The 97,927-nt window shown below is 71.9% G+C and carries 88 protein-coding genes and 1 riboswitch; of the genes, 65 read left to right on the top strand and 23 right to left on the bottom strand.

Annotated features, from left to right (window positions below; genetic code table 11):
* On the top strand, nucleotides 1–207 hold a 207-nt coding region (locus tag ACFVIU_RS00780; RefSeq protein ID WP_385839743.1), incomplete at its 5' end, for a hypothetical protein.
* 36 nt (nucleotides 208–243) lie between these two features.
* Here ACFVIU_RS00780 and ACFVIU_RS00775 read toward each other — a convergent pair.
* Together ACFVIU_RS00775 and ACFVIU_RS00770 are read right to left on the bottom strand one after the other, a co-directional pair.
* Nucleotides 244–3,231, bottom strand: a complete 2,988-nt coding sequence (locus ACFVIU_RS00775; protein WP_385839742.1) for a tetratricopeptide repeat protein — start codon at nucleotides 3,229–3,231, stop codon at nucleotides 244–246.
* Entirely contained in the window at nucleotides 3,231–5,066 is a 1,836-nt protein-coding gene (locus ACFVIU_RS00770) for an HSP90 family protein (protein ID WP_385839741.1), read from the bottom strand. The genes ACFVIU_RS00775 and ACFVIU_RS00770 overlap by 1 nt, the downstream gene beginning before the upstream one ends.
* A gap of 199 nt (nucleotides 5,067–5,265) precedes the next feature.
* Here ACFVIU_RS00770 and ACFVIU_RS00765 point away from each other — a divergent pair, with 199 nt between their 5' ends.
* The 9 genes from ACFVIU_RS00765 to ACFVIU_RS00725 all read left to right on the top strand — a co-directional run bounded on the left by ACFVIU_RS00765 (nucleotide 5,266) and on the right by ACFVIU_RS00725 (nucleotide 13,814).
* On the top strand, nucleotides 5,266–8,292 hold the full coding sequence (locus ACFVIU_RS00765; RefSeq protein ID WP_385839740.1) for a helicase-related protein: 3,027 nt from the start codon (nucleotides 5,266–5,268) through the stop codon (nucleotides 8,290–8,292).
* A 79-nt stretch (nucleotides 8,293–8,371) separates the two neighbouring features.
* Nucleotides 8,372–8,959 carry a 16S rRNA (guanine(966)-N(2))-methyltransferase RsmD gene (gene rsmD, locus ACFVIU_RS00760; RefSeq protein WP_385839739.1) on the top strand — a complete coding sequence of 196 codons (588 nt, stop codon included), beginning with the start codon at nucleotides 8,372–8,374 and terminating at the stop codon, nucleotides 8,957–8,959.
* Nucleotides 8,960–8,985: 26 nt separating this feature from the next.
* Nucleotides 8,986–9,465, top strand: coding sequence for a pantetheine-phosphate adenylyltransferase (coaD, locus tag ACFVIU_RS00755; RefSeq protein ID WP_385839738.1), 480 nt, complete (start codon nucleotides 8,986–8,988; stop codon nucleotides 9,463–9,465).
* Nucleotides 9,466–9,522: 57 nt separating this feature from the next.
* Nucleotides 9,523–10,602: a cell division initiation protein gene (locus ACFVIU_RS00750; RefSeq protein ID WP_385839737.1), complete on the top strand. Its 1,080-nt coding sequence runs from the start codon at nucleotides 9,523–9,525 to the stop codon at nucleotides 10,600–10,602.
* Between the two features lie 142 nt (nucleotides 10,603–10,744).
* On the top strand, nucleotides 10,745–11,389 hold the full coding sequence (locus ACFVIU_RS00745; protein ID WP_385839736.1) for a YceD family protein: 645 nt from the start codon (nucleotides 10,745–10,747) through the stop codon (nucleotides 11,387–11,389).
* A gap of 2 nt (nucleotides 11,390–11,391) precedes the next feature.
* On the top strand, nucleotides 11,392–11,565 hold the full coding sequence (gene rpmF / locus ACFVIU_RS00740) for a 50S ribosomal protein L32 (protein WP_003951102.1): 174 nt from the start codon (nucleotides 11,392–11,394) through the stop codon (nucleotides 11,563–11,565).
* A gap of 8 nt (nucleotides 11,566–11,573) precedes the next feature.
* Nucleotides 11,574–12,401: a ribonuclease III gene (rnc, locus tag ACFVIU_RS00735; protein WP_385839735.1), complete on the top strand. Its 828-nt coding sequence runs from the start codon at nucleotides 11,574–11,576 to the stop codon at nucleotides 12,399–12,401.
* A gap of 106 nt (nucleotides 12,402–12,507) precedes the next feature.
* Nucleotides 12,508–13,380 carry a bifunctional DNA-formamidopyrimidine glycosylase/DNA-(apurinic or apyrimidinic site) lyase gene (gene mutM / locus ACFVIU_RS00730; protein WP_385839734.1) on the top strand — a complete coding sequence of 291 codons (873 nt, stop codon included), beginning with the start codon at nucleotides 12,508–12,510 and terminating at the stop codon, nucleotides 13,378–13,380.
* Between the two features lie 14 nt (nucleotides 13,381–13,394).
* Nucleotides 13,395–13,814 carry a DUF6924 domain-containing protein gene (locus ACFVIU_RS00725; protein ID WP_385839733.1) on the top strand — a complete coding sequence of 140 codons (420 nt, stop codon included), beginning with the start codon at nucleotides 13,395–13,397 and terminating at the stop codon, nucleotides 13,812–13,814.
* Between the two features lie 31 nt (nucleotides 13,815–13,845).
* On the opposite strand, the gene ACFVIU_RS00720 is transcribed toward ACFVIU_RS00725, so the two are convergent.
* Nucleotides 13,846–14,262, bottom strand: a complete 417-nt coding sequence (locus tag ACFVIU_RS00720; RefSeq protein WP_385839732.1) for a winged helix-turn-helix transcriptional regulator — start codon at nucleotides 14,260–14,262, stop codon at nucleotides 13,846–13,848.
* A 110-nt stretch (nucleotides 14,263–14,372) separates the two neighbouring features.
* Here ACFVIU_RS00720 and ACFVIU_RS00715 point away from each other — a divergent pair, with 110 nt between their 5' ends.
* On the top strand, nucleotides 14,373–14,957 hold the full coding sequence (locus tag ACFVIU_RS00715) for a flavodoxin family protein (protein WP_385839731.1): 585 nt from the start codon (nucleotides 14,373–14,375) through the stop codon (nucleotides 14,955–14,957).
* Nucleotides 14,958–14,971: 14 nt separating this feature from the next.
* Here the strand turns inward: ACFVIU_RS00715 and ACFVIU_RS00710 are convergent, their stop codons facing one another.
* Entirely contained in the window at nucleotides 14,972–16,192 is a 1,221-nt protein-coding gene (locus ACFVIU_RS00710; protein WP_385839730.1) for a CAP domain-containing protein, read from the bottom strand.
* A gap of 204 nt (nucleotides 16,193–16,396) precedes the next feature.
* Here ACFVIU_RS00710 and ACFVIU_RS00705 point away from each other — a divergent pair, with 204 nt between their 5' ends.
* From ACFVIU_RS00705 to ACFVIU_RS00690, 4 genes are all read left to right on the top strand, one after another.
* Nucleotides 16,397–16,678, top strand: a complete 282-nt coding sequence (locus tag ACFVIU_RS00705) for an acylphosphatase (RefSeq protein WP_385839729.1) — start codon at nucleotides 16,397–16,399, stop codon at nucleotides 16,676–16,678.
* A gap of 381 nt (nucleotides 16,679–17,059) precedes the next feature.
* Entirely contained in the window at nucleotides 17,060–17,263 is a 204-nt protein-coding gene (locus ACFVIU_RS00700; protein WP_385839728.1) for a hypothetical protein, read from the top strand.
* Nucleotides 17,264–17,513: 250 nt separating this feature from the next.
* Complete coding sequence (gene smc, locus ACFVIU_RS00695; protein WP_385839726.1) at nucleotides 17,514–21,092, top strand: chromosome segregation protein SMC; 3,579 nt, start codon at nucleotides 17,514–17,516, stop codon at nucleotides 21,090–21,092.
* Between the two features lie 255 nt (nucleotides 21,093–21,347).
* Nucleotides 21,348–22,766: a sugar porter family MFS transporter gene (locus ACFVIU_RS00690; RefSeq protein ID WP_385839725.1), complete on the top strand. Its 1,419-nt coding sequence runs from the start codon at nucleotides 21,348–21,350 to the stop codon at nucleotides 22,764–22,766.
* A gap of 902 nt (nucleotides 22,767–23,668) precedes the next feature.
* On the opposite strand, the gene ACFVIU_RS00685 is transcribed toward ACFVIU_RS00690, so the two are convergent.
* Both ACFVIU_RS00685 and ACFVIU_RS00680 read right to left on the bottom strand, forming a co-directional pair.
* Nucleotides 23,669–24,652 carry an LLM class flavin-dependent oxidoreductase gene (locus ACFVIU_RS00685; RefSeq protein WP_385839724.1) on the bottom strand — a complete coding sequence of 328 codons (984 nt, stop codon included), beginning with the start codon at nucleotides 24,650–24,652 and terminating at the stop codon, nucleotides 23,669–23,671.
* An 84-nt stretch (nucleotides 24,653–24,736) separates the two neighbouring features.
* Complete coding sequence (locus tag ACFVIU_RS00680) at nucleotides 24,737–26,203, bottom strand: cytosine permease (RefSeq protein WP_385839723.1); 1,467 nt, start codon at nucleotides 26,201–26,203, stop codon at nucleotides 24,737–24,739.
* A 170-nt stretch (nucleotides 26,204–26,373) separates the two neighbouring features.
* Here ACFVIU_RS00680 and ftsY point away from each other — a divergent pair, with 170 nt between their 5' ends.
* A complete protein-coding gene (gene ftsY, locus ACFVIU_RS00675; RefSeq protein ID WP_385839721.1) occupies nucleotides 26,374–27,588 on the top strand; it encodes a signal recognition particle-docking protein FtsY in 1,215 nt (404 codons plus the stop codon).
* Nucleotides 27,589–27,690: 102 nt separating this feature from the next.
* On the opposite strand, the gene ACFVIU_RS00670 is transcribed toward ftsY, so the two are convergent.
* On the bottom strand, nucleotides 27,691–28,353 hold the full coding sequence (locus tag ACFVIU_RS00670; RefSeq protein ID WP_385839720.1) for a bifunctional DNA primase/polymerase: 663 nt from the start codon (nucleotides 28,351–28,353) through the stop codon (nucleotides 27,691–27,693).
* A gap of 496 nt (nucleotides 28,354–28,849) precedes the next feature.
* Between ACFVIU_RS00670 and ACFVIU_RS00665 the strand changes: the two genes are divergently transcribed.
* The 6 genes from ACFVIU_RS00665 (at nucleotide 28,850) to ftsH (ending at nucleotide 38,581) form a co-directional block, all read left to right on the top strand.
* Complete coding sequence (locus tag ACFVIU_RS00665) at nucleotides 28,850–30,328, top strand: hypothetical protein (protein ID WP_385839719.1); 1,479 nt, start codon at nucleotides 28,850–28,852, stop codon at nucleotides 30,326–30,328.
* Between the two features lie 340 nt (nucleotides 30,329–30,668).
* Nucleotides 30,669–32,012, top strand: a complete 1,344-nt coding sequence (locus ACFVIU_RS00660) for an ammonium transporter (RefSeq protein ID WP_385839718.1) — start codon at nucleotides 30,669–30,671, stop codon at nucleotides 32,010–32,012.
* Nucleotides 32,009–32,347: a P-II family nitrogen regulator gene (locus tag ACFVIU_RS00655; protein ID WP_100828472.1), complete on the top strand. Its 339-nt coding sequence runs from the start codon at nucleotides 32,009–32,011 to the stop codon at nucleotides 32,345–32,347. The genes ACFVIU_RS00660 and ACFVIU_RS00655 overlap by 4 nt, the downstream gene beginning before the upstream one ends.
* A 94-nt stretch (nucleotides 32,348–32,441) precedes the next feature.
* Nucleotides 32,442–34,886 carry a [protein-PII] uridylyltransferase gene (locus ACFVIU_RS00650; protein WP_385839716.1) on the top strand — a complete coding sequence of 815 codons (2,445 nt, stop codon included), beginning with the start codon at nucleotides 32,442–32,444 and terminating at the stop codon, nucleotides 34,884–34,886.
* Between the two features lie 121 nt (nucleotides 34,887–35,007).
* A complete protein-coding gene (gene ffh / locus ACFVIU_RS00645; RefSeq protein WP_385839715.1) occupies nucleotides 35,008–36,555 on the top strand; it encodes a signal recognition particle protein in 1,548 nt (515 codons plus the stop codon).
* A 73-nt stretch (nucleotides 36,556–36,628) separates the two neighbouring features.
* On the top strand, nucleotides 36,629–38,581 hold the full coding sequence (ftsH, locus tag ACFVIU_RS00640; protein ID WP_385839713.1) for an ATP-dependent zinc metalloprotease FtsH: 1,953 nt from the start codon (nucleotides 36,629–36,631) through the stop codon (nucleotides 38,579–38,581).
* Between the two features lie 4 nt (nucleotides 38,582–38,585).
* On the opposite strand, the gene ACFVIU_RS00635 is transcribed toward ftsH, so the two are convergent.
* A complete protein-coding gene (locus tag ACFVIU_RS00635; RefSeq protein WP_385839712.1) occupies nucleotides 38,586–39,455 on the bottom strand; it encodes an SAM-dependent methyltransferase in 870 nt (289 codons plus the stop codon).
* A gap of 525 nt (nucleotides 39,456–39,980) precedes the next feature.
* Between ACFVIU_RS00635 and ACFVIU_RS00630 the strand changes: the two genes are divergently transcribed.
* The 17 genes from ACFVIU_RS00630 to ACFVIU_RS00550 all read left to right on the top strand — a co-directional run bounded on the left by ACFVIU_RS00630 (nucleotide 39,981) and on the right by ACFVIU_RS00550 (nucleotide 53,184).
* Nucleotides 39,981–40,577 carry a hypothetical protein gene (locus tag ACFVIU_RS00630; RefSeq protein WP_385839711.1) on the top strand — a complete coding sequence of 199 codons (597 nt, stop codon included), beginning with the start codon at nucleotides 39,981–39,983 and terminating at the stop codon, nucleotides 40,575–40,577.
* A 300-nt stretch (nucleotides 40,578–40,877) separates the two neighbouring features.
* Nucleotides 40,878–41,297: a 30S ribosomal protein S16 gene (gene rpsP, locus ACFVIU_RS00625; RefSeq protein WP_023546467.1), complete on the top strand. Its 420-nt coding sequence runs from the start codon at nucleotides 40,878–40,880 to the stop codon at nucleotides 41,295–41,297.
* Nucleotides 41,298–41,302: 5 nt separating this feature from the next.
* Complete coding sequence (locus ACFVIU_RS00620) at nucleotides 41,303–41,542, top strand: RNA-binding protein (RefSeq protein ID WP_003973401.1); 240 nt, start codon at nucleotides 41,303–41,305, stop codon at nucleotides 41,540–41,542.
* A gap of 108 nt (nucleotides 41,543–41,650) precedes the next feature.
* Nucleotides 41,651–42,208 carry a ribosome maturation factor RimM gene (gene rimM, locus ACFVIU_RS00615; protein WP_385839710.1) on the top strand — a complete coding sequence of 186 codons (558 nt, stop codon included), beginning with the start codon at nucleotides 41,651–41,653 and terminating at the stop codon, nucleotides 42,206–42,208.
* The gene (gene trmD, locus ACFVIU_RS00610; RefSeq protein ID WP_385839709.1) at nucleotides 42,205–43,038 is read left to right on the top strand and encodes a tRNA (guanosine(37)-N1)-methyltransferase TrmD; all 834 of its coding nucleotides are present in this window, start codon (nucleotides 42,205–42,207) and stop codon (nucleotides 43,036–43,038) included. Before rimM ends, trmD begins: the two co-directional genes overlap by 4 nt.
* 137 nt (nucleotides 43,039–43,175) lie before the next feature.
* Nucleotides 43,176–43,526, top strand: coding sequence for a 50S ribosomal protein L19 (gene rplS / locus ACFVIU_RS00605; RefSeq protein ID WP_070022289.1), 351 nt, complete (start codon nucleotides 43,176–43,178; stop codon nucleotides 43,524–43,526).
* A gap of 81 nt (nucleotides 43,527–43,607) precedes the next feature.
* A complete protein-coding gene (lepB, locus tag ACFVIU_RS00600) occupies nucleotides 43,608–44,309 on the top strand; it encodes a signal peptidase I (RefSeq protein ID WP_385839707.1) in 702 nt (233 codons plus the stop codon).
* Nucleotides 44,302–45,393 (top strand): signal peptidase I, encoded by a 1,092-nt coding sequence (gene lepB / locus ACFVIU_RS00595; RefSeq protein WP_385839706.1) that lies wholly within the window; start codon nucleotides 44,302–44,304, stop codon nucleotides 45,391–45,393. Before lepB (ACFVIU_RS00600) ends, lepB (ACFVIU_RS00595) begins: the two co-directional genes overlap by 8 nt.
* Entirely contained in the window at nucleotides 45,281–46,285 is a 1,005-nt protein-coding gene (gene lepB / locus ACFVIU_RS00590) for a signal peptidase I (RefSeq protein WP_385839705.1), read from the top strand. Before lepB (ACFVIU_RS00595) ends, lepB (ACFVIU_RS00590) begins: the two co-directional genes overlap by 113 nt.
* Nucleotides 46,286–46,433: 148 nt before the next feature.
* Complete coding sequence (gene lepB / locus ACFVIU_RS00585; RefSeq protein ID WP_385839704.1) at nucleotides 46,434–47,219, top strand: signal peptidase I; 786 nt, start codon at nucleotides 46,434–46,436, stop codon at nucleotides 47,217–47,219.
* Nucleotides 47,209–47,697, top strand: a complete 489-nt coding sequence (locus ACFVIU_RS00580; RefSeq protein WP_385839703.1) for an NUDIX hydrolase — start codon at nucleotides 47,209–47,211, stop codon at nucleotides 47,695–47,697. Before lepB (ACFVIU_RS00585) ends, ACFVIU_RS00580 begins: the two co-directional genes overlap by 11 nt.
* A 56-nt stretch (nucleotides 47,698–47,753) precedes the next feature.
* Nucleotides 47,754–48,062, top strand: coding sequence for a DUF2469 domain-containing protein (locus tag ACFVIU_RS00575; protein WP_003965949.1), 309 nt, complete (start codon nucleotides 47,754–47,756; stop codon nucleotides 48,060–48,062).
* Nucleotides 48,063–48,218: 156 nt separating this feature from the next.
* Entirely contained in the window at nucleotides 48,219–48,584 is a 366-nt protein-coding gene (locus ACFVIU_RS00570) for a YraN family protein (RefSeq protein WP_385839701.1), read from the top strand.
* Nucleotides 48,585–50,210: a YifB family Mg chelatase-like AAA ATPase gene (locus ACFVIU_RS00565; protein WP_385839700.1), complete on the top strand. Its 1,626-nt coding sequence runs from the start codon at nucleotides 48,585–48,587 to the stop codon at nucleotides 50,208–50,210. It begins immediately after the preceding gene.
* A complete protein-coding gene (dprA, locus tag ACFVIU_RS00560; protein WP_385839699.1) occupies nucleotides 50,207–51,367 on the top strand; it encodes a DNA-processing protein DprA in 1,161 nt (386 codons plus the stop codon). The genes ACFVIU_RS00565 and dprA overlap by 4 nt, the downstream gene beginning before the upstream one ends.
* A gap of 352 nt (nucleotides 51,368–51,719) precedes the next feature.
* Entirely contained in the window at nucleotides 51,720–52,562 is an 843-nt protein-coding gene (gene whiG / locus ACFVIU_RS00555) for an RNA polymerase sigma factor WhiG (RefSeq protein WP_385839698.1), read from the top strand.
* Nucleotides 52,563–52,626: 64 nt separating this feature from the next.
* Nucleotides 52,627–53,184 carry a TetR/AcrR family transcriptional regulator gene (locus ACFVIU_RS00550; protein ID WP_385840299.1) on the top strand — a complete coding sequence of 186 codons (558 nt, stop codon included), beginning with the start codon at nucleotides 52,627–52,629 and terminating at the stop codon, nucleotides 53,182–53,184.
* A 468-nt stretch (nucleotides 53,185–53,652) separates the two neighbouring features.
* Here the strand turns inward: ACFVIU_RS00550 and ACFVIU_RS00545 are convergent, their stop codons facing one another.
* Nucleotides 53,653–54,255: a peptidoglycan DD-metalloendopeptidase family protein gene (locus ACFVIU_RS00545; protein WP_385839697.1), complete on the bottom strand. Its 603-nt coding sequence runs from the start codon at nucleotides 54,253–54,255 to the stop codon at nucleotides 53,653–53,655.
* A 272-nt stretch (nucleotides 54,256–54,527) separates the two neighbouring features.
* On the opposite strand from ACFVIU_RS00545, the gene rpsB reads away from it, so the two are divergent.
* The 11 genes from rpsB to ACFVIU_RS00490 all read left to right on the top strand — a co-directional run bounded on the left by rpsB (nucleotide 54,528) and on the right by ACFVIU_RS00490 (nucleotide 65,871).
* On the top strand, nucleotides 54,528–55,397 hold the full coding sequence (gene rpsB / locus ACFVIU_RS00540) for a 30S ribosomal protein S2 (protein WP_385839695.1): 870 nt from the start codon (nucleotides 54,528–54,530) through the stop codon (nucleotides 55,395–55,397).
* A gap of 178 nt (nucleotides 55,398–55,575) precedes the next feature.
* On the top strand, nucleotides 55,576–56,412 hold the full coding sequence (gene tsf, locus ACFVIU_RS00535) for a translation elongation factor Ts (RefSeq protein WP_385839694.1): 837 nt from the start codon (nucleotides 55,576–55,578) through the stop codon (nucleotides 56,410–56,412).
* 204 nt (nucleotides 56,413–56,616) lie between these two features.
* Nucleotides 56,617–57,375 (top strand): UMP kinase, encoded by a 759-nt coding sequence (gene pyrH / locus ACFVIU_RS00530; protein ID WP_385839693.1) that lies wholly within the window; start codon nucleotides 56,617–56,619, stop codon nucleotides 57,373–57,375.
* 174 nt (nucleotides 57,376–57,549) lie between these two features.
* Nucleotides 57,550–58,107, top strand: coding sequence for a ribosome recycling factor (gene frr, locus ACFVIU_RS00525; protein ID WP_385839692.1), 558 nt, complete (start codon nucleotides 57,550–57,552; stop codon nucleotides 58,105–58,107).
* The gene (locus ACFVIU_RS00520) at nucleotides 58,107–59,237 is read left to right on the top strand and encodes a phosphatidate cytidylyltransferase (protein ID WP_385839691.1); all 1,131 of its coding nucleotides are present in this window, start codon (nucleotides 58,107–58,109) and stop codon (nucleotides 59,235–59,237) included. The genes frr and ACFVIU_RS00520 overlap by 1 nt, the downstream gene beginning before the upstream one ends.
* Nucleotides 59,238–59,379: 142 nt before the next feature.
* Nucleotides 59,380–59,835: an SRPBCC family protein gene (locus ACFVIU_RS00515; protein ID WP_385839690.1), complete on the top strand. Its 456-nt coding sequence runs from the start codon at nucleotides 59,380–59,382 to the stop codon at nucleotides 59,833–59,835.
* A gap of 90 nt (nucleotides 59,836–59,925) precedes the next feature.
* The gene (rlmN, locus tag ACFVIU_RS00510) at nucleotides 59,926–61,032 is read left to right on the top strand and encodes a 23S rRNA (adenine(2503)-C(2))-methyltransferase RlmN (RefSeq protein ID WP_385839689.1); all 1,107 of its coding nucleotides are present in this window, start codon (nucleotides 59,926–59,928) and stop codon (nucleotides 61,030–61,032) included.
* 23 nt (nucleotides 61,033–61,055) lie between these two features.
* Nucleotides 61,056–61,164, top strand: a riboswitch (TPP riboswitch).
* 82 nt (nucleotides 61,165–61,246) lie between these two features.
* Nucleotides 61,247–62,326 carry a thiamine ABC transporter substrate binding subunit gene (locus tag ACFVIU_RS00505; RefSeq protein ID WP_385839687.1) on the top strand — a complete coding sequence of 360 codons (1,080 nt, stop codon included), beginning with the start codon at nucleotides 61,247–61,249 and terminating at the stop codon, nucleotides 62,324–62,326.
* Nucleotides 62,327–62,364: 38 nt separating this feature from the next.
* On the top strand, nucleotides 62,365–63,966 hold the full coding sequence (locus ACFVIU_RS00500) for an ABC transporter permease (protein ID WP_385839686.1): 1,602 nt from the start codon (nucleotides 62,365–62,367) through the stop codon (nucleotides 63,964–63,966).
* Nucleotides 63,967–64,986: an ABC transporter ATP-binding protein gene (locus ACFVIU_RS00495; protein ID WP_385839684.1), complete on the top strand. Its 1,020-nt coding sequence runs from the start codon at nucleotides 63,967–63,969 to the stop codon at nucleotides 64,984–64,986.
* 87 nt (nucleotides 64,987–65,073) lie between these two features.
* Complete coding sequence (locus ACFVIU_RS00490; protein WP_385839683.1) at nucleotides 65,074–65,871, top strand: maleylpyruvate isomerase family mycothiol-dependent enzyme; 798 nt, start codon at nucleotides 65,074–65,076, stop codon at nucleotides 65,869–65,871.
* A 61-nt stretch (nucleotides 65,872–65,932) separates the two neighbouring features.
* Here ACFVIU_RS00490 and ACFVIU_RS00485 read toward each other — a convergent pair whose 3' ends face one another.
* The 6 genes from ACFVIU_RS00485 to ACFVIU_RS00460 form a co-directional block, all read right to left on the bottom strand.
* Nucleotides 65,933–66,640 carry an LAETG motif-containing sortase-dependent surface protein gene (locus ACFVIU_RS00485; protein WP_385839682.1) on the bottom strand — a complete coding sequence of 236 codons (708 nt, stop codon included), beginning with the start codon at nucleotides 66,638–66,640 and terminating at the stop codon, nucleotides 65,933–65,935.
* A gap of 230 nt (nucleotides 66,641–66,870) precedes the next feature.
* Nucleotides 66,871–67,278 (bottom strand): VOC family protein, encoded by a 408-nt coding sequence (locus ACFVIU_RS00480; RefSeq protein WP_385839681.1) that lies wholly within the window; start codon nucleotides 67,276–67,278, stop codon nucleotides 66,871–66,873.
* A 122-nt stretch (nucleotides 67,279–67,400) separates the two neighbouring features.
* Nucleotides 67,401–69,227 (bottom strand): hypothetical protein, encoded by a 1,827-nt coding sequence (locus ACFVIU_RS00475; RefSeq protein WP_385839680.1) that lies wholly within the window; start codon nucleotides 69,225–69,227, stop codon nucleotides 67,401–67,403.
* Nucleotides 69,209–69,949, bottom strand: a complete 741-nt coding sequence (locus ACFVIU_RS00470; protein WP_385839678.1) for an ABC transporter ATP-binding protein — start codon at nucleotides 69,947–69,949, stop codon at nucleotides 69,209–69,211. Before ACFVIU_RS00470 ends, ACFVIU_RS00475 begins: the two co-directional genes overlap by 19 nt.
* 191 nt (nucleotides 69,950–70,140) lie before the next feature.
* Nucleotides 70,141–71,505, bottom strand: coding sequence for an aspartate aminotransferase family protein (locus tag ACFVIU_RS00465; protein ID WP_385839677.1), 1,365 nt, complete (start codon nucleotides 71,503–71,505; stop codon nucleotides 70,141–70,143).
* 19 nt (nucleotides 71,506–71,524) lie between these two features.
* A complete protein-coding gene (locus ACFVIU_RS00460) occupies nucleotides 71,525–72,043 on the bottom strand; it encodes an Lrp/AsnC family transcriptional regulator (protein WP_039656427.1) in 519 nt (172 codons plus the stop codon).
* A 171-nt stretch (nucleotides 72,044–72,214) separates the two neighbouring features.
* Between ACFVIU_RS00460 and ACFVIU_RS00455 the strand changes: the two genes are divergently transcribed.
* Together ACFVIU_RS00455 and ACFVIU_RS00450 are read left to right on the top strand one after the other, a co-directional pair.
* On the top strand, nucleotides 72,215–73,654 hold the full coding sequence (locus ACFVIU_RS00455; protein ID WP_385839676.1) for a gamma-aminobutyraldehyde dehydrogenase: 1,440 nt from the start codon (nucleotides 72,215–72,217) through the stop codon (nucleotides 73,652–73,654).
* Between the two features lie 325 nt (nucleotides 73,655–73,979).
* Complete coding sequence (locus ACFVIU_RS00450; RefSeq protein ID WP_385839675.1) at nucleotides 73,980–75,173, top strand: PotD/PotF family extracellular solute-binding protein; 1,194 nt, start codon at nucleotides 73,980–73,982, stop codon at nucleotides 75,171–75,173.
* Between the two features lie 4 nt (nucleotides 75,174–75,177).
* Here ACFVIU_RS00450 and ACFVIU_RS00445 read toward each other — a convergent pair whose 3' ends face one another.
* From ACFVIU_RS00445 to ACFVIU_RS00435, 3 genes are read right to left on the bottom strand one after another with little or no spacing between them, the layout of a single operon-like run.
* Nucleotides 75,178–76,038, bottom strand: a complete 861-nt coding sequence (locus tag ACFVIU_RS00445; RefSeq protein ID WP_385839673.1) for an RNA polymerase sigma-70 factor — start codon at nucleotides 76,036–76,038, stop codon at nucleotides 75,178–75,180.
* A complete protein-coding gene (locus ACFVIU_RS00440) occupies nucleotides 76,035–76,586 on the bottom strand; it encodes a carboxymuconolactone decarboxylase family protein (RefSeq protein WP_385839672.1) in 552 nt (183 codons plus the stop codon). The genes ACFVIU_RS00445 and ACFVIU_RS00440 overlap by 4 nt, the downstream gene beginning before the upstream one ends.
* Nucleotides 76,587–76,597: 11 nt before the next feature.
* Nucleotides 76,598–77,440, bottom strand: coding sequence for a polysaccharide deacetylase family protein (locus ACFVIU_RS00435; RefSeq protein ID WP_385839671.1), 843 nt, complete (start codon nucleotides 77,438–77,440; stop codon nucleotides 76,598–76,600).
* A gap of 153 nt (nucleotides 77,441–77,593) precedes the next feature.
* Here ACFVIU_RS00435 and ACFVIU_RS00430 point away from each other — a divergent pair, with 153 nt between their 5' ends.
* From ACFVIU_RS00430 to ACFVIU_RS00420, 3 genes are read left to right on the top strand one after another with little or no spacing between them, the layout of a single operon-like run.
* Nucleotides 77,594–78,379: a GntR family transcriptional regulator gene (locus tag ACFVIU_RS00430; protein WP_385839670.1), complete on the top strand. Its 786-nt coding sequence runs from the start codon at nucleotides 77,594–77,596 to the stop codon at nucleotides 78,377–78,379.
* Nucleotides 78,330–79,610, top strand: coding sequence for an MFS transporter (locus ACFVIU_RS00425; protein ID WP_385839669.1), 1,281 nt, complete (start codon nucleotides 78,330–78,332; stop codon nucleotides 79,608–79,610). Before ACFVIU_RS00430 ends, ACFVIU_RS00425 begins: the two co-directional genes overlap by 50 nt.
* A gap of 17 nt (nucleotides 79,611–79,627) precedes the next feature.
* On the top strand, nucleotides 79,628–80,152 hold the full coding sequence (locus ACFVIU_RS00420) for a hypothetical protein (RefSeq protein WP_385839668.1): 525 nt from the start codon (nucleotides 79,628–79,630) through the stop codon (nucleotides 80,150–80,152).
* Between the two features lie 30 nt (nucleotides 80,153–80,182).
* Here ACFVIU_RS00420 and ACFVIU_RS00415 read toward each other — a convergent pair whose 3' ends face one another.
* Complete coding sequence (locus ACFVIU_RS00415) at nucleotides 80,183–80,869, bottom strand: glycerophosphodiester phosphodiesterase (protein WP_385839667.1); 687 nt, start codon at nucleotides 80,867–80,869, stop codon at nucleotides 80,183–80,185.
* A 19-nt stretch (nucleotides 80,870–80,888) separates the two neighbouring features.
* On the bottom strand, nucleotides 80,889–82,082 hold the full coding sequence (locus ACFVIU_RS00410) for an adenosine deaminase (RefSeq protein ID WP_385839665.1): 1,194 nt from the start codon (nucleotides 82,080–82,082) through the stop codon (nucleotides 80,889–80,891).
* Nucleotides 82,083–82,115: 33 nt separating this feature from the next.
* On the opposite strand from ACFVIU_RS00410, the gene ACFVIU_RS00405 reads away from it, so the two are divergent.
* The gene (locus tag ACFVIU_RS00405) at nucleotides 82,116–82,832 is read left to right on the top strand and encodes a DUF4190 domain-containing protein (RefSeq protein ID WP_385839664.1); all 717 of its coding nucleotides are present in this window, start codon (nucleotides 82,116–82,118) and stop codon (nucleotides 82,830–82,832) included.
* A gap of 78 nt (nucleotides 82,833–82,910) precedes the next feature.
* Here the strand turns inward: ACFVIU_RS00405 and ACFVIU_RS00400 are convergent, their stop codons facing one another.
* Nucleotides 82,911–83,471: an NADAR family protein gene (locus ACFVIU_RS00400; protein ID WP_385839663.1), complete on the bottom strand. Its 561-nt coding sequence runs from the start codon at nucleotides 83,469–83,471 to the stop codon at nucleotides 82,911–82,913.
* Between the two features lie 208 nt (nucleotides 83,472–83,679).
* On the opposite strand from ACFVIU_RS00400, the gene ACFVIU_RS00395 reads away from it, so the two are divergent.
* The 7 genes from ACFVIU_RS00395 to ACFVIU_RS00365 all read left to right on the top strand — a co-directional run bounded on the left by ACFVIU_RS00395 (nucleotide 83,680) and on the right by ACFVIU_RS00365 (nucleotide 91,554).
* The gene (locus ACFVIU_RS00395; protein ID WP_385839662.1) at nucleotides 83,680–85,221 is read left to right on the top strand and encodes a gamma-aminobutyraldehyde dehydrogenase; all 1,542 of its coding nucleotides are present in this window, start codon (nucleotides 83,680–83,682) and stop codon (nucleotides 85,219–85,221) included.
* A 116-nt stretch (nucleotides 85,222–85,337) separates the two neighbouring features.
* Nucleotides 85,338–86,585: a spermidine/putrescine ABC transporter substrate-binding protein gene (locus ACFVIU_RS00390; protein ID WP_385839661.1), complete on the top strand. Its 1,248-nt coding sequence runs from the start codon at nucleotides 85,338–85,340 to the stop codon at nucleotides 86,583–86,585.
* A gap of 5 nt (nucleotides 86,586–86,590) precedes the next feature.
* Nucleotides 86,591–87,757, top strand: coding sequence for an ABC transporter ATP-binding protein (locus ACFVIU_RS00385; protein ID WP_385839660.1), 1,167 nt, complete (start codon nucleotides 86,591–86,593; stop codon nucleotides 87,755–87,757).
* Nucleotides 87,757–88,686, top strand: coding sequence for an ABC transporter permease (locus tag ACFVIU_RS00380; RefSeq protein WP_385839659.1), 930 nt, complete (start codon nucleotides 87,757–87,759; stop codon nucleotides 88,684–88,686). The genes ACFVIU_RS00385 and ACFVIU_RS00380 overlap by 1 nt, the downstream gene beginning before the upstream one ends.
* On the top strand, nucleotides 88,687–89,487 hold the full coding sequence (locus ACFVIU_RS00375) for an ABC transporter permease (protein WP_385839657.1): 801 nt from the start codon (nucleotides 88,687–88,689) through the stop codon (nucleotides 89,485–89,487). It abuts the gene before it with no gap.
* 36 nt (nucleotides 89,488–89,523) lie between these two features.
* On the top strand, nucleotides 89,524–90,954 hold the full coding sequence (locus ACFVIU_RS00370) for an NAD(P)/FAD-dependent oxidoreductase (protein ID WP_385839656.1): 1,431 nt from the start codon (nucleotides 89,524–89,526) through the stop codon (nucleotides 90,952–90,954).
* Between the two features lie 141 nt (nucleotides 90,955–91,095).
* Nucleotides 91,096–91,554, top strand: a complete 459-nt coding sequence (locus ACFVIU_RS00365) for a hypothetical protein (RefSeq protein WP_385839655.1) — start codon at nucleotides 91,096–91,098, stop codon at nucleotides 91,552–91,554.
* On the opposite strand, the gene ACFVIU_RS00360 is transcribed toward ACFVIU_RS00365, so the two are convergent.
* Nucleotides 91,551–92,234, bottom strand: coding sequence for a phosphatase PAP2 family protein (locus ACFVIU_RS00360; RefSeq protein WP_385839654.1), 684 nt, complete (start codon nucleotides 92,232–92,234; stop codon nucleotides 91,551–91,553). The genes ACFVIU_RS00365 and ACFVIU_RS00360 overlap by 4 nt on opposite strands.
* A gap of 379 nt (nucleotides 92,235–92,613) precedes the next feature.
* Nucleotides 92,614–93,948, bottom strand: a complete 1,335-nt coding sequence (gene gabT / locus ACFVIU_RS00355) for a 4-aminobutyrate--2-oxoglutarate transaminase (protein WP_385839653.1) — start codon at nucleotides 93,946–93,948, stop codon at nucleotides 92,614–92,616.
* 283 nt (nucleotides 93,949–94,231) lie between these two features.
* On the opposite strand from gabT, the gene ACFVIU_RS00350 reads away from it, so the two are divergent.
* Together ACFVIU_RS00350 and ACFVIU_RS00345 are read left to right on the top strand one after the other, a co-directional pair.
* Complete coding sequence (locus ACFVIU_RS00350) at nucleotides 94,232–96,658, top strand: ATP/GTP-binding protein (RefSeq protein ID WP_385839652.1); 2,427 nt, start codon at nucleotides 94,232–94,234, stop codon at nucleotides 96,656–96,658.
* Nucleotides 96,659–96,764: 106 nt separating this feature from the next.
* Nucleotides 96,765–97,927 (top strand): PucR family transcriptional regulator ligand-binding domain-containing protein (locus tag ACFVIU_RS00345; RefSeq protein WP_385839651.1); only part of this gene is annotated, 1,163 nt, incomplete at its 3' end.

Here is a 97,927-nt window from a genome sequence, read left to right as displayed (position 1 = left end):
TGCGGGCCCCCCGCCCCCCCCGTGCGGGCCCGCCCCCTCTCGGCCGGGGCGGGCGGCGCGTCTCCCCCCGGCGCCGCCGCGCGCGCCCCCCCCCCGCCCCCCCCCCCGCGCCTCCAGACCCGGGTCCGGGAGTCCTACCTGGCCGTGGACACGGTGGTGTACCAGGGCGGCCGGCAGGGCGCGCTGCTGCTCATCGGGGTGGAGTGAGCAGGGGAGCGGCCCTCCGCTGAGCGGGGGCCCGGCTCAGCCCTCCGTCTCGGTCCGCGCCGCCTGGAGCAGCTGGGCGGCCTCCGCGCACCGGGCGCGGACCGTCTCGTCGGCCTGGTCCGGCCCGTCCGCCGCACCGGCGTCCGCGTAGGCCGCGAGCACGGCACGCGCGCGTGCCGCCGCTGCCGCCGGACGGCCCAGGTCCGCTTCCAGCCAGCCCGCGCCCAGCTCCGCGCCGGTACGGCTGTGCAGGCCGGCCGCGCCGAGCGCGTCGAACACCGCCACGGCCCGCTCCATCTGCTCCAGCGCCGCCTCGAACACCTCCTGGATCACCGCGTCCTCGGCCTCCACGGCCTCCTCGCCCTCGCCGTCCGCCTCGGACGCCGAGCGGGCCAGCAGCTCCGCGAACTGCCGGTGGGTGTCGCCCAGTTCGGCGCCGAGCTGGTCCCGGACGGCGGGGTCCGCCGTGGCCGCGAGCGCCGTCTCGCACTCCCGTACCGCGTCCGCCATCAGCGCCCGCGCACCCGCCGCACCCACGGCGCCGCGCAGCGCCAGCCAGGCGCGGGCCCGCAGCGAGCGGACCAGGAACTGGGGGTTGCCGAGCGCGCGCCACAGCTCGCCCGCGCGCCTGTAGGCCCGGTCCGCCTCCTCGGCGAGCCCGGCGTGGGCCAGCGAACCGGCGGCCAGATGGGCGAGCGTGGCGTGGTCCTGCTGCTCGGGCCAGTGCCGGGCGGTCTCGGCGGCCCGCAGCCACTGCCCGGCGGCCTCCCGGTGCTCGCCCAGCTCGGCCAGGCAGTCCCCGAGCCACCAGCGGGCCTGGACGACCGCGCCGTCGCCGTGCGTCTCGGCGCTCAGGTCGGCGAGCGCCGACTCCAGCACCTCGGCGGCCTCCGCGCACCGGCCCTGGCGCAGCAGGAAGCCGCCCAGCTGCTGCCGCGCCCAGGCACCCACCGTGCCGCTCGCACCGGCCTCGTCGGCCCAGTGCGCGGCCTCGAGGGCATGGTCCGCCGCCTCCTCGGCCGCGCCCCGGGAGCCGGTCACCTCGGCGAGCTGGAGATGCAGCTGAGCCCGGCCGACCGGCTCCACGTGCGCCCCGCCGTGCGCCAGGGCCGCCCGCAGCGCCCGCTCGGCCCCGGCGATGTCACCGGCCTGGTGGGCCAGCGCGGCGATCTGCACCTCGTACTCGACGGCGAACCAGGGCAGCCCGGCGCCCACATACACGTCGGCCGCCTCCCGGAACAGCCGTGCCGCCCGCCCGGCGTCGCCGGTCAGCCCGGCCAGCTCGGCGAGCATCGCCCGCGCCTCGCCGTCCCGGGCGACCAGCCGCACATCGTCCCCGGCCCGCCCCCCGACCAGCGCGAGCACCTCCCGCGCCGCGGCCTCGGCGGCGCCGGCGGCGGCCTCGACGGCACCGTTCGCGCCTCGCTCGGCGGCCTGGTGCACCCGGCGCATCAGCGTCCGGGCCCGGCTCATCAGCACCGACGCGGTCTGGCGCACCCCGGTGGCCCCGTCGGCGTAGAGCGCCAGGACCTCGTCGTACAGAGCGGAGACCGTTGTCAGGGCCGCGTCGACCTCGCCCTCCAGGGCCCGTACGTACGCGCCACGCGCGCGTGCCGCCAGCGCCTCACCGGGGTCGCCCGCCTCCGCGTACTCCGCGGCGGCCCGCTCGAACAGCCCGACGCCCTCGGGACCGCGGGCCATGGCCTCGTGGTCGGTCAGCTCCGCGCGGTCCCGCGCGGCCAGCTGCACCCCCTCGGCGGCCCGTGCCACCGCCGCCCACGCCTCGAGCGCGTTCGGCTGCAAGGTGTCCGACATCCGCCGCGCCTCGGCCAGCAGGGCGGCCAGGTCGGCAGCCTCGGCGGGCGCCGGCCCGGCGGCCGGCGGCGCGACCACCGGCGCCGCGGCCGCCCGTGCCGTCCGCACGCCCAGCGGGAGCCGCTCCACCAGCGGACGCTGCGCCATGCGCGCGCGTACCCGGTCGCCGACGGACGAGGTGCCGTTGCGGCGGTCGAACCGCTCCGCCAGCTCCAGCGCCTCCGCACGCGCGTGCGTGGCGAGTTCACCGGCGGTCCAGGTCCGCCCGGCCGGGCCCGGCACCCGCCGCGCGCCGAGCCCCAGCCCGGTCAGCCGCTCCATCAGCAGCGCCACCACGGCCAGGAACTCCATCCGGCTGCGCGGATGCCCGGTGTCCGTGAAGTACGCGGGCCGCTCGGCGAGCAGTTCCAGACCGCGCGCCTCGTTGCCGGTCAGCGCGCAGAACTCCACATGGTCCGCGTACGCGCCCCGCATGCTCTCCATCGCCCGGACCAGCCGGAAACCCCGCAGATGATGCGCGCGGGCCTCGTCCACGCGGCCCAGGCGCAGCAGCGGCGCCAGCGAGGAGGCGAGCACGGTGTGCGGCTCGTGCGCACAGGCGAACTCGCCCTCCAGCACCGGCTGCCACAGCCGCAGCGCCTCCTCGTCCCGGCCCCGCTCGGCCTGCCAGAAGCCCTGCCCGTGCAGCTCGCAGGCGTGACAGTCGGCCATCTGGTCCCGGTCGGCGGCCAGCCAGGCGGCGTACGCCCGCTCGGCCCGCGGCACATCCCCGAGATGCGCGGCCACACTGAACTCCGCGCTGCGCACGGCCCGTTCGGAGTACCCGGCGAGCCGGTAGCGGTGCTCCATCTCGCCGAGCCACTTCTCGACCGAGGCGAGCGGGATGTGCGGCTGGTCCAGCATGCCCGCCGACATCCACTTGAAGACCCAGTGCAGCGAATGCGTCTCGTACTCGTCGAAGTCCTCCGGCCGTTCGTCCCACATGCGCAGCAGCCGCGCGAACGGGACGAACATCTTCGCCTTCTCGGAGCTGTAGTTGTAGACCTTCAGCTGATGCCCGAGCGCCTCGATCACGGCGAGCGGCACATCCAGCCGCTCGGCCTCGGCGAGCAGCTCCTCCGCGCGCGCGTTGCGGGCCGGGCCCTCCGGCTGCTCGGAGTTCTCCGCCATCGCCCGGCGCAGCGCGTCGAAGTCCGCGATCTCACCCATCAGCTGCCGTTCTCCCCATGCGTGGCCCACTCCAGAAGGCCGATGAACGCCCGGTTGAGCAGCGCCGAGTCGGCCGGCCGCAACGGCCGCTGCGCCCTCAGCAGCGCCTGGCCGTACAGCGACTCGGTCGCCGTGCCGATCAGCTCCGGGTCGCCGAGCGAACCGATCCTGCGCACCAGCGGGTTGAGGTGGTTGAGCACCAGCCTCGCGCGCGGTGCGCTGTCGCGCAGCGAGCCCAGGATGCCCGCCCACAGGTCGTCGGCCTGCTCCTCGGCCGCCGCGCGGGCCTGCTCGTGCCGGGCGGCCCGGTCGTCCAGATGCAGCGCGGGCACCGACAGCGGATGGAAGGCCCGCAGTACGACGTCACAGCCCAGCGGGTCGAGCCTGGCCCGCGCGGCCGCCAGGAACCCGGACAGCGCCAGCTCCTCGGCCGTGTCCACCAGGTCCAGATGTGCGGTCACGGTGTCCGCGTCCAGCTCGGCGACCACCGTCCCGGGCCGCACCCGGGGCAGCGCCTCGACCAGCTCGCTGTCGTACGTGTAGCCGCCGTTGACCACCCCGACCCCCTGCGCGGAGGCGATCGGCGCGACCTGCCGGAACTCCTCCACGGTCCGGGTGAAGTGCACCACCCGGTGCCGCTGGGCGAACTCCTCCAGGGACAGCTGGCCGTCCGTCGTCTCGAACGGCAGCCACGGCAGCATCGTGCGCAGCATGTCGCCGTCGTGCCGGGCGAGCGACTTCACGCCCAGGTGGTGCACGGAGAGGAACGCGGCCAGCCGCTCCGGGTCCCCGGCGGCGAGGCCGGTCAGCCAGGACCGGATCCGCTCCCCGAGCGCCTCCCGCACGGCGGCCAGCGTCTCGTCCTCGTACAGCGCCTCGCGCGAGGCGGTCGGCCGCAGGCTGTCGGTGTCCAGCACACAGCGCACGAAGAACGCCCAGTCGGGCAGCAGCTGTTCGGCGCGCTCGGTGAGCAGCATGCCCTTCAGATGCACCCGGTGGGTCGCCCGCTGGGCCGGGCTCACGGCCGACGGCAGCACATACGCCACCCCGCGGACACCGGCCAGCGGCACGTCCAGGGAGACCGAGTCCAGCGGGGTGAACCCGAACAGCTCCTGGCAGTGCCGGGCGAGCGCCACCCGGCGTGCGGCGGGGCTCGGATAGGGCCCGTCCCAGGGCGCGGGCAGCTCGGTGACCGGCTGCCCGTCCACCTGGACGTCGTACGGCAGCAGCGAGCCGAAGTCCCGGGCCAGCCGGCGCACCCGCTCCGGGGCCAGCCACTCCGCGGCGCCGGCCCGCGCGGTCAGATACACCGTCGTGCCCGGCTCGGGCCGCTCGGCGTCCGGCAGGGTGCGCACGGTGTACGACCCGTCGTCCCGCGCCGTCCACTCCACCGGCGCCGCCCCGGGCGTCCGGGCGCTGCGGCTGACCACCCGGATCCGCTCGGCGACCAGGAAGCAGGCGAGCAGGCCGATGCCGAACTGGCCGAGGAAGCCCGAGCGGGCCTCCTGGAGCCCCTCGGCCCGCTTGGAGCTGCGGCCGATGGTGGCCAGCAGGCTGTGCACATCGGCCTCGGTGAGCCCGACACCGCTGTCCTCCACCCGCAGCGCGCCCTGCGCCGTGTGCAGCCGGACCAGCGCCGGCGCGTCCGGCTGCCCGTCCCGCCGGGCGGTGATCGCGTCCACGGCGTTCTGGAGCAGCTCGCGCAGGTAGACCTTGGGACTGGAGTACAGGTGATGGGAGAGCAGGTCCACCAGACCACGCAGGTCGACCTGGAACGTGTGGGGTGGGTGGGGTGACTGGGATGCCTGGGCTGGCTGTGGGATCTGGGAGTCCATCGTCACTGCGCCGGGGGAGGAGCGCGTGCGGCGCGGGGTCGGGCGGTCCCGGCTGGGGCGGTGACCGCGAAGGATGGCCGGAGCGCGCCATCCTAGGCCTGGAGCACTCCACCTGACCAGGGGTTTCCTCAGGTTTCCGGCGGTGCGGGCGGAAAGCCGCGGGGCAGCGTGTACGGCATTGTCAGTGGCGTGGTGTGCAATGGATCTCGTGCCCGCACTGGAAGAACCACTGAAGAAGGTGCTCGGCCCCGCCACCGCCAAGGTGATGGCCGAGCATCTCGGCCTGCACACCGTCGGCGACCTCCTGCATCACTACCCGCGCAGATACGAGGAGCGCGGTCAGCTCACCCACCTCGCCGACCTCCCCATGGACGAGCACGTCACGGTGGTCGCCATGGTCGCCGACGCCCGCCTGCACTCCTTCGCCTCCGCCAAGGCGCCCCGCGGCAAGGGCCAGCGCCTGGAGGTGACCATCACCGACGGCAGCGGCCGGCTCCAGCTGGTCTTCTTCGGCAACGGCGTGCACAAGCCGCACAAGGAGCTGCTCCCGGGCACCCGCGCGATGTTCGCCGGCAAGGTCTCCGTCTTCAACCGCCGGCTCCAACTCGCCCATCCCGCCTATGAGTTGCTGCGCGGGGACGGCGAGGAAGCGGTCGAGACCTGGGCCGGCGCGCTGATCCCCATCTACCCGGCCACCGCCAAACTGGAGTCCTGGAAGATCGGCAAGGCGGTGCAGACGGTCCTGCCCAGCGCCCAGGAGGCACTCGACCCGCTGCCGCCCGCGCTGCGCGAGGGCCGCGGGCTGCTCCCGCTCCCCGAGGCCCTGCTCAAGATCCACCGCCCGCACACCAAGGCCGACATCGCCGACGCCCGCGCCCGCCTGAAGTGGGACGAGGCCTTCGTGCTCCAGGTCGCCCTGGCCCGCCGCCGGCACGCCGACACCCTGCTCCCGGCCGTCCCCCGCCGCCCCGGACCGGACGGCCTGCTCGCGGCCTTCGACGACCGCCTCCCCTTCACCCTCACCGAGGGCCAGCAGAAGGTCTCCCGCGAGATCTTCGCCGACCTCGCCACCGAACACCCCATGCACCGGCTCCTCCAGGGAGAGGTGGGTTCCGGCAAGGCCCAGCCGCTGGACTCGCTCGTGCTCACCCCGCGCGGGTTCCGGCGCATGGGCGAGCTGGAGGTGGGCGACGAGGTCGTCGTGCCGTCGGGCGAGACCGCGCCGGTCGACGGAATCTTCCCGCAGGGGGAGCGGGACGTGTGGCGCCTCGTGCTGTCCGACGGAAGCGCGGTGGAGTGCGACGACGAACACCTCTGGATCGTCGGCACGCGGCGCGGCCGGGACAGCGGCGAGCCTCCCGAGGTGCTGACCACCCGCGCCCTCAGGGACGACCTGCTGGAGGCGGACGGATCGCCGAAGTGGCACATCCCGCCGGCCACCCCCGTGGACCTCGGCGACGGCTCCCCGCTCCCCGCGGACCCCTACCGCTTCGGACTCGGCCTCGGCGACGGCTCCGTCCCGCCCGGCCCGCGGCCCGTTCCCGACGCCTTCCGGAACACCTCGGTCAAGAACCGCCTCGCCCTCCTCCAGGGGCTCATGGACAGCCAGGGCACCGTCGACCGGGACGGGACCGGCGCCTTTCTCGCCACCGACTCCCAGCCGCTGGCCGACGACGTGGCCTGGCTCGTGCGCTCCCTGGGCGGCCGGGCCCGGGTGCTGGCGCGGCAGTCCGCGTTCCACGTCTCGGTGGAACTGCCCGAGGACCACCTCCCGTTCCGGCTCAGCCGCCACGCCGCCCGGCTGCGCCCGCACCCCCGGGGTGACGCCCTGAGCCGCGGCATCCGGGCCGTCGAGCACGTGGGGCGCAAACCGGTCCAGTGCATCAGCGTCCGCCATCCCAGCCACGCCTACGTCACCGACCACTTCACGGTGACCCACAACACGATGGTGGCCCTCCGAGCCATGCTCGCCGTGGTCGACGCCGGCGGCCAGGCGGCCATGCTCGCGCCCACCGAGGTCCTCGCCCAGCAGCACCACCGCTCCATCACCGAGATGATGGGCGACCTTGCCGAAGGGGGGATGCTGGGCGGCGCCGAGCGGGCCACCAAGGTCGTGCTGCTCACCGGATCGATGGGGACCGCCGCACGCCGGCGGGCGATGCTGGACCTGGCCACCGGCGAGGCCGGGATCGTCGTCGGCACCCACGCCCTGATCGAGGACAAGGTCCAGTTCCACGACCTCGGCCTGGTCGTCGTGGACGAACAGCACCGCTTCGGCGTCGAGCAGCGCGACGCCCTGCGCGGCAAGGGCAAACAGCCCCCGCACCTCCTCGTCATGACCGCCACCCCCATCCCGCGCACGGTCGCCATGACCGTCTTCGGCGACCTGGAGACCTCCGTCCTCGACCAGCTCCCGGCCGGCCGCTCCCCGATCGCCACCCATGTCGTACCGGCCGCCGACAAGCCCCACTTCCTCGCCCGCGCCTGGGAGCGCATCCGCGAGGAGGCCGCGGCCGGCCACCAGGCCTACGTGGTCTGCCCGCGCATCGGCGACGAGGAGGAGGACCCGAAGAAGGCCAAGCAGAAGTCCCCCGAGGACGAGGCCGAGAAGCGCCCGCCGCTCGCCGTCCTGGACGTCGCCGACCAGCTGCGCCGCGGTCCCCTCCAGGGCCTGACGGTGGAGGTCCTGCACGGCCGGATGCACCCCGACGACAAGGACGCCGTGATGCGCCGCTTCGCCGCCGGCGAGACGGACGTCCTGGTCGCCACCACCGTCATCGAGGTCGGTGTGAACGTCCCCAACGCCACCGCCATGGTGATCATGGACGCCGACCGCTTCGGCGTCTCCCAGCTCCACCAGCTGCGCGGCCGGGTGGGCCGTGGCTCGGCCCCCGGGCTGTGCCTCCTGGTCACCGAGATGCCCGAGGCCAGCCCCGCCCGCCAGCGCCTGGGCGCGGTCGCCGCCACCCTCGACGGCTTCGAACTCTCCCGGATCGACCTCGAACAGCGCCGCGAGGGCGACGTCCTCGGCCAGGCCCAGTCCGGCGCCCGCTCCAGCCTCCGCGTCCTCGCGGTCATCGAGGACGAGGAGGTCATCGCGGAGGCCAGGGAGGAGGCGACGGCCCTGGTGGCGAGCGACCCGGACCTGGAGCAGCTGCCGGGCCTGCGGACGGCGCTGGACGCCCTGCTGGACGAGGAGCGGGAGCAGTACCTGGAAAAGGGCTGAAGGAGACCTACCCAGGGGCGCGCCGAACCGCGCGACCAGCCACAATGAACGCAAAGCCGCTCACGAAGAAGGACCCCACATGACCCGCGTGATCGCCGGCCGGGCCGGCGGACGGCGCCTCTCGGTACCCCCCGGCACCGGGACCCGCCCCACCTCCGACCGGGCCCGCGAAGGTCTCTTCTCCACCTGGCAGTCCCTGCTGGGCGGCCCCCTGGACGGCGAACGGGTCCTCGACCTCTACGCCGGGTCGGGCGCCGTGGGCCTGGAAGCCCTCTCCCGGGGCGCGAGCCACACCCTCCTCGTCGAAGCCGACGCCCGCGCGGCGCGAGTCGTCCGGGAGAACGTGAAGAACCTGGGCCTTCCCGGCGCCGAGGTCAGAGCGGGCAAAGCGGAACAGGTCATCAGGGCGCCGGCCCCCGAAGACCCGTACGACCTGGTCTTTCTCGACCCGCCGTACGCCGTCACGGACGACGATCTTCGGGAGATTCTGCTCACACTCCACTCGGAGGGCTGGCTCGCTGAGCAAGCGCTCGTCACCGTGGAGCGCAGCACCAGAGGCGGTGAATTCCGGTGGCCGGACGGGTTCGAACCGATCCGGTCCCGCCGCTACGGCGAGGGAACGTTTTGGTACGGTCGCGCCGCCTCTACGTGCGAAGACGCACGATGACCGGACCGGAGAGCGAGGGATCACAAGTGCGCCGCGCCGTATGCCCCGGGTCGTTCGACCCGATCACCAACGGACACCTCGACATCATCGCCCGGGCCTCTCGGCTCTACGACGAGGTCTACGTCGCGGTGATGATCAACCAGTCCAAGAAGGGCCTCTTCGAGATCGAGGAGCGGATCGAGCTGATCCGCGAGGTCGCCGCCGACTACGCCAACGTCCGGGTCGAGTCCTTCCACGGCCTGCTGGTCGACTTCTGCAAGCAGCGCGACATCCCCGCCATCGTCAAGGGCCTGCGCGCCGTCAGCGACTTCGACTACGAACTCCAGATGGCCCAGATGAACAACGGCCTGACCGGCGTCGAAACGCTGTTCGTGCCCACCAACCCCACCTACAGCTTCCTGTCCTCCTCGCTCGTCAAGGAGGTCGCGGCCTGGGGCGGCGACGTCTCCCACCTGGTGCCGGCCCCGGTCCTCGAGGCCCTGAACACGCGCCTGCGCCGGGACTGATGGGGCTACAGTCGTCCCGTCCGTCTCCAACCCGGCTGTAGAGAGTGGCGAGCACAGGTGGACGTGCAGAAGAAGCTCGACGAGATCGTCTCCGCGGTCTCCGGCGCCCGGTCCATGCCCATGTCGGCGTCGTGCGTGATCAACCGCGCCGAGCTGCTCGCGATGCTGGAAGAGCTGCGCCAGGCGCTGCCCGGCTCCCTCGCGCAGGCGCAGGAGCTGATCGGCGACCGTGAACAGATGGTCGAGCAGGCCCGGCTGGAGGCCGAGCGGATCATCGAGAACGCGCACGCCGAGCGCGGCTCGCTGATCTCCGACACCGAGATCGCCCGCCGCTCCCAGGCCGAGGCCGACCGGATCCTCGCCGAGGCCCGCAAGGAGGCAGAGGAGGTCCGCGCGGAGGCCGACGACTATGTCGACTCCAAGCTCGCCAACTTCGAGGTCGTCCTCACCAAGACCCTCGGCTCGGTCGGCCGCGGCCGCGAGAAGCTGCTCGGCACCGGCCCCGGCGTGGACGAGAACGGCTACGAGGACGAGGACGCCCCCGAGCGCAGCCACGACCCGGAGACCCTGCGGCACAACGCCGACCAGTACGTCGACGCCAAGCTCGGCGCCTTCGAGGCGGTCCTCGCCAAGACCCTGGAGGCCGTCGGCCGCGGCCGGCAGAAGCTGCACGGCCGGATCGCCACGGACGACCTCGGCGCGCTCGCCGACGACACCACGACCTTCCAGCACTCCAGCGACGCCGACTACCTCGCCGACCTCGCGGCCCTCGCCGAGCAGGACACCCCGGCCGAGCGCCCCGACCGGCAACAGCAGCCGCCGCAGCCGTCGTACGACCCGCAGCCCGCCTACGCGTCGTACGAGCAGCAGCAGCCGGACCCCTACGGCGGCTTCCCGCAGCAGCCCGCCTACGGCCAGCAGGACCCCTACGGCTACCAGCAGGCCGACCCCTACGCCTACCAGGGCGGCTACGGCCCCCAGCAGGCCGCCTACGCGCCTCAGCAGTCCCATGAGCCCCACCAGGCCCCGCAGCAGCCCCAAGCGGGCTACGCGGCCCTGGACGAGACCAGCCTCTTCGACACGAGCATGATCAGCGCGGAGCAGCTGCGCGCCTACGAGCAGGGCCGGGGTCTCTAGCCGGAGGGCGGCCGGCACCCGATTGGGCCCAGAGCGAAAGGTCCAGTATCCTGGCTGTTCGGTCGCGTGTACGTCCGCGATCAGCGCTGCCCGCAGACACCGGCGGGTGGCGTCCCTTCGAGTTCGAAGATCGAAAGCAGGAATGGCTCCCAACGCCCGCCTTGACCACCGCAACCCCCTCGTGATCGACACGCACGAGCTGGGCCGGCGTCCTGGCGCGCTGCAGCGCCTGACCCGCGAGATCGACGCTCCCCGGGACCTCGGGATCCAGGGAGTCGTCGGAGTGCCGGAAGGTGCCCCGATGGAGCTCGAACTCCGACTCGAGTCGGTCATGGAAGGGGTGCTTGTCACAGGCACCGCCCGTGCAGCGGCCGAGGGGGAGTGCGTAAGGTGTCTGGAGCCGGTCGAGCTGGAGCTCGATGCGGACTTCCAGGAGATGTTCTCGTACCCTGACGCCGACGACCGGGGCCGCGTGATCGCGGAACCGGGCGACGACGCCGAGGACGACGAGGACAGGCTCTTCATCGAGGACGGTCTGATCGACCTCGAACCTGTGCTGCGTGATGCGGTGGTGCTCGCACTGCCGATGCAGCCGGTGTGCCAGGAAGACTGCCCGGGTCTGTGCTCCGAGTGCGGAGCCCGGCTCGCGGACGACCCGGACCACCACCACGATGCCGTCGACATCCGTTGGGCGGCTTTGCAGGGACTCGCCGGTTCGAAGACGGACGGCGAGAAGGACGAGATGAGCGGCGCCGAAGCGGGCGTCGACGAGAAGCAGGAGAAGTAGCCGTGGCTGTTCCGAAGCGGAAGATGTCGCGCAGCAACACGCGCCACCGCCGGTCGCAGTGGAAGGCTGCGGTCCCCACCCTGGTTGCGTGCGAGCGCTGCCACGAGCCGAAGCAGCAGCACATCGCGTGCCCGTCTTGCGGCACCTACAACAAGCGCCAGGTCCTCGAAGTCTGAGCGGGCTGGTGAGAGGCACTGTGTCCACGGCGAAGAAGAACGCTCCCCGCGTCAGCGGGGATGGCCCGGTGGACAACCAGGCCTCGTCCCACACGCTTCTGGAAGGGCGGCTCGGCTACCAGGTCGAGTCCGCCCTTCTGGTGCGTGCGCTGACCCACCGTTCCTACGCGTACGAGAACGGCGGTCTGCCGACGAACGAGCGGCTGGAGTTCCTCGGTGACTCCGTCCTCGGTCTCGTCGTCACGGACACGCTGTACCGCACCCACCCCGACCTGCCCGAGGGCCAGCTGGCCAAGCTGCGGGCCGCGGTGGTCAACTCGCGTGCGCTGGCGGAGGTCGGCCGTGGCCTCGACCTGGGCTCCTTCATCCGGCTCGGCCGGGGCGAAGAGGGCACGGGCGGCCGGGACAAGGCATCCATTCTCGCCGACACCCTGGAAGCGGTGATCGGCGCGGTCTATCTCGACCAGGGCCTCGACGCGGCCTCCGAACTGGTGCACCGCCTGTTCGACCCGCTGATCGAGAAGTCCTCCAACCTCGGCGCAGGCCTGGACTGGAAGACATCCCTTCAGGAGCTGACCGCGACCGAGGGACTCGGCGTGCCCGAGTACCTGGTCACGGAGACCGGCCCCGACCACGAGAAGACCTTCACTGCTGCTGCCCGCGTCGGGGGCGTCTCGTACGGCACCGGCACCGGCCGCAGCAAGAAGGAGGCGGAGCAGCAGGCCGCCGAGTCCGCCTGGCGGTCCATCCGGGCCGCGGCGGACGAGCGAGCCAAGGCAGCGAAGGCGGCCGAGGAGGCCGCCCGGGACGACGCCTCGTCGTCCGCCACCGCCTGACCTGTTCCGAGCAGGTCCTGAGCAGTACCGAGCGCCCGCTCCGAGCCCCTGGCGGCACCGGAGCGGGCGCTCGGCTCATCCACCGGTTCGTCACGGGGGTTCACCGATGCCCGAGTTGCCCGAGGTCGAGGTCGTACGACGCGGACTGGAGCGGTGGGCCGCCCATCGCACGGTCGCCGAGGTCGAGGTGCTGCACCCGCGCGCGGTACGCCGCCACCTGGCCGGCCCGGACGACTTCGCGCACCGGCTCAAGGGACAGCACATCGGCGCTCCGCGCCGGCGCGGCAAGTACCTGTGGCTGCCACTGGAGGAGACGAACCAGTCCGTTCTCGCCCATCTCGGCATGAGCGGCCAGCTGCTGGTGCAGCCGCACGACGCGCCGGACGAGAAGCACCTGCGGATCCGCATCCGGTTCGCCGACTCCCTCGGCACCGAGCTGCGCTTCGTGGACCAGCGCACCTTCGGCGGCCTCTCGCTGCACGACAACACCGAAGAAGGCCTGCCCGACGTCATCGCGCACATCGCCCGCGACCCCCTCGATCCGCTGTTCGACGACGACGCCTTCCATCAGGCGCTGCGCCGCAAGCGGACCACGGTCAAACGGGCCCTGCTGGACCAGTCGCTGATCAGCGGGGTCGGCAACATCTACGCGGACGAGGCGCTGTGGCGCGCCCGCATCCACTACGAGCGGCCCACCGCCCACTTCACCCGGCCGGTCACCGCCGAACTCCTCGGCCACATCAGGGACGTGATGAACGCGGCCCTCGCCGAGGGCGGCACCAGCTTCGACAGCCTGTACGTCAACGTCAACGGCGAGTCGGGCTACTTCGACCGCTCCCTGGACGCCTACGGCCGGGAGGGCCTGCCCTGCCGCCGCTGCGGTACGCCGATGCGCCGCCGCCCCTGGATGAACCGCTCCAGCTACTTCTGCCCGACCTGCCAGCGGCCGCCCCGCCCCCGCCCGGCCGGCCGGGGCTGAGGGGGACACACGGTATGGCACTGCCCGGGCACGAGGAGTTCTCGCTCGTTCTGCGCACGGACTTCCGCGACGACGCGGACTGGGCCGCGGTGTGCGCCGAGATCGAGGCGGCCGAGGAGTTCTCGACCTCCGTCCTGGTCGACGACCCGCGTTTCGCCGGGGTGAGCGTGCAGGCGCTGCTCGCCGAGGAGGCGGCCGCCGACGAGGGCGACAAGGTCTTCGAGGTGTTCCTCGCGGACTCGGTCACCATGGCCGACCCGGAGCACCGCCTGCTGGCCGTCGACCTCGCGGACGAGCCCGGCCGGACCTTCCGGGTCCCGGCGCGCTGGTTCCCCGACATCTCCGCCAACCTGATGATCGCCAACATGGACTTCGCCGAGTTCGCGGACTCGGTCGACGGCTCGGGCACCTACCGCGGTTCCGGCGGCGAGTGATCTCCCCCTGCGGCTGCCGGCCGGCGTGGGACTACGCCTGCCGGCCGTCGTAGGCCTCGCGGGAGGCCAGTACCTCGTCCATGGCGCCCTCCACGCAGTGGATGAGCGCGAGCAGCCGCTCGGCGACCTGGCGGCCGAGGGGGGTGAGTTCGTAGTCCACCCGGGGCGGGTTCGTCGGCTGGGCCTCGCGGTGCACCAGGCCGTCGCGCTCCAGCGCGTGCAGCGTCTGGGACAGCATCTTCTCGCTCACCCCGTCCACGCGGCGGCGCAGCTCGTTGAAGCGCAGCGAACCCTCGTACAGCGCGCCGAGCGTCAGTGCGCCCCAGCGCCCCGTGACGTGCTCCAGCGTGCCGCGCGACGGGCAGGCCTTCGCGAAGACGTTGTAGGCGAGGTCCTCGTGATCCTCGGCGGTGGCCTCGGTGAGGGGTTCTTCGGTGCGGGCGCTCATATCACAAGCCTACGCGAGCGCAGCGCTAACCGCCAGGTTGCACTAACCAGAAGTTAGTGCTTTCCTTTGGTCATTGCTTGGAGCTGTCCACCCGAGGAGTTGGAATTCCCATGACCACCCCTGTCGTTGCCATCGCGTACCACTCCGGCTTCGGCCACACCACCGTCCTCGCCGAGGCCGTCCGGGCCGGCGCCGCCGAGGCGGGCGCCGAGGTGCACCTGGTCAAGGTGGACGAGATCACCGACGAGCAGTGGGCGGTCCTGGACCGCGCCGACGCGATCGTCTTCGGCTCGCCCACCTACATGGGCACCGCGTCCGGCGCCTTCCACGTCTTCGCCGAGACCACCTCCGGCCGCTGGTTCACCCGGGCCTGGCAGGACAAGCTGGCCGCCGGCTTCACCAACTCGGCCTCGAAGAGCGGCGACAAGCTGCACACCCTCCAGTTCTTCCAGACCCTGGCCGCCCAGCACGGCATGCACTGGGTCAACCTCGGCCTGCTCCCCGGCTGGAACAGCAGCGAAGCCTCCGAGAACGACCTCAACCGCCTCGGCTTCTTCAGCGGTGCCGCCGCGCAGAGCAACAACGACCAGGGTCCCGAGGGCGTCCACAAGGCCGACATAGCCACGGCCGAGCACCTGGGCCGCCGGGTCACCGAGACGGCCGCGGTCTTCGCGCGGGGCCGCGCGGCCGCGTAACGGGCGGGGCGGGATCAGTACCCGAAGTCCTGCGTCCACCACGGCCCGCCCGGGCCGAAGTGCACGCCGACACCGAGGGTCTTGAACTCGCAGTTCAGGATGTTGGCGCGGTGGCCGGAGCTGTTCATCCAGGCATCCATCACGGCCGCCGCGTCGGCCTGTCCGCGGGCGATGTTCTCGCCGCCCAGACCCGTGATGCCGGCCGCCGCGGCCCGGTCCCACGGCGTCCTGCCGTCCGGGTCGGTGTGGTCGAAGAAGTTCCGCGCGGCCATGTCGGCGCTGAACGCCTCCGCCAGCTTGGTCAGCGAGGAGTTCACCGCCAGCGCGCTGCACCCGGCCTTGGTCCGCTCCTCGTTGACGAGCTTGAACACCTCCGCCTCGGCGGCGGTCTGCGCCGAGACGGTCACCGGCACGGAGGTCACCGTGGGGGCCGAGGGAGCCGGGGTCGCCGTACGCGAGGGGGTGCTCCGCGGCCGGGTGGGAGCGGCCGTCGGCTTCGCGGAGGCCGTCGGCTTCTTCGAGGACGCCGGCTTCTTCGAGGGCGTCGGCGAGGCCGGCCCGGACGCCGTCTTCGAGGGCGAGGCAGAGGGGGAAGCGGAGGGCGAAGCCGAAGGTGACGCCGAGGGGGAGGACGACGGAGAGGACGACGGAGAGGACGACGGGGAAGCGGACGGGCCGGTGGCCGAGGGGGAGGACGACGGGGACGCCTTGGCGCCGCCGCCCGACGCCGGGGCCGGGCCGGTCCCGCCGGCCGCGCTGCCCGAGGTGCCGCCCTGCTGGGTGGCCGTGTTGCCGGGCGAGGCGGCGGTTGGTATTCGGTCGCCGCCGGTGGCGTGGGTGCCACCGCCGAGCCGGTAGTTCTCCAGGCCGGGCATGAAGCCCGTGGCCGCCGCGGCCGTGCCGATGGCGAGGGCCGCCGTCACGCCGAGCAGACCCGCGCGCACCGGCCGCCCGGGACGCCGCGGGCGCCGGTCGCCGGCCGGGCCGCCGGGCGCTCCGGAGGCCGCCGCGGGCTCGTCGTCCGTCGCGAACAGATAGGCCGTGCTCCTGGCGGTGACCTCCGCGTAGCCCTCCGGGAGCAGGTACGGGGTGCTGTCCGCGGCCGGCTGCTCGGCCCCGGCCGACTGCTCAGCCCCGGCCGTGTGCTGCGGGTCGTCGCCTGCCGTGGTGGAGCGGTCCGGGTGCGTGGCCCCCGTGGCGGCGCGGCCGGCGGCGGAGCGTCGGTGGCGTCCCATGTCCTTGCCCTCTTCCTCGTGCTCGCGGGCGACCCGGTACCTGCGCGGCGAGTGGCTCCCCGGGACCCCCTCCGGACTCCCTCCGGTCCACCCGGCTCACTCGACCGAGTGAGTTTGCGTGTGCGACTCAATGGGTCCGGACGGTACCCCATGGCGCCGGGGGACGACGTGTCCCGGACGACACCGGGCGGTTAGGTTGCACCCATGAGCGAGGATGTACGACTGGTCGCCTGGGTGCGTGGACACGTGCAGGGCGTGGGATTTCGCTGGTTCACCCGGGCCAAGGCGCTGGAGATCGGCGGCCTGAGTGGTTTTGCTCTCAATTTGGCCGACGGCCGGGTCCAGGTGGTCGCCGAGGGCTCCCGGAAGAGCTGTGAGGGGCTGCTCGACTGGCTCCAGAGTGACGACACGCCCGGCCGCGTGGACGGCGTCACCGAGATCTGGGACACACCCCGCGGCGGCTACGACGGCTTCGCCGTGCGCTGATCCGGTACCGCGCGGCGGCGCCGCCCGGCGCGCGGCGGACCACCGGGGGCGCTCGCCGTCCGGGGAAACGACCTGGTGGTTGCCAAGAACGACGTGTCGTGGCAGGCTCCGCTGGTACAGCTGATCGTCACGCCCTCAGGGCCCCGGACGAGTCTCAGCGCCGCCGTTCTGAAGGCCGCGCCCCGGGTTTGCCCGTCAATACAGGGCGTGATCGTGTTGACCGTCAAACTTTTTGGTGAGACGCTGAAAGCCCCGCGCACCTTAGCTGTTTGGCATGGAGCAACAGCAGAGCAACACCCGGATGTGCCAAGCACCGCGGGTGCAAATCCCTCACGACCCACACCGCATCGGTCGGTCACTCAGTGTGGAGGACCATCCATCATGGCAAAGGCGCTTCTCGGTTACGTCGGCGGCTCCGACCCTCGACTCCTCGCCGAGATGCGACGGTTGCAGCAGCGCGTACAGGACCTGGAGTCCGAGCTGGTCCGGATCCAGGCGGAGAACGAAGCGCTGGCGGCTGCCGCCTCTCAGGAGAGGATCATGGAGAGCATCGACGCACACCAGGCGGAGCCTGCGCTCACCTGATCACTGCATCGCTCCACAACAGCAGTCGCTGTGGTCGGGCTGCCCGTATCAACCGCTCAGTTGATCGGACGACCGCAACCCGGTCGTCAGAGTTGACAAGGGACGCTTCGGCGTCCCTTCCTTCTTTCTTTCCCCCGCGCATCCTTTCACCCTCTTTAACGTACGGTGTGCCCTTCCTGTTCACTGGCGAAACCGCGCGGTTGCGAGGGTTCATGGAGTGAGATAGCGGCGGCGGGTAGAGTGCCCCGGCGTGCACCTCAAGGCCCTGACCCTCCGTGGCTTCAAGTCGTTCGCCTCGGCGACCACGCTCCGGTTCGAGCCCGGCATCACCTGCGTGGTCGGCCCGAACGGCTCGGGCAAGTCCAACGTCGTGGACGCGCTCAGCTGGGTCATGGGAGAGCAGGGCGCCAAGTCGCTGCGCGGCGGCAAGATGGAGGACGTCATCTTCGCCGGCACCACCGGCCGCCCCCCGCTGGGCCGGGCCGAGGTGTCGCTGACCATCGACAACTCCGACGGCGCGCTGCCCATCGATTACGCCGAGGTCACCATCACGCGGATCATGTTCCGCAACGGCGGCAGCGAGTACCAGATCAACGGCGACACCTGCCGTCTGCTGGACATCCAGGAACTCCTCTCCGACTCCGGCATCGGCCGCGAGATGCATGTCATCGTCGGCCAGGGCCAGCTCGACTCCGTTCTGCACGCTGACCCGATGGGCCGCCGCGCCTTCATCGAGGAGGCCGCCGGCGTCCTCAAGCACCGCAAGCGCAAGGAGAAGGCGCTGCGCAAGCTGGACGCGATGCAGGCCAACCTCGCGCGCGTGCAGGACCTCACCGAGGAGCTGCGCCGCCAGCTCAAGCCGCTCGGCCGGCAGGCGGCGGTGGCCCGCCGGGCCGCCGTCATCCAGGCGGACCTGCGGGACGCCCGGCTCCGGCTGCTCGCCGACGACCTGGTACGACTGCGCGAGGCCCTGCAAGCCGAGATCGCCGACGAGGCGGCCCTGAAGGAGCGCAAGGAGACGGCCGAGCAGGAGCTGCGGAAGGCCGCGCACCGCGAGGCCCGGCTGGAGGACGAGGTACGGCGGCTCACGCCCCGGCTGCAACGCGCCCAGCAGACCTGGTACGAGTTGTCCCGGCTGGCCGAACGCGTCCGGGGCACCGTCTCGCTGGCCGACGCCCGGGTGAAGAGCGCCACCTCCGCGCCCCTCGAGGAGCGGCGCGGCCGGGACCCCGAGGACCTGGAGCGCGAGGCCGCCCGGATCAGGGAACAGGAGGCGGAGCTGGCGGCGGCCCTGGAAGCGGCCCAGCGCGCGCTCGACGACACCGTCGCCCACCGCGCCGAACTGGAGCGCGAGCTGACCGTGGAGGAACGCCGCCTGAAGGACGTCGCCCGCGCCATCGCCGACCGCCGCGAGGGCCTGGCCCGGCTGTCCGGGCAGGTGAACGCGGCCCGCTCGCGTGCCACCTCCGCCCAGGCCGAGATCGACCGGCTGGCCACCGCCCGCGACGAGGCACGGGAACGCGCGGTGCGCGCCCAGGAGGAGTACGAGGCCTTGCAGGCCGAGGTCGACGGCCTGGACGCCGACGACGCGGACCTGGCCGAGCGGCACGAGACGGCCAAGCGGCAGCTGACGGAGGCGGAAGCGGCGCTGAGCGCGGCCCGGGAGGCGGCCACCGCGGCCGAGCGCACCCGCGCCGCCACCCAGGCCCGCCACGAGGCCCTGGCGCTCGGCCTGCGCCGCAAGGACGGCACCGGCATACTGCTCGGCGCCCGCGACCGCCTCACCGGGATCCTCGGCCCGGCGGCGGAACTGCTGTCGGTCACCCCGGGCTACGAGGTCCCGCTGGCGGCGGCCTTCGGCGCGGCGGCGGACGCGATCGCGGTGGCGAACCCCGCAGCGGCGGCCGAGGCGATCCGTCTGCTGCGCAAGCAGGACGGGGGACGAGCGGCACTGCTGCTGGCGAACGCGGCTCCGCCGCGGGGCGCGACCGGCGACGACGAACCCGCGGCCGACCGACGGCCCGGCACCCCCCTCCTCGCGGCAGACCTGGTCCGCGGCCCCGCCGAACTGATGCCCGCCGTCCGCCGCCTCCTGCACGGCATCGTGGTCGTCGGCACCCTGGAAGACGCCGAGGACCTCGTCTACGCGCACCCCGAACTCACCGCTGTCACCGCCGAGGGCGACCTCCTCGGCGCCCACTTCGCACACGGCGGTTCCGCCGGGGCACCGAGCCTGCTGGAGGTGCAGGCCTCCGTGGACCAGGCCGCGGCCGAGCTGGCCGAGCTGGCGGTGCGGTGCGAGGAGCTGGCCCAGGAGCAGCGCACGGCGGCCGAACGGCGCGCCGAGGCCGCGGCCCTGGTGGAGGAGCTCGGCGAGCGGCGCCGCACCGCCGACCGGGAGAAGTCGGCCGTCGCCCAGCAGCTCGGCCGGCTCGCCGGACAGGCGCGCGCGGCCGCCGGGGAGGCCGAGCGGTCCACGGCCGCCGCTGCACGCGCGCAGGAGGCGCTGGAGGCGGCCGTCATGGAGGCCGAGGAGCTGGCCGAACGGCTGGCCGTGGCCGAGGAGATGCCCGTCGAGGAGGAGCCGGACACCTCGGTGCGGGACCGGCTGGCCGCCGACGGGGCGAACGCGCGGCAGACCGAGATGGAGGCGCGGCTCCAGGTCCGTACCCACGAGGAGCGGGTCAAGGGGCTGGCCGGGCGGGCCGACTCGCTGGACCGGGCCGCCCGTGCGGAACGCGAGGCACGCGCGCGTGCGGAGCAGCGCCGGGCCCGGCTGCGGCACGAGGCAGCCGTCGGGGAGGCCGTCGCCTCCGGCGCCCGGCAGCTGCTCGCCCATGTCGAGGTGTCCCTCACCCGCGCCGAGCAGGAGCGCGCCGTCGCCGAGGCCGCCAAGGCCCGGCGCGAGCAGGAGCTGGCCGCCGCACGCACCGCCGGGCGCGAACTCAAGGCGGAACTCGACAAGTTGACGGATTCGGTCCACCGAGGTGAGGTACTCGGCGCCGAGAAGCGGCTGCGGATCGAGCAGCTGGAGACCAAGGCGCTGGAGGAGCTGGGTGTCGAGCCGGCGGGACTGGTGGCCGAGTACGGCCCGCACCAGCCTGTGCCGCCCTCGCCCCCCGCCGACGGCGAGCAGTTGCCCGACGACCCCGAGGACCCTCGCAACCAGCCGCGCCCCTTCGTCCGCGCCGAGCAGGAGAAGCGGCTGCGGGCGGCCGAGCGGGCGTACCAGCAGCTGGGAAAGGTCAACCCGCTGGCGCTGGAGGAGTTCGCGGCGCTGGAGGAGCGGCACAAGTTCCTCAGCGAGCAGCTGGCCGACCTGAAGAAGACCCGCGCGGACCTGCTCCAGGTGGTGAAGGAGGTCGACGAGCGGGTCGAGCAGGTCTTCACGGAGGCCTACCGGGACACGGCCCGCGAGTTCGAGGGTGTCTTCAGCCGGCTCTTCCCGGGCGGCGAGGGCCGGCTCGTGCTCACCGACCCGGACAACATGCTCACCACGGGCGTGGATGTCGAGGCCCGGCCGCCGGGCAAGAAGGTCAAGCGGCTGTCACTGCTGTCCGGTGGGGAGCGCTCGCTGACGGCCGTCGCGCTGCTGGTGTCGATCTTCAAGGCCCGGCCGAGCCCGTTCTATGTGATGGACGAGGTCGAGGCGGCGCTGGACGACACCAATCTCCAGCGGCTGATCCGGATCATGCAGGAGCTCCAGGAGGCCTCGCAGCTGATCGTGATCACCCACCAGAAGCGCACGATGGAGGTCGCCGACGCGCTCTACGGCGTGTCGATGCAGGGTGACGGTGTGTCAAAGGTCATCTCCCAGCGGCTCCGCTAGCCGCTTTTCAAGATCAATCCAAAGATCAGCTCACTCTGTGTTCACTTCTTGAACACAGAGCTACCGGGCATATCTGAAAACTCACAGCCGTTGAACTATTGACTTCGAAACTTGAAGGCATAGTCTCTGCAACGTTGCTTTTACCTTCAGGTGTGAGCGGCGTGAACATATGCGCCACTGGAACCCAGAGATCCACACACCTGGAAGGGCTCGCCCCCACCCGCGGCAGCGTTGCCGTGGCCCGAGGAGATACACGTGACCAGCACAGCGCAGGCACCTCAGTCAGGAGCCAGGACGGCCCATCCCGAGCATCTCGGGCACGTCATCTTCATCGCGGCGGCGGCCGCCATGGGCGGTTTCCTCTTCGGCTACGACAGCTCCGTGATCAACGGCGCCGTCGAGGCCATCCGCGGGAAGTACGACATCGGCTCCGCGGCCCTCGCCCAGGTCATCGCCGTCGCCCTGATCGGCTGCGCCATCGGCGCCGCGACCGCCGGCCGCATCGCCGACCGCATCGGCCGCATCCGCTGTATGCAGATCGCCGCCGTCCTGTTCACGATCAGCGCCGTCGGCTCCGCACTGCCGTTCGCGCTGTGGGACCTCGCCCTCTGGCGGATCGTCGGCGGCTTCGCCATCGGCATGGCCTCCGTCATCGGCCCCGCCTACATCGCCGAGGTCGCCCCGCCCGCCTACCGCGGCCGTCTCGGCTCCTTCCAGCAGGCCGCGATCGTCGTCGGCATCGCCATCTCGCAGCTGGTCAACTGGGGCCTGCTCAACGCCGCCGGCGGTGACCAGCGCGGCCACCTGATGGGCCTGGAGGCCTGGCAGGTCATGCTCGGCGTGATGGTCGTCCCCGCCGTCCTCTACGGCATGCTGTCCTTCGCGATCCCCGAGTCCCCGCGCTTCCTGCTCTCCGTCGGCAAGCGCGAGCGCGCCAAGGAGATCCTCGCCGAGGTCGAGGGCAACGGCATCGACCTCGACGCCCGCGTCGCCGAGATCGAGCACGCGATGAAGAGCGAGCACAAGTCGACCTTCAAGGACCTGCTCGGCGGCGGCTTCTTCTTCAAGCCGATCGTCTGGATCGGTATCGGCCTGTCGGTCTTCCAGCAGTTCGTCGGCATCAACGTCGCGTTCTACTACTCCTCGACGCTGTGGCAGTCGGTCGGTGTCGACCCGACGGACTCGTTCTTCTACTCCTTCACGACGTCGATCATCAACATCGTCGGCACCGTGATCGCGATGATCTTCGTGGACCGCGTCGGCCGCAAGCCGCTCGCGCTCATCGGCTCGATCGGCATGGCCGTCGGCCTCGCGCTGGAGGCCTGGGCCTTCAGCTACGACCTGGTCGACGGCAAGCTGCCGAGCACCCAGGGCTGGACCGCGCTGATCGCCGCCCACGTGTTCGTCCTCTTCTTCGCCCTGTCCTGGGGTGTGGTCGTCTGGGTCATGCTCGGCGAGATGTTCCCCAACAGGATCCGCGCCGCCGCCCTGGGCGTGGCCGCCGCCGCGCAGTGGATCGCCAACTGGGCCATCACCGCGAGCTTCCCGTCGCTGGCCGACTGGAACCTCTCCGCGACCTACGTGATCTACACGGTCTTCGCCGCCCTCTCCATCCCGTTCGTCCTGAAGTTCGTCAAGGAGACGAAGGGCAAGTCGCTGGAGGAGATGGGCTGATCCGGCCCCCTCGAACTCGGGGAGAAGGGCCAAGTCCCCGCTGCCCCTCTCCTCGTACCCTCCGCCGCCCCCGCTCCGGCCACTGCCCGGACCGGGGGCGGCGGCATCGTACGGCAGCCTCCCGGCCTCGGCCACGCGGGCCTCCGGCGGTCCTGACCTCGCTTCGGGCCCGGCCCCCAGCCGCCCCGGCCCCCTGCCCCCGGGCCCGCCCGCTTGGCGCCAGGGGCCCTGCTCCCGCCCCGGCCCCCGCTTGGGCCCGACCCGAACCCGCCGCCATCTGGACCGCGACGTGGGCTCCCGCCCCTGCGATGGGAACAGCCCGAACCCTGCACCAGCACGCCTGCCGGCGCTGGGCACCACGGGGAGCGCCCGCCGCTAGGCCGCGCCCTCACCGAGCCGTCGGCTACGCATCCCGCCCGCCAGCCGGAGGGTGTCCAGCACTGCCATCCTCCCGGCGGCAGAGCCAAGGCGCCGGTGGTTGTGGACACCTCGGTCCCGGACCGGGCACCGAACCCGATCGCAGCCGGGCGGGCACGCCGCCAGGACCACGGCCACCCGGCCGCACCGCCCGGGCCCCCGCCACCCGGCCGCGCCGCCAAGACCACCCCCACCCGGCCGCGCCGTCAGGGCCCCCGCCATCCGGCCGCGTCGCCAGGACCACGGCCACCCGGCCGCACCGCCCGGCCCCCCGCCATCCGGCCGCGCCGCCTGGACCCCCGCCATCCGGCCGCGTCGCCAGGACCACGGCCATCCGGCCGCACCGTCAGGGCCCCCGCCATCCGGCCGCGTCGCCAGGACCACGGCCACCCAGCCGCGCCGCCAGGACCACGGCCACCCAGCCGCGCCGCCCGGGCCCCCGCCATCCGGCCGCGCCCCCGGGGCCCCGCCAAGCGGCCGCCTCCTCACCGACCTCCCTGCCGTTCCAGCTCCGGCAGTACCCGTTCCGTGAACAGCGTGAGGCTGCGCCAGCCCTCGGCCAGGGGGATGCCGCCCGCCAGGGGGTGCAGGACCAGGGTGTCCAGGCCCGCTGCCAGGCACTGTTGTGGGGTGAGGATGCGGTACACGCCCTCCGCGCGCAGCTCCGGCACCGTCGTGGCGGTCGACCGGACCGCCGAGCGGATCCCGTCCGACTGCCAGGAGGCGTACGTCAGCGCCTCGTGCAGGAAGTGTTCGCCGTACTCGGCCCAGGCCCGGTCGGGATCCTCGGCGAGGTGCAGCAGCGGGGTCGCGGCGGCCGGCATCATCACCCAGCCCTCGGTGCCGTACTCGGCGAGCCGCTCCTTGTAGTACGCCTCCAGCTCCGGCAGATGCGCGCTGGGGAAGAACGGCAGCCCCAGCCGGGCCGCCCGCCGGGCCGCCGCCCGGGAGGACCCGCCGACCAGCAGCAGGGGATGCGGATCGGTGCACGGGCGCGGGGTGAGCCGTACCGTACGGCCCCGATAGCCGAACTCCTCGCCGGACCACGCCTTCAGCAGCGTCTCCAGCAGCTCGTCCTGGAGCCGGCCGCGGCGCCGCCAGTCGACGCCGAACAAGGCGTACTCCTCGGGCCGGTAGCCGATCCCGGCCACCGTCACCAGCCGCCCGCCGCTCAGCAGGTCCAGTACGGCGATCTCCTCGGCCAGCCGCAGCGGATCGTGCAGCGGGCCGATCACCGCCGACACCGTCACCGCGATCCGGCGCGTCGCCCCGAACACCGCGCCCGCGAAGGCGAACGGCGACGGCAGCCAGTTGTCCTCCGCGCCATGGTGCTCCTCGGTCTGCACCATGCCGATCCCGTGCGCGTCGGCGTACGCGGCCATCTCCACGGCGGCCCGGTAGCGGGCGGAGAGAGCGGCAGGGGCGGCGCCGGGTGCGACGAGGTTGAAACGGACGACCGTGACGGGCATGGCAAATCCCCCTCCGGTGCGCTGCGGCAGGAGGGGGACGTTAGCTGACGAGGTGTCAGATGGCCAGGGGTGCGGAAGGTTCCGTCACGCGTCGGCGGTCACGGGCTCCGCGGCCGGCTCGGCGGCCTGCTCCGCGGCACCGTCCTCGACCGGGCGGACCGCCGGCTTCGGCAGGGCCAGGTACAGCAGGCCGGAGACGACGATCGTGGCGACCCAGCCCAGGCCGTACTCGCCGATCACGTTGTTGCCCGCGAGCGGGCCGGTGAACCAGTCCGAGGTGGTGAACATCAGACCGGCCAGCAGACCGATCGCCCAGGCGGCCACGGCCGCGGGGGAGAAGCCGCCCTTGTACCAGTAGGCGCTGGCACGCGTGGTGTCGGCCATGGCCCGGCCGTCGTACTCGGTGCGGCGCAGCATGTCCGCGCCGAACACGCCGACCCACGCGGAGAACGCGACCGCCAGCAGCGACAGGAAGGCGATGAACGACCCCATGAAGCTCGTCGCCACCAGCATCAGCACCCCGCCGAACAGCAGCGAGATCACGGCGTTCACCGAGACCGCCCAGTGCCGCGGCACCCTGAAGCCGAGGGTCTGCGCGGTGAAGCCCGCCGAGTACATGGACATCGAGTTGATCAGCAGCATGCCGATCAGCGCGATGAAGAGGTACGGCACCGCGATCCACGTCGGCAGGATCTCGCCGAGGAAGGAGACCGGGTCGGTCGCCGAGGCCAGGTCCGGCGTGGACACCGCCATCACCGCACCCATCAGCACCATGGGCAGGACGACGATGCCGGCGCCGCCCACCGCCGTACCGACGATCGCCTTCGAGGAGGCCGTACGCGGCAGGTAGCGGGTGAAGTCGGGGGCCGTCGGGATCCAGCTGACACCGCCCGCCGCGATCATGCCGATGCCCGTGATCACCGCCGCGGTGGAGCCCCCGCCCTGGTGCGTCACCTTCGACCAGTCCGTGTTCGCCGCCAGGTAGACCAGCACGAGCACCGAGAAGATGCCGAAGAGGTAGGTGGCGTACTTGTTGCACTTCTGCACGGCGTTGATGCCGAGACCCGAGATCGCGAAGGTCGCCACGACGAACGCCAGCAGCATCACCATGTCCAGCACGCTGTTCGCCTTGAGACCGAACAGGATGTCCAGGATGGTGAGCATCGCGTAGGCGCCGGTGACCGCGTTGATCGTCTCCCAGCCCCAGCGCGCGACCCAGATCAGCGAACCGGGCAGCAGATTGCCGCGCTGGCCGAACACCGCGCGCGACAGCGCCATACCGGGCGCGCCGCCCCGCTTGCCCGCGATGCCGATCAGCCCGACCAGGCCGTACGACACCACCGGCGCGGCCACGGCCACCACGAGCGCCTGCCAGATGTCCAGGTGGTACGCGACGACCAGGCTCGCGCCCATGGTCAGCAGCAGCACGCTGATGTTGGCGCCGACCCAGGTGGGGAACAGCTCACGGGTCCTGCCGGTGCGCTCGTGATCCGGGACCTGCTCGATGCCTCGGGTCTCGAGAGCGCCTTCGGTCTCGACGGTTTTGCTCATGAAAAAGGGGCCAGACGTGGGGGAATAGGGGACGACCCGGACTCTACGCGCGTCAACCGAGTCGCCACCATCGTACTTTGCTCCCACTCCTCGCCATACGTGGCCTTTGTCTCTCGGAGGAAGCCACAAACCCGGTCCCTCGGCACCCCATAGCCGATACTGGTCGGGTTATGGAAACCGTCATCCTTGCTGTAGTCATCGCCGTGGTCGTGCTCGGCGCGCTCGGCGGGCTGATCGTGGGCAGCCGGCGCCGGAAGCCGCTGCCCCCGCCGCCCCCGAAGACGCCCGACATCACCGCGCCCCCGGCCGAGCCGCACGTCGGCGACGAGGCCGAGACGCCGCGCGACGAACCGCGCCGGACGATCGAGGAGGTTGATCTCCCGGGCGGCCCCGCGCCGGTCGCCGTCGAGGAGCCGCCCGCCGGCCCCGCCGCCGTCGAGGTTCCCGAACTCGAGATCCCGGAGCCCACCGCGGGCCGGCTGGTCCGGCTCCGCGCCCGCCTGTCCCGCTCCCAGAACGCCCTCGGCAAGGGCCTGCTCACGCTGCTGTCGCGCGAGCACCTGGACGAGGACACCTGGGAGGAGATCGAGGACACGCTGCTCACCGCCGACGTCGGTGTGCAGCCCACCCAGGAGCTGGTCGAGCGGCTGCGTGAGCGCGTCAAGGTGCTCGGCACCCGCACCCCGCAGGAACTGCGCGGCCTGCTGCGCGAGGAACTGCTCAAGCTGGTCGGCACCGATGTCGACCGCACGGTGAAGACCGAGCCCGAGGACCGCAAGCCCGGCATCGTGATGGTCGTCGGCGTCAACGGCACCGGCAAGACCACCACCACCGGCAAGCTCGCCAGGGTGCTCGTCGCCGACGGCCGCACGGTCGTCCTCGGCGCCGCCGACACCTTCCGGGCCGCCGCCGCCGACCAGCTCCAGACCTGGGGCGAGCGCGTCGGCGCCCACACCGTGCGCGGCCCGGAGGCGGGCGACCCCGCCTCCGTCGCCTTCGACGCGGTCAAGGAAGGCAAGGAGATGGGGGTCGACGTCGTCCTCATCGACACCGCCGGCCGGCTGCACACCAAGACCGGCCTCATGGACGAGCTGGGCAAGGTCAAGCGGGTCGTGGAGAAGCACGCGCCGCTGGACGAGGTGCTGCTCGTCCTCGACGCCACCACCGGCCAGAACGGCCTGGTGCAGGCCCGGGTCTTCGCCGAGGTCGTGGACATCACCGGCATCGTGCTGACCAAGCTCGACGGCACCGCCAAGGGCGGCATCGTCGTCGCGGTCCAGCGTGAGCTGGGCGTGCCGGTCAAGCTGATCGGTCTCGGCGAGGGCGCGGACGACCTGGCGCCCTTCGAGCCGGAGGCGTTCGTGGACGCGCTGATCGGCGACTAGGGCTGCCGCAGGCGCACAGCGAGAAGCTCCCGCCCCCCAGGTGCAGTGGGGGACGGGAGCTTCGGCTTTCTCCGGCGGCGGTCAGGCCCTCTCCGGCGGCGGTCAGGCCCGCGCCCGCGAGCGGTGTGCCACATACGCCAGCGTGCCGAGCAGCAGCCGGGCCGCCGGGGGCCTGGTCGCCGAGTCCAGCGCGGGCGGGCGCAGCCAGCGCACCGGGCCGAGACCGCCCCGGTCGGACGGCGGCGCGGTGACGAACGCACCGGGGCCGAGGCCGCGCAGATCCAGGGCGCCGGGGTCGTCCCAGCCCATGCGGTAGAGCAGCCGGGGGAGGTCCGCGGCGGCGCCGGGGGCGACGAAGAAGTGGGCGCGGCCCTCCGGAGTAGCGGTCACCGGACCGAGCGGCAGACCCATCCGCTCCAGCCGGGCCAGGGCGCGGCGGCCGGCGGCCTCGGAGACCTCCAGGACGTCGAAGGCCTGGCCGACCGGCAGCATCACCGAGGCGCCCGGGAAGTCCGACCAGGCCTTGGTCACCTCGTCCAGCGTGGCCCCGGCCGGCACCTGGGGCGCGAAGTCCAGCGGATGCGCGCCCGGCGCCGGGCAGTCGGCCCGGCCGCACGAGCAGGCGCCCGCCGCGGCCCGCGCGCCCGGCACCACGTCCCAGCCCCACAGCCCGGTGAACTCGGCGACGGTGGTGCACTCCGACGAGCGGCCGCGCCGTCGCGTGCCGGAGCGGATCTCGCGGATGCCGCCGATCGTGAAGCCCATGCCCCCTCCAACGGGTCCAGCGCGCCGGTGGTTACGACACGGAACGAGACGAAAGCGGAACGTAACGCTACGGCTGCGCCTTCCCGTGTGGCCCGAAGGCCAAGCCCGCGTGACCGCGCAGTTGGGGCGGCGCCTGGAAGCGTGGAAAGTGGTGCACCGGGCGTTGCGCGCCCCTGCGTGCTTCACTCCGCCCACTTCCGTTCGTCCTATGTCAAGTGAATCGCGAGCGGCCGATCGTGAGTTCATTCGAAGGGGTGGCGAATGGTGGCGTTTCCCGGATCCCCGTGGTTGCACCGGTGATCGTAGGATTACTGTGAGTGTGCGAGCCCTGGGGCACATGCCCGCGCGGGTATGCCGGAGGCAACTCGTCAACCCGTTCGAAGGGTGAGAACCGGCAGACGGGAAGCCGTATCAACGGGCATTCTGATAGGGCTTGGCGCGAGGCGGTCTCCCTCCAGGGCGACCGAGGATCGCAATCAGGGATGGGGGCCTTCCGGTGGGCGGCAACGGCGGTAGCGGGACGAACGCTGACAAGCGCCCCAACGAGCTGCTCGGCTCGTGGTTCGTGCGCAGCGGCTGGTCCAAGGGCGAGCTGGCACGGCAGGTGAACCGCCGGGCGCGCCAGTTGGGCGCCAACCACATCTCCACCGACACCTCGCGCGTGCGCCGCTGGCTGGACGGGGAGAACCCGCGCGAGCCGATCCCGCGCATCCTCTCGGAGCTGTTCTCCGAGCGCTTCGGCTGCGTGGTCTCCATCGAGGACCTCGGCCTGCGCGCCGCCCGGCCGTCACCCTCCGCGTCCGGCGTCGACCTGCCCTGGACCGCCCCGCAGACGGTCGCGCTGCTCAGCGAGTTCTCGCGCAGCGACCTGATGCTCGCCCGCCGCGGCTTCCTCGGCACCTCGCTCGCGCTGTCCGCCGGCCCCACCCTGATCGAGCCCATGCAGCGCTGGCTCGTCCCCGCGCCCGCCGTGCCGATCACCACCGAACCCGAGGCCGCGTTCGACGCGCGCAGGCCCGGCCGGCTGTCGAGGCCCGAGCTGGACCTGCTGGAGTCCACCACCCGGATGTTCCGCCAGTGGGACGCCCAGTGCGGCGGCGGACTGCGCCGCAAGGCGGTCGTCGGCCAGCTGCACGAGGTCACCGACCTGCTCCAGGAACCCCAGCCCGAGGCCACCACCCGCAAGCTCTTCAAGATCGCCGCCGAGCTGGCCGAACTGGCCGGCTGGATGTCGTACGACGTCGGACTCCAGCCCACCGCCCAGAAGTACTTCGTCCTCGCCCTGCACGCGGCCAAGGAGGCCGGCGACAAGCCGCTCGGCTCCTACATCCTCTCCAGCATGAGCCGCCAGATGATCCACCTCGGCCGGCCCGACGACGCCCTGGAACTGATCCACCTCGCCCAGTACGGCAGCCGCGACTGCGCGAGCCCGCGCACCCAGTCCATGCTGTATGCGATGGAGGCCCGCGCCTACGCCAACATGGGCCAGCCCGGGAAGACCAAGCGCGCGGTCCGCATGGCCGAGGACACCTTCGCCGAGGCCGACGAGTGGGACGAGCCGGACCCCGACTGGATCCGCTTCTTCTCCGAGGCCGAGCTGTACGGCGAGAACTCCCACTCCTTCCGCGACCTCGCCTATGTCGCCGGCCGCAGCCCCGCCTACGCCTCCCTCGCCGAGCCGCTCATGAAGCGGGCCGTGGAGCTGTTCGCCAAGGACACGGAGCACCAGCGGTCGTACGCCCTCAACCTGATCGGCATGGCCACCGTGCACCTGCTCCAGCGCGAGCCCGAGCAGAGCACCGCCTACGCCTCCCAGGCCATGGACATCGCCAAGAAGGTCCGCTCCGAGCGTGTGAACACTCGTATCCGAAAGACGGTCGACACGGCCGTACGCGACCACGGCGATCTCGCCGCCGTCATCGACCTCACCGAACAGCTCGCCGTCGATCTCCCCGAGAACGCAGAGGCCGTCTGACCGGCCCGAGCACCCATGCCCCGGCCGCGGCCGGTCCTCCCGAACTGCCCGACTCGGCTCCCCCATGCCAGGTCATCGAGAGGCCGCCCGCGGCCGGCCTGTCTTCCCCGAGCGCACTCGGGGGAAGGTTGCGCCACGATAACGATCGGCGCCGCACAGATCAGGCAGTTCATGGATGCGTAACACGCACGCAGCCTTCGTCACCCCGGCGAAACAGCGAGGGGCGCCCACCGAAACCGCGCTGCGCCAATCTCATGGCGCATAACCGGCCCACCCCTCACTGACCGGACCGCACAGGCACCGCCCGCACGGGGCCGTACACACCGACGAGGAGACGCCGATGGCACCAGCCATCATGCTTGCGGCGGACGCACCCAAGCTGTCGTCCGCGAACACAGGCTTCATGCTCATCTGTTCCGCCCTTGTACTGCTCATGACGCCGGGCCTGGCCTTCTTCTACGGAGGCATGGTCCGGGTCAAGAGCACCCTGAACATGCTGATGATGAGCTTCATCAGCCTGGGGATCGTCACCATCCTCTGGGTGCTCTACGGCTTCTCCCTCGCCTTCGGCACGCACAACGGGTTCATCGGCTGGAACACCGACTGGTTCGGCCTCAGCAACATCGGCCTGACGCAGCTCTGGGACGGATACACCATCCCGATCTTCGTCTTCATGGTCTTCCAGCTGATGTTCGCGATCATCACCCCGGCCCTGATAAGCGGCGCCCTCGCGGACCGCGTCAAGTTCTCCGCCTGGTCGCTCTTCATCGCCCTGTGGCTCACGATCGTCTACGTCCCGGTCGCCCACTGGGTCTGGGGCGCCGACGGCTGGGCCTACAAGCTCGGCGTGATCGACTTCGCCGGTGGTACGGCGGTCCACATCAACGCGGGCGCGGCGGGCCTCGGTGTCATCCTCGTCATCGGCAAGCGCGTCGGCTTCAAGAAGGACCCGATGCGTCCGCACAGCCTCCCGCTGGTCATGCTCGGCGCCGGTCTGCTCTGGTTCGGCTGGTTCGGCTTCAACGCCGGCTCCTGGCTCGGCAACGACGACGGCGTGGGCGCCCTGATGTTCGTCAACACGCAGGTCGCCACCGCCGCCGCCATGCTCGCCTGGCTCGCCTACGAGAAGATCCGCCACGGCGCGTTCACCACCCTCGGTGCCGCCTCCGGCGCGGTCGCCGGCCTGGTCGCCATCACCCCCTCGGGCGGCGCCGTCTCCCCGCTCGGCGCGATCGCCGTCGGCGCCATCGCCGGTGTCGCCTGCGCCGCGGCCGTGGGCCTGAAGTTCAAGTTCGGCTACGACGACTCCCTCGACGTCGTCGGCGTCCACATGGTCGGCGGCATCCTGGGCTCCCTGCTGATCGGCCTCTTCGCCACCGGCAAGGGCCAGTCGCAGGTCAAGGGCCTCTTCTACGGCGGCGGCATGCACCAGTTCTGGATCCAGTGCGCCGGTGTCGGTGCGGTCCTCGGCTACTCGCTGGTCGTCTCCGCGGTCCTCGCCTTCCTCCTCGACAAGACCATCGGCATGCGGGTCACCGAGGACGAGGAGATCTCCGGCATCGACCAGGCCGAGCACGCCGAGACCGCATACGACTTCAGCGGCGCCGGCGGCGGTGTCATCGGCTCCTCCGTCTCCTCCCCGGCCCTGGCCGCCGCCGCGCAGAGCAAGAAGGTGGACGCATGAAGCTCATCACCGCCGTCGTGAAGCCGCACCGGCTGGACGAGATCAAGGAGGCCCTTCAGGCCTTCGGCGTCCACGGGCTGACGGTCACCGAGGCCAGCGGTTACGGTCGACAGCGGGGACACACCGAGGTCTACCGCGGTGCCGAGTACACCGTCGACCTGGTGCCCAAGATCCGCATAGAGGTACTGGCCGAGGACGACGACGCCGAACAGCTCGTCGAGGTCATCGTCAAGGCCGCCCGCACCGGCAAGATCGGTGACGGCAAGGTGTGGTCCCTGCCGGTCGAGACGGCCGTACGGGTCCGCACCGGCGAGCGCGGCCCGGACGCGCTCTGACACGACGGTCGCTCCGCCAGGACGGTCGCTCCGCCAGGACGGTCGATCCGACGGACGGTCGCTCCGACAGAACAGTGAAGACGGGAGTCGCTGGGTGACGGGTACGGAAGTGCGCACGGAAGCGGAAGACCCGGGGCCCAGCGGCTACGCGGCGGCCCGGCTGCGTCTCCTCACCGAGGAGGCGCGGTCCGGGCCGCCGCGCCGTGCCGCCCTCGCCGAGCTGACCGACGAGTGGCTCGCCGGGCTGTTCACCGCGGCCGCCCGGGACGTCCAGGGCGCCTCCCTGGTCGCCGTCGGCGGATACGGCCGCGGCGAGCTGTCCCCGCGCAGCGACCTCGACCTCCTGCTGCTGCACGACGGCTCCGACCCGGGCGCGGTCGCCGCCCTCGCCGACCGGCTCTGGTACCCCGTCTGGGACCTCGGCCTCGCCCTCGACCACTCCGTGCGCACCCCCGCCGAGGCCCGCAGGACCGCCGGGGAGGACCTCAAGGTCCAGCTCGGCCTCCTGGACGCCCGCCACCTCACCGGAGACGCCGGCCTGACCTCCCAGCTGCGCACCGCCGTCCTCGCCGACTGGCGCAACCAGGCCCCCAGGCGCCTCCCCGAACTCCAGCAGCTGTGCGCCGAACGCGCCGAGCGCCAGGGCGAACTCCAGTACCTGCTGGAACCCGACCTCAAGGAGGCCCGCGGCGGACTGCGCGACGCCACGGCGCTGCGTGCCGTCGCCGCCTCCTGGCTCGCCGACGCCCCCCGCGAGGGCCTCGCCGACGCCCGCCGCCGGCTGCTCGACGTCCGGGACGCGCTGCACCTGACGACGGGTCGCGCCACCGACCGGCTGTCCCTCCAGGAACAGGATCAGGTGGCGGCCGAGCTGGGCCTGCTCGACGCCGACACGCTGCTGCGGCAGGTGTACGAGGCGGCGCGGGTCATCTCGTACGCCAGCGACGTCACCTGGCGCGAGGTGGGGCGCGTCCTGCGTTCACGCGCCGTGCGCCCGCGGCTGCGCGCCATGCTCGGCGGCGGCAAACCGGTCGCGGAACGCTCGCCCCTGGCCGAGGGCGTGGTGGAACAGGACGGCGAGGTGGTGCTCGCCCGCGCCGCGCGCCCCGAACGCGACCCCGTACTCCCGTTGCGCGCCGCGGCCGCCGCCGCGCAGGCCGGACTCCCGCTCTCCCTGCACGCCGTACGGCGCATGGCCGCCACCGTCCGCCCCCTGCCCACGCCCTGGCCCGCCGAGGCCCGGGAACAACTCGTCACCCTGCTCGGCTCCGGCCGCCCCACCGTCCCGGTCTGGGAGGCGCTGGAGGCCGAGGGACTGATCACCGGGCTGCTCCCCGACTGGGAGCGGGTCCGCTGCCGCCCGCAGCGCAACGCGGTGCACATCTGGACCGTCGACCGGCACCTGATCGAGACCGCCGTCCGCGCCTCCGCGTTCACCCGCCGCGTCAGCCGCCCCGACCTGCTGCTCGTCGCCGCCCTGCTGCACGACATCGGCAAGGGCTGGCCCGGCGACCACTCGGTGGCCGGCGAGATCATCGCCAAGGACGTCGCCACGCGGATCGGCTTCGACCGCGCAGACGTCTCCGTTCTCGCCACCCTCGTCCGCCACCACCTCCTGCTGGTCGAGACGGCCACCCGCCGCGACCTGGACGACCCCGCCACCGTCCGCTCCGTCGCCGAGGCGGTCGGCACCCAGAGCACCCTGGAGCTGCTGCACGCCCTCACCGAGTCGGACGCCCTCGCCACCGGCCCCGCCGCCTGGTCCGCCTGGCGCGGCTCCCTCGTCGCCGACCTCGTACGACGGGTCTCCGCGGTGCTCTCCGGCGACGCCCCGGCCGAACCCGAGCCCGCCGCGCCCACCGCCGAACAGGAGCGCCTCGCCATCGAGGCGCACCGCACCGGCGGCCCGGTCCTCGCCCTGCGCGCGCAGCCCGAGCCGGTCACCGCCGAGGACGGCTCCGGCGAACCCCTCGGCGTCGAGCTGCTCATCGCCGTACCCGACCAGCCCGCCGTGCTCCCCGCGGTCGCCGGCGTCCTCGCCGTGCACCGCCTCACGGTCCGTACGGCGGAACTGCGCACCCTGCGCCTGCCGGACGACGTGGACGACGGCGCGGTGCTCCTGCTCAACTGGCGGGTCGCCGCCGAGTACGGCTCCCTGCCCCAGGCCGCCCGGCTCCGCTCCGACCTGGTCCGCGCCCTGGACGGCAGCCTGGACATCGCCGGCCGGCTCGCCGAACGCGACGCGGCCTATCCGAGGCGCCGGGGCTGGATCGCCCCGCCACCGCGGGTGACCGTCGCCCCGGCGGCCTCCCACCACGCCACGGTGATCGAGGTACGGGCCCAGGACGCGCCGGGCCTGCTGCACCGGATCGGCACGGCCCTGGAGAAGGCGGGCGTGCGGGTGCGGAGCATGCACGTGTCGACCCTGGGCGCCAACGCCGTGGACGCCTTCTACGTCACGACCGGCGTCGGGGACCCGCTCCCGGCGGACGACGCGGGATCACTGGCGCGGGTGCTGGAGGAGACGCTGCGGGGGTGACCTTGCGGCCGTGGGGAGTGTCCCGCCCGCCGGAACCGGCGTGCGGGGACTGTTGCCCCGCCGGGCCAGATACCCTGGAGGGCAGCCCTGTCCACCTCCGACCCCGAGGACCGACGCCACCGTGTTCGATACCCTCTCCGACCGCCTCAGCGCGACATTCAAAAACCTCCGCGGCAAGGGGCGCCTCAGCGAGGCGGACATCGACGCCACGGCCCGTGAGATCCGCATCGCGCTTCTCGAAGCCGACGTGGCCCTGCCGGTCGTCCGGACGTTCATCAAGAACGTCAAGGAGCGTGCGCTCGGCGCCGAGGTCTCGCGTGCGCTGAACCCCGCGCAGCAGGTCCTGAAAATCGTCAACGACGAGCTGGTCACCATCCTCGGCGGCGAGACCCGCCGGCTCCGCTTCGCCAAGCAGCCCCCCACCGTGATCATGCTGGCGGGTCTCCAGGGTGCCGGTAAGACCACCCTCGCGGGCAAGCTCGGCCGGTGGCTCAAGGAGCAGGGTCACTCCCCGCTGCTGGTCGCCTGTGACCTCCAGCGCCCCAACGCCGTGAACCAGCTCAGCGTCGTCGCCGAGCGCGCCGGTGTCGCCGTCTACGCCCCCGAGCCGGGCAACGGCGTCGGTGACCCGGTCAAGGTCGCCAAGGACTCGATCGACTTCGCGAAGTCCAAGGTCCACGACATCGTGATCGTGGACACCGCCGGCCGCCTGGGCATCGACCAGGAGATGATGCAGCAGGCCGCGGACATCCGCGACGCGGTCGGCCCCGACGAGATCCTTTTCGTCGTCGACGCGATGATCGGTCAGGACGCGGTCAACACCGCCGAGGCCTTCCGCGACGGCGTCGGCTTCGACGGTGTGGTCCTCTCCAAGCTCGACGGTGACGCCCGTGGTGGTGCCGCCCTGTCGATCCGGCAGATCACCGGCAAGCCGATCATGTTCGCGTCGAACGGTGAGAAGCTGGACGACTTCGACGCCTTCCACCCGGACCGGATGGCCTCCCGCATCCTCGACATGGGTGACCTGCTCACCCTGATCGAGCAGGCGGAGAAGACCTTCAGCCAGGAAGAGGCCGCCAAGATGGCCTCGAAGCTGGCGTCCAAGAAGGGCCAGGACTTCACCCTGGACGACTTCCTGGCCCAGATGGAGCAGGTCAGGAAGATGGGCAGCATCAGCAAGCTGCTCGGGATGCTGCCCGGCATGGGGCAGATCAAGGACCAGATCCAGAACATCGACGAGCGGGACGTCGACCGCACGGCCGCGATCATCAAGTCGATGACCCCGGCCGAGCGCCAGGACCCGACGATCATCAACGGCTCCCGCCGCGCCCGTATCGCCAAGGGTTCCGGTGTCGAGGTCAGCGCGGTGAAGAACCTGGTCGAGCGGTTCTTCGACGCTCGCAAGATGATGTCCCGGATGGCCCAGGGCGGTATGCCGGGCATGCCGGGGATCCCGGGCATGGGCGGCGGCCCCGGCCGGCAGAAGAAGCAGCAGAAGAAGGCCAAGGGCAAGCAGCGCTCCGGCAACCCGATGAAGCGCCGGCAGCAGGAGCTGGAGGAGGCCCAGCGCCGCGAGGCTGCCGCACAGGGCGGTGGCGCCTTCGGGCTGCCGCAGCAGGGCGGCCAGGAGTTCGAGCTTCCGGACGAGTTCAAGAAGTTCATGGGCTGAGCCGGGACCGCGGGATTCCCCCGCGGTCACGGCTGCGCGTGCCGGGGGTTGGTCGGTGTCGTAACGTCCGCATATGACCAACCCCGCGCCGCCACGCAAGTCGCCCGACCAGCCCTGGCGTACCGAGGGTGCGCCCGACGAGCCGCCGCCGCAGTCGCCCGGCGGGCGGAGGATGCGCGGCGGCTGGTGGCGGCTGGCGCTCACCGCGCTGGTGGTGTTTCTGATCGCCAACGTGGTGCTGTCGTACTTCGATCAGGCGACCGAGCCGACGATCTCGTACACCGAGTTCACCAAGCAGGTGAACGACGGCAATGTCGCCAAGATCTACGCCAAGGGCGACTCCATCCAGGGCCAGCTCAAGAAGGAGCAGAAGCGGCCCGACGGCGGTGGCACGTACACCAAGTTCGACACCGAGCGCCCGTCGTTCGCGCACGACGACCTGTGGGCCAGTCTGACCAAGCACGGCGTCATCGTCACGGCGCAGCCGGTTGTGCAGCACCGGAGTTTCCTGGCCAATCTGCTGATCTCGCTGGCGCCGATGCTGGTCATCGTCGCCTTGTGGATCTTCATTGCGCGGCGGATGAGCGCGGGGCTCGGTGGTGCGGGCGGCATGCTGGGGCGCAAGGCGCCGCCGAGGCCGGTCGAGCTGGAGCCCGGCAAGAAGCGCACCACCTTCGCCGATGTGGCCGGTATCGACGAGGTCGCGGGCGAGCTGAACGACGTCGTGGACTTTCTGAAGAACCCGGACGCCTACCGTCGGATGGGTGCGAAGATGCCGCGCGGTGTGCTGCTCGCGGGTCCGCCGGGGACGGGCAAGACGCTGCTGGCGCGGGCGGTCGCCGGTGAGGCGGGGGTGCCGTTCTTCTCCGCTTCCGCCTCGGAGTTCATCGAGATGATCGTCGGTGTGGGTGCCTCCCGGGTGCGGGAGCTGTTCGCCGAGGCCCGCAAGCTGGCCCCGTCGATCATCTTCATCGACGAGATCGACACCATCGGCCGGGCCCGTGGCGGTGGCGCGTCGATGGGCGGACACGACGAGCGTGAGCAGACGCTGAACCAGATCCTCACCGAGATGGACGGCTTCTCCGGTTCGGAGGGCGTGGTCGTCATCGCGGCGACCAACCGTGCGGACGTCCTGGACCCGGCCCTGACCCGGCCCGGCCGGTTCGACCGGATCGTCCAGGTCGCTCCGCCCGACCGCGGCGGCCGTGAGGCCATCCTGGAGATCCACACCCGGGACATTCCGCTCGCCGAGGGCGTCGACCTCGCCCGGGTCGCCCGGACGACGCCGGGGATGACCGGTGCGGAACTGGCCAACCTCGCCAACGAGGCCGCGCTGCTCGCGGTGAAGCGCAGGCAGCGGGCGGTGACCCAGGCCGACCTGTCGGAGGCGCTGGAGAAGATCCAGCTGGGGGCGGAGCGGTCGCTGGTGATGCCCGAGGAGGAGCGCCGGCGGACCGCGTACCACGAGAGCGGGCATGCGTTGCTGGGCATGCTCCAGCCGGGTGCCGACCCGGTTCGCAAGATCACCATCGTGCCGCGCGGCCGGGCGCTCGGTGTCACCCTGTCGACGCCGGACGCGGACAAGTACGCGTACACCGAGGAGTACCTGCGTGGCCGGATCATCGGCGCGCTCGGCGGGATGGCCGCCGAGCACGTGGTGTACGACGTGATCACGACGGGTTCGGAGAGTGACCTGGAGCAGGTCACCGGCATCGCGCGTGGGATGGTGTCGCGCTGGGGGATGAGCGAGGAGGTGGGCCGGCTCTCGGCGCTGCCCAACGACGCCCAGCAGGCCTATGGGCTCGCCGCCGCTCCGCAGACTCTCGATGTCATCGATGCCGAGATGCGGCGGATCGTGGACGAGTGCTACGAGGAGGCCTGTCGCAAGCTCCGTGAGCACCGTGGGCAGCTGGACGCCCTCGCGCAGGCGTTGCTGGAGAACGAGACGCTGGAGGAGGCGGAGGCGTACCGGATCGCCGGGATCACCCGGCTGACCAAGGACGGGGAAGGGGCCGAGGGGGCGTGAGGGGTCAGGGCACGCGGGCGATGACGTAGCGGAAGACGTTGTCCATCCACACGGTCCCGTCCGGGCGCCGGTACGGGTGCAGGGCCTCCGTCAGCTCCTTGTCCACCTGCTTGGCGTCGGTGGCCGCGATCGCCGCGTCGAACAGTCCGGTCGACAGCAGTCCGCGTACGGCGCTGTCCGCATCGGCGTACCCGAACGGGCAGGCCACCCGTCCCGAGCCGTCGGGCCGCAGCCCGGCCCGCTGGGCGACTTCCTCGAGGTCGTCCCGGCGGGCGGGGCGCCAGCTGTCCGCGCCGCGCAGCGGATCGGCCAGCTTTCCGGCCACCCGCAGCACCGAGGAGGTGGCGCACCGCTCCGGCGGTCCCCAGCCGGCCAGCACCACGGCGGCTCCGGGTGCGGCCGCCGGCAGCGCCTCGGCCAGCAGGCCGCCGAGGCCTTCGGTGTCGCCCGCGCGGCAGCCGATCGGTTCGAAGACCGTCACCAGGGTGTACCGGGCCGGCTCCGGGTCGGCCGGGTCCCCGGCGGGGCCCTGGAGCAGGCGTACGGCCGTACGCGCGCGTGTGCCGCGCGGGTCGCGCGGTCCCTCGGGCAGCAGGCGTTCGCGTGCGAGGGCGAGGCGCTCGGGGGAGGGGTCGGCGCCGGTGACGGCGGTGGCGCCTCTGGAGGCGGCCAGCAGCAGCGCCAGCCCGGAGCCGCAGCGCAGGCCCAGCAGCCGGGTGGCGGGGCCCACTTCCAGTCGCTGGTACACGGCTTCGTAGAGCGGGACCAGCATGCGCTCCTGTATCTCGGACCAGTCACGCGCGCGTGCGTACCGGTCGACGCGGGGGGTGGAGTCCGCGTGCGCCTGATGCTGCCGCACGAGCGTAGGTGTCATAGGTAAGCGCCCCAATCCGCCGACAGTTCGCCGTTGTGCCCGGTCGCGTGGCCCCCGTACCGTGCGCGCGCACTTTCCACGTATGCCAGGTAACTGCGGGCTCGCGGCCCCGTCCAGGGGTCGTAGGGCTCGGCTTGGTGGCCGGTGGCCGGTGTGGCGAGATTTCATGTCCCGGCAATACGGACGGCCGTACGGTGTCCGCTCCGGGTAGGGAAGGGGCGGCGCAGGGGGGGTGCGGGGGTGCGCGGTAACGTCACGACCGTCACGGACGCTGACCAGGACGAGGCCCGCGCGGAGAGCGGCCGAATCGCCTCTTGCGCATCCGTCGGCCCGGGCGACATCCGGCATTACGGGATGCGTCGTAGCGCGGCCTACGCACCGGCTTGGTAGGAGCTGTGCGGCTTCTCCGTGGATCGGCGCACCCGCCCTCGTCCGGACGCATCAGTGCCAACTGACGGGTACGTGCAAATTATTTGGGATGCCCCGGAATAGGAACACAGCGGCACCCCCGCTCGTTGTCATTACGTGAGCACGACACAGACACCCCCTGTTCTCGCCGCAGAGCTGGCGCAGGCGTGGGCCGACATCCAGCGGTACCACCCCGAGCTGCCTGACCTCGCCGCGCCAGAGTCCCTGATCGGAGAGTCGTCGTCCGCGTGCGGGCACGAGCTCTCCTTCGAGCGACTGCTCCATGAGGCAGTCCATGGCATCGCCGCCGCCCGTGGGATCCGCGACACCTCCCGGGCCGGCCGCTATCACAACCGCCGATTCCTGGCCATCGCCGAGGAGCTGGGCCTGGACCATCCCGAGGAACCGCATCCGAGCAGTGGCTTCTCCCTGGTCACGCTCAACCCCGAGGCGAAGCGGCGCTACCGCCCGACGATGGAGCGCCTCCAGCGCGCCCTGAAGGCGCACACCGTGGCCACCTCGTCCGACACCTCCCGCACCTTCCGCGGTCCGGCCGCCCGGCACGGCTCCTCCGGCGGCGGGGTCCGGGTCAAGGCGGTCTGCGACTGCGGCCGCAATGTCCGCGTGGTCCCCTCGGTGCTGGCCCAGGCCCCCATCGTCTGCGGCGGCTGCGGCAAGCCCTTCAGGATCCCGGAGGTCGTGGGAGCGGCGTGACCCGGGCCGCGGTACCGGCATCTCGTGGGTGCCGGTGACGGCCCGGACCGCAGTCGCACGGCACGGGGGCAGTGCACCCGACGTGACCTCACCTCCACGCCGGGTGCCGGTCAAGCATGCCCGGCACACCCCGCGGCCGGGAGCGACCCGCCGGGTGTGGCACAATGGCTAGCTGTACTCGACAGTCGCATAGGACCCCTCTCTCCTCCGGCTGACGCGTCCATCGGGCATTCGGGTACCGCAACCCCACGCGGCAGCTCGCCGTGCCCAACCACGTCAATTCCAGGAGAACCCACTCCCGTGGCAGTCAAGATCAAGCTGAAGCGTCTGGGCAAGATCCGTTCGCCTCACTACCGCATCGTCGTCGCCGACTCCCGTACCCGCCGTGACGGCCGGGCCATCGAGGAGATCGGCAAGTACCACCCGACCTACAACCCGTCGGTCATCGAGGTGGACGCCGATCGTGTGGCGTACTGGCTGGGTGTCGGCGCGCAGCCGACCGAGCCCGTCCTCGCCATCCTGAAGAAGACCGGCGACTGGCAGAAGTTCAAGGGCGAGCCGGCTCCCGCGCCGCTGCTCGTCGCCGAGCCGAAGCCGGCCCGTCCGTCGTTCGAGGCGCTCGGCGGTGACGACGAGGGCAAGGGTGAGGCGATCACCCAGAAGAAGAAGGCTGAGAAGAAGGACGAGGCGGCTGCCGAGTCCGAGTCGACCGAGGCCTGAGCACCATGCTCGAAGAGGCGCTTGAGCACCTCGTGAAGGGCATCGTCGACAACCCTGACGATGTGCAGGTCGCCTCGCGCAACCTGCGCCGCGGACGCGTGCTCGAGGTCCGGGTCCACCCGGACGACCTCGGCAAGGTGATCGGCCGCAACGGCCGTACCGCGCGCGCTCTGCGTACCGTCGTGGGCGCCATCGGCGGCCGCGGTGTCCGCGTCGACCTCGTCGACGTGGACCACGTCCGCTGACGCTTCATCGCAACCGGCTCGGGCCGGGGACCGGTCCATTGGGCCGTCCCCGGCCCGCAGTCGTATGAGCCTTCCGGCTCTCGTCGTTCCGACAGGAGATCAAGCACAGTGCAGCTGGTAGTCGCACGGATCGGCCGCGCCCACGGCATCAAGGGCGAAGTCACCGTGGAGGTACGCACCGACGAGCCCGAGCTGCGGCTCGCGCCGGGCGCCGTCCTGGCCACCGACCCGGCCTCCGCCGGCCCCCTCACCATCGAGACGGGCCGCGTGCACAGCGGCCGGCTCCTCCTGCGCTTCGAGGGCGTCACCGACCGCAACGCGGCCGAGGCCCTGCGCAACACCCTGCTCATCGCCGAGATCGACCCGGAAGAGCTGCCCGAGGGCGAGGACGAGTACTACGACCACCAGCTCATCGACCTCGACGTGGTCACCGAGGACGGGACCGAGGTCGGCCGGATCACCGAGATCTCGCATCTGCCCTCCCAGGACCTGTTCATCGTGGAGCGCGCCGACGGCAGCGAGGTGCTGATCCCCTTCGTGGAGGAGATCGTCACCGAGATCGACCTGGAGGAGCAGCGGGCCGTCATCGCGCCTCCGCCGGGTCTGATCGACGACCGCGCCGAGATCGCCTCGTCCCGGGAAGAGCCGACGGAGGACGGCGCATGAGGCTCGACGTCGTCACGATCTTCCCGGAGTACCTGGAGCCGCTGAACGTCTCCCTGGTCGGCAAGGCCCGCGCGCGTGGGCAGCTCGACGTCCAGGTGCACGACCTGCGCGCGTGGACGTACGACCGGCACAACACGGTGGACGACACGCCGTACGGCGGTGGCCCCGGCATGGTCATGAAGACCGAGCCCTGGGGCGACGCCCTGGACACCGTCCTCGCCGACGGCTACGAGAGCGGCGCCCAGGCGCCCGCGCTGATCGTGCCCACCCCCAGCGGCCGCCCGTTCACCCAGGAACTCGCCGTCGAACTCTCCGAGCGGCCCTGGCTGATCTTCACGCCGGCCCGCTACGAGGGCATCGACCGCCGGGTCATGGACGAGTACGCCACCCGGATGCCCGTCCACGAGGTCTCCATCGGCGACTACGTCCTCGCCGGCGGCGAGGCGGCCGTCCTGGTCATCACCGAGGCCGTGGCCCGGCTGCTGCCCGGTGTCCTCGGCAACGCCGAGTCCCACCGTGACGACTCCTTCGCGCCCGGTGCCATGGCCAACCTGCTGGAAGGCCCCGTCTACACCAAGCCGCCGGTGTGGCGCGGCCGGGACATCCCGGACGTGCTGCTCAGCGGCCACCACGGCAAGATCGCCCGCTGGCGCCGGGACGAGGCCCTGCGGCGTACGGCACTACACCGCCCCGACCTGATCGAGGCCTGCGACCCCAAGGCCTTCGACAAGAAGGACCGGGAGATGCTGTCGATCCTGGGCTGGGAACCGGACCCGGAGGGTCACCCGCACGGCCGATTTTGGCGCCGGGCCGGGGGCGTGGAAGAATAGACCGCTGTTGTGCGTCCGTCCGGTGTGCGCCCCTGCCACAGGGGGACACGACGTCCGCCCCGACCCGCACGACAGTCCTTCTTGGAACCACTAGTTTCCGTTGATGACCTGTGGCATCAGCGAAGAAAGCAGACCAAATGTCTCACCTGCTCGACACCGTCGACGCCGCGTCGCTGCGCAGCGACATCCCGGCCTTCCGCCCGGGTGACACCGTCAACGTCCACGTCCGCGTCATCGAGGGCAACCGCTCCCGTGTGCAGCAGTTCAAGGGCGTTGTGATCCGTCGCCAGGGCTCCGGTGTCCGCGAGACCTTCACGGTCCGCAAGGTCTCGTTCTCCGTCGGCGTCGAGCGCACCTTCCCGGTGCACACCCCGATCGTCGAGAAGATCGAGCTGGTCACCCGTGGTGACGTGCGCCGCGCCAAGCTGTACTACCTCCGTGAGCTGCGCGGCAAGGCCGCGAAGATCAAGGAGAAGCGCGAGAGCTGAGCACTCTCCGCTGCTCGCGAGCCGCAGGCGAGCGAGCCGGCGCCACGGCGTCACAGCGGGGCGGGATAGCATCTCGCCCCGATGGACACCGAAGCACAGCCGACCGAACGCGACCGCTCCTCCCACCCGGAGTCCCCGGGGCCGGAGGGACGGTCGCGTTTCGCGTTGGTGGCGCGGCTCGCCGACTGGCTGCCGGGCGGCCGGATCACCCTCACCCTTCTCGTCTGCCTGGTGTTCCTGCTCGCCCTCAACGCCTTCGTGGTGCAACCGTTCCAGATCCCGAGCGGATCGATGGAACAGGGATTGAGGATCGGGGACCGCGTTCTCGTAAACAAGTTGGCGTACCGTTTCGGTGCCCGGCCGCGCCGCGGTGACGTGGTTGTGTTCGACGGCACGGGGTATTTCGGGGACGCCGACTACATCAAGCGCGTGGTCGGTGTGGGGGGAGACCATGTGGTCTGCTGCGACAAGAAGGGGAGGATCGAGGTGAACGGCCGGGCGGTCGACGAGACGGCGTTCCTCTATCCCGGGGACCGCCCCTCCGAGGTGGCCTTCGACATCCGGGTGCCCGCCGGCACCCTCTTCGTCCTCGGCGACCACCGCAGCGACTCCAGCGACTCCCGGGACCACCTGGGCTCACCCGGCGGCGGCATGATCCCCGTCGGTGACGTCATCGGCCGCGCCGACTGGATCCTCTGGCCGTACGCCCATATGACCCACCTGAGCCGGCCGTCCGCCTACGCGCGCGTGCCCGCGATCGCGGCGGAGGGCGCCCATGGGTAACCGCGGCAAACCGCGCGGGGTGCCCGAGACCCCCGCGGACGACCTGCTGCCCACCGGGGTCCGGCGCACCTCCGCGCCCGGTGGCGGCCGCACGCGCGCGGAGCGCCGCAAACTCCAGCGCAAGGTCAAGCGCAAGCGGCGGCGTTCGGCCGTCCGGGAGATCCCGCTCCTGGTCGGCGTCGCCGTGCTGATAGCGCTGGTCCTGAAGACCTTCCTGGTCCAGGCGTTCGTGATCCCGTCCGGCTCGATGGAGCAGACCATCCGGATCGGCGACCGGGTCCTGGTCGACAAGTTCACCCCGTGGTTCGGCTCCGAGCCGCAGCGCGGGGACGTCGTCGTCTTCCACGACCCGGGCGGCTGGCTGGCGGACGAACAGACCCGGAAGACGTCCGACCCGGTCGTCCTCAAGCAGCTCAAGGAGGGTCTGTCCTTCATCGGCCTGCTCCCGTCCGACAATGAGAAAGACCTGATCAAACGGGTCATCGGCGTCGGTGGCGATCATGTGAAGTGCTGTGACACGCAGGGCCGGGTGACGGTCAACGGCGTCCCGCTCAGCGAGGCCGACTACCTCTACCCGGGCACGTCCCCCGCCGCCACCCCCTTCGACATCACCGTGCCCCCGGGCCGGCTGTGGGTGATGGGCGACCACCGCGACGACTCCGCGGACTCCCGCGCCCACCAGAACACCCCGTACGGCGGCACGGTCTCCCTGGACTCCGTGGTGGGCCGTGCCATGGTCATCGGCTGGCCGATCGGTCACTGGACGAGCCTGGACGAACCTAAAACCTTCGCAAGCGTCGGCGACTCCCGCTCCGGTGCGGCCGCGGCCTCCCGGCTGTCGCATAGGGTTGCTTCCGAGAATCCGAACGGAATGACCCAACTCCCGACCCCTGCGGAACTCCCGCTCGTTATGGGAGTGGTGGGCCTGCGTCGTATGTGGTGCGGGCGGCGGCACAGAGTAAGGAGTTGGCGTGGGGGATGTGGCGGTTGGCGCACGGTCGGGACACGACGGCGAGGAGCACCGCGGGCACCCCGTGGAAGCGAACGCCCCCGCACCGGACGGCGCCATGACCTCCGGGAATGACATGGCAGCGGACGACGGCACCGCCGGGGACGAGCAGCCGCCCCGCACCCAGGACGCGGGCTCCGGCTCCGGTTCCGGATCCGACGCGGAAGACACCGCGCCCCGGCCCAGGAAGCCCCGCTCCTTCTGGAAGGAGCTGCCGATCCTGATCGGTATCGCGCTGGTCCTGGCGCTGCTGATCAAGACCTTCCTGGTGCAGGCGTTCTCGATCCCCTCCGACTCGATGCAGAACACCCTCCAGGAGGGTGACCGGGTCCTGGTCGACAAGCTCACCCCGTGGTTCGGCTCCGAGCCCGAGCGCGGCGAGGTCGTCGTCTTCCACGACCCGGACAACTGGCTGGCGGGCGAGCCGACACCGAACCCCAACGCGGTGCAGAAGGTGCTCAGCTGGATCGGCCTGATGCCGTCGGCGGAGGAGAAGGACCTGATCAAGCGGGTGATCGGGGTCGGCGGCGACACCATCCAGTGCAAGGGCTCCGGCCCGCTGCTGGTCAACGGCAAGGCGCTGAACGAGCCGTATGTGTACCCCGGCAACACGCCGTGCAGCGTGGACGACCAGGGCGGCCAGTTCAAGGTGAAGGTGCCCAAGGGCTACATCTGGGTGATGGGCGACCACCGCCAGAACTCCCGTGACTCCCGCTACAACCAGTCCGACCGGAACCACGGCATGGTCCCCGTCGGCAAGGTCGTGGGCCGTGCGATCGTCAAGGCCTGGCCGGTCAACCGCTGGGGCACCCTGCCGATTCCGGACACCTTCGACCAGCCCGGCCTGGACCGGCAGTCCTCGGCGGCGGCCTCCCTGACGGTGGCTCCGGAGGGCCTGGCCGTCGCGGCGGTCGTGCCGGTGGCGGTGTGGCGCCGGCGCAGGAGCCGGTCGCAGGAGCGCGTCTGACGCCGGACGCCGCCGCAGGAGCGCGCTGACGCCCCACGCTGCGGCAGGACCGTGTCCCACAGCATCCGGAGCCGCCCCGGCCGGGGCGGCTCCGGCTTTTCCGCCGGGGGTGGGCAAGGCTCAGTACCGCCGGGTAGGGTCCCGGTCCATGGGTGGCGAGAGCACGACGCGTACGGCCCCGCGCAGCGGCGGCACAGGCACGGCAGGGCCCGGCGGCAGCCGGCTGGGGCAGCGGCTGTCCGGGCTGGTCGTGGCCCTCGGCCTCGTCCTGTTCCTCGGCGGCTTCGGCTGGGCGGCGGTCACCTACCGGCCGTACACCGTGCCCACCAGCTCCATGACGCCCACGATCGACGCCGGTGACCGGGTGCTGGCCCAGCGCGTCGACGGCGCCGACGTCAAGCGCGGGGACGTGGTCGTCTTCGAGGACAAGAGCTGGGTGACCAACGCCAAGGTGGTCAAGCGGGTCGTGGCCGTCGGCGGGGACACCGTCTCCTGCTGCACCGACGGAAAGCTGACCGTCAACGGCAAGCAGATCGACGAGCCCTATCTGCCCGAGGGCTCCCTCGCCGAGATCAAGAACTTCCCGACGGTCACCGTCCCCGCGGGCCGGCTCTTCCTGCTCGGCGACGAACGCCAGGGCTCCCTGGACTCCACCGCCCACCTCACCGACGCGGCCAAGGGCACGGTTTCCCGGGACGCCGTGACCGCCCGCGTGGACGCCGTCGTATGGCCCTGGAAGGGCATGCTCAAGCGGCCCACCGGTTTCACGGCGCTCGGCACCCTCTCGCAGCCCGGCCCGCTGCGCACCATCGAGCTGCTGATCGTCGCCGGTGCGGTCCTGGTCCTGGCCGGCGGCGCGTACGGCCCGATCGCCAAGCTCTTCGGCCGCTCCCGGCGCACTCCCGCCCGCCCGGAGGCGGCCGGTGCCCGCTGAGCCGCGGAAGGTGGCCCGGGTGGTCCTGCTCGATCCCGAGGACCGCATCCTGCTGCTGCACGGCCATGAGCCCGACGACCCGGCCGACGACTGGTGGTTCACCCCCGGGGGCGGTCTGGAGGGCGCCGAGACGCGGGAGGAGGCCGCCCGCCGGGAGCTCGCCGAGGAGACCGGCATCACGGACGTCGAGCTGGGTCCCGTGCTCTGGCAGCGCCGCTGCTCCTTCCCGTTCGCGGGCCGCCGCTGGGACCAGGACGAGTGGTACTACCTGGCCCGTACGGCGCAGACGGTGACCGGGGCGACGGAGCTGACGGAGCTGGAGCGGCGCAGCGTGGCCGGAGCGCGGTGGTGGACGTGTCAGGAACTGGCCCGGGCGCATGAGACGGTGTATCCGACCAGACTCGCCGAGCTGCTGCGCACGCTGCTCGACGAAGGTCCCCCGGCCGGTCCCGTGACCCTCGATCCGGAAATCGTCTGAGGGCTCGCGCGGCTGGCGCACAATGGTGGGATCGCACGGCTGAAGGGGAACATGCCATGAGCGCCGAGGACCTCGAGAAGTACGAGACCGAGATGGAGCTGAAGCTCTACCGGGAGTACCGCGATGTCGTCGGTCTGTTCAAATACGTGATCGAGACCGAGCGGCGCTTCTATCTCACCAACGACTACGAGATGCAGGTGCACTCCGTCCAGGGTGAGGTCTTCTTCGAGGTGTCCATGGCCGACGCCTGGGTCTGGGACATGTACCGACCGGCTCGCTTCGTGAAGCAGGTCCGGGTCCTGACGTTCAAGGACGTGAACATCGAGGAGCTGAACAAGAGCGACCTCGAGCTGCCCGGCGGGTGAGGTGACCCGCGGCTGACGGACTCCGGCGGCTGACGGACTCGGGCAGGTGACGGGCTCCGGCGGGTGACGGGGTTATCCACAATCGCCGGGCCGTCCACCAAGATCAACATCTTGGGTCACGGCTGCGTGATCGTTGGCGCCGGAGGTGGTGCCGACATGAGCAAGGCACGCAGTGGACTCGGCAGGTACGGCGAGGATCTGGCCGCCCGGCGGCTGACCGAGGCCGGGATGAGGATCCTGGAGCGCAACTGGCGCTGCGGTCGTTCCGGAGAGATCGACATCGTCGCGCTGGACGGCGATGTCCTGGTCGTCTGCGAGGTGAAGACCCGCAGGGACGGCGCCTTCCAGCATCCGATGGCCGCCGTCACCCCGCAGAAGGCGGGCCGGCTGCTCGGCCTGGCCCAGCACTGGATCCAGGCCCACGGAGGGGCTCCGCCCGGAGGCGTCCGCATCGACCTGGTCGGCGTGCTCCTGCCCCGCCGGGGCGCCCCGAGTGTCGAGCACGCCCGGGGGGTGGCCTGAATGGGATTCGCCCGTACGTGCTCGGTGGCCCTGGTGGGGGTGGAAGGCGTGGTCGTCGAGGTCCAGGCCGACCTCGAACCCGGCGTCGCGGCCTTCACCCTGGTGGGCCTCCCGGACAAGAGCCTGACGGAGAGCAGGGACCGGGTCCGGGCGGCGGTGGTGAACTCGGGCGGCGAATGGCCGCAGAAGAAGCTCACCGTGGGACTCAGCCCGGCATCGGTGCCCAAGGCCGGCTCCGGCTTCGACCTGGCCGTGGCCTGCGCCGTGCTCGGAGCCGCCGAGCGGATCGATCCCCGGGTCCTCGCCGACATCGTCATGATCGGAGAGCTGGGGCTGGACGGCCGGGTCCGCCCGGTGCGTGGGATCCTGCCCGCGGTGCTGGCCGCGGCCGACGCCGGGTACGAACAGGTGGTCGTGCCGGAATGCGCCGCGGCGGAGGCCTCGCTGGTCCCCGGTGTCTCGGTGCTGGGCGTGCGCAGCCTGCGCCAGCTCATCGCGGTCCTGGCCGACGAACCCGTCCCCGAGGAGGAACCGGACCAGCAGGGCCGCCCGGACCCGCTCCTGGCCGGTCTGCGCGTACCGGGCACGGGCGCCGCCACCGGCATGCACAGCATCGGCGCCACCCAGCACGAACACGACCACGATCTCGCGGACGTGGTGGGCCAGACATCGGCCCGCACGGCCGTGGAGGTGGCCGCCGCCGGGGGACACCATCTGTTCCTGGAAGGGCCGCCCGGCGCGGGCAAGACCATGCTCGCCGAACGGCTTCCCGCCGTGCTTCCCCGGCTCACCAGGGAGGAGTCGCTGGAGGTGACGGCCGTGCACTCGGTGGCCGGGCTGCTGCCGCCGGGCAAGCCGCTCATCGACATCGCCCCCTACTGCGCCCCGCACCACTCGGCGACCATGCAGTCCCTCGTCGGCGGCGGCCCCGGCATCCCGCGCCCCGGAGCGGTGTCCCTCGCCCATCGTGGGGTGCTCTTTCTGGACGAGGCACCCGAGTTCCACAGCCAGACCCTGGACGCCCTGCGCCAGCCCCTGGAGTCCGGCCATGTGGTCATCGCACGCAGCGCCGGTGTCGTCCGGTTCCCGGCCCGCTTCCTGATGGTGCTGGCGGCCAACCCCTGCCCCTGTGGCCGCTTCTCCGTGCGCGACTCCCTGTGCGAGTGCCCGCCGTCGGCCATCCGCCGCTACCAGGCCCGGCTCTCCGGGCCGCTGCTGGACCGGGTGGACCTGCGCGTCGAGGTCGATCCGGTCAGCCGGGCCCAGCTCACCGCACCGGGCGCCCGGGGCGAGACCACCGCCACCGTGGCCGACCGGGTGCGGCAGGCCCGGGAGCGGACCGCGGCCCGGCTCGCCGGAACCCCCTGGCGCAGGAACAGCGAAGTGCCCGGCCGGGAGCTGCGCAGCCGCTATCACGCCGTGGCCGGCGCCATGGACGAGGCCGAGCGCAACCTGGAGCGGGGCGTGCTCACCGCGCGCGGCATCGACCGGGTGCTGCGCGTCGCCTGGACCGTCGCCGACCTCGTCGGACACGACCGCCCGGACGCGGCCGACGTCGCCCTCGCCCTGCAACTGCGCACCGGAGTCCCCCGGGGCGTGCCGATGGCCATCGGGGCGCTGACATGACCGGAGAGGAATGCCCCGACGCCGAACTGCTCGGGCGGGTCTTCCTCGGGCGGGTGATCGAGCCGGGGGACGAGGCCGGCGGGCGGTGGGTGCGGGAGTTCGGGGTCGGGGAGGTGGTGCGGCGGCTGCGCGGGGACGGCGAGCCGTTGCCCGGGGTGAGCGCCGTGCGGTGGGAGGGGCTGGTCGCGCGGGCCCGGCGGGCCGAGCCCGAGCGGGATCTCGCCCAGGCCCGGCGGACGGGGGCACGGTTCCTGCGCCCGGGGGACACCGAGTGGCCCGGGCAGCTCGACGACCTCGGCGACGCCCGGCCCCTCGGTCTCTGGGTGCGGGGCCGCCCCAGCCTGCGGTTATGGGCGCTGCGCTCGGTCGCGGTGGTGGGCGCCCGCGCCTGCACCGAGTACGGCAGCCACACCGCCGCCGGCCTCGCCGCGGGCCTCGCCGAGCGGGGCTGGGTGGTGGTGTCGGGCGGCGCCTACGGGATCGACGGCGCCGCCCACCGCGGTGCCCTCGCCGTCGGCGGCGCCACCGTCGCCGTCCTGGCCAGCGGCGTCGACCGGCCCTACCCCCGCGGCCACACCGCGCTCATCGACCGCATCGGGGAACAGGGGCTGGTGATCGGCGAGTTGCCCCCGGGCGACCACCCGACACCGAGCCGGTTCATCCTGCGCAACCGGGTGATCGCGGCCCTCACCAGAGGCACCGTCGTCGTGGAGGCGGCCTGCCGCAGCGGCTCCCTGGCCACCGCGCGGGCCGCACAGCGGCTCGGCAGATTCACCATGGGCGTGCCCGGCCCGGTCACCAGCGCACTCTCCGCCGGGGTGCACGAACTGCTGCGCGGCGAGGCCACCCTCGTCACCGACGCCGCGGAAGTGGTCGAACTCGTGGGTGATATCGGAGAGCTGGCCCCGGCCCGGCGGGGCCCGGTGCTCCCCCGTGACCTGCTGGAACCGGCCGCCCGGAGCGTCCTCGCCGCCCTGCCGGGCGACCGGCCGGCCCCCGCCGCGGAGATCGCGCTCGGTGCCCGCACCACGCCGGACGACACGATCGCCCGGCTGTACGAACTCCGAGCACTGGGGTACGTCGAACGACATGGCGACGGCTGGAAGTTGACACGCCAGGCGGTGATGTCCGTCCGGGCCGCCCACGAAAGTCGCTGACCGAGGGTGTTCGGCCGTCCGGGGGAACCCCCGACGCCCTTGGGGTTTCCCCGAGTTGGGGCCCGCGCCGGTCACGCCGAGCGAGGCGCGTGCCGCGCTCGCGGAGCCCCCGTGAGCGCCCCGTGCGCGGGTGGAGCCTCGCTGTTCGCACACCGCGACTCCTCAGTCACGCTACGCTCACAAAGGCGACGGCGCAGAACGCGCCAACTCCACACCAGACCGGCAGGTCACCCAGGCAGCCCACTTCGACCCACGGCACCGCACCGTACGACACGACATCCCAGCCCCTCCCGCACCGCAGCACTTCACGGCAGTTCACAGCACTTCACGGCAGAACGGCACAAGGCGACGAATGCCCCAGCACACCTCCGGGTCCGACCGGGCGGCGCTCCCCCCAGCCGCCCGCGAGGGTGGCAGCGTGCGGCCGCCCGCTCCCTCGACGCTCGACGAGCTGTGGCGGTCGTACAAGGCGACGGGGGACGACCGGCTGCGGGAGCAGCTGATCCTGCACTACTCGCCGCTCGTGAAATACGTCGCGGGCCGGGTCAGCGTCGGGCTGCCGCCCAATGTGGAGCAGGCCGACTTCGTCTCCTCGGGGGTGTTCGGGCTGATCGACGCCATCGAGAAGTTCGACATCGACCGGGAGATCAAGTTCGAGACGTACGCGATCACCCGGATCCGCGGCGCGATGATCGACGAGCTGCGGGCGCTGGACTGGATCCCCCGGTCGGTGCGGCAGAAGGCGCGCAACGTCGAGCGTGCCTACGCGACCCTCGAAGCCCGGCTGCGGCGCACCCCGAGCGAGTGCGAGGTCGCCGCCGAGCTGGGCATGGAGGTCGACGAACTGCACGCGGTGTTCAGCCAGTTGTCGCTGGCCAACGTGGTCGCCCTGGAGGAGCTGCTGCACGTCGGCGGCGAGGGCGGGGACCGGCTCAGCCTCATGGACACGCTGGAGGACACCGCCGCGGACAACCCGGTGGAGGTGGCCGAGGACCGGGAGCTGCGCCGGTTTCTCGCGCGGGCCATCAACACCCTGCCCGAGCGGGAGAAGACCGTGGTGACGCTGTACTACTACGAGGGGCTCACCCTCGCCGAGATCGGCAATGTGCTCGGGGTCACCGAGAGCCGGGTCAGCCAGATCCACACCAAGTCGGTGCTCCAGCTGCGGGCCAAGCTGGCGAGCTTCGGGCGCTGAGTCGCTCCCGTTCGGCGGGGCTCGTCCGTAAAGTGTTGCCGTGCCAAGGATTCGAGCGGCCTCCGTGGCCGAGCACCGGTCGATGCAGCGAGCCGCCCTGCTGGACGCGGCTCGGTCCCTGCTGTCCGAGGGCGGGACGGAGGCGCTGACCTTCCCCGCACTGGCCGAGCGCACCGGGCTGGCGCGGTCGTCGGTGTACGAGTACTTCCGGTCGCGGGCGGCCGTGGTCGAGGAGCTGTGCGAGGTCGACTTCCCGCTGTGGGCGGCCGAGGTCGAGGCGGCCATGGAGCGGGCCGGGACGCCCGAGGCCAAGGTCGAGGCGTATGTGCGGCAGCAGCTGGCGCTGGTCGGGGACCGGCGGCACCGGGCGGTCGTCGCCATCTCGGCGAGCGAGCTGGACGCCGGGGCGCGGGAGAAGATCCGGGCGGCCCACGGCGGGCTGGTCGCGATGATCGTCGAGGCGCTCGGCGAGATGGGGCACGGCCAGCCCCGGCTGGCGGCGATGCTGGTGCAGGGCGTGGTGGATGCCGCCGTGCGGCGGATCGAGCTGGGCGCGGCCGAGGAGCCCGCGCAGGTGACGGAGGCCGCGGTGGCCATGGCGCTGCGGGGCGTACGAGGCTGACCCCCTCTGGCCCCGGCTCCCGGCCGCCTCCACAGTGCCTGCGCCGCGCCCGGGACGGGTAGGCGACCGGCGTCGGGCGGGAGCTGGGGCGTGGGGTGTCCAGTGTTGCGGGGCCTCGTCTCCGGGGTTGCCCCTGCTGCGGGGCCGGGGCTACGGGGCCTGCGGTACGCCCAGGACCGGCAGGGGTCACGACCGGCCTGCCGCGACGGTCTCGTCCGGTCCTGCCTGCGTTCCCGGGCGGACGGACCAACGGGTCGCCGCGCTCCCAGGCGGGGGCTGCACGTGCCGCATCCACAGCACCCCCGGACGGAAAGCGACGGGCCTCGGGGCACGAGCCGGGGCGGGAGCGCTGCATGGGCCGCGGCCACGGTGCCTGCGGTAGGCCCCGGACGGATAGGCGACCGGCCTCGGGCGTCAGCCGGGGCGTCGCGCGGGTCTCGTCCGGGGGCCTCTGTTGCCGAGCTGCGGTTACGGGGCCTGCGGTACGCCCAGGACCGGCAGCAGTCTCGACGGGCCTCGGGGCAGGAGCCACGGGGGGAGCAGGGACAGGGGGTTCAGGTAGGTCCTGTCCCGCAGCAGACCCCAGTGCAGGCAGGAGCGCGGGCCGCAGTGCGGGGTCGGGCGGTCCAGCGTCGCCACGGTCTCGCCCGGCGTCACCTCCTCTCCCGCGCGGACCGACGGGATCACCGGCTCGTACGTCGTCCGCAGGTCCGTCCCGTCCAGTTCCAGGGTGAGCACCCCCCTGCCCGCCACCCGCCCGGCGAAGGACACCCGGCCCGGCGCGACGGCGCGGACCGGGGCGCCGGGAGGGGCGGCGAGATCCACACCGCGGTGGCCGGGGCCGTAGACCGTGGCAGGCGGCTCCCAGCCGCGGATCACCGCCGGGCGGCCGCCCGGCGGCCCCACCGGCCAGATCCGGGCGACAGCCGGCACCGGCGGGCCGGGCGGCGGGGCCGGCGGCGGGGGGCCCGCCCGGGCCACGGCGGTCAGGGCCGCCGCCGGCAGCGCGGCCGGCAGCACCAGGAGCAGCAGGGCCGTACCCGCGGTCAGGTGTCGCGTCGCTCGTCGCATGCGATCCACCCTTCCGCAGGCCTGTGATCACGGCCGGAGTCTGTGGACCACCCCGCCGTTGTGGACAGCGGCGTCACCCGCGGGCCCGCCGGTCCCGTACACTTCTTCTGGCGATCCGGGTCACCGGGTCGACTTCGCACGCCCCGACACCGATCGGTCAACGATCTGTGTCAGCGCCCCTCGGTCCTCTGTGGCAACGGCGCATCGCGGGCGTCAGGCGCGACCGCCGTCCGGCGGACGCGGCACAACCGAGAAACCAAGGAGAAACGGCCATGGCCGTCGTCACGATGCGGGAGCTGCTGGAGAGCGGCGTCCACTTCGGTCACCAGACCCGTCGCTGGAACCCGAAGATGAAGCGCTTCATCTTCACCGAGCGCAACGGCATCTACATCATCGACCTGCTCCAGTCGCTGTCGTACATCGACCGCGCCTACGAGTTCGTCAAGGAGACCGTCGCCCACGGCGGCACGGTCATGTTCGTCGGCACCAAGAAGCAGGCGCAGGAGGCCATCGCCGAGCAGGCCACCCGCGTCGGCATGCCCTACGTCAACCAGCGCTGGCTGGGCGGCATGCTCACCAACTTCTCGACCGTCTACAAGCGTCTGCAGCGCCTCAAGGAGCTCGAGCAGATCGACTTCGAGGACGTCGCGTCCTCCGGTCTGACGAAGAAGGAGCTGCTGGTCCTCTCGCGCGAGAAGGCCAAGCTCGAGAAGACCCTCGGTGGTATCCGCGAGATGCAGAAGGTGCCGAGCGCCGTCTGGATCGTGGACACCAAGAAGGAGCACATCGCCGTCGGCGAGGCCCGGAAGCTCAACATCCCGGTCGTCGCGATCCTCGACACCAACTGTGACCCGGACGAGGTCGACTACAAGATCCCGGGCAACGACGACGCGATCCGTTCCGTCACCCTGCTCACCCGCGTGATCGCCGACGCCGTCGCCGAGGGTCTCATTGCCCGCTCCGGCGTCGCCACCGGCGACAAGGGCGAGAAGGCCGCGGGCGAGCCGCTCGCCGAGTGGGAGCGCGACCTGCTCGAGGGCGAGAAGAAGGCCGACGAGGCGGAGCAGCCGGCCGAGGCCGCTGCCGAGGCGCCGGCCGAGGCTCCCGCCGAGGCCCCCGCCGCCGAGGCCGAGCAGGCCTGACACAGGCGTTGACGGCGGGGGCGGTACTGACAGCGCCTCCGGCGCGGTGAAGACCGCCCCCGCTGTTCACCCGTAGGTCAGCACGACGTATGCGCGCCGCGTTCACATGTGGAGCGACACCGTGCTGGACCGTGCTGATCTGAAGATCTTCCAGACTTCGAGAAAGACTCACAGACTCATGGCGAACTACACCGCCGCCGACGTCAAGAAGCTCCGTGAGCTGACCGGCGCCGGCATGATGGACTGCAAGAAGGCGCTGGACGAGGCCGAGGGCAACGTCGAGAAGGCCGTCGAGGCGCTGCGCATCAAGGGCCAGAAGGGCGTCGCCAAGCGCGAGGGCCGCTCCGCCGAGAACGGCGCCGTGGTCTCCATCATCGCCGACGACAACTCCTCCGGCGTCATCGTCGAGCTGAAGTGCGAGACGGACTTCGTCGCCAAGGGTGACAAGTTCCAGGCCGTCGCCAACAAGATCGCGGAGCACGTCGCCGCGACCTCCCCGGCCGACATCGAGGCCCTGCTCGCCTCCGAGATCGAGCCCGGCAAGACCGTCCAGGCGTTCGTGGACGAGGCCAACGCCAACCTCGGCGAGAAGATCGTCCTGGACCGCTTCGCGCAGTTCGCCGACGGCTTCGTGCTCGCGTACATGCACCGCACCATGCCCGACCTGCCCCCGCAGATCGGTGTCCTGGTCGAGCTGGACAAGCCGAACGCCGAGGTCGCCAAGGGCATCGCCCAGCACATCGCCGCCTTCGCGCCGAAGTACCTCTCCAAGGAGGACGTCCCGGCCGAGGTCGTCGAGTCCGAGCGTCGCATCGCCGAGGAGACCACCCGCGCCGAGGGCAAGCCCGAGGCCGCGCTCCCGAAGATCGTCGAGGGTCGCCTCAACGGCTTCTTCAAGGACGCCACGCTGCTGGGCCAGCCGTACGCGCTGGACAACAAGAAGTCGGTCCAGAAGGTGCTGGACGAGGCCGGTGTCACCCTGAAGCGCTTCTCGCGCATCAAGGTCGGCATCTGAGTCCGTACCGCGATCGACGCGCGACCCGAGGGGAATTCTCGGTAGGGTCGACAGCAGTCGTCCGCGCACACCGCCATACCCGGGCACGTGGCGGACGGCAGCAGATCTGACGAGGAGGCCATTGCCGCGCATGGGAGCGAAAAGCGACCCCATCGGCAATGGCCTTCTTCGTATGTGCAACACGTGAAAGAGGCGGGATCTCCCATGACCACCAAGGCCCAGAAGAGCGACGAAGGCAAAGTGCGCGGCCGGTACCTGCTGAAGCTGTCCGGAGAGGCCTTCTCCGGTGGCGGCGGCCTGGGCGTGGACCCCGACGTGGTGCACAAGATCGCCCGCGAGATCGCGGCCGTCGTCCGGGACGGCGCGCAGATCGCGGTCGTCATCGGCGGCGGCAACTTCTTCCGCGGCGCCGAACTCCAGCAGCGCGGCATGGACCGCGCCCGCTCCGACTACATGGGCATGCTCGGCACCGTGATGAACTGCCTCGCCCTCCAGGACTTCCTGGAGAAGGAGGGCATCGACAGCCGGGTGCAGACCGCCATCACCATGGGCCAGGTCGCCGAGCCGTACATCCCGCTGCGCGCCGTGCGCCACCTGGAGAAGGGCCGCGTGGTCATCTTCGGCGCCGGTATGGGCATGCCGTACTTCTCCACCGACACCACCGCCGCCCAGCGCGCCCTGGAGATCGACGCCGAGGCGCTGCTCATGGGCAAGAACGGCGTGGACGGGGTGTACGACTCCGACCCCAAGACCAACCCGGACGCCGTCAAGTTCGACGCGCTCGGCTACGGCGAGGTCATCACCCGCGACCTGAAGGTCGCCGACGCCACCGCCATCACGCTCTGCCGCGACAACAAGCTTCCGATCCTCGTCTTCGAGCTGCTCGCCGAGGGCAATATCGCTCGGGCCGTCAAGGGTGAGAAGATCGGCACGCTGGTCGGCGACCAGGGCAACCGGGACTGACCCGGTATCCGTCCGGCCGGTGATGTACGGCCCCGCAGGGGCCGGGCCCCGGCCGGGGGATGGACAATGTCCTGCCGGTGGGGAACCGTGCAGGAAGAAGACGCGACGCAGCCGGCCGCCGACCGACTCAAGGAACCGCAGCCGGGCCTTACTCAAGACACGCAGGAGCAAGTGGTGATCGAAGAGACCCTCCTCGAGGCCGAGGAGAAGATGGAGAAGGCCGTCGTGGTCGCCAAGGAGGACTTCGCCGCGATCCGCACCGGCCGTGCGCACCCGGCGATGTTCAACAAGATCGTGGCCGACTACTACGGTGCCCCGACGCCGATCAACCAGCTGGCCTCGTTCTCCGTGCCGGAGCCGCGCATGGCGGTCGTCACCCCGTTCGACAAGAGCGCGCTGCGCAACATCGAGCAGGCGATCCGCGACTCCGACCTGGGCGTCAACCCCAGCAACGACGGCAACATCATCCGGGTGGTGTTCCCCGAGCTGACCGAGGAGCGCCGCCGCGACTACATCAAGGTCGCCAAGGGCAAGGCCGAGGACGCCAAGGTCTCGATCCGTTCCGTGCGCCGCAAGGCCAAGGACGCCATCGACAAGCTCGTCAAGGACGGCGAGGTCGGCGAGGACGACGGGCGTCGTGCGGAGAAGGAGCTGGACGACACCACGGCGAAGTACGTCGCCCAGGTGGACGAGCTTCTGAAGCACAAGGAAGCGGAGCTGCTCGAAGTCTGATGAGCGACTCTTCCTGGGGAGCGCCGCCACCCGCGGGGCAGGCCGGGTACTGGGGAGCCACCGACGGTGGGCCCGCCCAGCCCGTCCCGCCTGTCCGCGGGGCCGCCCCGGCGGGTCCCGCGTACGATGCGCCTCAGGCGCAGCAGACTCGCCCCATGCCCATCGTGCCCGACGGCCCCGCGTACGGCGGAGACCAGGACGATCACCGGGGTGCCGCTCGGCCGAGCGGCCCCCTGTCCGGGGAGATCCCGGCCGAGAACCAGAATCCGGAGCCCATGTCCGACGCCCCGCAGCCGGCCCCCGCGCCGCAGAAGAAGAGCGCGGGCCGTGATCTGAGCGCGGCCATAGGAGTCGGCGTCGGGCTCGGTGTGGTGATCATCGCCTCGCTGTTCATCAAGAAGGCCGTGTTCGTCGGGGTGGTCGCGGTCGCCGTGGTCGTCGGCCTGTGGGAGCTGACGAGCAGGCTCCAGGAGCGCAAGGGCATCAGGGCGCCGCTGGTGCCGCTCGCCGTCGGCGGCGCGGCGATGGTGGTCGCCGGGTATGTGCGCGGTGCCGAGGGCGCGTGGGTCGCCATGGCCCTCACGGCGCTCGCGGCCCTGGTCTGGCGGATGACGGAACCCCCCGAGGGGTACCTCAGGGACATCACGGCCGGTGTCTTCGCGGCGTTCTACGTGCCGTTCCTGGCCACGTTCGTCGCGATGATGCTGACCGCCGAGGACGGCCCCTGGCGCGTCCTCACCTTCCTGCTGCTGACCGTGGTCAGCGACACCGGTGCCTACGCCGTCGGCTGGCGTTTCGGCAGGCACAAGCTCGCTCCGCGCATCAGCCCCGGCAAGACCCGCGAGGGCCTGGTCGGCGCGGTGCTGTTCGCGATGGTCGCGGGGGCGCTGTGCATGCAGTTCCTGATCGACGGCGGCAGCTGGTGGCAGGGGCTGCTGCTGGGCCTCGCGGTCGCGGCCAGCGCCACGCTGGGCGACCTCGGCGAATCCATGATCAAGCGGGACCTGGGCATCAAGGACATGGGCACCCTGCTCCCCGGGCACGGCGGCATCATGGACCGCCTCGACTCCCTGCTGCCCACGGCGCCGGTGGTCTGGCTGCTGATGGTCGCGTTCGTCGGCTCCGGGTGAGCGACGGCGTCGTACGGCTCCCGGGCCCCCGCCCCGCGTGTTTGCACGCAAGGCGGGGGCCCGTCCCATATGGCCCCAAACCCATCCAAGTGGGACGATTCTGCACGTAGACCGACCCTCTCCCGCACCGAAGGAGGGCGCCATGTCCGCCTTCCACGAAGAGATCGACATCGAGCGGTCGCCCGGTGATGTCTGGGCGTATGTCAGCGACCCCGTCCACCTGCCGGAGTGGCAGGAGAGCGCGGTCTCCGTCGAGGAACTGGACGACGGTCCTTTCGGCGTCGGCTCCCGCTTCCGCGTCACCCGGCACGTCGGCGGCCGGGACATGCCGATGACCATGGAGTGCACCGAGTTCGAGCCGCCGCACTCCTGGACCGCCCGGGGCATCGACGGACACATCCGCGGCCAGGTCCACGGCGAGGTCACCGCACTGCCCGACGGCAGCACCCGGGTCACCATGGACCTCGACTTCGAGGGCCACGGCATAGGCAAGGTCCTGCTGCCTCTCGTCGTACGGCCCCAGATCCGCAAGGAACTCCCGCACAACGAGCACCTCCTCAAGGAACGCCTGGAACACGCCACCCCGGGCGTCCTGTAACCCACCCCCGGCACGGAGATCCACAGGCAACGGGCGACGAAATCCACAGGCAACGGGCCACGGGAATTGATCTGAGACACTGGTAGCACCATGCCCAAGCCCGGAGAACTCACTTTCGTCGCCCCCCGCGGAGCCAAGAAGCCGCCGCGGCATCTCGCCGACCTCACGCCCGCCCAGCGCAAGGATGCCGTGGCCGAGATCGGTGAGAAGCCGTTCCGTGCCAAGCAGCTCTCGCAGCACTACTTCGCGCGGTACGCGCACGACCCGGAGCAGTGGACCGACATCCCGGCCGGATCGCGCGGCAAGCTTCAGGAAGCGCTGTTCCCGGAGCTGATGACCGTCGTACGGCATCTGTCGACCGACCAGGGGACCACCCGCAAGACGCTGTGGCGGCTGTTCGACGGGACGCTCGTCGAGTCGGTGCTGATGCGCTACCCGGACCGGGTGACCATGTGCATCAGCTCGCAGGCGGGGTGCGGGATGAACTGCCCCTTCTGTGCGACGGGGCAGGCGGGGCTGGACCGGAATCTGTCCACCGCGGAGATCGTCCACCAGATCGTCGACGGTATGCGGGCGCTGCGGGACGGCGAGGTGCCCGGCGGTCCCGCGCGGCTGTCCAACATCGTCTTCATGGGGATGGGCGAGCCGCTCGCCAACTACAACCGGGTGGTCGGCGCCATTCGCGCGCTCACCGATCCGGCGCCGGACGGCCTCGGGCTGTCGCAGCGCGGGATCACCGTCTCCACCGTGGGGCTCGTGCCGGCCATCCACCGGTTCGCCGACGAGGGCTTCAAGTGCCGGCTCGCGATCTCCCTGCACGCTCCTGACGACGAGCTGCGCGACACCCTGGTCCCCGTGAACACGCGGTGGAAGGTGCGCGAGGTGCTGGACGCCGGGTTCGAGTACGTCGAGAAGAGCGGCCGCCGGCTGTCCATCGAGTACGCCCTCATCCGTGACATCAACGACCAGGCGTGGCGGGGAGACCGGCTCGGGCGGCTGCTCCGGGGCAAGCCGGTGCACGTCAACCTCATCCCGCTGAACCCGACCCCGGGCAGCAAGTGGACCGCCTCGCGGCCCGAGGACGAGAAGGCGTTCGTGGAGGCGATCGCCGCACACGGGGTGCCGGTGACCGTCCGGGACACCCGTGGACAGGAGATCGACGGAGCCTGTGGTCAGCTCGCCGCCACCGAGCGGTAATCTGACCGGGTCCACATATCTTCATATTCCGACAGGGGAGCGCCACAGCGCTGAGAGTGCGGCGGACAGGGCCGCAGACCCTCTGAACCTCGCCCAGGTCATTCTGGGTAGGAAGTTCGGTCATCACTCAAGCTGTTGCGCCCTGCCCGGGCCTCCCTCGCGGAGCCCGGGCAGGGCCGCGTCTCTTCCTGGCCAACCCCCAGGAGGACATCCGGTGCAGAACAAGACCTTCGTGGCCGTCGCGGTCGGGCTCGGCCTGATCACGCTGTCCGCGTGCGGTTCCGGCGGCGGCAGCAAGCCGTCCGCCGCCGATTCCAGGACCGTGACGCTCGTCAGCCACAACTCGTGGGCCATCTCCAAGAGCGTCCTCGCCGACTTCGAGAAGAAGACCGGGTACAAGGTCCGCAACCTCCAGGACGGCGACGCCGGGCAGGCCGTCAACAAGGCCATCCTGACCAAGGACAACCCGCAGGGCGACGTCTTCTTCGGCGTCGACAACACCCTGCTGTCCCGCGCCCTGGACAACGGCCTCTTCCAGCCGTACACCGCCAAGGGCCTGGACAAGGTCGGCACCCGGTACCAGCTCGACCGGGGCCGGAACCGGGTCACGCCCGTCGACTACGGCGACATCTGCGTCAACTACGACAAGGCCTACTTCAGCAAGCACAGGCTGACCCCGCCGCAGACCTTCGCCGACCTGGCCAAACCGCAGTACAAGAACCTCCTCGTCACCGAGAACGCGGCCACCTCCTCGCCCGGCCTCGGCTTCCTGCTCGGCAGCGCCGGGCAGTTCGGAGACAACGGCTGGCAGGGCTACTGGAAGAAGCTCAAGGCCAACGGCGTCAAGGTCGTCGACGGCTGGGACCAGGCCTACTACCAGGAGTTCTCCGGCTCCTCCGAGGGCAGGAAGGCGGGCGGTGACCGGCCGCTGGTCGTGTCCTACGCCTCCTCGCCGCCCGCCGAGGTCATCTACGCCAAGAAGCGGCCCGGCACCGCCCCGACCGGGGTGGCGTACGGCACCTGCTTCCGGCAGATCGAGTTCGCCGGCCTGCTCAGCAACGCCAGGAACCCCAAGGGCGCCAAGGCGTTCATCGACTTCCTGGTCTCCAAGGAGTTCCAGGAGGACATGCCGCTGAACATGTTCGTCTACCCGGTGGTGCAGGGCGCGAAGGTGCCCGCCGAGTTCACCGAGTACGGCAGGGCCGCCGACCACCCCGAGACCATGACCCCCGGCAAGATCGCCGCCAACCGTGACCAGTGGGTCAAGCAGTGGACCTCGCTCGTACTGAAGTAGCGGCGTCCCGGCGCGGGAACGCGGCGCGGCTCGGGCTCGTGGCCCTGCCCGTCGCGTTCTTCGCGCTGTTCTTCGCCTGGCCGGTGGCCGCGATCGTCGCGCGCGGGCTGAAGGTCGACGGGGCGTGGCGGCTCGGGCGGATCGCGGACGTCGTCACCGAGCCGGACATCCGGCAGGTGCTGTGGTTCACCACCTGGCAGGCGCTCGCCTCCGCCGCGCTCACCCTGCTGCTCGCGCTGCCCGCCGCCTATGTCTTCGCCCGCCTGGACTTCCCGGGCAAGCGGCTGCTGCGGGCCGTCGCCACCGTGCCGTTCGTGCTGCCGACGGTCGTCGCCGGCAGCGCCTTCCTGGCCGTGCTCGGGCACGGCGGGCTGCTCGACCAGCTGTGGGGCGTACGGCTGGACACCACGGTCTGGGCGATCCTGCTCGCCCATGTCTTCTTCAACTACGCGGTGGTCGTCCGTACCGTCGGCGGGCTGTGGGCCCAGCTCGACCCCCGGCAGACGGAAGCCGCGCGGATGCTCGGCGCCTCCCCGTGGCAGGCCTGGCGGAAGGTGACGCTGCCCGCGCTGGCGCCCGCCGTGGCCGCCGCCGGGCTGATGGTGTTCCTGTTCTGCTTCACCTCCTTCGGCATCGTGCAGATCCTCGGCGGCCCCACCTTCTCCACCCTGGAGGTGGAGATCTACCGGCAGACCTCGGAGACCTTCGACCTGTCCACGGCCGCCGTCCTCACCCTGGTGCAGTTCGCCGCCGTCGGCGCGATCCTCGCCGTCCACGCCTGGACGGTACGGCGCCGGGAGAGCGCCCTGCGGCTGGTCGACCCGTCGGTGACCGCGCGCCGGCCGCGCGGCGCCGGACAGTGGGCCCTGCTCGGCGGGGTGCTGCTGACCATCGGCCTGCTCCTGGTGCTGCCGCTCGCCGTGCTGGTCCGCCGCTCGCTGGACGCGCCCGGCTTCGGCTACTACCGGGCACTGACCGACGCCGACAGCGGTACGTTCCTGGTGGCGCCGGTGCAGGCGGTGTGGACCTCGCTCCAGTACGCCTGCGCCGCCACCGCCATCGCCGTGCTGATCGGCGGGCTCGCCGCAGCCGCGCTGGCCCGCCGGGACGCCGGACGGCTGCTGCGGGGTTTCGACGCGCTGCTGATGCTGCCGCTCGGTGTCTCCGCCGTGACCGTCGGCTTCGGCTTCCTCATCGCCCTGGACAAGCCGCCGCTGGACCTCAGGCAGTCCTGGATCCTCGTCCCGCTCGCGCAGGCGCTGGTCGGCGCCCCCTTCGTCGTACGGACCATGCTGCCCGTGCTGCGCGCGGTGGACGCACGGCTCCGGGAGGCGGCCGCCGTGCTCGGTGCCTCGCCGTGGCGGGTGTGGCGCGAGGTCGACCTGCCGCTGGTGCGGCGGGCGCTGCTGGTCGCCGCCGGGTTCGCGTTCGCCGTCTCGCTCGGCGAGTTCGGTGCGACCGTGTTCATCGCCCGGCCCGACAACCCGACGCTCCCGGTGGCCGTGGCCCGGCTGCTCAGCCGCCCCGGCGATCTCAACTACGGCCAGGCGATGGCCCTTTCGACCATTCTGATGGTGGTGTGCGCCGCCGCGCTGCTCCTGCTGGAACGGCTGCGCACCGACCGGACGGGGGAGTTCTAGATGCTGCTGAGCCTGGAGGCCGCGACCGTCCGCTTCGGCGGCCGGGCCGTGCTCGACGCGGTCGACCTGGAGGTCGCCGAGCACGAGGTGGTGTGCGTGCTCGGGCCCAGCGGCAGCGGAAAGTCCACCCTGCTGCGGGCGGTGGCCGGGCTCCAGCCGCTGGACTTTGGACGGGTGCTGCTCGACGGACGGGACCGGACGGCGTCCCCCGCGCACAAGCGGGGCATCGGCCTGATGTTCCAGGACCACCAGCTCTTCCCGCAGCGGGACGTCGGCGGCAATGTCGCCTTCGGGCTGCGGATGCGCGGCATGGCGCGGGCCGAACGGGACGCCGAGGTGGGTCAGTTGCTGGAGCTGGTCGGGCTGCCCGGGGCCGCCCGGCGGGCCGTGGCCGGGCTCTCCGGCGGCGAGCAGCAGCGCGTCGCCCTCGCTCGCGCGCTCGCGCCCCGGCCCCGGCTGCTGATGCTGGACGAGCCGCTCGGTCAGCTCGACCGCTCGCTGCGCGAACGCCTGGTGGTCGAACTGCGCGAGCTGTTCGGCCGGTTGGGTACGACCGTGCTCGCCGTCACCCACGACCAGGGCGAGGCGTTCGCGCTGGCCGACCGGGTGGTGGTGATGCGGGACGGGCGGATCGCCCAGTCCGGCACCCCGCTTGAGGTGTGGCAGCGGCCCGCGGACGCGCTCGTGGCCCGCTTCCTCGGCTTCGACAACGTGGTCCCGGCGACCGTCGTGGGGACGGCCGCCGACAGCCCGTGGGGCAAGGTGCCGGTGCCCGACGGCTCGCCGCAGGGGGCGCGCACGCTGCTCGTCCGGCCCGCCGGGGTCCGGCTGGTCGCCGCCGACCAGGGGCTGCCGTGCACGGTGAGCGCCCGTACCTTCAAGGGCACGCATGTCGCCGTCCATCTCCAGCCCGCGGACGGACCGCGCCTGGAGGCGGCCTGCGCGCTGCGCGACGCGCCGGAGACCGGGGACACGGTGGGTGTCGAGTTCGACGCGGCCGACATCGTCGTACTGGACTGACCGGCGCGGCCGAATCCATGGGGGCCTGCCGCCGGGCGCGGCCGAATTCATGGGGTCCGGCCGGTGGGCGCGGCTTAGGGTGAGGCCATGACTTTGCTCGCGCATGACCGCTACTGCGATGAAATCGCCCTCCAGACCGAGCAGTTGAGGGCCGTGGTGACCTCCGGGGCCGATCTGTCGGCGACCGTGCCGACCTGCCCGGACTGGTCGCTGGAAGAGCTGGTACGCCATATGGGCGGCGCCCTGCGCTGGGTGGACACGCTGGTGCGCGCCCGGGCGCAGGAGAACATCCCCTGGGACCAGGTGCCGCTCGGTGCCGGGCCGGAGGAGCGGGGGGACGCGGTCGCCCTGGACAAGTGGCTGGCGGAGAGCGGCGAGCGGGTCGTCGCGGCGCTGCGCGAGGCCGGCCCCGACGCGGCGGTGTGGAGCTGGAAGGGCGAGCCGACCGCCGGGTTCTGGGCCCGCCGGATGACCCATGAGATCACCGTGCACCGCGCGGACGCGGTCCTCGCCGCCGGGCAGGGCTACACGGTGGCGCCGGAGATCGCGGCCGACGCGATCGACGAGTGGCTCGGCATCATCGGCTTCATCCAGCAGCACCGGGGCGATGACAAGCGCTTCCGGCTGGAGGGGCCCATGCGCTCCATCCATCTGCACGCCACCGACGCCGGCCCGGAGCTGAACGCCGAGTGGCTGCTGGAGTTCGGCGCGGAGGGCGTGCGCTGGCGCCGCGGCCACGAGAAGGCGACGGTCGCGCTGCGCGGACCGCTCACCTCGGTCATGCTCGCCTTCTACCGGCGGCTGCCGCTGGACACCCCCGGCCTGGAGGTGCTGGGCGAGCGCGAGGTGCTGGAGTCCTGGCTGGGCTGGACCACCTTCGGCTGAGCCGCGCGGCGGTGGGGCCCGCCCCCGAAACTCCTGGTGTCCTCGGGGGCGGGCCGGACGCTCAGCCGTTGCCGCGTGCTCCGCGGCGGCGCAGGCCGAAGAAGACCGCACAGCCGCCGACGACGACCAGCGCTGCCGCGATTCCGGCGATCAGCGGCATGTTGGAGTCGGCGCCGGTCTCGGCGAGGTTCGAGCTGCCGGCCGCCGGGGACGGCGCGTTGCTCGGGGCGCCCGCCGGGGCCGGGCTGGACACCGACGCCGACGAGGTCGGGGTCGGCGTCGCGGACTCGGCAGGCGCGGACGCGGACGCGGACAGGGAGGGGGCCGGGGCCGAGGGGGTGGGAGCCGAGGGGGTCGGCGTCGCGGTGTCGGTCGTACAGGCGGCGGCCGGGGTGGTGAGCTGCCCCGCCAGGTCCTGGTCGACCGGGCCGGCCGTGACATGGACGCGGTAGGTGTTCTTCGGCTGCCAGTTCTCCGTGAAGGTGACGGAGGTGCCCGCGGCCGATCCCTTCACCTGCTGCTGACCGATCTGCTTCTCGACTCCGCCGGCGTTCTCGCGGAACAGCGTGACGGTTGCCGGGGTGGCGCCCTTGTCCGTGTCGGTGACGACGATGACGCCCTTGCCGTCGGCGCACTTGGCCTCGGCCTTGAAATCCGAGATGTCGCACGCGAGTGCCTGGCCGGCGATGCCGAGGGCGAGCGCGGCCGTCGCGGAGGCGACACCCAGCACGCGCACGGAACGGCGTGCGCTGCGGAGAGTTATGGACACGTTTGTCCTTTACAGAGCATATGTGCGGGGGGTTTCGGGGAGGCTCACTGGTCTATAAGCGCCCCGCGAGCAGTGTCAACGCATATGCCTGTGACGGGAGTTGGCTTTACCTGCTTATTAATCGCTCATGTGTTTGCTCTCGGCCGCGTTGCGTGCGTGATGCGTGTGTGGTGGGTGCGGCTGGGCGGGCGCGGGGTGCGCCCGCCCGTGCCGGGCATGCCGGGGCGGGGTCAGCCCTGGACGGCGGCCGGGTCCATCCAGATGACCTCCCAGGTGTGGCCGTCGAGGTCGTCGAAGGCGCGGCCGTACATGAAGCCGTGGTCCTGGGTCTCGCCGCTCGGGGTGCCGCCCGCGGCGAGCGCCTTGTCGACCAGCTCGTCGACCTTCTCGCGGCTCTCGGCGCTGAGGGCGACCAGCACCTCGCTGGTCGTCGTGGCGTCGGCGATCTCCTTCTTGGTGAAGGTCGCGTAGAACGGCTTGGTGAGCAGCATCGCGACGATGGTGTCGCTGATCACCACCGAGGCCGCCTTCTCGTCGCTGAACTGCGGGTTGATCGTGTAGCCCAGCTCCGTGAAGAACTTCTTCGAGGCGTCGAGGTCGTTCACGGGCAGGTTTACGAAGATCATCTGCTGGTACATGGTGGGCCCTTCCCCATCGGTGTCGATCGTTTCGCCTGGGTAGACCGGCGGCCCGCGCCGAACTCATCGGCGGGCCCGGAAATTTCTTCGATCTTTTTTACGGCGGTCCGCCGGCGCGCCGCTCAGCCGGCCACCGGCAGCGCCGCCAGCGCGGCGATCAGCAGGGTGAGCGGCCCGAACAGGGCCAGCAGGGCGGCGGCGCGAAGGGCCGCCGCGGCGCGCAGCATCGTCGCCGGTGCGCCGAGCCGGAGCAGGGCGGCGGTGGTGTCGGCGCGGCTCTGCCGGGCTTCCACGGCCGCGGTGAGCAGGGTGGCGACCGTGCAGCCGGTGACCAGGAGCCCGCCGAGGGTGGTCAGCGGGCCGAAGGAGGGCAGGGGGCGGTCGTACAGGGTGGTCATGGCGTAGCCGGTGGCCGCGACCGCGCAGACGACGCCGAGGGGGCGGCCGATCCGGGTGGCCTCCGTCATCAGCACCCGGCCGGCGAGGAGGCGCAGGGCGCCGGGCCGGACGGACTGGAGGAGACGGCCGCAGAGGTGGGTGAGGCCGGGGGCGGCCAGCACCAGACCGGTGGCGGTGAGGAGGCGGCTGAGCAGGACGACGAGGCCGGAGTGGGGGGCGTAGGGGTGGAGGGCCAGGCCGGTGGCGAGCAGCGCGATGCCCCAGGGGAGACCGGTGGGGTTCTGGGCGTCGGGGGTGGGGGGCGTTGGGGCGGTTAGGCTGGCCGCCGCCTGGTAGGGGGGCATGGCGCTGCCAGGGTCCGCAGCTTCCGCCCCAGCTGCGGGACTGTCCGCCGGGTGCGTGGGTGACGGGGGGCTGTCCGAACCCGTTCGTACCGTCACGGTGGCCGAGCCGGCCGTGGAATGCGCCTGGGCGTAGGTGCGGCTCGCATTGCTGGCGCGCGGCCCGGCGGCGGGGCCGGTTGCGGGGTCCGGGTGGGCCGGGGTGTCGTCCGGGCCCGCGGCTCCCGTCTCGGTGGTGGGGCCGGGCGCGGGGTGCGCGTGGGGCTCGGTGCGGTCCGGTGACTCAGGGTGGTCCGGGCCCGATCGCGCCGTACCGGCGGCGGGCATGGCCGCGGAATGCGTGCGCGGCGGAGCGCCCTCCCCGTCCGCACCTTCCGGCTGACCGGCGTGATCGGTCACAAAGCCCGTGCCGGCCGGGGCGTCGGCCGAGTCCGTCTCTGCCCATCCGACCACGGAATCGCCGCGGGCCGGGATGTCGTCCGCGTCCCTGCCTCCTCGCCCGGCCACGGAATCCGCGTGGGCCGCGGAGCCGTCGGCACCCCCGCGCGCCGGGGTGTCGTCGGCACCCCTCTTGCCGTTCGCCGGGCGGCGGGTGCCCGCGCGGAAGCGGCCGTAGGCGCCGAATGTCTCCTTCGGTGGGGTCTTGCTGGAGGCGCCGAAGCGGCCGAAGTGGCGGGGGTGCTGGGCCGGGGGCCGGGGGTCCTTGGGGCGGAGGGTCAGGGCCACCGTGACCGTGGCGGTCGCCGGGAGCAGGGCCAGCAGGGTGAGGGAGGCCGGGAGGGGCAGCGGGCGGCCCGCGGCCAGGAAGTCCGTGGCCGCGCCGTCGAAGGGCAGGCCCGTCAGATCGCCGCGGAGGTGGAGGAAGACGAGCAGGGCCAGCAGCGAGCCCAGGGTGCAGGACAGGGCCGTGGTCAGCGACGCGATCGCCATCATGCGGGCGGGGCCGAGGCCGACGGCGGACAGGCCGGAGCGCGGCCGGGTGCTCGGGTCGGTGCGGGCGACGGCGAGCGCGAGGTACACGGTGGCGGCCAGCGGCACCACGCACCAGGCCAGCCGCAGCGCGGCGGCGCCCGCGGCCTCGGGGTGGTTCAGGGCGTAGCCGAGGCAGGACAGCAGGAGGAAGCCGGTGCCGGCCGAGGCCGCGGTGACCAGCAGGCGGCGCAGCTGGACGGCGGGCCGGGCGGCGCGGGTCAGACGGAGAGCGAGCACGCGGCCCGGCCTTCCGGTTCGGCGGTGTCCGGCAGCTGGACGGTGTGCACGCGACGGCCGTCGAGCAGGGTCACCGTGCGGTCGGCGAGGGCGGCGGTGTCCGGGTCGTTCGTGGCGAGGACGACCGTGATGCCGTGCGAGCGGGCCGCCGTGGTGAGGGTGCGCAGCACATGGGTGCGGTCGGCGCGGTGCAGCGGGGCCGTCGGCTCGTCGGCGAACAGCACGGTCGGGGTCGTGGCCAGCGCCCGGGCGATCGCCACGCGCTGGCGTTCGGCCTGCTGGAGTTCGTGCGGGCGGTTGCGGGCGCGGTCGCCGATGTCGAGGCGTTCCAGCCACTCCAGCGCCGCCACCTTGGCCCGGCGGCGGCCGGAGCCGCGGAGCATGAGGGGGAGCGCGGCGTTCTCCCAGACGTTCAGCTCGGGCACCAGGACCGGCTCGGGGTCGATCCAGCCGAAGCGGTTGCGGCGCAGCCGTTCGCGGGCGATCGGGCCGAGGGTGTGGACGGGCGCGCTGTTGAACCAGACCTCGCCGGTGCGCACCCGCACCAGCCCGGACAGACAGCGCAGCAGGGTCGTCTTGCCGCAGCCGCGCGGCCCGGTGACGGCGAGGATCTCGCCCTCCCGCACACCGAGCGAGACCCCGGCCAGCCCGGGGGAGCCGTCGGGGTGCCTGAAGTGCAGCGAGCGTGCCCAGAGCACGTCGTTGTCCGGCGGGGCCTCCATGGGCGTACACCTCGGTTCTGATCCGTTTCCCCGTGCCTTTTCCTCCGTGTGGGGGAACGAAAGGCTGGGCCGATCGGTCACTGGCACGCTAGGCAGGCGGCGACAGGAGCCCGGACAGCACACGGCCCCGGGCCGCCGTTCTCACTCGAACGGACGGCACCGGGGCCGGGGTCGATCAGCCGGTCGGATGATCAGAGCTTGGTCCACGCCTCCGTGAGGGTGGCCCGCAGGATCTGCTCGATCTCGTCGAAGGTCTCCTGGTTGGAGATCAGCGGCGGGGCGAGCTGGACGACCGGGTCGCCGCGGTCGTCGGCACGGCAGTACAGGCCGTTGTCGAACAGCGCCTTGGAGAGGAAGCCGTACAGGACGCGCTCGGTCTCCTCCTCGTTGAAGGACTCCCGGGTGTTCTTGTCCTTCACCAGCTCGATGCCGTAGAAGAAGCCGTTGCCGCGGACGTCGCCGACGATCGGCAGGTCGTGCAGCTTCTGGAGGGTCTGGAGGAAGGCGCCCTCGTTGTCCAGCACGTGCTGGTTGAGGCCCTCGCGCTCGAACAGGTCGAGGTTGGCGAGGCCGACCGCCGCCGACACCGGGTGGCCGCCGAAGGTGTAGCCGTGCAGGAAGGTGTTGTCGCCCTTGTAGAACGGCTCGGCGAGCCGGTCGGAGATGATGCAGGCGCCGATCGGGGAGTAGCCCGAGGTCATGCCCTTGGCGCAGGTGATCATGTCCGGGACGTAGTCGAACTTGTCGCAGGCGAACATGGTGCCGAGACGGCCGAAGGCGCAGATGACCTCGTCCGACACGAGCAGCACGTCGTACTTGTCGCAGATCTCGCGGACCCGCTGGAAGTAGCCGGGCGGGGGCGGGAAGCAGCCGCCCGCGTTCTGGACGGGCTCCAGGAACACGGCCGCGACGGTGTCGGGGCCCTCGAAGAGGATCTGCTGCTCGATCTGGTCGGCGGCCCAGCGGCCGAAGGCGACCGGGTCGTCACCGAAGATCGGCGCGCGGTAGATGTTGGTGTTCGGCACCTTGTGCGCGCCGGGGACCAGCGGCTCGAAGGGGGCCTTCAGGCCGGGCAGACCGGTGATGGACAGGGCGCCCTGCGGGGTGCCGTGGTAGGCGACCGCACGCGAGATGACCTTGTACTTGGTGGGCTTGCCGACCAGCTTGAAGTACTGCTTGGCGAGCTTCCAGGCCGTCTCGACGGCCTCGCCGCCGCCGGTGGTGAAGAAGACCTTGTTCAGGTCGCCCGGGGCGTAGTCGGCGAGCCGCTCGGCCAGCTCGACGGCCTTGGGGTGGGCGTACGACCACACCGGGAAGAAGGCCAGCTCCTGCGCCTGCTTGAACGCGGTCTCGGCGAGCTCCGTACGGCCGTGACCGGCCTGGACCACGAACAGACCCGCGAGGCCGTCGAGGTACCGCTTGCCCTTGTCGTCGAAGATGTAGGTGCCCTCACCCCGGACGATGGTGGGGACGGGGGACTTCTCGTACGAGGACATGCGGGTGAAGTGCATCCACAGGTGGTCGTACGCGGTGCGGCTGAGGTCCTTGGTGCTCACGGTTATCGGGTCCTCACGGTTATCGGGTTCCCCACATGTAGGTCTGCTTCTTCAGCTTCAGGTAGACGAAGCTTTCGGTGGAGCGCACCCCGGGCAGGGCTCGGATGCGTTTGTTGATGACGTCCAGCAGGTGGTCGTCGTCCTCGCACACGATCTCGGCGAGGATGTCGAACGAGCCCGCGGTCATCACCACGTACTCGACTTCCGACATGTCAGTCAGCGCGTCGGCGATCGACTCGACATCGCCCTCGACGTTGATCCCGACCATCGCCTGCCGGCGGAAGCCCACGGTGAGCGGGTCCGTGACGGCGACGATCTGCATCACGCCCTGGTCCAGCAGCTTCTGCACGCGCTGGCGCACGGCCGCCTCCGACAGGCCGACGGCCTTGCCGATCGCGGCGTACGGCCGGCGGCCGTCCTCCTGGAGCTGCTGAATGATGGCGAGGGACACGGCATCCAGCTGGGGGGTGCCGTTCCTGGACTCGCGGGACGAGTCCCTCTGGTCTGCGCTTCGACTGGCCACGACCTCACTGTGCACGAGGTCTCGACAGTTTTGCAAGCCCCAAGCGATGAAATTCGTTGTTTACGAGATCGAACCTTGCGGATTTCGCAGAACTGGTGGCGATGGGGGTGTTGAAAACGTGGACCGGGCGGCTAGGGTGGGTGTCTCAGTGAGTGGACAGTGTTGAACCAGATCAGGAGGCCGGCAGTGAGCACCGAGCTGCGTCGTCTGCGCAACTACATCGACGGTGAGTTCCGGGACGCCGCCGACGGACGGACCACCGAGGTGGTCAACCCCGCGACGGGCGAGGCGTACGCGACCGCGCCGCTGTCCGGCGAGGCGGATGTGAACGCCGCCATGGAGGCCGCCGCCCGCGCCTTCCCGGCCTGGCGCGACACCACCCCGGCCGAGCGCCAGAAGGCCCTCCTCAAGATCGCCGACGCCTTCGAGGAGCGCGCCGAGGAACTGATCGCGGCCGAGGTGGAGAACACGGGCAAGCCCATCGGGCTCACCCGCTCCGAGGAGATCCCGCCGATGGTCGACCAGATCCGCTTCTTCGCGGGCGCGGCGCGGATGCTGGAGGGCCGCTCGGCCGGCGAGTACATGGAGGGGATGACCTCGATCATCCGCCGTGAGCCGGTCGGCGTCTGCGCGCAGGTCGCGCCGTGGAACTACCCGATGATGATGGCCGTGTGGAAGTTCGCGCCGGCCATCGCCGCGGGCAACACGGTCGTCCTGAAGCCCTCGGACACCACCCCGGCGTCCACGGTCCTGATCGCGGACATCATCGGGTCCATCCTCCCCAAGGGCGTCTTCAACGTCGTCTGCGGCGACCGGGACACCGGCCGTCTGATGGTCGAGCACGACATCCCGGCGATGGCCTCCATCACCGGCTCGGTCCGCGCGGGCATGTCCGTCGCCGAGTCCGCCTCCAAGGACCTCAAGCGGGTCCACCTGGAGCTGGGCGGCAAGGCCCCGGTCGTGGTCTTCGAGGACACCGACATCGACAAGGCCGTCGAGGACATCTCGGTGGCGGGCTTCTTCAACGCCGGCCAGGACTGTACGGCCGCCTGCCGCGTCCTCGTCCACGAGTCCATCCACGACGAGTTCGTGGCCGCGCTGGCGAAGGCCGCGGAGGAGACCAAGACCGGCCGGCCGGACGACGAGGACGTGCTGTACGGCCCGCTCAACAACCCCAACCAGCTCAAGCAGGTCGAGGGCTTCATCGAGCGGCTGCCCGCCCACGCGCGCGTGGAGGCCGGCGGCAAGCGCGTCGGCGACAAGGGCTACTTCTTCGCGCCGACCGTGGTCTCCGGCGTCAAGCAGGACGACGAGATCATCCAGCAGGAGGTCTTCGGCCCGGTCATCACCGTCCAGTCCTTCTCGGACGAGGACCAGGCCGTCGCGTACGCGAACGGCGTCGACTACGCGCTCGCCTCCTCGGTGTGGACCAAGGACCACGCGCGCGCGATGCGCATGTCCAAGAAGATGGACTTCGGCTGCGTGTGGATCAACACCCACATCCCGCTGGTTGCCGAGATGCCGCACGGCGGCTTCAAGAAGTCCGGCTACGGCAAGGACCTGTCGGCGTACGGCTTCGAGGACTACACGCGCATCAAGCACGTGATGACGTCCCTGGGCGAGTAGCGCTCCGCCGGGGTCGGCCGCTCTTCGGCTGTGGGTGCGCTGCGGCTTGTCGCGTCCGCGTGGCGGAGCCGCATGGCGACACAGCCCCGCGCCCCTGGATCGGCCGTCCCCACCGACACACAAAAGCGCGGTCCCCGGCAGGTTCACCTCCCTGCCGGGGGCCGCGCTGTCTCGTTTCCCCGGGCGAAGTCCGGCCCCTGCTCGGTCGGTTCGAGCCGTGCCGCCCGCTCCCGGTCCGACTGATCGACAAGGTGTCCGGCAGGCCGGGGCTTGCTCGACGCAGCGTCGATTGTGACTCCGCCGCGGGGAGCGGCATCCTTCCGGGGTGCCCCAGACTCCTTCTCGTACGACCCCGATGTCCCGCCGCTCCCTCCTGCGCGCCCTCGGCGGCACCGCCGCGCTCGGTGCCCTGGCCGGCTGCGGGGTGCCCGCCGCCTATGTCGGGCCCGGCGACCGGGCCGTCGCCGACGAGTCCGTGGCCGACAAGAAGCTGACCTGGGCGAACTGGCCGCTGTACATCGACACCGATGACAATGACCCGAACCGGCGGCCCACCCTGGAGGCGTTCCAGAAGCGCACCGGGATCTCCGTGGACTACGCCGAGGAGATCAACGACAACGACGAGTTCTTCGGCAAGATCAGCCCCGCGCTGATGAACCACCAGTCCACCGGCCGCGATCTGATCGTCGTCAGCGACTGGATGTGCGCGCGGTTCGTCCGGCTCGGCTGGGTGCAGGAGATGGACCGGGCCCGGCAGCCGAACGTGGCGAGGAACCTGGACCCGCTGCTCCGCTCGCCCGCCTTCGACAAGGGCCGCCGCTTCACGGTGCCCTGGCAGTCCGGGATCACCGGCATCGCCTACAACCACCGCAAGCTCGGCCGGGAGATCCGGCGGGTGTCCGACCTGTGGGCGAGCGACCTCAAGGGCCGGGTGACCCTGCTGTCCGGCCTCGACGAGGCGTTCGCGCTGCTGATGCAGGGCAACGGCGTGGACATCACCCGGTGGACCGCCGACGACTTCCACCGGATCTGCGACCAGGTGGAGCGCGAGGTGCGCCGCGGCCAGATCCGCCGCTTCACCGGCAACGACTACACCAAGGACCTGGTCAGCGGGGACGTCCTCGCCTGCCAGGCCTACTCCGGCGATGTCATCCAGCTCCAGGCCGACAACCCCGACATCCGCTTCGTCGTCCCCGAGGAGGGCGCCGAGCTGTGGTCGGACTCCCTGATGATCCCCGACCGGGCCCGCCACAAGGCGGCCGCCGAGCGCCTGATCGACTACTACTACACCCCCGAGGTCGCCGCCCGGCTCGCCGCCTGGGTCAACTACGTCTGCCCGGTGCCGGCCGCCAGGGAGATCCTGGCGGCCGCCAAGGACAAGGACACGGCGGCCCTCGCCGACAACCGGCTCGTCTTCCCCGACTCCACGATGCGTCAGCGCCTCGCGATCGCCCGGGACATCACGTCCACGGAACGCCTGGAGTTCGCCAAGCGCTGGAACCGCATCGTGGGCCTGTGAGCGGCTACCGGGCCAGTGCCGTCGGCCGGTGCAGCCGGGTCAGCTTCCCGGGGTTGGCGACGGCGTGGATCCGGGTGATCCGGCCGTCCGCCACCTCCAGGGTCACCGCGGCCCGCTGACCGTCCGACTCGACCCGGGCCGCCGGGGCGCCGTTGAGCCAGACGGGCGTCACCGTGCGGCCCGGACGCGCGAGGACCGCCGCCACCAGCGCGGCGCCGTGCAGCGGAGCGGGGGCCGCGCTCGCCCGGCCGCCGCCGTCGGCGACGAAGACCACGTCCGGGGCCAGGACGTCCATCAGGTCCTGCACCTTGCCGGTGCGCAACGCGGCCAGGAACCGGTCCACCACCTGCTGCTGCTCCGCGCGGCTCACCCGCGTCCGGGGCCGCCGGGCCGCCACGTGCGTCCGCGCCCGGCGGGCCGTCTGCCGTACCGCGGCCGCGGACCTGCCGACGGCCTCGGCGATCTCGTCGTACGGCATCTCGAAGACCTCGCGGAGCACGAACACCGCCCGTTCCAGGGGCCCGAGGGTCTCCAGGACGGTCAGCATCGCGATCGAGACGCTCTCCGCGAGTTCGATGTCCTCGGCGACATCGGGGCTGGTCAGCAGCGGTTCCGGCAACCACTCGCCGACATAGTCCTCGCGTCTGCGGGACAGCGAGCGCAGCCGGTTGAGCGCCTGCCGGGTGACCACCCGGACCAGATAGGCCCGGGGGTCGCCCACTCGCGCCGGGTCCACGCCGGCCCACCGCAGCCAGGACTCCTGGAGCACGTCCTCCGCGTCGGCCGCGGAGCCGAGCATCTCGTAGGCGACGGTGAACAGCAGGCTGCGATGGGTGACGAAGGGATCCGCCGGTACGTCGGTCATGCCGTCGGGGCCAGCGGGATCGCACAGGCGTCGGAGAAGCCCTGCGAGGTGACGCCGTTGGCGACGTTGGCCCGGGTCGCCAGATTGACGAAGGCGACGAACGCGGTCAGCTCGGCCATCGCCGCGGGGCCGAGCCGCTCCAGCAGGCTCGCGTACTGCTCGTCGGTCACGGTCGGCGGGGTGTTCGTCATGGCCTCGGCGTACTCCATCACATCCCGCTCCAGCGGCGTGAACACGTCCGAGACCCGCCAGCGCGGCACCTGGCTCGCCTTGGTCAGGTCCAGGTTCTCGTTCTGTGCCTGGAAGTAGCCGACGTCCAGGCACCAGCTGCACCCGACCTGCGCCGCGACCGCCATGTGCGCGAACGACTTCAGGCTCGTGTCGGCCGCGCTCCAGGCGCCCACCTTGGCGCCGAACTCCAGGTTGGCCTGGGCGACTTCGGGGGCGTGCCAGGTCACCTCGACATTCTCCGGGACGGCACCCAACTGCTGGAGCATCATCTCCCGCAGCTCGGCGGGAAGCTCGGCCTTCGGAAGGCGTGGCGTCATCGTCTGTCTCCTCATGGCTGGTGCGTCCGACGCGTACGCCATGAAGACACCGCCCGGTCTGCGGATGTGACACACGGGGCAGTGAGCAGGGTGCGCAGATCCACGACCCGGTAGCCGCGGGCGGTGACCCCGTCGAGGATCAGCGGCAGCGCCCGGGCGTCGATCACCTCGCTTCCGCCGTCGGCCGCACCGACATGCATCTCCACGATCGCCCCCGGCCGCAGCGCCTCCCTCACCCGGCCCACCGCGCGGTCCACGGTCATCCCGCCCCCGCTGCCCATCCACCCGTTGGTGTCCTTGGTGAACTCGATGTCGGCGAAGCCGAGTTCGTTGACGTTGTGGAGGTGGGCGGGCGTGGTCTCGCTGTAGGGGAAGCGGAAGAACGGGGTCAGCGCCCGGCCCGCCCCGGCCCGGCGCAGCGCGCGGTCCGCCGCCCGCACCTCCCGGGCACCGGCCGCGGCGGACAGGCCCGTGAAGTGGGGGTGGCTGTAGGAGTGGTTGCCGAGCCCGTGTCCCGCCGCCGCGATCCGCCGGACGGCCTCGGGGTGGCGGTCGGCGAAGTCGCCGGTCAGGAAGAAGACGGCCGGGGCGGACCGGCGGGCCAGCTCGCCGAGGACGCGGTCCAGTCCGGCCGTGTTCCAGGCCGCGTTGAAGCTCAGCGCGACGACCCGCTCCCGGGTGCGCAGGACGCGGTTCTCCGAGCCGAACAGGGACCGCAGACAGTCCTCGCCTTCGCCGGAGGCCGCTACCGGACCTGCCGTCACAGCCGTCAGTACGCCGGACAGCCCGGCCGTCAGGAGCAGTCGGCGGGAGACAGCGGGGTGGCGCTCGGCGCCCGGGGATCGCGTCGTCATACCGGCACCATCGGACGCCCGCCGCCCTCCCTTGAGCGTCCCCGCACCCAGCGTATTGCTGCTCCAGTAGCTTTCCCCGGCTGCATTAGCGTGCCGACACCGCCCGCACCCACCCGGGCGGCCGCTCAGCTGCCGAGCAACCGGAGGTCGTCCATGCCCCGAGAGGCGCCGTACCTGGCCGTGGCCGACGCGCTGCGCGCCCGGATCCTGGCGGGGGAGTGGGAGATCGGGGCGCGTCTGCCGTCCCGGGCGCGGCTCGCCGAGGCGTACGGGGTCGGGCGCAATGTGATGCAGCGGGCCGTGGACCGGCTGATCGGCGAGGGGCTGCTCGAAGGACGCGCGGGCTCCGGGACGTACGTCCGTGTCCCCCGCGAGCGCCTGCGCATGGTGCGCTCCCGCCACCGCGACCGGCCGGGCGGCTACCGGCCCTCCCCGCCCTGCACGGCGGAACGCGGCCGGGCCGGTGCCTGGGACGCGCACAGCCAGGTGCGGGTCCCGGCGCCCGAGGCGATCGCCGAGCGGCTGGCCGTCCGGCCCGGCGACCCGTGCGTCACCACGCACTACGAGTTCCTCGCCGACGGACTGCCCGTCCAGCTGTCCGAGTCCTGGGAACCCCTGGCGATCACGGGCGGCACCCCGGTCGTTCTCCCCGAGAAGGGCCCGCTCGCGGGCAAGGGCGTCGTCGCGCGCATGCGCTCCATCGGCGTCGTGGTGGAAACGGTCGTGGAACTGCCCCGCCCGGCCCGGGCCACCCCCGAGCAGGCGCATCTGCTGGGCATCGCCGTCGGGGACCTGGTGCTCCGGATCGAGCGGATCATCTACGACACCGGCGGCCGGCCGGTGGAGACCGCCGACATCGTGATCCCGGACGCGCGCCGGGAGGTGGTCTATGAGTTCGGCGTCGACACCCTCGCCCTCCCGACTCGGCCTTCTGCGTGACCACCGGGACTTCCGGCGCCTGTTCGCCGCGACGGCCCTCGGCCAGCTCGGCGACCGCGTCCTCTTCCTCGCCCTGCCACTGGTGGCGGTCGAGGCGCTGCACGCGGGCGCGCTGCGGACCGGGCTGCTGAGTACGGCGACCATGGCGGGCTCGTTGCTGGTCGGCCTCCCGGCCGGCGCCTGGGTGGACCGCCGGCGGAAACGCACCGTCCTGATCGGCGCCGACCTCGTCCGCGCGCTGACCCTGCTGACCGTGCCGGTCGCCTGGGGAACCGGCACGCTGACCATGGGACTGCTGTACGCCGTCGCCCTGGTCCACGGCCTGCTGACGGTCCTCTTCGACGTGGCCTACGTCAGTTGGCTGCCGCATCTGGTGGGGCGCCGGAACCTGGTCGAGGCCAACGCGCGGCTCTCCGCCGTCCGCTCGGCGACGAGCATCGGCGGACCGGCGCTGGCGGGGCCCCTGGTCGGCTGGTGCGGGGCGCCGCTCGCGCTGCTGGCGAGTTCGGCGGGGATGGCGCTGTCGGGCCTGCTGGCGACCGCCATCCGCGGACGGGAGGAGAAACCCGGGCCGGGTGAAGAGCAGCGTCGCCGCTTCGGCCGGGAGATCGCGGAAGGGCTCGCCTTCGTCCTCCGGTCACCCGTGCTGCGGGCGACCATGGCGACGGACGCGGTGTTCAACGTCTTCCTCGCCCTCTACCAGGCCATGCTCATGATCTTCCTCGCCCGGCAGCTGGGGCTCTCCTCCTTCGGCATCGGCCTGCTGCTGTCGGGGATGGGCTGCGGCGGACTGCTGGGCGCGCTGGTCGCGGGCAGGGTCGCGGCGCGGGTCGGACCGGGCCGCGTGATCGGCCTCGCCCCGCTGCTCACCTGCCCGTCGGCGGCCCTGCTGCCCTGGGCCCGCCCGGGGCACTGGACCCTGTACGCCGCCGGTGCCGGCCTCGCCCTTCTCTCCCTCGGCGGAGTCGTCCGCCTGGTGGCCCAGGCAAGCCTCCAGCAGACCGCCACACCGGACGCCCTCCTGGGCCGTATGAGCGCGACGGCCCGCTTCCTGTCCTGGGGCGGCCTGGCGCTCGGCGCCCTCGCGGGCGGAGCGACCGGGGCCGCCATCGGAACCGCCCCCACGCTCTGGCTCGGCGCAACCGGCATGACGTTGAGCGGACTTCCGGCGCTCCTCGGTCCCGTGCGGGCCGATGCCCGGCGCAAGAGCCTTTTGAACACGTTCAATTAGGGGCGTACGCTGCCCTCATGAGCGACAGAGCCGCCCTGCTCAAGGGCATTCGCGTCTGGTTGGGCCTCTTCGTCGTGTGCCTCGTCCTCAGCGGGGCCACGGCCTTTCCCTTGGTTCACGAACTGCGCTGGACCGAGAGCGCGTTGCGGGCGTTGTCCGTGCCGGAGCACCTGCCCGGGCTGATGGCGTGGATCACCCGCGTCCGGCAGGGACTCGACTCCGTCGACGCCACGTACCCCTTCGTGCTGTACGGCACGGACTGGCTGGCCTTCGCCCATCTCGTCATCGCGGTCGCCTTCTACGGCGTGTACCGGGACCCCGTCCGCAACATCTGGGTCGTCGAGTTCGGGATGATCGCCTGCGCAGGGATCATCCCGCTCGCCCTCGCCTGCGGACCGATCCGGGGCATCCCCTTCTGGTGGAGCGTGATCGACATGTCCTTCGGGGTGTTCGGTGTGATCCCGCTGTACGTCCTGCGGAAGAAGATCAAGCGGCTGGAGGAGCTCGTCGCGCCGGACCCGGCCGGTGCTGTGGCTGCGTGAGGGCCGCGAGGGCGATCCGCGGCGCAGACTCTAGCCGCCGTTGCGCAGGGCGTGCAGCGCGTCGATGCGGTTGGTGGTGATGGAGTCGACGCCCAGGTCCAGCAGGCGGCGCAGCGAGCGGCGGGTGTCCGGGGTCCAGACGGAGAGGAGATGGCCGTCGCGGTGGACACGGGCCGCGAGGTCGCGGCTCACCAGCGAGAAGCGGTAGTTGAGCCAGCGCGGCCGGATCGCGGCCAGCAGCGCGGGCCGGGGCGGGGCGAGGGTCGTCCAGGTCAGGGCGATCTCGGCGGCCGGGTCGGCGGCCCGCACGGCGAGCATCGCCTCGGCGCCGGCGCAGTAGTACACCCGCTCCCGGGCCCCGCTCTGCCGGACCACGTCCATCACCCGGTCCACCACGCGCCGCGAGACCCGTCCGCACAGGTCCACCATCACCCGGCTCTCCCCGGTCGCGGCCAGCGCCTCCGCCAGGGTCGGCACCCCGCCCGCCGTGAGTCCGCGCACCTCCTCGGCGGACAGGGCGGTCAGCGGGCGGTCGATCTCCCACAGCCGCCGGAGGGTCTCGTCGTGCAGCAGCACGGGCACGCCGTCACGGCTGAGCCGTACGTCGATCTCGACCGCGTCCGCGCCCCGGTCGAGCGCGGAACGCAGCGAGGCGACGGTGTTCTCACGGAAACGGTAGGGGTCGCCGCGATGGGCCACGGCGGTCAGCGTCTGCATGGCCCCATTGTGCGGTGCGTCAGGAGGCGAGCCAGGTGGCGGTGTACGTGTCGATCTCCGCGGCGATCCGTGCCTTGCCCTCCGGTTCCAGGAAGGACGCCTCGACCGCGTTCCTGGCGAGGTCGGCCAGGCCCCGCTCGTCCAGGTCGAGCAGGCGGGCGGCCACCGCGTACTCGTTGTTCAGGTCGGTGCCGAACATCGGCGGGTCGTCCGAGTTGATCGTCACCAGCACACCGGCGCGGACGAACTCCCTGACCGGGTGCTCGTCCAGGGTGCGCACCGCGCGGGTGGCGATGTTCGAGGTCGGGCAGACCTCCAGCGGGATGCGCCGCTCGGCGAGGTGCGCGAGCAGCTTCGGGTCCTGCGCGGAGCTGGTGCCGTGCCCGATGCGCTCCGCGCCCAGATGGGTCAGCGCGTCCCAGACGGTCTCCGGGCCGGTCGTCTCCCCGGCGTGCGGCACCGAGCGCAGCCCCGCGGCGATGGCCCGGTCGAAGTAGGGCTTGAACTGCGGCCGGGGCACCCCGATCTCGGGCCCGCCGAGACCGAACGACACCAGCCCCTCCGGCCGGAGCCGGTCGTCGGTGGCGAGCCGCGCCGTCTCCTCGGCCGCCTCCAGCCCGGCCTCTCCCGGGATGTCGAAGCACCAGCGCAGTACGGTCCCGAACTCGGCCTCGGCGGCCTTGCGGGCGTCCTCGATGGCGTCCATGAACGCCTTCGCGTCGATGCCGCGCCGGGTGGACGAGAAGGGGGTGAGGGTCAGCTCGGCGTACCGCACCTGCTGGCGGGCGAGGTCGCGGGCCACCTCGTAGGTGAGCAGCCGGACGTCCTCCGGGGTGCGGATCAGGTCGACCACCGACAGATAGACGTCGATGAAATGGGCGAAGTCGGTGAAGGTGAAGTAGTCGGCCAGGGCCTCGGGGTCGGTGGGCACCCGGGAGTCGCGGTGCCGGGCGGCCAGCTCGGAGACGATGCGCGGGGAGGCGGAGCCGACGTGGTGGACGTGCAGTTCGGCCTTGGGCAGCCCGGCGATGAAGGTCCGCAGATCGCGGTCGGCCGTGCCGGTGGCGGGTACGGAGGTGTCGGTCAAGGGGGTCCTCCCCGGGACGGGCGCCCGCGCGGTGCTACTGCCGGCGGCGGGCGCGGTGATCGGCTGATCGGTTGCGCGCCAACATCGTAGGCCCCGGGCCGCGCCGTACCCCGCTGCCCGTAGCATGACGGGACGTCCAGCAACAGGGGGTCTTCCAGCATGTCCGACGAGTCGGCGTGGTCCGCGCCAGGCGAGTACGGCACCGGCGACCGGTCCACCGCGCCCGGCGTCTCCCTGGACAAGGGGGCGGCTTCCGCGCCCGGCCGGACGGGCCCGGCCCAGGACGCGGTGCACTACCAGGAGACGGTGACCTCGCTGCCCTCGGTACCGGACCCGGCCCCCTGGGCACCGCCCACGGCCGGCCCGTACCCATCCCCGGCACACCCCTCCGCACCCCCGGCGAACCCCTTCGCACCGCCGGCGCCGCAGCCCGCCGCCCAGCAGAACCCGTTCGCGCCGCCCGCCCCCATGGCGCCCGCCGCCGGTGAGCCGGTGCCTCCGCCGCCCATCGCCCCGACCGGCCCCGGCCCGGTGTCGTACGGCTATCCGCCGCAGGCGTCCTATCCGGGCGCGGGCGTGCCCGGCTACCCGATGGCGAACGGCTACGGCTGGTCCGGGATGCCCGCGCAGCCCAGCAACGGCATGGGCACGGCCTCCCTGGTGCTGGGCATCATCTCGGCGGTCGGCTTCCTGCTGTGGCCCGTGGCGCTGATCGTCGGCGTCCTCGCCGTCATCTTCGGCGCCGTCGGCCGGGCGAAGGTCACCCGGGGCGAGGCCACCAACCCGGGCATGGCGCTGGCCGGCATGATCTGCGGCGGCGTGGGCTTCGTCCTGGCCGCCGCCTTCCTCGCGCTCATCATCGCGATGAACGCCTGAGAGCCGCTGTGCACCGCTGAGGCGGGGCGGCGCTGAGGCGGGGCGGCGCTGACCCGCCCCCCCACGGCGCCCCCGGCGTCACCCCGCCGCGGCGAGCCGCTCTCTCGCCTCCATGAGAGCGAACCCCAGCAGGTTGGGCCCCCGCCACCGCTCCGGGTCCATGGCGGCCTCGTCGTCCGCGGTCAGGCCGATCCCCCAGACCCGGTCCACCGGACTGGCCTCCACCAGCACCCGGTCACCGGTGCCGAGCAGGAAGCGACGCAGCTCCTCGTCGGCCGAGAACTTGTGCACGCTGCCCTCGACCACGATCCGGAACCGTTCCCGCTCCCACACCTCCTCGTCGAACCCGCGCACCAGTCGCCCGGCCTTCTTCGCCTCCGCGGGATGCCCGGCCGCCAGCACCCGCCGCAGCGCGTCGGCGTCCCCGAACAGCCGGGCCTTGCCGGCCATCATCCAGTGCTCGGCCGTCGCGTAGTGCTCCCCGTCCACCGCGAACGGTGACGGCCACCACTGACTCAGACAGCTCGCGCCGATCCTGCCGTCCGGCCGCGGCCGGTGCCCCCAGAAGTGGAGGTACTTCACTCGGGTCCCCGCTCCGACCTCCCTGATCAGCGCGTCCACCCCGTCGATCTTTCCCATGCACGCGAGTCTGGCACGCACCACTGACACTCCGTCCGCCCTTTTCCGCCGCGACTCGACACCTGGTCGACAGATTCCGTTGCGTAACCAAAAGGCAACAACGGAATCACTTGTTGCAGTCCTAGTGCTCTGTCAGGATCGGCACTCAAATCGAGCTGGAGCTACGCCACCCACCCCCGTCACGGGGCGTACGGCGGAGGAGAGCGACATGCACAACCCGGGCACCGCCACCCCGGACCGATTTCCCGCCGAGGACACATTCGCCGACGGCGCGCAGTTCATCGCGGGCCGGCTGACGAAGGGCACCTCGGGCCGTCACCACGCCGTGGTCGACCCGGCCACCGGCGCCGAGGTGTACACCTACGAGCTGGCCGGCACCGACGACGTCGACGCGGCCGTCGCCGCCGCCCGGGAGGCCTTCCCGGGCTGGTCCTCGGCCACCCCGGCCGAGCGCTCGGAGGCCCTGCACCGGTTCGCCGCCGTGCTCGCCGACGCCGGCCGTGCCGAGCAGCTGGCGCGCGCGGAGTCCCTCCAGTGCGGCAAGCCGCTCAAGCTCACCCGCGAGTTCGACGTGCCAGGCACCGTGGACAACACCGCCTTCTTCGCGGGCGCCGCCCGGCATCTGGCGGGGCAGTCGGCCGGTGAGTACTCCGGCGACCACACCTCGTACGTCCGGCGCGAGCCGATCGGCGTCGTCGGCTCCATCGCGCCCTGGAACTACCCGCTCCAGATGGCTGCCTGGAAGATCCTCCCGGCGATCGCCGCAGGCAACACGGTCGTACTGAAGCCCGCCGAGCTGACCCCGCTCACCTCGCTGCTGTTCGCGCAGGCCGCGACCGAGGCCGGGATCCCCGACGGGGTGATCAACATCGTCACCGGCACCGGCCGGGAGGCGGGCGAGCATCTCGTCGGCCACCCGGACGTGGCCATGACCTCCTTCACCGGCTCCACCGCGATCGGCAAGCGGGTCGCCGAGGTCGCCACCGCCACCGTCAAGCGGCTCCATCTGGAGCTGGGCGGCAAGGCGCCGTTCGTCGTCTTCGACGACGCCGACCTGACGGCGGCCGTGCACGGCGCGGTCGCGGGGGCGCTCATCAACAGCGGGCAGGACTGCACGGCCGCCACGCGCGCGTACGTCCAGCGACCGCTCTACGACGCCTTCGTCGAGCGGACCGCCGCACTGATGGAGACCGTACGGCTCGGCGACCCCTTCGCCCCCGGCACCGACCTCGGGCCGCTCGTCTCGCACGCCCAGCGGGACCGGGTCGCCGCTTTCGTGGACCGGGCACGCGCCTACGCGCGCGTGGTGACCGGCGGAGAGGCGCCGAAGGGCGAGCTGGAGCGGGGCGCCTACTACCGGCCCACCCTGATCGCCGACGCGGCCCAGGACAGCGAGATCGTCCAGTCCGAGATCTTCGGCCCGGTACTGGTCGTCCTCCCGTTCGACAGTGATGATGAGGGCATCCGGCTGGCCAACGACACCCCGTACGGCCTCGCCGCCTCCGCGTGGACCGGCAACGTCTACCGCGCCAACCGCGCCACCCGTGACCTCCGGGCCGGCTGCGTGTGGATCAACGACCACATCCCGATCATCAGCGAGATGCCGCACGGCGGCTACAAGGCGTCCGGCTTCGGCAAGGACATGTCGGTGTACTCATTCGAGGAGTACACGCAGGTCAAGCACGTAATGTTCGACAATACGGCGGTCGCCGAGAAGGACTGGCACCGCACGATCTTCGGGGACCGGTAGCAGCCGCCGTCCGGCGTCCGCGCCGGACAACGCAAGCGGCCCGGCTGCTGCCGGGTGTGACGTCCCGGCCCTCGACCAGGCCGACCACCCAACCCTCCCGAAAGGGCACCACGCGCATGGAGCAGTACGAGCCCGACCGCCTGACACCGGTCGAAGTCGCCGCCATACGGCGCAGCATGCGGAGCGGCAGGGCCGCCCTGACCCGCCGCTCGCTGCTGCGCGCCTCCGCGGGCGGCGCGCTCGCGGTCGGCGGACTCGGGGCGCTGAGCGCCTGCGGGATCCCCGCGGCGACCAAGACGCAAGGCGGCGTCTCCGCCGACGACCACTCGGCCAAGGAGAAGGTCGTCGACTTCTCCAACTGGCCCGAGTACATCGACGTGGACGACAAGGGCAAGCACCACCCCACGCTCGACGCGTTCGCCCGGCGGACCGGCATCCAGGTCAAGTACACCGAGGACATCAACGACAACGACGAGTTCTTCGGCAAGATCCAGCCGGAACTCGCCGCCGGCCAGGACACCGGCCGCGACCTGGTCGTCCTCACCGACTGGCTGGCCGCGCGCATGATCCGGCTGGGGTACGTCCAGAAACTGGACCCCGCCAACCTGCCGCACGCCTTCGCGAACCTGTCCGACCAGTTCCGCGCGCCCGACTGGGACCCGGGCAGGGCGTACTCGTACCCCTGGCAGGGCATCTCCACCGTCATCGCCTACAACAAGAAGGCGCTCGACGGCATCGAGGTGAAGTCGGTCTCCGACCTCCTCGACAACCCCAGGCTCAAGGGGCGCGTCGGCTTCCTCACCGAGATGCGCGACAGCATCGGCATGACCATGCTCGACATGGGCATCGACCCGGCGAAGTTCACCGCCGACGACTACGACAGGGTGACCGCCCGTCTCCAGAAGGCCGTCGACAAGGGCCAGATCCGCCGCTTCACCGGCAACGACTACACGTCCGACCTCAGCAAGGGCGACTTCGCCGCCTGCATCGCCTGGGGCGGCGACATCGTCCAGCTCCAGGCCGACAGCCCGGACATCGGCTACGTCCTCCCCGACAGCGGCTACATGACGTCGACCGACAACATGCTCATCCCTAACAAGGCGCGTCACAAGACGAACGCCGAGCGGCTCATCGACTACTTCTACGAGCCCGAGCCCGCCGCCGAGCTGGCCGCCTACATCAACTACGTGAGCCCCGTCGCGGGAGTGAAGCCCTATCTCGCGAAAATCGACAAGGAGGCGGCGAACAACCCGCTGATCCTCCCCGACAAGGCCATGCAGGCGAAGTCCCACGCCTTCCGCTCCCTGAGCGCGAAGGAAGAGACGACCTACCAGCAGAAGTTCTCGAAGCTCACAGGGGCGTGACGACGATGACGACACCAGACAACAGCGGCGACGTCCGCCTCTCCGGGATCACCAAGACGTACGGCGCCTTCACCGCCGTACACCCTCTGGACCTGACCGTGCCGCAGGGCTCCTTCTTCGCCCTGCTCGGCGCCTCCGGCTGCGGCAAGACCACCACCCTGCGCATGATCGCGGGCCTGGAGGAGCCCAGCGGCGGCACCGTGCGCCTCGGCGACCAGGACGTCACCCACCTGCCGCCGTACAAACGGCCGGTCAACACCGTCTTCCAGTCCTACGCCCTCTTCCCGCACCTCGACATCTTCGAGAACGTCGCCTTCGGTCTGCGCCGGCGCGGCATCAAGAGCGTGAAGAAGCAGGTCGAGGAGATGCTGGAGCTGGTCCAGCTCGGCGAGCAGGCGCGCAAGAAGCCGCACCAGCTCTCCGGCGGCCAGCAGCAGCGCGTCGCCGTGGCCCGCGCGCTCATCAACCACCCCAAGGTGCTCCTCCTCGACGAGCCGCTCGGCGCCCTGGACCTCAAGCTGCGCCGCCAGATGCAGCTGGAGCTGAAGCGCATCCAGACCGAGGTCGGCATCACCTTCATCCATGTCACGCACGACCAGGAGGAGGCCATGACGATGGCCGACACGGTCGCCGTGATGAACGCCGGCCGCGTCGAGCAGCTCGGCTCGCCCGACGACCTCTACGAGAACCCGCAGTCGACGTTCGTCGCGAACTTCCTCGGCACCTCCAACCTCATCGAGGCCGAGGTCGACACCAAGAGCGGCGACGACATCGTGCTCAAGGCGGCCGATGGCAAGCTGGTGCTGCCCGCGGCGCGCTGTTCCGCGCCGGCCCGGACCGGCGGCAAGGTCCTGGTCGGCATCCGCCCCGAGAAGATCGCGCTCACGCACGCCGACGACGCGGGCTCGATCCCCGCGGGGCGCAACCGCCTGACCGGCAGGATCGCCGACGCCAGTTTCATCGGCGTCTCCACCCAGTACGTCATCGACAGCCCGGTCTGCGACGAGCTGGCGGTCTACGTCCAGAACGTCGAGCGGGACGGCCGGCTGGTGCCCGGCGCCGAGGTCGTCCTGCACTGGAACCCGGCGCACACCTTCGGCCTCGACGCCGCCCAGTCCGTTCTCGATGGGACGGTGGGCTCCGCGGGCACCGAGGAAGAGGCGGCCGCCTGATGTCGACCCTCACCGAGGCGCCACCGCCGCTCGCCCCCGCCGAGCCGAAGCGCAAGCCACCGCGCAAGCGCGGCCGCTGGACGCCGTACTGGCTGCTGCTGCCCGGCATGCTCTGGCTGGTCGTGTTCTTCGCGCTGCCGATGATCTACCAGGCCTCCACCTCCGTGCAGACCGGCTCGCTGGAGACCGGCTACAAGGTCACCTGGCACTTCGCAACCTACTGGGACGCCCTGTCCGAGTACTGGCCGCAGTTCCTGCGGTCCGTCCTCTACGCGGCCGCGTCGACCCTGCTGTGCCTGCTGCTCGGCTATCCGCTGGCCTATCTGATCGCCTTCCGTGCGGGCCGCTGGCGCAACCTGATCATGGTCCTGGTGATCGCGCCGTTCTTCACCAGCTTCCTGATCCGCACCCTCGCCTGGAAGACGATCCTCGCCGACAACGGCCCGGTCGTGCACGCCCTGAACGCGGCGCACATCCTGGACCTGACCAACTGGCTCGGCTGGACGGCCGGTGACCGCGTCCTCGCCACCCCGCTGGCGGTGGTGTGCGGACTGACGTACAACTTCCTGCCGTTCATGATCCTGCCGCTGTACACCTCGCTGGAGCGGATCGACGGACGGCTGCACGAGGCCGCCGGCGACCTGTACGCGCGGCCCTGGACCACCTTCCGCAAGGTGACCTTCCCGCTGTCGATGCCCGGCGTGGTCTCCGGCACGCTGCTGACCTTCATCCCGGCAGCCGGTGACTACGTCAACGCGGAACTGCTCGGCTCCACCGACACCCGCATGATCGGCAATGTCATCCAGACGCAGTTCCTGCGCATTCTGGACTATCCGACGGCGGCCGCCCTCTCCTTCATCCTCATGGCCGCGATCCTGGCCATGGTCACGATCTACATCCGCCGGTCGGGGACGGAGGACCTGGTCTAAATGCCCTTCGTCAACTGGTTCAAGCGCCGTCTCGTCGTCATCGCGGGACTTCTCACGCTCGCGTATCTCCTGCTGCCCAACGTCATCGTGACGGTGTTCTCCTTCAACAAACCGAAGGGGCGCTTCAACTACGCCTGGCAGCAGTTCTCCCTGGACGCCTGGAAACAGCCGTGCGGCGTCGCCGACATGTGCGGCTCGCTGTCCCTCAGCCTCCAGATCGCGGTCTGGGCGACGGTCGGCGCGACCGCCCTCGGCACGATGATCGCCTTCGCGCTGGTCCGCTACCGCTTCCGCGCGCGCGGCGCGGTGAACTCGCTGATCTTCCTGCCGATGGCGATGCCCGAGGTCGTCATGGCCGCCTCGCTGCTCACCCTGTTCCTCAACATGGGGGCCCAGTTGGGCTTCTGGACGATCCTCATCGCCCACATCATGTTCTGTCTGAGCTTCGTCGTCACCGCGGTCAAGGCGCGCGTGATGTCGATGGACCCGCGCCTGGAGGAGGCCGCCCGGGACCTGTACGCCGGGCCCGTGCAGACCTTCCTGCGGGTCACCCTGCCGATCGCGGCACCCGGAATCGCCGCGGGCGCGCTGCTGTCCTTCGCGCTCTCCTTCGACGATTTCATCATCACCAATTTCAACGCCGGCTCGACGGTCACCTTTCCCATGTTCGTCTGGGGTTCGGCGCAGCGCGGAACACCGGTCCAGATCAATGTGATCGGCACGGCCATGTTCCTCGTCGCGGTGCTCATCACACTGACCTCGATGCTCATCACCAACCGCCGTAGCAAGCAAAAGGCATAAGCCTTTTCGGGGATTCCTCTGTAGGGAGTTGAAATCATGGCCCCAAGCGCCATGAGCCGTGGCCAAGACAACTGGATCGCCTCTCTCTCCGAAGCCCAGCCGGTCCCGTACTGGCTGGAAGACCCTGGCAAGCCCCACCCCGAGCCCGCGCTGACCACCGCCGAGACCTGCGACCTGCTGGTCGTCGGCGGTGGGTACAGCGGACTGTGGGCCGCGCTCAACGCCAAGGAGCGCGACCCGCAGCGGGATGTGGTCCTGCTGGAAGGCCGCGAGGTGGGCTGGGCCGCCTCCGGCCGCAACGGCGGCTTCTGCGCCGCCTCCCTCACCCACGGGCTGGCCAACGGCCTGGCCCGCTGGCCGGACGAGATCCACCGGCTGGAGGAGCTGGGCCGGCGCAACCTCGACGAGATCGAGGCGGCCGTCGCCCGGCACGGCATCGACTGCGACTTCGAGCGCACCGGCGAGATCGACGTCGCGACCGAGACCTACCAGGCCTGGGAGCTGCGCGACTGGCACCGGGAGCTGGAGCAGCGGGGCCTCGCGGACGGCGTCGAGTTCCTGGACGCCGACGCCGTGCGTGAACAGGTGAACTCGCCCACCTTCGAGGCGGGCCTGTGGGACCGCCGGGGCGTGGCCATGCTGCACCCGGCGAAGCTGGCCTGGGGCCTGAAGCGGGCCTGTCTCCGGCTCGGCGTGCGGATCCACGAGCACACCCCGGCCCTGACCCTGAAGCAGTACGGCGCCGGGATGGCCGTCACCACCCCGTACGGCTCGGTGCGCGCCCGCAAGGTCGTGCTCGCCACGAACATCTTCCCCAGCCTGCTGCGCCGGGTCCGCTCCTACACCGTCCCGGTCTACGACTACGCGCTGATGACCGAGCCGCTCACCGCCGGCCAGCTGGCGGCGGTCGGCTGGAAGAACCGGCAGGGCCTCGGCGACTCGGCCAACCAGTTCCACTACTTCCGGCTGTCCGCCGACAACCGTGTCCTGTGGGGCGGCTACGACGCCATCCACCACTACGGCGGCCGGGTGCGGGCGGAGTACGACGACCGCCCGGAGACGTACGCCAAGCTCGCCGGGCACTTCTTCACCTGCTTCCCGCAGCTGGAGGGCGTCCGCTTCACCCACGCCTGGGGCGGCGCGATCGACACCTGCTCGCGGTTCTCGGCGTTCTTCGGCACCGCGCACCAGGGCCGGGTGACGTACGGGGCGGGCTACACCGGCCTCGGGGTCGGCGCCACCCGCTTCGGCGCCGATGTGATGCTGGACCTGCTGGACGGCGAGGACACCGAGCGGACCCGGCTGGAGATGGTCCGCAAGAAGCCGCTGCCGTTCCCGCCGGAGCCGTTCGCCTGGACCGGGATCGCCCTCACCAAGTGGTCCCTGGCCCGCGCGGACGCCCACGGCGGCCGGCGCAATCTGTGGCTGCGGACCATGGACCGGCTGGGCCTGGGCTTCGACAGCTGAAGCCGGTCACGGATGTGTGACCCAGCTCACACCTCCCGGCGCGCGGAAGTCGCGTAATGCTCCACGAGCGGCCTCCCTCTCTCCTCCCGACACCCCGGGCCCGACGGCCGGGCGCGGGAAGGAGCGAGAGGGAGGCCTTCGATGAGTGGGGCGAAGACGGCGGTCGAGTGGCTGGCATCGGTCGCGCCGGATCCCGACGCCTGCCGCTGGGAATGGGAGCGCAACCCGCTCGGGGTCGCGCTGCTGCCCGCCGGCCAGGCCTGGGACGTGCTGATCCTGCCGGGCGACCTCGGCTATCCGACCCTGGACGTGCTCACCCGCGTCCTCGACCGGCCCGGCCCGGTGCTCGTCGACTTCGGCGACAACCGGGTCGGGTTCTTCGTGCCGCCGGGCACCGCGGCCCGCTGGCTCGGCACCGGTGTCCGGACCGCCGGGCCGGGCACCTGGATCGTCGTACCGTACCCGGGCCGGGCCACCCGGGGGGTGCGCTGGCTGGTGCCGCCGGACGGCTCGGGCACGCTGACCGATCCGGCGCTGCTGGAGCTGGCGATGCACGAGGCCGCGGCGGGTCAGGCCGAACCGCGGGGCGAGCGCGACTAGGCGGCCTCGGAGGGCCGCCGCTTGCATTCCCCGCCCTCGACGGCTCCAGAAGTCGTTCGACGCGTACTCCGGCTGATCACCAGGGCGAGCGCGGCCAGCAGCACGGTGCACAGACACCAGCTGGCCACCACGTCCAGCGGCCAGTGGTAGCCGTGCCGGACCAGGCCGTACGACACCCCGAGCACCAGGAGCGCGCAGCCGGCGACCAGGCCTCGGCGGGCGGCCGGGGAGCGCAGCCGGGGGAGCAGCAGCAGGACCGCCGAGCCGTAGGCGACGGCCGCGGTCGCCGTATGGCCGGAGGGGTAGTAGCCGACGGCCGGGGGCACCACGGGGGTTCCCGGCCGGGCGGTCCAGTCCTTCAGCGGCACGACGATCGCCGGTACGACCGCCATCAGCACGGCGGCGCCGAGCGGCGGCACCCACCAGCGGGCGGCCCCGGTGGCCCGGCCCCGCCACAGGGCGTACCCGATGACGAGCGCGAGCACCGGGACGGCGACCTGGATGTCGCCGAGGTCGGAGAGCAGCTGGGAGAGGCGGTCCGGATGGACGAGGGCCCGGCTGAGCCGGGAGTCCAGCCGCAGCAGCGGGCCGTGACCGGCCACCTGCCAGGTGATCACGGCGAAGAGAACGGCCGGGACGGCGAGGAGAAGGGCCGGGCGGAACGGGCGACGGGACGACACGGGCCCAGCTTCGCAGGTGCGGTGTCCCAGGAGAGGGAGCGGGGGAAGGAGGTCGGCCGCCCCGGAACAGGGGGGATGGTTCCGAGGCGGCCGTCCGGACCGGAACGTCGCGCGCCCCGGGGGGTTTGGGGCGGCGACCGTCCGATCGGTGAGGAGATCCCGGAGCCGTCAGGCCCCGGTCGTGTGCGCGAGGGCACGGCCAGGTCGAAGCTGGGGAGGCCTCGGCCTGAGACCGCCCACAGTCCCCTGTGGGCGGGGTGTATCTCTCATCCCGAGAGAACCTACGGCAGGCGGTGGCGCTTGGGCAGACGGATCGGCCTTACGTCATCCACCTCGCACACCTTCTTCACACGCCCTGCCGCAGACGCTCAGGAACTGCTCAGACGGCCGCGAACGCCTGCTCGATGATGTCGAGACCCTCGTTCAGCAGGTCCTCGCCGATGACCAGCGGGGGCAGGAAGCGCAGCACGTTGCCGTAGGTGCCACAGGTCAGGACCAGCAGGCCCTCGGCGTGGCAGGCCTTGGCCAGCGCGGCGGTGGCCTCCGGGTTGGGCTGCTTGGTGGTGCGGTCCTTGACCAGCTCGATCGCGATCATCGCGCCGCGCCCGCGGATGTCACCGATGATGTCGAACTTCTCGGCCATGGCGGCGAGGCGGCCCTTCATGATCTCCTCGATGCGCTTGGCCTTGCCGTTGAGGTCGAGCTCCTTCATGGTCTCGATGGCACCGAGCGCACCGGCGCAGGCGACCGGGTTGCCGCCGTAGGTACCGCCGAGCCCGCCGGCGTGCGCGGCGTCCATGATCTCCGCGCGGCCGGTGACGGCGGCGAGCGGCAGACCACCGGCGATGCCCTTGGCGGTGGTGATGAGGTCCGGGACGATGCCCTCGTCCTCGCAGGCGAACCACTGGCCGGTGCGGCAGAAGCCGGACTGGATCTCGTCCGCGACGAAGACGATCCCGTTGTCCGCGGCGAACTGGCGGATCGCCGGGAGGAAGCCCTTGGCCGGCTCGATGAAGCCGCCCTCGCCCAGCACCGGCTCGATGATGATCGCGGCGACGTTGTCCGCGCCGACCTGCTTGGTGATCTGGTCGATGGCCTGCGCGGCGGCCTCGGGGCCGGCGTTCTCCGCACCGGTCGGCCAGCGGTAGCCGTACGCCACCGGCACGCGGTACACCTCGGGCGCGAACGGCCCGAAGCCGTGCTTGTACGGCATGTTCTTCGCGGTGAGCGCCATGGTGAGGTTGGTGCGCCCGTGGTAGCCGTGGTCGAACACCACCACGGCCTGCCGCTTGGTGTACGCACGCGCGATCTTCACGGCGTTCTCGACGGCCTCGGCACCGCTGTTGAACAGCGCGGACTTCTTGGCGTGGTCACCCGGGGTCAGCTCGGCCAGCGCCTCGGCGACCTCCACGTACCCCTCGTACGGGGTGACCATGAAACAGGTGTGGGTGAAGTCGGCGAGCTGGGCGGAGGCACGCCGTACGACGGCCTCGGCGGAGGCGCCGACGCTGGTCACGGCGATGCCGGAACCGAAGTCGATGAGGCGGTTGCCGTCGACGTCCTCGATGATGCCGCCGCCCGCGCGCGTGGTGAACACCGGCAGCACCGAGCCCACGCCCTGCGCGACCGCGGCGGTGCGGCGGGCCTGCAGCTCCTGCGACTTCGGGCCGGGGATGGCGGTGACGACGCGGCGCTCCTGCGGAAGTGCGGTCATGGGGGCTCCCTGATGATCTTTCGGGCGGCGGTACGGGGTGCGTTTTTCGGACGCTTACCTACTCTTTCTTCGCAGGCTAGGGCCGGGGGTGGAGGCTGGGCATGCTCCATGTGGGCGTTGTCGGAGACCCGGCTTGTCCGCCGTGGACATAGTCGTGGGCCCGCACACCACTCGCCCGGCGGCGCCTGTCGGCCGTGTAAGCGGTGAACTCCCCTTGTCGGGGCGTTAGATTGGCTCGCTGATGGCTGATGACGGACGGACCGGCTGGTCAGGGGGCAGACGGATGGACAGCAACAACACCCGCGACCCACGCGGCACCCATCCAACCCCCCTACCCCACCCAACACCCCCACGGGAAGCCCCTGCGGTGCCGCCACGGCCGACGAGGGCACCGGACATGCCGCCCTTGGCCGCCCAGACCCCCCGCCCCTCGCATCCACCACATCCCCGCCCGGCGGTCGCCGACTGGCTCGACGCGCCGCGCCCGTCCGCCGAGCCCGGCATCTGGCGCTACGGCTACCGTCAGGCCAAGGCCGCGTCGCAGGGACAGCGCCTGGCCCCCGTGACCATCGTCGGCTTCGTCGTCCCCCTGGTGGCGGGCCTGCTCCTGTGGTCCCTGTGGCGGCACGGCAGCATCCCCTACCAGTGGACCATCCTCAAGCTGCTCACCCCGGACGACTGGTGGTGGGGCGGCACGACGACACCCAAGACCTACCAGGGCGCCGAGGCCATCACGGTCGCCGACGGCGTGGTCTTCGCCCTCCTCGTCTACGCCATGGCGCGTCTGGGCAGCTGGTCCGACATCATCCGGCACCTGGTCGCCCGCCGTGAGCAACCCGCTCGGGCCCTCCTCGCCACCCTCGGTGCACTGGTCGCACTGGCCTTCGTCTTCCCCAGCGCGTTCGGTCTCGGCTGGGACGCGCTGCCCGTCCAGGACCCGGTCTTCTCGCTTGTCGTCCTGGTCACCGGCGGCTATGCCGTGTTCGGCTCGCAACTGCTCACGGACGGGTTGTACCTGCTCGTCACGCTGCTGGTGCTGTGGCCGTTCGCCCGGCTCGGCGGCTGGTGGCCCCTTGCCAAGGAGGCGCTCGCCGCCCGGGAACGGGCGAAGACGGCCCAGACCGCCCCCACGTCGTCCGTCGAGCGGCGGCCGTCGCAGTGGCCCGAACTGCGGGAGGCCGGTCAGCATCAGGCGGCGGACGTGCTCGCCGCCGAGGTGCACGCCGGCCGGATGAACGACGTGGACTGCGTCCGGATCGGCCACATGTGGACCGTGAGCCGTGCGAGGGCTCGGCTCGCCTCCTTCACCGACACGGTGGTGCGTGAGGGTGCCGCCGCCTGGACGCATCCCTCCGGTGTGCGCGATCTGCCGGGCCGGGCCGCCCGGCACGATCTGCTCGCCGGACAGGTGCGCATCGGACAGTGGGTGGCGGGGGATCGCACTCCGCCCGCCTACGGCGGTGCCGGGGCCGCGCTGGCACCGGAGACCCTCGGCACGTCACTGCTGGCCGTCGGGCCCTCGGGCTCCGGCAAGACGCACCACCTGATCCGGCCCGTCGTGGAGTCGCTCGGACTACAGGCGCTCGCCGGGCGGTGCGCCGTCGTCGCGGTCTGCGCGGCGGGTACTCCGCTCGGGCCGGACTCCGCCTATGACGTCGTCGTACGCCTCGGTGACCCCGCGTCCGTGCACGACCTCGACCCGTACGCGGAATCCGACGACCCGGACGAGGCGGCCGCCTTCCTGGCCGAGGGGCTGGCCGGCGACCTGGACGCGGCGAGCGGGCAGCGGGCGGCCACCGCACTCGCCCAGCTTCTCGGCCCCTACCGGGCGGCGTACGGACGTTTTCCGACGCTGCCCGTGCTGCGCGAACTCCTGGACGGGGAGCCCGTGGCGCTGGCCGCGCTGCACACGGCGCTGGAGGGGCCGGAGCATGCGGCGATGCGCCGCGAGCTGGATGCGCGTGCGCGGCAGGCGGGCAGCGCGGGCGATCCCGGCCCCGTCCTGGCCGACCGGCTCGCCGTGCTGGACCGTCCGGCGTTCGCCGAGTTCTTCGGCGCGGACGGCGGCAGCCCCCGGCCGTTCTCCCTGCGTGCCATCGCCCACCATCCGCTGCGGGTCCGTATCGACCTGCCCGAACGCGGCCACGAAGAGGCGTCCCGGATCGTCACCCGCCTGGTGCTCGCACAGTTCGGGTCCGTCGCGACGGCAGGCGAACGGGAGCATTTCGCATGCCTCGTCCTGGACGACGCCACCGGCGCGGTGACGACCGAGTCGGTCCGCCGCATCCAGCGGCTGCGCTCCCGGAACGCGGGCGTGGTGCTCGCCCTGCGCACGGTCGGCGACGTACCCGAGGCGCTGCACGGGCCGCTGTACGCGGCCGTCGGCTGTCGTATGGCGTTCTCCGGGGTCACCACATGGGACGGCAGCAGGTTCGCGGATGCCTGGGGGACCCAGTGGGTGGAGACCCGGGACATCGCCCGGCACACCGTCTTCGCGGACCAGCCGATGACCCGCGCGATCCACGCCCTGCGCAAGCTGGTGACCGGCAAGGCGGTGACCACGGAGGCCGTCACCGTTCGGCAGGTCGAGCGGGAGCGGTGGTCTGCTTCCGAGTTGGCGCATGGCGTTCCCGCCGGGCATGCCGTGTTGTCGTTGACCACCGTGCAGGGGGAGCACGCGCCGCCGTTGCTGGTGGATCTGCGGGGGTGAGGTGGCGGCCCGGGATCGTACGGTGAGGCAGAATCGGCTTAGGTTGTTCATACGTGACGGCCAATAGATCGCAACGATCACCGGATCTCCTCACCGTGAAGGCCCCATGCCCCTGACGCTCGCCTCCCTCGTCCACCACTCCGCGCTCAAGCTGACCGTGCGCGCGGGCGAGGACCGGCTCGACGTGCCCGTCCGCTGGGCGCACGTCAGCGAGCTGGCCGACCCCGTGCCGTACATGGAGGGCGGCGAGCTGCTGCTGATCACCGCGCTGAAGCTGGACGCGGAGGACCCCGAGGTGATGCGCCGGTATGTGAAGCGGCTCGTCGGGGCGGGGGTCGTGGGGCTCGGGTTCGCCGTGGGGGTGAATTACGAGGAGATTCCGGGGGCGCTGGTCGAGGCGTGCGCCGCCGAGGGGCTGCCGCTGCTCGAAGTGCCGCGCCGTACCCCCTTCCTCGCCATCAGCAAGGCCGTCTCCGCCGCCATCGCCGCCGACCAGTACCGCGCGGTCACCGCCGGCTTCGCCGCCCAGCGCGAGCTGACCCGGCAGGCGCTCGGCTCCGGGCCCGAGGGACTGCTCGGCGCCCTCGCCGCCCAGGTCGACGGATGGGCCGCGCTGTACGACGCCTCGGGCGCCGTCGTCGCCGCCGCACCGGAGTGGGCCGGGCGACGCGCCGCACGGCTCACCGCGGACGTGGAGCGGCTGCGCGACCGGCCCGCCCCGGCGTCGTCCGTGGTCGGCGGCCCGGACCACGAGGACCGGGTCGAACTGCACTCGCTGGGCACCGGACGGCGGCCCCGCGCCGCCCTCGCCGTGGGCACCGCCGCCGCCCTCGGCACCGCCGAGCGCTACGCCGTCCACTCCGCCATCGCCCTGCTCACCCTCACCACCGAACGCTCCCGCTCCCTGCACGCGGCCGAGCAGCGGGTCGGCGCGGCGGTGCTGCGCATGCTGCTCGCCGCCGAGCCCGACCACGCCCGGGCCGTCGCCGGGGACCTGTACGGCGGGCTGCTCGACGCGCCGTTCCGGATGATCGTCGCCGAGTCGGTGCCCGGCCCGGCCGCCGCCCGGGCGCAGGGCACCGCCGCGGCCGGGGATCCGCTGGGCGCGCTCGGCGAGACCGTGGAGTCCGCCGCCGCCCGCGCCGGCGAGGCCGTCCTGGTCGTACCCGAGGGGGAGCGGCTGGTCGTGCTGGCCGCGGACGGGGGCGCGGCCGCCCGCCCGAGGACGCAGGTAACCGCGGGGCGGGAGGGGGGGCGGCGCGGTCGCGC

Source organism: Streptomyces sp. NPDC127190 (assembly GCF_042672505.1).
Classification (GTDB): Bacteria; Actinomycetota; Actinomycetes; order Streptomycetales; family Streptomycetaceae; genus Streptomyces.
This window is presented reverse-complemented; position numbering and strand designations above follow the sequence as displayed.

Bases quoted from the DNA above. Each gene is read 5' to 3' on its own strand.
- ACFVIU_RS00515 (WP_385839690.1), top strand. From the start codon at position 59,380: ATGTCCGCCTTCCACGAAGAGATCGACATCGAGCGGTCGCCCGGTGAT.
- tsf (WP_385839694.1), top strand. From the start codon at position 55,576: ATGGCGAACTACACCGCCGCCGACGTCAAGAAGCTCCGTGAGCTGACC.
- rsmD (WP_385839739.1), top strand. From the start codon at position 8,372: ATGACCCGCGTGATCGCCGGCCGGGCCGGCGGACGGCGCCTCTCGGTA.
- dprA (WP_385839699.1), top strand. From the start codon at position 50,207: ATGACCGGAGAGGAATGCCCCGACGCCGAACTGCTCGGGCGGGTCTTC.
- ACFVIU_RS00655 (WP_100828472.1), top strand. From the start codon at position 32,009: ATGAAGCTCATCACCGCCGTCGTGAAGCCGCACCGGCTGGACGAGATC.
- ACFVIU_RS00565 (WP_385839700.1), top strand. From the start codon at position 48,585: ATGGGATTCGCCCGTACGTGCTCGGTGGCCCTGGTGGGGGTGGAAGGC.
- ACFVIU_RS00670 (WP_385839720.1), bottom strand. From the start codon at position 28,353: ATGGGCTTCACGATCGGCGGCATCCGCGAGATCCGCTCCGGCACGCGA.
- ACFVIU_RS00445 (WP_385839673.1), bottom strand. From the start codon at position 76,038: ATGACCGACGTACCGGCGGATCCCTTCGTCACCCATCGCAGCCTGCTG.
- ACFVIU_RS00495 (WP_385839684.1), top strand. From the start codon at position 63,967: ATGCTGCTGAGCCTGGAGGCCGCGACCGTCCGCTTCGGCGGCCGGGCC.
- ACFVIU_RS00680 (WP_385839723.1), bottom strand. From the start codon at position 26,203: ATGAGCAAAACCGTCGAGACCGAAGGCGCTCTCGAGACCCGAGGCATC.
- ACFVIU_RS00440 (WP_385839672.1), bottom strand. From the start codon at position 76,586: ATGACGCCACGCCTTCCGAAGGCCGAGCTTCCCGCCGAGCTGCGGGAG.
- ACFVIU_RS00765 (WP_385839740.1), top strand. From the start codon at position 5,266: ATGGATCTCGTGCCCGCACTGGAAGAACCACTGAAGAAGGTGCTCGGC.
- ACFVIU_RS00400 (WP_385839663.1), bottom strand. From the start codon at position 83,471: ATGGGAAAGATCGACGGGGTGGACGCGCTGATCAGGGAGGTCGGAGCG.
- ACFVIU_RS00470 (WP_385839678.1), bottom strand. From the start codon at position 69,949: ATGGAGGCCCCGCCGGACAACGACGTGCTCTGGGCACGCTCGCTGCAC.
- ACFVIU_RS00745 (WP_385839736.1), top strand. From the start codon at position 10,745: ATGGCTCCCAACGCCCGCCTTGACCACCGCAACCCCCTCGTGATCGAC.
- ACFVIU_RS00720 (WP_385839732.1), bottom strand. From the start codon at position 14,262: ATGAGCGCCCGCACCGAAGAACCCCTCACCGAGGCCACCGCCGAGGAT.
- ACFVIU_RS00415 (WP_385839667.1), bottom strand. From the start codon at position 80,869: ATGCAGACGCTGACCGCCGTGGCCCATCGCGGCGACCCCTACCGTTTC.
- ACFVIU_RS00395 (WP_385839662.1), top strand. From the start codon at position 83,680: ATGCACAACCCGGGCACCGCCACCCCGGACCGATTTCCCGCCGAGGAC.
- ACFVIU_RS00410 (WP_385839665.1), bottom strand. From the start codon at position 82,082: ATGCTACGGGCAGCGGGGTACGGCGCGGCCCGGGGCCTACGATGTTGG.
- rpsB (WP_385839695.1), top strand. From the start codon at position 54,528: ATGGCCGTCGTCACGATGCGGGAGCTGCTGGAGAGCGGCGTCCACTTC.
- ACFVIU_RS00710 (WP_385839730.1), bottom strand. From the start codon at position 16,192: ATGGGACGCCACCGACGCTCCGCCGCCGGCCGCGCCGCCACGGGGGCC.
- ACFVIU_RS00365 (WP_385839655.1), top strand. From the start codon at position 91,096: ATGAGTGGGGCGAAGACGGCGGTCGAGTGGCTGGCATCGGTCGCGCCG.
- mutM (WP_385839734.1), top strand. From the start codon at position 12,508: ATGCCCGAGTTGCCCGAGGTCGAGGTCGTACGACGCGGACTGGAGCGG.
- ACFVIU_RS00490 (WP_385839683.1), top strand. From the start codon at position 65,074: ATGACTTTGCTCGCGCATGACCGCTACTGCGATGAAATCGCCCTCCAG.
- ACFVIU_RS00725 (WP_385839733.1), top strand. From the start codon at position 13,395: ATGGCACTGCCCGGGCACGAGGAGTTCTCGCTCGTTCTGCGCACGGAC.
- ACFVIU_RS00390 (WP_385839661.1), top strand. From the start codon at position 85,338: ATGGAGCAGTACGAGCCCGACCGCCTGACACCGGTCGAAGTCGCCGCC.
- ACFVIU_RS00570 (WP_385839701.1), top strand. From the start codon at position 48,219: ATGAGCAAGGCACGCAGTGGACTCGGCAGGTACGGCGAGGATCTGGCC.
- ACFVIU_RS00770 (WP_385839741.1), bottom strand. From the start codon at position 5,066: ATGGACTCCCAGATCCCACAGCCAGCCCAGGCATCCCAGTCACCCCAC.
- ACFVIU_RS00405 (WP_385839664.1), top strand. From the start codon at position 82,116: ATGTCCGACGAGTCGGCGTGGTCCGCGCCAGGCGAGTACGGCACCGGC.
- ACFVIU_RS00635 (WP_385839712.1), bottom strand. From the start codon at position 39,455: ATGACACCTACGCTCGTGCGGCAGCATCAGGCGCACGCGGACTCCACC.
- ACFVIU_RS00705 (WP_385839729.1), top strand. From the start codon at position 16,397: ATGAGCGAGGATGTACGACTGGTCGCCTGGGTGCGTGGACACGTGCAG.
- ACFVIU_RS00385 (WP_385839660.1), top strand. From the start codon at position 86,591: ATGACGACACCAGACAACAGCGGCGACGTCCGCCTCTCCGGGATCACC.
- lepB (WP_385839704.1), top strand. From the start codon at position 46,434: ATGGGTGGCGAGAGCACGACGCGTACGGCCCCGCGCAGCGGCGGCACA.
- rlmN (WP_385839689.1), top strand. From the start codon at position 59,926: ATGCCCAAGCCCGGAGAACTCACTTTCGTCGCCCCCCGCGGAGCCAAG.
- ACFVIU_RS00375 (WP_385839657.1), top strand. From the start codon at position 88,687: ATGCCCTTCGTCAACTGGTTCAAGCGCCGTCTCGTCGTCATCGCGGGA.
- ftsY (WP_385839721.1), top strand. From the start codon at position 26,374: ATGGAAACCGTCATCCTTGCTGTAGTCATCGCCGTGGTCGTGCTCGGC.
- lepB (WP_385839707.1), top strand. From the start codon at position 43,608: ATGGACACCGAAGCACAGCCGACCGAACGCGACCGCTCCTCCCACCCG.
- ACFVIU_RS00425 (WP_385839669.1), top strand. From the start codon at position 78,330: ATGAGTTCGGCGTCGACACCCTCGCCCTCCCGACTCGGCCTTCTGCGT.
- ACFVIU_RS00430 (WP_385839670.1), top strand. From the start codon at position 77,594: ATGCCCCGAGAGGCGCCGTACCTGGCCGTGGCCGACGCGCTGCGCGCC.
- ACFVIU_RS00685 (WP_385839724.1), bottom strand. From the start codon at position 24,652: ATGCCCGTCACGGTCGTCCGTTTCAACCTCGTCGCACCCGGCGCCGCC.
- pyrH (WP_385839693.1), top strand. From the start codon at position 56,617: ATGACCACCAAGGCCCAGAAGAGCGACGAAGGCAAAGTGCGCGGCCGG.
- ACFVIU_RS00775 (WP_385839742.1), bottom strand. From the start codon at position 3,231: ATGGGTGAGATCGCGGACTTCGACGCGCTGCGCCGGGCGATGGCGGAG.
- gabT (WP_385839653.1), bottom strand. From the start codon at position 93,948: ATGACCGCACTTCCGCAGGAGCGCCGCGTCGTCACCGCCATCCCCGGC.
- ACFVIU_RS00435 (WP_385839671.1), bottom strand. From the start codon at position 77,440: ATGACGACGCGATCCCCGGGCGCCGAGCGCCACCCCGCTGTCTCCCGC.
- ACFVIU_RS00370 (WP_385839656.1), top strand. From the start codon at position 89,524: ATGGCCCCAAGCGCCATGAGCCGTGGCCAAGACAACTGGATCGCCTCT.
- ACFVIU_RS00420 (WP_385839668.1), top strand. From the start codon at position 79,628: ATGAGCGACAGAGCCGCCCTGCTCAAGGGCATTCGCGTCTGGTTGGGC.
- lepB (WP_385839706.1), top strand. From the start codon at position 44,302: ATGGGTAACCGCGGCAAACCGCGCGGGGTGCCCGAGACCCCCGCGGAC.
- ACFVIU_RS00380 (WP_385839659.1), top strand. From the start codon at position 87,757: ATGTCGACCCTCACCGAGGCGCCACCGCCGCTCGCCCCCGCCGAGCCG.
- ACFVIU_RS00520 (WP_385839691.1), top strand. From the start codon at position 58,107: ATGAGCGACTCTTCCTGGGGAGCGCCGCCACCCGCGGGGCAGGCCGGG.
- whiG (WP_385839698.1), top strand. From the start codon at position 51,720: ATGCCCCAGCACACCTCCGGGTCCGACCGGGCGGCGCTCCCCCCAGCC.
- ACFVIU_RS00620 (WP_003973401.1), top strand. From the start codon at position 41,303: ATGCTCGAAGAGGCGCTTGAGCACCTCGTGAAGGGCATCGTCGACAAC.
- ACFVIU_RS00575 (WP_003965949.1), top strand. From the start codon at position 47,754: ATGAGCGCCGAGGACCTCGAGAAGTACGAGACCGAGATGGAGCTGAAG.
- ACFVIU_RS00480 (WP_385839681.1), bottom strand. From the start codon at position 67,278: ATGTACCAGCAGATGATCTTCGTAAACCTGCCCGTGAACGACCTCGAC.
- ACFVIU_RS00660 (WP_385839718.1), top strand. From the start codon at position 30,669: ATGGCACCAGCCATCATGCTTGCGGCGGACGCACCCAAGCTGTCGTCC.
- ACFVIU_RS00700 (WP_385839728.1), top strand. From the start codon at position 17,060: ATGGCAAAGGCGCTTCTCGGTTACGTCGGCGGCTCCGACCCTCGACTC.
- trmD (WP_385839709.1), top strand. From the start codon at position 42,205: ATGAGGCTCGACGTCGTCACGATCTTCCCGGAGTACCTGGAGCCGCTG.
- ACFVIU_RS00350 (WP_385839652.1), top strand. From the start codon at position 94,232: ATGGACAGCAACAACACCCGCGACCCACGCGGCACCCATCCAACCCCC.
- ACFVIU_RS00715 (WP_385839731.1), top strand. From the start codon at position 14,373: ATGACCACCCCTGTCGTTGCCATCGCGTACCACTCCGGCTTCGGCCAC.
- ftsH (WP_385839713.1), top strand. From the start codon at position 36,629: ATGACCAACCCCGCGCCGCCACGCAAGTCGCCCGACCAGCCCTGGCGT.
- ACFVIU_RS00545 (WP_385839697.1), bottom strand. From the start codon at position 54,255: ATGCGACGAGCGACGCGACACCTGACCGCGGGTACGGCCCTGCTGCTC.
- rplS (WP_070022289.1), top strand. From the start codon at position 43,176: ATGTCTCACCTGCTCGACACCGTCGACGCCGCGTCGCTGCGCAGCGAC.